Below are 115,343 nucleotides of genomic sequence, written 5' to 3'. Positions count from 1 at the left end.
AGGGGGTGAGTCCGTCGGTGAGCACGTCGACGCGCAGGGGCGCCTGGGTGCGCGTGACGTCGTCCACCATGCGCCTGGCGTCGGCCAGGAGGCGCCGGCCGCGCCGGACGAAGAGCTCCCCGGCCGGGGTGAGCGCGACATGGCGGCGGTCGCGGGTGAACAACGGGACGCCGAGGCGCTTCTCCAGGGCGGTGATCTGTGCGGAGAGAGTCTGCTGGGCGATGGTCAGCGCGGCGGCGGCCCGGCCGAAATGGAGTTCGTCGGCGAGGGTGACGGCGTAGCGCACCTGGCGCAGGTCGAGGTCCACCCTCCCAACGTAACAGCCTGAGACTGTCACCTGCCCGTCGAAGAGTGTTGGACCCGCCCCCACGAGCGACCGTTGAATGGTGAGCGAAAGGCGCCGGGGAACCCAGTGAATCGAAGGGGTCCGCCGGTCGGTACTCGCTCTATCGAAAGTCAGGTGACCATTCCGATGAAGGCAGTGGTGATGGACTCCTACGGCACTCCCGACGTGCTGCGGGTGGCCGAGCTCCCCGAACCGCGGGCGGCGGCGGGCCGGGTACGCGTGCGCGTCCGGGCCGCCGGGCTCAACCCGATCGACGCCAAGATCCGGCGCGGCGAGTTCGACGCGGTGTACGACATCTCCTTCCCCCAGCAGCTCGGCAACGAGTTCGCCGGCGTGGTGGACCAGGTGGGCGAGGGCGTCGACGGGTTCGCGGCCGGGGACGAGGTGATCGGTTTCGTCGACATGGCCGCGTACGCCGAGTACGTCGTCGTGCCCGCCGAGCAGCTCGTCCGCAAGCCCGAGGGGCTGGACGGGGAGACCGCCGCGGTGATCGGCGCCGTCGGCCAGGCGGCGTACAACGCGCTGCGCACGCTGGGGGTGACGGCCGGGGAAACGGTGCTCGTCCATGGCGCCGCCGGCGGTGTGGGCAGCGTCGTGGTGCAGCTCGCCCGGGCCTCGGGTGCGACGGTGATCGGAACCGCGCACGAGGACAACCACGACTACGTCCGCTCCCTGGGCGGTGTCCCGGTCACCTACGGTGACCACCTCGAGCAGCGCGTACGCGAGCTGGCCCCGGGCGGCGTGGACGCCGCCCTGGACCTGACCGGCGCCGAGGAGGCGATCGCCGTCTCGATCGCCGTGACCCGCGCCAAGGAGCGCGTCGTGACCCTGGTCAGCCCGCCGCTCGCACGGCGGTACGGCATCACCATGATGTTCGGCACCCGTTCCGCCGACACCCTCGCCCAGGTCGCCGAACTGGCCGCCCGGGGCGAGCTCCGGCTCCCGGTCGCCCGCCGATTCCCCCTCGCACAGGCGGCGGAGGCGCACAAGGCGCTGGAGGCCGGCGGCCGGCGCGGCAAACTCGTCCTCGCCGTCGGCTGAGTCCTCGCCCGCGCCGTCGGCCGCGACCGGAGCGCGCGCCCGGACCGTACCCCGGCCCGGACGGAGACCCCGAGCGTCCCCTGCCCACGTCGATCCCCGGCCCGCGCACCGCGCCCGCACGCCGGCCTCGCGGCCGGTCCGCCGTGCCCGCGCCTCGTCCTCCGCGGCGACGCGCCCGCCACCCGGCACCTCACGGCCGCCCCGGCCCGAGGCCCGATGACGCCCGACGACAAACCACTACGCCCGACACCAAACCGATCACGGCCGATGTCAATCGATCACGGCCGACGGAAAACCGGTCATGTCCGACGAAAGACCGTCCAGGCCCCACGAAGGAACCGACATGTTCGCCCAACACGTCCAGGGCCGCGTACCCCGCCAGGCCCACACCACGGTGCCCGACGGCACCTTCGAGGAGCATCACGCCCGGCAGGGCTTCGAGGGCGAGGTATCCCGGCTCTACCACGCCCACCCCACCACCGACTGGCTGCGCGTCGAAGGCCCGGTCCGGCCGCGCGGCATCCGGCTCACCGAGGTCCCCGCCGCCGACGAGCATGACGAACGCGCCCTCCCCACCGTGCTCATGCACAACGACGACATCACCATCGCCGTGTCCAGGCGCACGGCACCGATGCCGTACTACTTCCGCAACGCCGACGGCGACACCCAGCTGCTCGTCCAGTCGGGCCACGGCACGCTCGTCACCGACTACGGCGTCCTGTCGTACGGGCCGCTGGAGTACCTCGTCCTGCCCAAGGGCACCAACTACCGCGTCATCCCCGCCGGGGACGGGCCCCAGGTGACCTACGTGGTCGAGACCCGGGAACCTGTCACCCTGCCCGAGCGGGGCCCGCTGGGCCATTTCCTGCCCTTCGACCGGGGCGTCCTGGAAGTCCCCCGGCTCGACGCCGGCCCGTCCGTGCCCTCCGCGGCGAACGCGGACGGCGAGTGGGAGGTCCTGGTCAAACGGGACGGCGAACTGTCGTCGATCTTCTACGCCTTCGACCCCGCCGACGTCCGAAGCTGGACCGGCACCCTCGCGCCGTTCCGACTGCGGCTGGCCGACATCCGCCCGGTCACCTCCGAGCGGCTGGACGTGCCGCCCATGGCGCACGCCACCTTCCAGGCCGGAGCGGACTGGATCGTCACCATGGCCCCGCGCCCCACCCAGACGGCCGAGGACGCCGAACGCGCCCAGCCGTTCCACCGCAACGTCGACTACGACGAGGTCATCGTGCCGCTCGGCACCCTCGACGGCGGTCAAGGGCCCGGGCCGACAACGGGCCTGGCGAGCGTCACCCCGGGCGGGATGAACCACGGCCCAAGCCGGGCCCGACTGGCCGCGCGGCGCGATCGACAGCCCGTCTACGTGTGGAACATCGACACCGTCCGCCCCCTGCGCTACACCGAGGCCTTCACAGCGCACGAGATCCCGGACTTCGCCCGCCACGAAAGCTACCGCGGCTGACATGCCACCGCCGCCACCCACCCCCCTCACCCGACCCCCCGCCCTCCGAAAGAAGCACCGTCCATGAGCCGCGTCCTGGCCATCTCCGGCTCCCTGCGAGCCTCCTCCTTCAACACCCGGATCCTCCATGCCCTGCCGGCACTTGCCCCCGAGGGCATGCGCATCCGGTGTTACGAACACCTCGGCGACCTGCCCCACTTCAGCGAAGACCTGGAGACCGACCCGCCGGCGGCCGTGCGCGAACTGTGGCGCGAGCTCGCCGACGCCGACGGGCTGATCGTCGCCACGCCCGAGTACAACGGCGCCATGCCGGGCGTGCTCAAGAACGCCCTGGACTGGGCGTCGCGCCCGTACGGGTCGAGCGTCCTGCCGGGACACGCCGCCGTCGTCCTGTCCTCCTCGCCCGGCATCTTCGGCGGCATCCGCGCCCAGGCCCAACTGCGCGAACTGTTCGCGCTCCTCAACGTCTACGTGGTCGGCGGGCCCCAGGTCGCCATCCCCGAAGTCCACACCCGCCTCGACCCCACCGCCGAGCCCGCCCGCCGCCTGACCGATCCCACGACCCGGGCCATGCTCACCTCCCAACTGCACGGGCTCGCCGAGGCCATCGACCACCAGGCCGGAAACCGCCTGATCAAGCCGCTGCACGACGGGCAGAGCGGGCGCGCCGCCTGACCGCGACGGCCCACACACCACCCGCGCACGACCGGCGGCGTGCGGCAGGAGCCGCCTCGGCGCGACCGCGCGTCCCGCGCGCCCCCGCGTCCTCGCGCGCCGTTGGATGCGCGGTTGTCGGCCGGCGGTGGGCTGTCGTGCACTGGAGGCGCAGGGCGAAACGGAACAGGCGGTACGCCGTCCGGCGTACCGTGTCGTGGCGCATCGGCTCCGGCAGTCGGCTCGCACGGGGGTGGAGGGGAATGTGTCCGGTGGCCGCGCGCGGTACGTCGCCCGGGTGCTGGGGCGGCTGCTGGCCGAGGAGGCGCGGTCCCGCCGGAAGGCCGGGGCCGGGGCGGGGGAGCGGGCGCGGGCCGTGCGTGAGGCCCTCCAGGAGCTCGGGCCCTTCTACATCAAGATCGGGCAGGTGCTGTCGACCCGGCCGGACTTCGTACCACCCGCGATGATGCGGGAGTTGGGGATGCTGCACGACCGGGTCCCGCCCGCGCCGTTCGCCGTGTTCGAGCCGGTGCTGGCGGCCGACCTGGGTCCCGAATGGCCGAAGCTGTTCCGGGAGTTCGACACCTCGGCACCACTGGGCGCGGCCTCCCTGGCCCAGGTGTACCGCGCGTGGCTGGCCGACGGCACCGCGGTGGCCGTCAAACTCCAGCGGCCCGGCGTGGAGGAGGTGATGGCCGAGGACATGCGGCTGCTGCGCCGTACGGCCCGGCTCCTGGCGCGTGCGACGCCCCGGTTCACCGCGGTCGTGGACGTCCCCGCCATGCTGGACGTGCTCTTCGACGCCATGGAGACGGAGACCGACTTCCGGGCCGAGGCGGGGAACATGCGCCGGGCGAGGCAACTGGCCGAAAAGTACGAGCACCTGACCGTGCCGCGGGTGCTGATGGAGCCGACCCGGCGCGTGCTGGTGCAGTCCCTGGCGCCGGGGACGTCGATCCACGACGCCGACCCGCGGGCATTCACCGTCGACCAGCGCACGGGCATCGGACGCGATCTGATGGCGTTCATGTACCGCGGTTACTTCCTCGACCGGTACTTCCACGCCGACCCGCACCCCGGCAACCTCTTCGTCCACCCCGACGAGCCCGCGCACCTGATCGACTGGGGCATGGTGGGCCGGGTGGACGGCGGCACCAGCCGGGGCCTGGTGCTGTCCCTGCTCACCCTCGCCGCCAACGACGGCGCCGGACTGGCCAGGACCTGGGCCGAGATGGGACACCCCACGGCCTGGTCCGACCTGGCCGGCTTCCGCTCGGACATCAGCCGGCTCGTACCGAAAGTCGCCTCCGCCACCCTGGACGAACTGAACTTCGGCGTCACCCTGACCGCCATCCTCACCCACTCCACCCACCGCGGCATCCGCAGCAGCCCCGCCGTCTCCCTGCTCGGCAAGTCCTTCGCCAACCTCGAGGGATCCATCCGCCACCTGTGCCCGGAGCTGTCCATCACCGACGTCTTCGCCGACAACCTGCGCACCATCGTCTTCGGCCTCGCCCGCGAGACCCTCTCCGAGCAACAGGCCGCCCGCAGCGCCCTGGACATCATGATCGCCGCACCCGCGGCGCTCCAGCAGTCCCGGGGGATCCTGCGCGCCCTCGCCGACCAGGACCTCACCTTCCACGCGAAGGTCGCCGGCGAGTCCAGCCGGCGCGGCAAGGTCAAGGAGGGCAGCCCCAAGGCCTCCTGGGCGATCCTCCTGCTCGCCGCGTACCTGGCCGGGGCCCGAAGAAGGGAATGACCGTGCACCACACCCGTCCGGCTCCGCCGTCACAGAAGGGGATCGTCCTTGCTGTCGCGCCCGCGCGGTCTCTTCTTCTGGCTGGTCGTGATCATCTTCCTGTTCCTCATCGCCACCGCTCCCGTCGCAACGGCCCGCACGATCCTGACCGTCTGGCGGTCGATCGTGACCCTGTTCACCGGCCTGAAGATCTTCGTCTCGGTCCTCAGCGCCCGGCAGTGAGGAGCGCCCGGCAGTGAGGAGCTCCTGGCAGTGAGGAGCGCCGGACAGCGAGGGCGCGTGTCTCCCGGCGGCCGCCCTGCCCGGCGGCACCTCCCGAGCCCCGGGGGACATCGGCGGCCCCATCCGCCGGCGCCCGGCGAGGTGCTTCGCGGAATCCCGTCCGCTTCTTCGGATACGGCTTTTGCCACGCCTCTTGATCCCGGGACCGTGGAGCCAGCCGTACCGGAAGGCCGCAGCAAAGGAGCAGGACCCTTGGAGCGACGTCCCCTGGTACCGCATGCGGCGCGTCTCGTCCTGATGGCCGTCGTGCTGGCGGTGGTGAGCGGATGCGCGTCCTTCAGCGCGACGTACGTCCCGCCGGTGCCCCAGGCCCGCGCGACCGCCGTTCCGCCGCCCGGCCCGCGGACCATGGCGTCCGCCCCCGTGCCGTCCGCGTCGCTCCCCGCGTCCGGACCCGCGGCCCGCCGTGCGCCGACGCCGAGCGCGTCGTCGGCGGGAGAGCTTCCGCTCGCCTCCGGTCCGCACGGCGGTCGGACGCCCGCCGAGGTGTCACCGGCACCGTCCGCGGCTCCGTCGGCCCGTCCGGTTCCCGGAACGAAGGGGGACCTGCCGTCGGACCCCCCGCGCGGTGTGACGCCGCCACCGTCCGATGTCGCGCGGTGCGCCTGCCGTCAGGCGACCGGCACCGGGGAACCGCAAGCCGACCCTTTCTCGGCCGGACCGTGTCCTGACGCCCGGTTCCACGAGGAACCGTCCGGCGGCAGTCCGTCTCCTGGAGATCCCCGGTGCCCCGACCCGCGATCCGGGGACGCGCCGCCCGGCGTCACCGCCGAGCCGGGCGACCCTGTCGCGGACCGGTGAACGCCGCCCGGCCCGGCGGCGCCGGTCTGCGACGGCGGCACGTCTGCGACGGCGGCGCGTCTCCGGCGGAGCCGGTCTGCGACGGCGGCACGTCTGCGATGGCGCCGCGGTGCAACGGTTCGGTGCCGCAGCCGCCCGCCCCACGCCCGCACGGACCCGGCGCCTCGCGGCACGACCGGCAACGGACGGCCTCTGCCTCGTGACCGTTCCGCCGCCCCCGGTTCCCCGGCCGGCTCCGGCATCGCGTCGGCTGTCGGTCCCGCCCCCGCGCGGCGCATCCGCTCAGTCGGCCCGCGGCGGGTGCGCGGCCGTGACCGCCGCCCAGAGAGCCGACGTACCGCCCTGACCCGGATCCCCCACCCCGCACACGACCTCCCGCGCCAGGACGGCGGCGAGCACCCGGTAGGTGCAGTCCCGCCCGGTGGCCGCGTCGTGCGCCCGGAAACTCCCGCCGGCGCGCACGTCGTCCGCCAACTCACCCAAACCGACGGGGCGGTGGAGGCCGGTGTCGTGGAGAGAGCCGTCATGGTGGCGCGCCAGCCGGCGCACCGTCGGCGTGCGGGGGGAGGGGAATTCGGACCCGGTGGTGCCGGGAGGCGGGAAGTGGGTGCCGCCCGTGGGGGCGGGTGGGTCCTGGGCCGTCACCCGGCCGCTCGCCCGGACTTTCCGGCCCCCGGCCGCCCTGTGGCCGTCCGGTCGGCCCGGACGGTGGCGGTGGCCTTGCCGCCGGTGTCCTTCTCCGGCCGGACGGCGTCGCTCACCGCCTTGCGGAGGTCGTGCTCCAGATCCCCCGCGCGGTCCAGGCAGTCGTCGGTGAAGTCCTTCACGTCGTCCATCACGTCACCGATCAACCGGAAGAGCCCGGTGCGGCGGCGGCTGCGAGTGCGGGTGGTCATCGGCGGACCTCTCTCGGGGGTACGGACGGGACGTACGGGAAAGGGCGGTGCCGTGCCCGCCCGTGACGGAGCGGGGCGCCGGGTTCCGCCGCGGCTCCTTCCATCAAAGACACCGGTCGTACGGCCGGTCCAGGGGCGCGGGCCCTCCTCCCGCGGCGTCCGGCCCCCGTACGGAAGGCCGCGGCGGCGCGCACCCGTCCCGGCGAGCCGACGCACCCCCCGGCGCCGCCCCCACCGGCCGTCACCACGCTCGCACACGCGCCAGTGCTCCGGCGCGGACGGCCGGCTTCACCCCGGGGCGGCCCGCTTACGCCCCGGGCGGTACGCGCCGCCCGCTGACCGTCCCGGAGGTGGCGCGGTCACGGCACAAGAAGCCGGAGAACGTACGGCGCTATTTCCACCCCTCGGCGGAGGCAATCGCCGAGGTCACCAGCTTGCTTGCCCCTGGAGACAGTCGGCGCTGACCTCGTCAGCGGCAGTCAAGTCGAGACGGGTTGAGCTGCCTCAAGTCCCCTGTGTACGAAGCCGGGTTGCTCGGCCGCCCAATTCTGAAGCAGTTATTGCGAAGTTTTCACTTCATACCTACGGTGAGCGCATGCGACCGAAGCACGAGCCCGAGCAGATCACCGACCTGGCACGGTTGAGGGCGTTCATGAATCCGCTGCGGATGCAGCTCTACCGGCTGCTGTACGCCGCGGGCACCGCGACCGCTTCTCAGCTCGCCGAGCATGTCGACGAGACGCCGTCACTGGTCAGCTACCACTTGCGCAAGCTGGCCGAGCACCGCTTCGTGACGCAGGCGAGCGGTCAGGGCGGCGACGGCCGTGAGCGGTGGTGGCAGGTGGCATCCGAAGGGGGCTGGGGCTTCCGCGACTCGGACTTCGCGGACACGCCCGAGGGCGCGGCCGCCGTCGGCGCGGTGACCCGAGGGATCTTCGACACCCGTGTCGCCCAGTACCGCTCATATCTCGACCAGAAGTCCGCCTGGGGGAAGGCGTGGACCGATGCGTCCTTCAGCTCCGAGTGGCTGCTCGACCTCACTCCGGCCGAACTCGCCGAGATGCGCGATGAGCTTGAGACGCTGGCCCGGCGCTGGCGGGAGCGGGGCAAGGCCGCCAAGGCGGACGACGACACCGAGGACCGCGAGCACGTGTCCGTGCACCTCTACGGCTTCCCCTTCCGGTCCTGACTCAGCCGGATTCCCGACGTACTGGAGCCCACGATGGCCACCCCAGAGACGGTTCTGCCCGAACACGCCTCCACACCGGCCCACCGCGACGGCAACGTGCTGCGCTGGCTGACCGCATACACCGTCTCCCTCGTCGGAGACAGCGTGTACTTCGTCGCCCTGGGCTGGTCCGCCCAGAAGGCCGCCGGTCCTACCGAAGTAGGCCTCGTCATGGCCTCCGGAGCGTTACCACGGGCGTTACTCATGCTCGGCGGCGGCGTGGTGGCCGACCGGTTCGACCCCCGCCGGGTGATTCTCGGCAGCGACACGCTGCGCTGCCTCCTCATTCTGGTTGTGGCCGCCGGTATCGCACTGACGGCGCCGGCCTTGTGGATCCTGGTCACGGTGGCGCTCGTCTTCGGCGCCGTCGACGCGCTGTTCGTACCCGCTGTCGGTGCCCTCCCGCCCCGGATCACCGCCCCTGACCAGTTGGCCCGGATCACCGGCATGCGCACGCTGTCGACGCGCCTCAGCCAGATCGCGGGCCCGCCCATCGGCGGCCTGGCCATGGGACTCGGCGGACCCGCGGCCGCCTTCACCGTCGCCGGACTGCTCATCGCTCTGTCCCTGCCGCTCCTGCTGACGATACGGACACGGCCCCTCGTGGCGAGCGGCGCCGAGCAGACGGAGCCCGGCACCGCGCGGCAGGAGCTGCTCGACGGACTGCGCTACATCCGCCGCCACCGCCTCATCGGTCCGCTCGTCGCCGCCGGCGCCATCTGCGAACTCGGCCTCACCGGCACCCTCAACGTCGGCATGGTGCTCCTCAACACCGAACGCGGCTGGGGCCCTTCCGGCTACGGCTGGATCGTCAGCAGCTTCAGCGCAGGTGCCGCGGCCAGCGCCGCGCTGCTCGCGAGCGCCGGTTGGCTGCCGCGTGCCGGCCTGATGATGGCAGGGACGCTGCTCGTGGGGTGCGCGGGCGCGGCCACGATCGCGCTGGTGCCGACCCTGTGGCTCGCCGTGGTGCTGGCCGCGGTCATCGGACTGAACGCGGGTGTCTTCGGCAGTCTGGACAACGCCCTCATACAGACCGCGGCGGACCCGGCCTATCTCGGCCGGGTCACCTCCGTCGTCATGCTCACCATGGTCGGTTTCGCCCCCCTGAGCTACCCGCTGGTCGGCGCCGCCATCGGAGCCTGGGGAGCCGCCCCGGTGTTCGTCGGCTGCGGCATCTTCGCCAGCCTGGGCGTGGGCATCGCCCTGGCCTCTGAGGCGGTGCGGCACGCCGAACTGCCCCGACGGCAGCCAGGCGTGACCATCTAAGCAACTCAACCGCAGCCCCGACCAGTCCGCAGCAGGGGCTGGTCGGCGTCTCCCGGTGAGCGGCGGTCACTCGCCGTCTACGGCACCCGGATCACGCAGTGGTCGCAAGCCTCCGGGCAGGTCGGGGAGCTGGAAGGAGTAGCGGCCGAGCATGTTGATGTGGTGCCGCACGAATGGCGAGAGTCGGGCCACGTCCTCGTCTCGGACGTCGAAGCCGTCCGCGCGCAGATGGATTCGCCGCAGCGTCCGTGCACCGCGTCGTGAACAGCACAAGGGCGTTGAGGACCAGGCCGAGCGCGCCTAGCTGGTCTTCCAAACCGTCCTGGTAGCGCTGGTAAAGCTGCCCCGAGCGGCCGTGGAAGATCGTCCGGGCGAGGGAGTGGCGGCCCTCCTGGAGGTTGGCCTGCACCGCGATCTGGTGGCGGTAGCCGGGTTCGTCGGCCAGACGCAGGATGTGCAGGGTCTTGGCGATCCGGCCATAGTGCGCAATAGCGTCGCCAAGCGGGGTGGGGCGGGCGCCCGTCGCGCGACAGCACCCGGACCACGTCGTACGCGCGCACCGCGCCGGTGTGGGTGGAACCGATGATCCGCAGGATGTCCTCCCAGTGCCGTTCGATGCGGGCGAGGTCGCCCCGGCCGCGGGCCGCGTCCTGGAAGGCGCCGTAGTCGGCGCTGTGGTCGATGCGCCACATCTTCTGGTCGGGCAGGTCCGCGAGCTGCGGCGTGTATGGAACCCGGCGAGGGTAAGCAGGCCGAACATGATGTCGCTGTCGGAGGCGGTGTCGGTGACGATCGTCTCGGGGCGCTTGCCGCCGTCGCGGTCGGAGAGGACGTCCAGCACGTACAACGAGTCGCGCGGAGTGCCGGCCACCACCTTCCCGCCCAGCCCTGCGGCCTGGTCGTTGTTCATGAGGCGCCCATACTTCAGCGCGTCCGCAGAGGCGATGCCCGGGGTGTAGCCGACGTTGCACGCGTGCGCCACCAACAACGCGGTGATCGTCACGTTCAGGTCCTTCAGCCTCGCCTCACTGCCGGTGACGGACGTGAACGCCTGGTCGGCGCCGGTCCACGAGAACACCTTCAGCAGTACCTCGGGCAGGTCGACCCGGGGAAGCATTGCCTCAAGCGCTTCCCGCAGGTCGCGCAGCGAGGCCGGTTCGGGCTCCGGCTCCAGGGCGGCGAAGGGCAGCCGTCCGTCGTCGAACACGATCTGGGAGGTCGCCGGCACCCGCCCGGCGGCCTCACGGTAGGTGCCGTCCAACAGCCCGGCCCGCGCCGCCAGGTGCTCGCCCGCCTCAGCGGGCAGGTTGAGCGAGGCCGGTACGGTGGGCTTGGCCTGCTCTCACGCCGCTCCGTCCAGCAGCTTCGCCCGCGGGTCGCCCCACTTCAGGCCGCCCCGGACCGTGCAAGTCCCTCGTCGGGGCGGTGGTGCCGGGGCGTCGACCGCACGGTGTCCCGCCGTGGCACCGTGGCGTGGCCGCCGGAATCCGGAAAGGTGGGGTCCGAGCCGTACGGGCCGCCCGGGCCGTCGGCCGCGACCCGACAGCGCGGTCGGCGTCCGGGCCGCGGCCGATGGGCAGGACGAGCAGACGGAAGAGGAGAGCCGGTCACCGTGAACCGACCCGGAAACCGCGTCCAGGTGCGGCGCGTCTACGATCCTCCCGAGCCTGCCGACGGCACCCGGGTCCTGGTCGACCGGCTCTGGCCGCGCGGTCTCGCCAAGGCGGACGCACACGTCGACCAATGGCCCAAGGAGCTCACGCCCTCCACCGAGCTGCGCCGGTGGTACCACGGCCCCGAGGGTACGTACGACGAGTTCCGCCGCCGCTACGAGGCCGAACTCGCCGCCCCCGAAGCGGCCGACGCGCTGGACCGCCTGCGGCGCCTCGCCGCCGAAGGCCCCGTCACCCTCCTGACCGCGGCCAAGGACCCCGCCCGCAGCCATACCGAGGTGCTGCGCCGGCACCTCAAGGCGTAGGCGAGGAGAAGGCGCGGCGACCGCGGGCCACCGCCCGTCGGGTCATCCGCGCCCTCGCCCGCCGGAGCCCGAAGGGCCGGGCGCCAGCAGGCGGTCGAGGGCGCGGCGGGTGCGGGCCGGGGCCTCGGGGTCGGCGAAGAGCTGGAGTTCCTGGTTGAGGGCCAGGAAGCAGCCGACGAGTTCGTACGTCACCTGCTCGGGATCGGTGTCGGCGGGCAGGTCGCCGGCCGCGACGGCGTGGCGCAGTTCGGCGGCGAGGCGGCGGCGCCAGAGGAGGTGGAGACGGACGACCGCGTCACGCACCCGCCCGCCGCGGGCGTCGAACTCGACGGACGCGGCGATGAAGAGGCAGCCGCCGGGGAAGACGACGCGCTCGTGCTCCAGGTAGGTGATCCACGCCTCGCACACGGCACGCAGCCGCGGCAGGCCCGGTACGGCGTCCTGGGCGGGATGCCAGACGGTGCGGGCGAACACCGCGGAGGCGCCTTCGAGGACGGCGAGCTGGAGGGTCTCCTTGGTGCCGAAGTGACCGAGGATGCCGGCCTTGCTCATGCCCAGGTCGGTGGCGAGACGCCCGATGGTCAGCCCTTCCAGTCCTTCCACGGAGGCGACCGCGATGCCACGGTCGATGATGCGCCGACGGGTGGTGCGGGCTTCGGCGGCGGACTTCCGTGGGCTCATCCGGCCATCCTAGCCACTCGGCCACCCTTTAGCTTCCGACCGATCGGTTGCTATATTCCCCGGCATGGCGGCGCCCCGCGCCCCGCCTCGAGGCGGGTCACCCCCCAGGCACACCGCGCCCGCCGCGCCGCACCGAAGCGAGGAGAACGACATGCCGGGTTCCCGCATCACCGCCCTGGGCCGCTACCAGCCGTCGCGTGTCCTGACCAACGACGACCTGGCGGGCATCGTCGACACCAGCGACGAGTGGATACGCCGGCGGACCGGCATCGCCACCCGGCGGATCGCCGCCGAGGCCGAGTCGGTCACCGACATGGCGGCCGCCGCCGCGTCCGACGCCCTCGCCGCGTCCGGCCTCGCGCCCGCCGACATCGGACTGGTCACGGTGGCGACCTGCTCGGCCGTCGACCGCTGCCCCTCGACCGCCGCCCAGGTCGCCGGACGGCTCGGCATCCCCTCGGCCGTCGCCTACGACCTCAACAACGGCTGCGCGGGCTTCTGTACCGCCCTCGCCACCGCCGACCACGCCATCAGGGCCGGCGCCGCCCGCCATGCCCTGGTCATCGGCGCGGAGAAGATGTCCGACGTCACCGACTGGACCGACCGCAGCACCTGCGTCCTGCTCGGCGACGGCGCGGGAGCGGCGGTCGTCAGCGCCGCCGGGCACGACGGGACCGGACTCGACGGGACCGGACACGACGGGACCGGCCGCATCGGGACCGGTCACGAGAGGACCGGCCCCAACGGGATCGGACCCGTCGTCTGGGGCTCCGACCCGACGCGCTCCGACGCCGTCCGGCTCGTCGGCGATTGGCACCCGCGCTTCGCCCAGGAGGGCCAGACCGTCTTCCGCTGGGTCACCGCCGAACTGCCGGCCCTCGCCCGCGAGGCGTGCCGCCGCGCCGGCCTCGCCCCGTCCGACCTCGCCGGCGTGGTGACCCACCAGGCCAACCTGCGCATCATCGAGTCCGTCGTACGCCGACTCGACCTGCCAGAGCACGTGGTGGTCGCCCAGGACGTCGTGGACTCCGGCAACACCTCCGCCGCGTCAGTCCCCCTCGCCCTGGCCAAGCTGGCCGAGCGCGGCGAACTCCCCGCCGGCGGCCCCGTCCTGCTGCTCGCCTTCGGCGGCGGGATGTCCTGGGCGGGCCAAGTCGTCACGTGCCCCTGACCCGGCACGCCACCGTGCCGTAGGGTGCCGGGCGAAGAGGGTGTCCCCACGTCCCGCGCCCATCACCTGGAGTGCCCATGGCCGTTCGCCGCGTCGTACCCGACCTCCGTACGACGAACCCGCGCGAGAGCCGCGCGTTCTACGGCCTGCTGGGCTTCGAGCAGGTCATGGACCACGGCTGGATCGCGACCCTCGCCTCCCCGTCCGCCCCCGCGGCCCAGCTCGGCATCACCACCGGCGACAAGACCGCACCGGTCACCCCCGACCTCAGCATCGAGGTGGACGACGTGGACGCGGTCCACGCGGCCCTGCGCGAAGCCGGCGCGGAGATCGTCCACCCCCTCCAGGACGAGGAGTGGGGCGTACGCCGCTTCTTCGTCCGCGACCCCGACGGCCATGTGGTCAACGTACTGAGCCACCGCTGACACCACGTGCGCCCTCCGGCTCACGGCGGACGGTACGGGGCGCACCCGAACCGAGAGGTGCATCTGCACCGAGGGGCGCACCCGCACCGAGAGGCGTACCGGGACAGAAAGACGTCCACGCCCCGTGCCGCCTCACCGATGATCCGTCTCCCGCCGCGCCCCTGCCGCCTCACCCCCGGGCGCGACGGGCGCGCCGCCCCGCGTGCCGGTCGAGCGGTACGGGCGGGACCGACGGCGTGCACGCGCAGTACTCCGGGGACTGGTAGCTCGACTCGCCGTACATGACCCTGGGGTCTCGGTTCGGCGAGCTCAGGAAGTACCGGGGCACCTACACGCACCTCCACGAGACCGGCAGCGTCAGCCTCAAGAACAAGGGCGAGGTGTGGATCGCGTACGGGAAGCCGGCCGGCTGCTGACCTCATCCTTTACCCTCGGCTGCGTCCCGGCCGTGCGGAGCGTGAGAGTTGCTCGCGCACCCCATCCAGGACCGGGATTGATGTGCGGCTGACCCGCCACGATGCCGGTCGGCGCCGTCTCGTTGCCGTCGTCGGCTGCCCTCACCGCTGCGGCTCCGGTGGGGTCGCGCCAGATGTCGGCCCAGTGCCCCTGGCGGGCCCTGCGGCCCACCGGATGCGCAGCCGCATGCAGGACTTGCAGGCGGGTCGCCGTACCTGGTCAACGCCCTGACCCTGCGCCGGGGAGTCGTCCAGGGGTCCTGTGGGAAGCCGTGTGGTTCCAGTACGCCCTGGACTGAACGGACTGGGCAGCCAGGGTGCTGAACGTCCTCACGTGCCGGGGCACCAGCCGCGTGAGGGGGTCGGCGCCTTCGGGCATGTCGGCAGCGGTGGTGCGGTCGGGGGGCGCGGGGGGCCGCCCCGCACGTAGCTGGCCCTTGGCTGTGAGCGTCGACTCCTCGCGGATGGTGGGCGGTTACCGGTTCCGGTCGCCTTCGGTCAGGTGGCGGGCGAGGGTTTCGTGGAGGCCGTCGAGGAAGTCCTCGAACTGCTCCAGCACCTCGGCGGGGTAGCGGTCGAGGAACGTGCCGAGGAGGGCGGCGACCGGGGAGAAGTACTCGTCGGCCAGCCGCTGTGCCTCCTGGCCGGTGCGCAGGGTGACGACGCGGCGGTCGGTGTGCTCGCGGGTGCGGGTGACGTGGCCGGCTTTCTCCAGGCGGTTGATCAGGGCGCTGGTGGCGGCGGGGGAGAGCTGGATGCGGCGGCTGAGGCGGGCCGGGGTGAGGGGGTCGCCGCGGTGCTCGGCGTTGATGATCTCGACCAGGGCGGTGCCGTCGGTGGTGTGCAGGCCCAGCCATCCGGCGAAGCGCCGACCGTACTCGGCGTAGTCGGCCGCGTACATCCCCAGGCGTTCCACCAGGCGTTCCTGCTGGGCGTCGAGGCCCTTCGTGCGCCGGCTCATCTGCTGTCCCCTCGGGTGGTCGGCACCGGCCCGCCGCGGACGCGGGCGGGTTTTGACATCCTGACACGCCCACCTTAGATTCGATTATCGAATGATTCCAAAATCGAAGCTTATGGAGGCGTGCCCGGTCGGACCGGCCCGCCTGGGCCCGGGCCCGGCGGCCGCCGGCGGCCGCCCCGCACCCCCTTCCCGCACTGTTCGAAGGACTTTCCCCATGGCCATACCCGCCCCCGCTCCACAGGCTGCGGCCGATCCCCGGCGCTGGAAGGCGCTGGTCTTCATCTGCCTGGCGCAGTTGATGGTCGTGCTCGACGGCACGATCGTGAACATCGCCCTGCCCTCGGCCCAGCACGATCTGGGCTTCTCCGACGCCGGCCGGCAGTGGGTGGTGACCGCCTACTCGCTGGCCTTCGGCGGCCTGCTGCTGTTCGGCGGGCGCATCGCCGACCTGTGGGGCCGCAAGCGCGCCTTCATCACCGGCGTCATCGGCTTCGCCGCCGCCTCCGCCCTGGGCGGGGCCGCGGTGAACACCGGCATGCTGCTGGGCGCCCGCGCGCTGCAGGGCGTCTTCGGCGCGCTCCTCGCCCCCGCCGCCCTCTCGCTTCTGTCGGTGATGTTCACCGAGGCCAAGGAGCGCGCCAAGGCGTTCGGCGTCTACGGCGCCATCGCCGGCGGCGGCGCGGCGATCGGCCTGCTGCTGGGCGGGGTGCTGACCGAGTACCTCGACTGGCGCTGGACCCTGCTGGTCAACATCTTCTTCGCCGCCGCGGCCGCCGTCGGCGCCTTCCTGCTCGTCCACGACCCCCGCACGACCCGCCACGGTCACCGGCGCCTGGACGTCCCCGGCGTCCTGCTGGCCACCGGCGGCCTGATCACCCTGGTCTACGGATTCACCCGCGCCGGAACCCACGGCTGGAGCGCCGCCTCCACGCTCGCCCTGATCGGCGCCGGCCTGGCCTTGCTGATCGTCTTCGTGGTGGTGGAGCGGCGGGTGAAGGCACCTTTGCTGCCGCTGCGCGTCGTCCTCGACCGCAACCGGGGCGGCGCCTTCCTCTCCCTGGGCATCGCGGTCGTGGGCATGTTCGGCCTGTTCCTCTTCCTGACCTTCTACCTCCAGACCGTCCTGGACTTCAGCCCGTTGCTGTGCGGGGCGGCGTTCCTGCCGATGACGGCCGGCATGATGATCGGCGCCACCCAGATCGGCACCCGCCTGGCCCCCCGCGTGCCCGCCCGACGGCTGCTCGTCCCCGGCTTCCTCCTCGCCGCCGCCGGCCTGGTCATCCTCGCCCAGATCACCCCCGACAGCTCCTATGCCGCCGTCGTCATGCCCGGCATGTTCGTCATGGGCGCCGGCATGGGCACCGCGATGATGCCCGCCATGAGCCTGGCCACCCACAACATCGCCCCCCAGGACTCCGGCATCGCCTCCGCGATGGTCAACACCTCCCAGCAGATCGGCGGCGCCATCGGCACCGCCCTGCTCAACACCATCGCCGCCGGCGCCACCACCACCTACACCCACGCCCACACCCCCACCGGCCCCACGGATGCCGGACGCCTGCACCTTCAGGCGATGGTCCACGGCTACTCCACGGCCATCTGGTGGGCCGCCGGCCTGCTCGCCCTCGCCGCGGCCATCGCCGCCCTCCTGATCGACCACGACCCCCGCACCCCCACCACGGCCGCCGGCACCGACGCCGACAACCGCCACCTGACCACCGTCGGCTGAACCCAGGGCGACCCGGAACACCCGGGGGACACGAGGGCGAAAGCGGGTACGCGGGGCACCGCTGCCCTCCGGCTCGGCCGGCCCGCCGCCCGCCACAGCGCCGAAGCCCCTGCGGCGGGCGGGGACATGGGGACCACGTGGCGATGACGGCATATCAACGAGTTCCGCGTCCTGAGCCTCGCTGTTCCGGCGGTCGCCCACCACTGGGGCGGGCACTCGCCGGCGCGGTGGCTGCGGCGTGTGGACCGGGGGTGGGTCAGGCCCCCGCGTGCAGGTACCCGGCCCAGAGCGAGGGGGTGCCGGGGAACTCGTCGCGCAGCGCCAGGACCGACGTCCGGAGCGCGGCCGCGGAACGGGCGCAGTGCAGGCCCTCGGTGTCCGACAAGGAGGCGTAGAAGGCCTTCGCCACCGTCGCCGAGGTCACGTCGTCCACCTCCCACAGCGTGCCCACCACATGGCGGAAACCGGCCAGTTGGAACGCGCTGGTCAGGTGGATGGCTTCGTCCAGGAGATCCGGCGCGGCGGTGTAGGTCGTCCGGCAGGCCGACAGGTAGGCCAGCTCGGCCCGCTCCAGCGCCACGGAGGCGATCCCGGCGACGTTCAGCGCCCTCGTCCGGTGGTCGGACAGCAGCAGTCGGCTGCGCGAGGGATCGACGGCGTCGGTGACCGCGTGGCACGCCAGGTGGATGACCCGGGCGTCGACGAGCCCGGCCAAGACCGCGGCCCGTGTGGCTGCACCGGTGAGGACCGTCGGGTCCGGCAGCACCGCCGCCACCGCGGCCGCCTCCTCCGAGGCCCCGAAGAGCGGAGGGGCGCCCGGGGTGGCCGGCATGGCGACGATCAGCGAGCGCCCCGGCCCGCCACCGGCCGGCCGCGGGCGCCGGGCATGCCGCAGGGCACGGATCGTGGGCGTGTACGAGGACACGACCCGGTCCAGGACCGTACGGCCACAGCCCCCGGCGGATTCGGCGTGGTGCCCGGCGGCGTGCAGCGGCAGCGAGCCCAGCAGGCCGCCGGGGGACCACCACACACGGGGCGGCTCACCGCCGCGCCCGGAACCCGGGCCGATGCCCAACGCCAGCAGGACCGGCTCCGCGGCCACGTCCCAGAGCCATCCCAGGATGCCGTTCAGGGTCCGCTGCGCCTCCTGTTGAACACGCCAGTGGGTCTGCGGGTCCGCGATGACGGCGAGCGTGTGGTGGAAGAGGTCGGCCTGTGAGGTCAGCTCCGCGTGGGAGAGGCGGGGCAGCGGCAGGTGCCGCACATCGCCGCTGGTGACCAGGAGGGCGTCGCAGCGTGTCTCGTCGCAGTTGAACACCACGATCGGCCCCTCTTCCGCCGTGGCGAGGAGCGCCTCGGGCTCCGGCGGCCGGGCGAACGAGGTGAAGCCCTCCAGGCCGCGGATCTCCTCGATCGTGGCCGTGAGTTCGGTGGCGGCCCGGGGGCGGCCCAGGGTCGTGTTGTCCTCGCTGTCGAGGAGGTTGCGCAGGTCTACGAAGCGGTCGGCGAGCTTGGGATGGCGCTGCCGCAGGTCGGAGATGTCGCCGCGGGTGTCGAGCATCTGGCTGAGGAGGACCGTGCGCCCCTGTTCCAGAGGCCGCAGGGCGCTGTGCGCGGCGTGCGGCAGGAGGGGCAGGTACGGCACGTGTGGGTGCCGCTGCTCACCCGCGTCGAGGGCCGCGGCCGCGGTGAAGGTGACCAGGGCCGAGTGGTCCTTCACCGCGTGTTGCTGATCGGCCCGCGCGATCCGGCGCGGCGCGGTGAGGGGGATCAGTTCGACGGCGTACGTCAGGAGTTCGAGGGCGGCCAGCACGTCCACGGGATAGAGCATGACCGCGGCCGCTTGTGCCGAGCGGATGCGTTGGGACGCCGCGAGGGTCTCGCTGCGGGCTGCATTTTGGAGATGCGACGGCCGCCACGATGCCGAAGGGGATCGTCGTCTGGCCGGTGAGCTCGTCGAACGCCTGAATCACCGCGTCGGGTTCGGTCGCCTCGGCCTGTTCCTTGTGGGCGATCCCCAGGTTGTGGTGGAACATCCCGAGGGCGGCGTGGTCGGGCGGTGCGAGGTCGAGGACGCGCCGGCACAGGGCAACGAGGTCGTCTACATCGACCCGTTCGGGATTGCGCCGCCGCTCCTCCAGGAGTGCGACCACCAGAGAGGTGAGCGTCGGCAGCGTGACCGGGTCGTTCGTCGGCAGCGCGTCGGCGGCGCGCCGTGCGTACACCAGGGCCTCGTCCAGATCGGCCGCTCGGCCGCTGTGGCCGTAACGGCGCAAGAGCGCGTTGCTGGCCCCCGACAGCACGATCGAGGCCTCGAACTTGTCCGGTTGCCACGACTTCACCGCGCGCCGCAGCAGGTCCACGGCCTCGTCCAGTTGTGTGGAGTCATGGGTGCGCTCGTAGAGCCGCATGAGCGCGAACCCGAGCCCGTGCAGCTCCCGGGTTTCGATGGCAGCGGCAGTGGTGTGCAGCCGCCGCAGTGTCCGCACGGCGTCGTTCAGGTCGTCGAGGCTGCCGGTGCGGGCGCCCCGTTCGGCCAGGGCCGTGCCGAGGTAGTACAGGGCGTCCATTCCGACGGTGCCGTGGAGCTGGTCCTCGCCCACGGTCCGCACGGCCTCGCGGTCGCGGTCGGCCGCCTCGTCCAACGCCGCGAGGTCCCCGGTGTGCTGGTAGAGGTAGGTCAGGGACACACCGAGCTGCACCAGCACACCGGGGCGGGCGGGATGGACTTCCGGGGCCGCCCCGAGCGCCTCGCGGCCGGCGGCGACCGACTTCCGGAGCGAGTCGAGCCCCTGGCCCGCGCGGTACCGGGCGCGGTGCACCTGGGTGGCCAGCCAGCCGAACAGCAGCACGTCGTCGGCCGAGGACACCTCGCGGACGGCGGCCGAATCCAGAAGCTCAGCGGCTTCGTCGAGGTCCTCGGGCCGGCGCGCGAGGAAGTACCGGAACCACAGGGCCCGGGTGAGCGCGCGGGTCAGGACGGCCCGGAGGTGGGGCGACGCCTGGTGGCCGTCCCGGTCGGCCAGTCCGGCACGGATCACCGTGACGGCCCGCCCCACGTCGTCGTCGGCGGTCGGCTGCCGCTCGATGCGCTCCAGGAGGGCGATGGCCAGTTTGCGGAGAAGTTCCCAGCACAGGGTGGTGTCGTCGTCCGGGATGAGGGCCAGCGCCTGCTCGTGGGCGTCGACCACGGCGTCCAGATCGTCCGGCTGGTGGTCGTGCTGGTATCGCAGCCAGTAGGCGTTGGCCCGCCTTATCGTCGGGTACGCACGTTGATGCGCCGTGTACGTGTCGGGCACCTCGTGCTCAAGCGCCGTCCATTGCCGGATCGCCTCGTCCAGGTCCGCCCGGTCGGAGCCCGTCGAGAAGCGCTTCTCCATGCCTTCCGCGACCGCCTCCCGCGCGTACGAGCGCAACTCGGGGAAGTCCATGACCGCGCGGCCCGCTGCCAGCACGTCGTCCCACCGGTGTTCCGCCCGCGCACGAAGGACCCGGTCGCGCAGCAACGAGGTGAGCATCCCCATGAGACCGTCCCGCTCAGCGGTGGTGAAGGGCTCCCGCAGCGCGAGGACGCATGCCTCGAACGCGGTGCGCAGGTCGTTGACGGACCCGGTGAGCCCGTGGCGACGGGCCAGGGCGATGGCGGGGTTGCCCCGAATGCCCGGCCCGCTCCGGTGGCCGGCCGGCGTGACCCGCGCAGCCCGGCTCAGAAGGCCGATGGCCTGGAACAAAGCATTGACGTCGCCCAGGACGTCGTACCGCGCGTACAGCACCGTCCCCAAGCCGCCCAGATGGACGCCGTACCGGTCGTTGTCCGGGTCCGCGTACTCCAGCAGGAACCGGCACCACGCGGCGAGCTCGGACAGGTTCTCCCCGACGTCCCCCTCGCCGGTGAGAACCTGGGCGAGCCGGGTGTCCACTTTCGTGCCGTACGCGTCCGCGATCTCCGTCCTGAGACCGTGGGGGATGAGGACCATCCGGTCGGGGAGGAAGTGCGGAGCCAGCATGCGCACCGCGTCGTCGAGATCGCACCGCGCACCGTGCCGTCCGTACCGGTACCAGTACAGATGGCCGAGGACGATCATGACCTGCCCGTCCGTGGGATCGCCGGCGACCAGCCGCGCCAGGTCGGCCATCAAGGCGGGGTCCGGGTCGCAGGAGGGCCCCAAGGCCCGCACAGCCCTCGCCAGCAGCTCGTCACGTGATGTCCGGCCCGGATCGCCCACCACAGCCGCCCCCAACTATGTTTCGCTGTCGCCCCGTTCACGCATGATGCCCTGAAAGCGCCGGCGCGCGGAGGGAGTCGGGATGGCAGAGGAAGAATCGACCGCAAAAATCAGGCAAGGCCTGTCGTACGTCTGCGAACATCTCGACGAACTGCGTGAACACCTGACCGAACTGGGCCGGACCGAGGAACTCGACCGGTTGAAACGTGCCGTCGTCGACGGCAACGAGGACCCTGCGACGCCACTCGACATCATCGACCGGATCATTCGCGCGAACGGCGACGCGCGCGGCGCCTACGGGCCCAGCGCCCGCACGCTTCCCGAGCCCGGGCCCGTCGGCGTGGGGCCCGCCGCCGAAACCGATGTCGCCTTCCTCTGCCCCCTGAGCGCCTGCGCACGCGTGGAGTGGGCGGAGCCCACCATGCGGCAGGCCCCGCGCTGCCAGATGGGGCAGGTCCCGCTGCGCTGGGTCAAGGGCTGAGATGGGCGGCCTGCTCACGGAGCTGGGCAAACGCCTGGCCGAGCGGTGGATGTCCCTGCTGGTGCTCCCCGGCGCGCTGTTCCTGGCCGCCGCCTTCACCGCCCGGACGCTCGGCCACATCCACGCCCTCGACCTGAATCTCCTCATCAGCGAGGCACAGACGTGGCGCCCGGCGCCCGGAGCGGGAGCCGGAGCACGACTCGCGCTCCTCCTACTGGCCGTGGCACTGCTGGCCGCCGCCGTGGGCCTCGTGGCCCAGACGCTCGGCTCACTCGTGGAGCGCCTGTGGTTCGCGGCCGACTGGGGCTCCTGGCCCCGGCCGCTGCGTGCCCTCGCACGGTGGCGGGTGGACAAGCGCCGGCAGCGGCGCGCCGACGCCATGGCCGCCTACGAGCGGGAGCGGCGGCGTTCCGGTGAGCTGCTGGCCTCCGGCACGCCCGGCGGCGGGACGGACCTGGGGCCGGCCCGGCTCGCCGTGACCCGCGTCTCGCCCGAGGAGCCCCATCGGCCCACCTGGTCCGGCGACCGGATGCACGCCGTCACCCTGCGCCTCGCCCGCGACCTGGACCTGGACCTGGCCACGGTGTGGCCCGCCCTGTGGCAGCTCCTCCCGGACGCCCCGCGCCGGCAGATCGAAACGGCGCGCGAAGCCCTCGACCGGGCCACCACCCTGGTGGCCTGGTCGATCATGTACGCGGCCCTCGCGGTCTGGTGGTGGCCCGCACTGCCGCTGGCCGCCACCGCGTACGTTACCGCCCGGCTCCGTATGCGCAGCGGTGTGAACGCCTACGCGGCGCTCATCGAGGCATCGGTCCACCTGTACGTCGCCGAACTGGCCGAGCGCCTGCACGTGCCCGCCCAGGGGGGCGTCGGCAAGCGCACGGGGTGGGAGATCACCTGCCTGCTGCAAGGCAAACGTCACCTCATCGACCTGACGGCCCACGAACCCCAGTAATCAGCGCCGACCAGGCGGCCGGGGGCATCGGCGGACCGCCCCGCCCGTTCGAGCGCCCGCTGGTCGTCGCTCTGCGTGATCGGTTCACTTCCCGAGATCGCAGAAGGCCCCGAGGCTGGTGATCGTCAGGCCGGGCTGATCCGGCAGTACCTCCCGTGCGAGGACAGCAAGACGCTGTGTATCCCCGCTCTCTGGGGACGGGCCGGGTCTCGGCGATCCGACCGAGGGCGGATTCGGCGTGTCCCGGCCGAGGCAGCACGGTCGACCGCGCCGACGACCCATCCGGTGACCAACCGGTCTGGCGAGTCGACACCTTGGTTGTGAGAGGACTTCTGCACATCGCGATCCGTGGAAACGTCATCGGCTCCGGCGCTCTCGCGGAACCCTCGCAGAACTCTCGCGACTGGTCATTGCTGAGAAACGGCTCAGCAGCCGGCCACGGCACGCCCGGCCGGCTCTCGGTTTCACCAGGCTCCCCCATTCCGGTGAGGTGGACGCATCCACAGGAGCCAGGGGGACGAAGTGGCCCTTGATGGCGGGTATGAAGCGATACGCGCGCCGCACGCACACCCAGGCCGCAAGATCATCCCGTGGCGGGTTTCCGGCATACCTGGAGTCCCAGGATGTCCCTCGTGTCGGCATTGCCGAAACTGAGGTGGCGTGCGCCATGCCGAAAGCGTCAGGAGGTCTTGTGATTCAGGTATCCGTCGAGCATGTGGACATCGCGCCGGGTCGCCTCGTCGAGTGGAGGGTGGTGTCGCCGAATATGCCAGGGCCGGCCCGCCAAGCCCGGCCGGATACCACGTCGTACAACCAGGCGAAGCACTTCACCGTTGCCGAGGATGCTCGCAAAGTGAACGACACCGTCATTTCCTATGTCGCCGGGACCTTCGACCTTCACGGCCGGATTGATCGTGCGGCTCTTGGCGCAGCCCTGCTGTACTTCGTTCGACGCCACGAGGTGTTGCGCGGTGTCTACCAGCCGCTCATCGGCGACGTGGCCTGCGACATCCTGGGGCCAGACGACGTGAGCCTTGAGGAGTACGAGGCGGGGTTCGCCGATTCCGCCACCGGGGTGCGTGAGTACCTGCACCAGACGTTTTGCACACTCGACCCCCTGGCGTGGCCGTTGATCCTGATGGGCGCCGTGCTGAGGGACGACTCCGCGACGGTATGGTTCGCCTGCGACCACCTGGTGACCGACGGTCTGTCCACGCCGATTGCCGTACATGACATCGCCACCGCCTATGACGCCTTCATCAGCGGCCGAAGCCCGGATCTGCCCGAGGTCGGCAGCTACCTGGAATTCAGTCGCGAGCAGCGCCGCAGAAACAGCTCCCTGAGAATCGACGACCCACGCCTCGATTACTACAAGTCGTTCATGGCCGATACAGGAGAGTTCTTCCCCGCCTTCTCTCTGGACCTGGGTGTGGAGCCCGGGCGTCTGTACCCCCCGACCAACGTGACTGACCATCTGCTCGCCGCGGACATGGTCGGGAGTCTGGACGCCGCATGCCGCAGAGTGGAAGGCAGGTTCTTCATGGGACTCCTGGCATCTGTCGCGGTCGCCCTCAAAAGGCAAGGAGGATCCGCTGTCTACCGGGGAATCATGCCGGTCAGTAATCGCGGAACCGGGCCTTATGCTCACAGCATGGGGTGGTTCGTCAACACAATGCCCATCGCCTTCTCCGTAGCCGAAGAACCGGACCTCGGTGCCGTCATGGCCAACGTGCGGAATGCTATCGAGGAGATGCAGCAGAATGTCGACGTTCCGTTCGTGAAGGCCTGGCAGTTACTGGCCCCGCGGGAGTACACGGAGATCCTCTTCTGGCCGTACGCCGTGAACTTTTTCTCCTACCTCGACTTCCGGCGCTCGCCAGGGGCGCAGCACCACGTGGCCCGCAACGCGAAAAAGCATGTATGGGTCTCGCGGACCGACGGCTATTGCCTATGGCTCCATCGCTGCGATACCGGCCTGTACATGAATTCCATCCACGCCGACACACCTCGGGCCCATGACACGAAAGCCGCTTTCCTGCGGGAACTCAGGCGGGCTTTGGGCAACCTCGCACAGCACGGTACGTTCTGAGCAGGGCAGACCGACGAGCGCAGCCGCCGGGTGACATGGTGGAGATGCTCTCGCCTCGGGGCAGAGCGTGTCCGTCTTCGCCACCTCGGCTGCCGCTCTCGGAACGCGGCTCGGCGGCGGGCCGGGACGCTGTGGCTCGCGGTGGTCCTGCCGGTCGGCTGTGTCGCGGCGGACGCGCTCACCGAACCCGCCGGGCGGGGATCCGACGATGTCCGACGCGCCACGCGGTCACCGTTCCGCTTCCGTGTGCTGATGATCCAGCACGCGGTCGTCCCGGCTCTCGTCGGCACGCTGCTCGCGGCCCTGGCCGCCGCGCCGTTCGCCGTGGCGGGCGTGTCGTAGGCCCCGGTGCTGGTGGCGATGCCGGGGCCGGGGCCGGTGCCGATGCCGGTGTGCGTGGTGCCGTTCGCGGCCGTGGCGGTCTTGGCGCCGCGGACGACCCCGACGGGCTTTCCCGGCGCGGGGCGCGGGGGCGGTGGGGGGAGATGTGGCCCCGATGCCGAGTTTCCGTGCTGCGCGGTGAGGTCCGTGGGCCGGGCCGGTGAGGTGCCGGCCGCTGTCCCGCCGCAGCCCAGGGTAAAGATTCCGTTTCACGTTCCGCTTGTCCGGCGTGCCCTGACGAGCTCCTGGTTCGCGGCCGGAAGTGGTTAGCCTGTGGACCGCGGTTGATCACCGCGCGAGGACAACCAGGGGGGTAGCGGACTTCATGGGCAGGAGCGGCGCTATAGGAGGAAGTACCCATGCCGACCGGGTGTTCCGGGTCCAGCGGGCGTTCACCGAGATCGAGGGACAGGTGCACGGCCCGGGCGAATTGGCCGAGATAACCGGGCTGGACGACTCCACCGTCCATCGCATTCTCCAGTCCGGTGTCCACGACGGCACGTTCGCCCGCGAGGGCCGCGGCCTCTACCGGCTCGGCTCCGGTGCCGCACGGCTCGGCCTGAAGGCGCTGTCGCACGCCCCCAATACCCGTGTCTCGCACGCTCTCCTGGAGGAGCTGCGCGCGGAGACCGACGAGGGGCTGGCCTTCCTCTTCGCGCTGGCGCCCTTCGGCGGGGCCAGGAAGCAGTGCCTGGACATGGCCGTCGGCGACTCCGACCTGTCCGAACTGGGCATCGGTCACCGGGCCTTCCTCGAGGTCTCCCAGTCGCTGCGCACGGGCGCCGCGGGCCGTGCCATACTCGCCCACCTGCCCGGGATCATCCAGGAGGCCGTCCTGGAGGAGCCGGCCCCGGCGGGCGCGGGTCCGGGGGCCTACCGTGACAACGCCGAACTCCTGCTGTCCCTCAAGGACGTACGGGCCCAGGGGGTCGCCTTCGACGTGGAGGAGTGCGCGGCCGGGTGGCTCGGCTGCGCGGCCCCGGTGCGCTGGGACGGGCTCATCATGGGGGCCGTCGTGGTGCTCAAGCCCAAGGACCGCCTCCCGGGCCGGCCGGGTCTGGTCCGTGCCACCAAGCGGGCGGCCGACGGGTTCAGCCGGGCGGGCGGCCACGGCGCCTGGTCGGCAGAGACCGCCAGTTCCTACTGAGTTTCCCCGAGGTTAACTTTTCGTTGCGCAATCGGCATGGAAAACGTGGCAGCGCGCTCCTGGAATGCCGTTTCTCGCGGGGCGGGAAACCGGAAAACGCGTATCCGTTTCCCGCCCCGCGGGAGAGCGGCGGGATTCCTTGACAGGGCGTGTCGCGAACCTCTGATACTGGGTTTCACGAAAGCCGGTGCTCCCACGCCCGGGCTTCGTCAAAAGGGGGAATTTCTGTGTCCTGTACCGTTGCCACGTGTTCGTACGCCTCGGTCGCGCGCGGCGCGTCCCGCGCCACCCACACAGCCGTCGACCACGTCGAAGTGGTGCCCTGGCAGCGGGAGTCGGAGCGCGTCGACCTGCTGTCCGAGCGTGAGCTCGAGGTCTTCGAGCTCCTCGGCGAGGGGCTGTCGAATCGCGGCATCGCGCAACGGATGAATGTGACGGAACGCACGGTCAAGTTCCATGTGGCCCGCGTGCTCGGCAAATTGCGCGTGGAATCCAGGCTGCAGGCCGGTCTGGTGGCCCACACCTACCGGTTCCTGTACCAAGGTACAGTCCCCCGGATGATCGTCGCTCGCTAGAGTCATTCACACGGCGGCTCGGAGAGCACGGGGGAGAGTGCGCGAACGCCGGCCCGGGAAAACCCTCCGCGGAGTATCGGCTTTCCAGGTCTCCGGCCGCCGCCACAGACTTCCGCGGCTCCATGCCCCTCGCGCACCCGCACGGCACCGGCGCACTGTCCCCCGAAGTGCTCGACTGGGAGCGGAATTGAAACGCCCACTCAACCCGATCGACGAGGTCTTCCTCTCCATGGGCCGGGAACCCGGCCTGACCCACGGCCAGTTCCTGAGGTTCCGCGGCAGCCCGCCCTCACTGGCGGAGCTCCACGACCACCTCGTGGCCAGGCTGCCCGGCCTGCCACGGCTGACCTGCCGGACGACCACCGCATCGGGCCGGGCGTACCAAGTGCCCAGCGCCTGCTTCGACATACGCGACCACCTGAGGGAGGAGGAGTTCCCCGCGGATACCACGCTGGACGAGGTGCTGACTGCCCTCGTACGACTGCCACTGCCGCGCGGCGACGGACCGATGTGGTCCCTCCACCTCGTCCACGGCTACGCGCCCGAGGAGTACGCGGTGTGCTACCGCGTCCACCACAGCACCGAGGACGGCATGGGTGCCGTGCACGTCGTCGGGTCCCTGTTCGGCGACGGTACGGAACCGCAGCGGACGGGCCGGGACGAGCAGGGACCGCTCTTCGGGGCGTGCCCCGACGAACTGGTCCGCGGGACGCTGAGCGTGAGCGCCGGCCTGGTGCGCGGACTGCTGCCCGTCCGGCGCTGGCCCAAGGCCCCCGAACCCCGCCCCGGCCACCTCGCCGTGTGCAGCACGAGCGCGACCCGGCGCGAACTCGGCGTGCTGGGACAGCGGTTCGGCGGCACGTTCAACGACGCCTTCCTCATGGCGCTCCGGGGCGCGCTCGCCACCTGGAGTGCCACGGGGGAGAAGGGCGGGGTGCGGTCCGTCTTCCGCGCGTCGCCCGTACCCGTCCGGATACCCCTGAGCACCCGGCGCACGGGCGAGGAGGCGGCTCCCGGGAACCACTTCACCACGGCGGTCGTCGCACTCCCCGGCCAGGGGCTGCGCAGCGACGCGGCGTTCGCGGATCTCGTCGAGGGCACCCACCGGATGCGGTCGCGGAGCCTGCGCCCCGCGAGCCGGGCGCTGGTCGCCCTGCTGCCGGCGGCTCTGACCCGATGGGCCGTCAGGCGCCTGCTCAGCCCCCGCTCCTCCCCGCTCTACGCCTCGAACCACCGCCAGTCGGCCTTCCTGTCCTTCAAGGGCGACCCCGTGATCGACGCGATACCGCTCGGCATGCTCCTGCCAGGCAACGCCCTCTCCGTGGCGCTGCTCTCCTGCGGCTCCCGGGTCCGGGTGAGCTTCCTCTACGACCGCAGACTTCCCGGGGCCGACCGGCTGGCGGATCTGTGGCGCGAGGCTCTGGACACCCTGTCCGCGCCGTCCGGGCCCACCACCGCGGCCACCGCCCGCTCCACCGGCACCTCCACGCCGTCCACTCATACGAAGGGTCCCTCATGCTGAGTCGGTCAGGTCCACGCGGAAACCCCGTCTGGACCCTCATCGTGACCGGGCTCGCGGTCTTCATGGCAGCGCTCGACAACCTCGTCGTGATCACCGCGCTGCCCGCCATCCGGGAGTCCCTCGACACGAGCCTGCAGGACCTCGAATGGACGGTGAACGCCTACACCCTGGCCTTCGCGGTGTTCCTGATGGCCGGCGCCGCGGCGGGTGACCGCTTCGGGCGCCGCCGGATGTTCCTGGTGGGCCTGGTCGTCTTCACCGCGGCGTCCGCCGCCTGCGCCCTGTCCGACTCCTCCGGGCAGTTGATCGTCGCCCGCGCCGTACAGGGCTTCGGCGCGGCCATCGTGATGCCCCTGACCCTGACCCTGCTGACCGCCGCGGTGCCCGAGCGCAAGCGCGGCATGGCCCTCGGGATCTGGGGCGCGCTCAGCGGCCTCGCCGTCGCCCTCGGTCCCGTGATCGGCGGCACCGTCGTAGAGAAGATCTCCTGGCAGTGGATCTTCTGGATCAATGTGCCGATCGGCATCGTGGTGCTGCTGCTGGGCGCGTGGAAGCTCGCCGAGAGCACCCACCCCGAGAGCTCCCTGGACATCGGCGGCACCGTGCTGGTCATCCTCGGCATGTTCGGCGTGGTCTTCGCCCTGGTACGCACCACCGATGACGGCTGGACCAGCGGCAAGGTGCTGGTCTCCCTGATCGGCGGGGTGGTGCTGCTCGTCGCCTTCGTGCTCTGGGAAGCGCGCGCCCGCCATCCCATGCTGCCGCTGCGGCTGTTCCGCAACCGTTCGTTCAGCGCCGTCAACGTGGCCAGCCTGATGATGTTCGCCGCGATGTTCGGGCTCGTGTTCCTGCTGACCCAGTTCATGCAGAACATCCAGGGTTTCTCCCCGCTGGGAGCGGGCGTACGGATGCTGCCCTGGACGGCCATGCCGGTCGTGGTCGCCCCGATCGCCGCCCTGCTCACCGCGCGGATCGGCAACCGCATCGTGGTCGCGGTCGGCCTGCTGGCCGAGGCCGTCGCGCTCGCCTGGCTCGCCTCCGTGGTCGGCCCGCACACCGCCTACTCCGACGAGGTGCCCGGCCTGGTGCTGGGCGGGATCGGCCTCGGGCTGTTCTTCGCGCCCGTGGCCGAGATGGCGATGAACGTCGTCGCCCCACGCGACCAGGGCATCGCCTCCGGAGCCAACAACACCTTCCGTGAACTCGGCGGCGTCTTCGGAGTCGCCGTCCTCACCTCGGTCTTCACCGCGCAGGGCGGATACGGGACGCCGCAGCAGTTCGTCGACGGCCTCGTCCCCGCCTCCTGGGTGGGCGCCGGCTTCGCGGCCCTGGGCTGTCTCGCCATCCTCACCGCCCCCCGCCGCTCCCGGGGCAAGCACGTCGCGGCACAGGGCGGGACACAGGAGACGGAGCTGCCGCGGGACGGCGAGCTCGTGAAGAACCCGCGCTGAGAGAGACAGCGGCAAAGCACCACCGGTTCTTCGGCGACCAGCCGGAAAACCGCACGACATGGGGGACGTACATGTACGACGTGATTGTGGTGGGAGCGCGGGTCGGCGGCGCCTCCACGGCCATGCTGCTCGCGAAAGCGGGATACAAGGTCCTGCTCCTCGACCGCGCCACCTTCCCGGGCGGGAAGGCCGCGGCCACCAATCTGGTCCACCCGCCGGGCATCCTCCGGCTGAAGAACTGGGGCCTGCTCGACCGGCTGACCGACACCGGCTGCCCGCCCATCCGCGAGTACGGCCTCAAGAGCGGCCCGGCGCAGCTCATGGCCCGCCTCCCGGCCGTCGACGGCGTGGACGAGGCGTACTCCCCGGACCGCGCCGAACTCGACCGCATCCTGCTGGAGGCGGCGATCGAGGCCGGTGCCGAGTTCCGTGAGGGCTTCTCCCTCCGCGAACTCCTCAAGGACGAGGACGGCACCGTCACCGGTGTGCGCGGCGAGTCCGGCGAGCGCGTCACCGCCGTCGAACACGCCCGCCTCGTGGTGGGCGCCGACGGCTCCAACTCCACCGTCGCCCGCCTCGTCGGCGCGGAGAAGTACGCCACGCGGCCCGTGCTCAACAAGAGCCACTGGTCCTACTGGGAGGGCATCCCGCACGACGGGAAGGTCCGCACCTACCGCCACGCGGGCAAGCACACCTTCACCTGGCCGACGCACGACGGCCTGACCATCGTCGGAGTGGCCCTGCCCGTCGGCGACTTCAAGGCCGGCAGCGCGGAGGAGCGCGACCGTACGGTCATCTCCGCGTTCGCCGAGGTGGACCCCGAGCGGGCCCGGATGCTGCGCGAGACCAAGCGGGTCGACAAGTGGCTGACGGGCGCGGTCCCCAACTTCCTGCGCCGCTCCCACGGCCCCGGCTGGGCACTCGTCGGCGACGCCGGCTACACCCGCGACCCGATCACCGCCTCCGGCATCACCTACGGGCTGCGGGGCGCGGAACTGCTCGCCGAGGCGATCGACTCCGGCCTGTCGGGGCGCACCCCGCTGCCGGACGCGCTCGCCCGCTACGAGCGGCGGCGCGACGAGATGGTGACCGGGCACTACCGCTACACCTGCGACCACGCGGTGATCGCGAACCATACGCGGGAGGAGATCGCCTTCATCCGCGCCATGAGCCGCAGCCCCACACACGGGCGGGACATGGTCGGCATGTTCGCCACCGTCGTCGACCCGGCGCACTTCTACTCCGCGCGCAACATCCACGCGCTCCTTGACCACCTCGAACCGGGCCCCGGCCCCGGCTGGAAGCTGCGCTTCGTCCAATGGCTGGCCCGCGGCCTGCCCCGGCACGTTCCTCCGGCGGCACGGCTCGCCGACCGCCTGATTGCCGAGAACCTCGGCCCGATGGGCGACTACCTCCTGGCCGCGCCCGCGCGACGGGCAGCCTAGCTCTTCTCTTCCCGGGTTCCGCCCCGGCCCCCGTCCCCGGCCACGTGATGCCCGCGGACGCGGACCGCGGTCCGCTGATCCGAGCCCGTCCGGCGACCGAGGACACGCGGCGCGGCCGTGCGCACCAAGGAACCCCCCGCACCCACACAAGCAACGGAGACATCGGCATGGCACAGAACACCGCACTCCTCTTCCCCGGCCAGGGCGGCTTCGACAGCGCGGCGCTGCGCATGGCCAAGGAGAGCTACCCCCAGATCCGCCGGGTATTCGAGCGGATCGACGCGGAGACGCAGAACCTCTTCGCGCGGCGGATCACGGACACCCTGTTCGGCCCGGAGAAGGCGGACCTCGGCGAGCTGCTCGCCGACGACTCGTGGGTCTCGCAGGTGGCCATCTACGCCGCGGGCCTCGCCGCGTACGAGACCCTCGCCGCCCAGGGCGTCGAGCCGGACGTCCTCGCGGGCCACAGCCTCGGTGAGATCACCGCCCTCGTGGCCGCGGGCGCCTTCTCGGTCGAGGACGGCGTGCGCATCGTCGCCCAGCGCGTGGCGGTCATCCAGCGGCAGCAGGGCATAGACGGCCGCATGCTGGCCCTCACCGCCGGCGCCGACCGCGTCCGCCTGCTGCTTGACCTGGTGAACGAGCCGCTGCTGGCCGTCGCCACCGAGAACCACGACGAGCAGACCGTGGTGAGCGGCCCGGACAAGGTCCTGGACCGTGTCACGGCCATCGCCCGGCAACTGGGCATCAACGCGATCGAGATCGACGCGCCCTTCCCCTTCCACACCCCCGCCCTGGCCCCGGCCGTCCCGGAGTTCGCCGCGTACGTCCGCAAGCTGGACCAGCACCCGCTGCACCGCCCGGTCTACTCGCCGATCCTCCAGCGCTACTACGAGCCCGACGACGCCCTGGCCGACCTGCTGGCGGAGCACTTCGTCAAGCCGGTCCGGTTCGCGACCGCGGTGCGCCACCTCCAGGAGTCCGGTGTCACCACCTTCGTGGAGGCGGGCGGGCGCCCCGCGCTGACCAAGCTCGTCACCCGGCTCACCCAGGGCTCCGACGTGCGCGCCCTGGCCACGCTCGCCCTCGACGGCGGCGGCCGCCTCGCCCTCGGCGCCACCCTGGACGTCCTGCGGGAGGCGGGCCTCGCGCACGCCGCCGGAGCCCCCACCCTCGGCGGGCTGCTGGCCCCGGCGGTGCCGGCCGACGTCTTCGAGGCGTACTGGGCGAAGCACGGCGACGACGTCCTGGTCTACGTGCGCGACGAACTCGCCGCGTTCCAGCGGGAGAACGTGCCCGCCGCCGTGCCCGCTGCCGTGCCCGCGGCCCCCGCCGAGGCGGCCGCCGCCCCGGCGACCGCCCCCGCCCCCGCCGCGACCGTCCCCGCCGCGAGCACCGGGCCGGACCGCGACGAGGTCTTCGCCGCCCTGCGCGCCCTCTACGCCGAGGCCCTGGAGTACCCCGAGGAGGTCTTCGAGGGCGGCGTGCAACTGGAGGCCGAGCTGGGCGTCGACTCCGTCAAGCAGGTGGAGCTGCTCTCCCGCGTCTCCGAGCGCTACGGCCTGCCGCCGCGCGAGTCCGGCTTCCGCCTCTCCAACTACAACACCATGGACACGATCGCCGACTTCGTGCTCGCCGAGCTGAGCGGCGCCCGCGAGCACGCCGGCGCGGCCTGACCACCGCACGCCCACAGCCCCGCTCGTTTCCTCGCTAGACGTGAGTAAGGACATGGCTCCATGAAAGACCTCACCGGCAAGGTGGCCCTGGTCACCGGCGGGTCGAAGGGGATCGGTAAGGCGATCGTGCGGGAACTCGCCGCACGCGGTGCCGACATCGTCCTCAACTACTTCCACTCGCACGACCAGGCCAAGCGGACCCGCGACGAGCTGGTCGCCGACGGCGTCCGGGTCGACCTCGTCCGTGCCTCGGTGGCGCGGCAGGACCAGGTCGACCGGATGTTCGCGGAGATCGACCGGCTGCACGGCCGCCTCGACATCCTGATCAACAACGCGGCCGACGGCGCCCTGCTGCCGCTCGAGGAGACCACCGACGCGCACCTCGACAAGGCACTCGACACCAACCTCAAGGGCGGACTGCGCTGCGCGCGGGCCGCGGCACCGCTGATGGGCAGGTCGGGCGGCGGCTCCATCGTCACGGTCTCCGCACTGGGCGGCTCCCAGATGGTGATGGCCAACTACCTCGCCTGCGCCCCGGCGAAGGCCGCGGCCGAAGCCGCCTCCCGCTACCTCGCGGTCGAACTGGCGCCGCTGAACATCCGGGTCAACACGGCCTCCGCCGCCATGCTGAGCAGCGCGGTGGCGGACAAGTTCCCCCGGGCCGCCGAGATGCAGGAGGTCATCGCGCGGGCCACGCCGCTGGGGCGGCTCGGCACGCCGGAGGAGTTCGCGTCCGTCGTCGCCTTCCTCGCCTCCGACGACTCCCGGTGGATCACCGGCCAGGTCATCCTGGCCGACGGCGGTCTCACCCTCGGCGCGTCCCTGCTCTCCCCGCCGGCGCTCGAAGCGGCGGAAAAGCGACCGGCGGAGAAGCGACCGGCGGAAGAGCAGCCGGTGGAACGGCATTCGGCGGCGCGGGAGACGGCCGAATCCGTACGGCCCGAGCCTGTGTCCGTGCCCGAGGCAGTACCGGAGCCGGAGCCGGAGCCCGAGGACGGTGACGACGCGATCGCCATCGTCGGCATGGGCATGGCCGTCGCCGGGGCCAACAGCCCCGAGGAGTTCTGGAAGCTGCGGATGACGGGGGACGAGCTCTTCGTCAAGGTCCCCCGGGACCGCTGGCAGCACGAGAGCTTCCACTCGCCCGACCTGGCGGCCGAGGACAAGGCGTACGCCGACCACTGTGTCTTCATCACCGGCTTCACGCCCGCCGACGGCGCCCTGGACGGCATGCCCGGCGGCGCCGACCAGCAGGAGCTCACCACGCAGTGGCTGCGCCACAGCCTGGTGCAGGCGCTCGACGGGGTCAGCCACAGCCCCACCGACAGTGCCTCCTTCGTCGTCGGCTACACCCCCGACGGCAGCCAGCACCTGGAGGAGGCCGGAGTCCTGCAGAGCCTGACCCGCCTCACCCACGGCATCGTCGACGACCTCGACGTACCGGCGGGGGAGCGGCAGGGGCTGCGCGACGACATCGACGAGGCGCTCGCCCGGCGCTACCGGCGCGGCGGGCAGGACCCCGCGCGCTTCCTGCCGCACCGGGTCGGCGAGCTGGCGATGGAGGGCATCCTCCCGCCGTCCACCGAGCTCCACATGGTCGACACCGCGTGCTCCTCGTCCCTCTACGCCATCGACATCGCGGCCAAGGGCCTGCTGATGGGCAAGCAGGACATCGCCGTCTGCGGCGGGGCGTTCGCCCTCGCGCCGCGCGGCACGGTGCTCTTCTCCAAGCTCCAGGGGCTCTCCAAGAGCGGCAAGGTGCACGCCCTGGACGAGAGCGCCGACGGTGTCATCTTCGCCGACGGCGCCGCCCTCGTCGTCCTCAAGCGGCTGAGCAAGGCCCGACGCGACGGCGACCGTGTCCTCGGTGTGCTGCGCGCCTTCGGCTCGTCCTCCGACGGCAAGGGCAAGGCGATCTACGCCCCGAACTCCGACGGGCAGAGCCTCGCCGTGCGGCGCGCGCTCGACGCCGGCGAGGTCGAGGGCGACGACGTGCAGTGGATCAACGCGCACGCGACCGGCACCCCCGCGGGCGACCTCGCGGAGTTCACCACCCTGCGCGAGCACTTCGGCACCTCCCGGCCCACCGTCGTCACCTCCAACAAGTCCCTGATCGGGCACACCGGCTGGGCGGCCGGCGTGGTCTCGCTCATCGAGAGCCTGAAGGGCCTGGAGGAGCGCACCATCCCCGGGCAGTTCCGCTTCAGCGACCCCCGCGCCGACTTCCGGCTCGACGAGACCGAGCTGGAGGTGACCTCCGAGCCGCGGCAGTGGCCGGAGAGCGCCGAGCGGCCCCGGCTCGCGGCCGTCTCCGGCTTCGGCTTCGGCGGCACCAACGCCCACCTGATCGTCTCCGGGCCGCTGCCGCCCGCCGAGGCGGCGGAGACCCCCGCCACCAAGACCCCGGACACCGAGCGCCGGGTCGCCATCGTCGGCTGGTCGGCCCACCTGCCCGGCCTCGACGGGCGCGACGAGGTCGCGAACTGGCTGTCCGGCGGCCGCCGGCCGCTCGACAGCTTCGGCGCCGACTACCCGCCGCCGCCCTTCAGCAAGGTCCGGCTCCCTCCGAAGACGATCCGTGCCCTCGACCGCTGCCAGTTGATGATCCTGGAGTGCGCGCACCAGCTCCGCGACCAGATGCCCGACTTCTGGAGCGAGCAGGCCGCCAAGACCGGCGTCTTCGTCGGTCACATGGGCCCCACCCGGGCCGCGATGCTCTACGCCAACCGCTGCTACCTCGACGACGTCGAGCGGGCGCTCGCCGACTCGCCGCGGGCCGGTTCCACCGCCGTGCCGCGGATCCTCGACCGACTGCGCGAGCGGGTGCGTTCGATGATCCCGGAGTCCAACGAGGACTCCTTCCCCGGACAGATGCCCAACATCATCTCGGCCCGCGTGGCGAACTACTTCGACCTCCACGGCCCCAACATGACGATGGACTCCGGCTTCGCCTCCGCCCTGTCGTCGATCACCTCCGCGAGCCGCTACCTGCGCACCGGTGAACTGGACTTCGCGCTGGCGGGCGGCATCAACGGCAACAGCCTGCCCGAATACCGGTCCCTGATCGGCGATCTCCTCCCGGAGCACGCGACGGAACTGGCCGAAGGCGGCTTCCTCTTCGCCCTCACCACCGAGGAGCGCGCCGAGCGCGCGGGCCTGCCGGTCCTCGCGTACGTCGACGAGGCGCTCGGCGGCGCGGAGACGCACCGCGACACCCTCCTGTGCGGCTCCTCGGCACCCGAGAACGCCCGCTATCTGGGCGCGGCCGGGGGCCTGGCCGTCCTCAAGGCGCTGCACGGTCCCGCGGGCACGGTCGTGCTCTCCTGCGAGGAGGACGAGCACGCGAAGGGAGGCGCCGGTGCCCGGCTCCGGCTGACCGTCCCCGGCGAACCCGCCGAGGCCGCGGACAAGGCCGGCTCCGCCCCGGCGCAGGACACCGGCGCGACCACCGGCACGCTCCCCGAGGGCTTCCTCTCGCAGGAGCGCACGGAGGCCGGCACACCGCTGCGCGTCCGCCGCCACGTGCCCGTCCTGGAGGCCGCGCCGCCCGTGACCGTACGGGAGGCGATCCCCTTCCTCGCGGCCGGCACGGCCGTCGTCACGGACGCGCCCGGCCTCCTCGCCCGCGCCGCGGGCCGGGGCGCCACCGGGCTCACGGTCCTGTCCACCACGCCGCTCGACGCCCCGCGCCCCAACTGGCACCACCTGCCGGAGGTCACGCCCGAGGCCGTCCGCGAGGCGCTGGCGAGCTCCGGGCAGCCGGTCACCCGGCTGCGGGTGTTCAGCGACCTGAGCCGCGCGGTGGCCCCCGGGCAGGCACTCACCGAGGGCTCCCCGGCGCTCCTCGCCCTGCACAGCGCCGCCTACCTGGCCGTGCAGCACGCCTACGAGGACCTGTCGGGCCCCGGCTCCTCCCTCGTCGTCCTCCTCCAGGGCGCGGTGTGCGACGGCACCCCGCACCCCTTCTCCGGCCTGTTCACCGGCCTGCTGAAGACCGCGGGACTGGAACTCCCGGACGCCACCGGCTTCGCCCTGCTGACCTCGGCCACCGACGTCGGCGAGGCCGTGGAGCGGGTGGAGGCGGAGAGCCGGGCGCGCCGGGACTTCCCCGTCGTCGTCGACGCCGACGGCGACCGCCGGGTGTACCGCCTCAAGGACGAGCCCAACGACCTGGGCGCGGACACCCCGCTCGTCCTCGGCCGGGACTCCGTGGTCGTCGTCGCCGGCGGCGCCCGCGGCATCACCGCCGAGGTGCTCAAGGCGCTCGCGGAGCGGTTCGCCCCGCGGATCTACGTGTTCGGCAGCAACTCCCTCGACACCTACCCGCCCTCGGTCTACGCCGGGAGCGACGAGGAGTTCGCGGCGGGCCGCAAGGCGTTCATCTCCTCCGAGCTCGCCAAGCGCGGGGGCCGGACGGTCGCGGGCATCAACAAGGAATTCGACCGGATGGTCAACGCCCGCACCGCCCGTCAGAACCTGGACGCGATGGCCGCCCACAGCGGTGCCGACCGGGTCACCTACCTGACCTGCGACATGCGCGACGGTGCCGAGGTCGAGAAGGCGATCGGCCGCGTCCTCGCCGAGCAGGGCCGCGTCGACCTGCTCGTCAACGCCGCGGGTCTCCAGCGCTCCGCGCTCATCAGGGACAAGGACTTCGCGGAGTTCACCTCCATCCGCGACCTCAAGGTCGAGTCCTACCTCAACCTGAAGCACGCGCTGCGCTCCGCACCGCCCCGCCTGTGGTGCAACTTCGGGTCCTTGCTCGGCTACTTCGGGCAGCTCGGGGAGGCCGACTACGCCTCGGCCAACGACTTCCTGAGCAGCGCCTCCACCTACGCGGCGGCCACCACGGACCACGCCGAGGTCACCATCGGCTGGACCCTGTGGGCCAGCGTCGGCATGGGCGCCAACGAGCTGACGAAGGCGTACTACGAGCGGGCCGGCTCGTACAGCAACATGCCGGTCCCCGAAGGCGTCCACCACTTCGTGCGGGAACTCCACGCCCCCGTGCGGCGGCCCTCGGTCGTGCACCTGGGCGAGGCCGAACAGGCCACGGTGGAGACCTTCTACCCCGGCTACCTCACGGGCCGCGACCCCGGCTTCTTCCTGCGTCGCGTGGTCGAGTCCGACGCCAAGTCCGCGGTGTTCGAGTGCCGCTTCGATCTGGAGACCGACGGTTACCTGGAGCACCACACCGTCCGCGGCGAACCGACGCTGCCCGGCACCTTCGTCACCGAGCTCGCGGCGGAGGCCGCCCGGCACCTGGTGCCCGGCAAGCACGTCATCGCCTTCGAGGACCTGCGGTTCGAGCACTTCCTGCGCGTCTACCGCGACCTGCCGGCCCGGCCCAAGCGCATCAAGGCCGAGATCACCGGGGAGCAGGGCGACGCCACCGTCGTGCGGGTCCTGGTGACCGAGGACGTGGTCGCGCCGAGCGGGGCCGTCCTGATCGCGGACCGGGTGCACTTCGCGGCCCGCGTCCTGCTCGCCGACGCCTTCCCGGCCGCGCCCCGCTGGGAGCACTGGGACACCGCCGACGACACCCCGGTGCCCGACCCGTACCACCAGCCCGGCTCGCCGGTGAAGCTGACCGGCCCCTTCGTCTCCACCACCGACACCCGCATCCACCCTCAGGGCAAGCGCGGGCGCTACGCCCTGGCGCTCCCGGAGGACGACCCCGCGTGGGCCCGGTTCACCGTCCCGTGCGTCCTGCTGGACGGCCTGGCGCGGGTCGGGGTGCTGGACCTCGTCGACGGCCACCTCGTGCCCGTCGCGGCACCGCTGGCGATCCGCCGCATCGACCTCTACGAGGAGGCCAACGACCACGTGCTGTCCACCGGCGAGGACCGGATCGACCTCTACGCCACACCGCCCGGCTTCGACCTGGCCGCCGACCGCGTCGACAACCGCTTCGTCGCGACCCGGCCCGACGGCCGCATGCTCCTCCAGATGAAGGACCTCCAGGCGACCTTGATCGGCTACGTCGACGCCCGCACGGGCGAGGCCGTGGCCCTCGACGCGCCCGACCGGAAAGGGGCATGACCATGGAGTCCCCCCAGACGACGGCCGGGCCCGCCGCGCCTGACACAGCGGTCCAGCCGATGACCCGCATGGTGTGGCAGCTCACCAACCTGCCGCCGCGCCTCGGCGAGCCCGCCCGGCTCACGGGCATGCGCGTCCTGCTTCTCGCGGACGAGAGGGAGCAGGCCGAGACCGCCACCGCCGTCGAGCGGGCCCTGACCGAGCGCGGCGCCCTCGTCCGCCGGCGGGCGCCGGGCGGGCCCGTGGACGCGATCGTCGACCTCACCGTCGGCCGCGTCCCCGGTGGCGGAGGGGCCGCGGAGGCCTGGCGGGAACCGCTGCTGCGCACCGTCGGCGCCCTGCGCGAGCACTACGACGACTGGGCCCGGGAGACCTCGGCCAGCCGCCTGTTCTACCTCGCCGTCACCTATCTCGGCGGCGGGATGGGCCACCACCCGCAGGACGACCTCGCGCAGCCGCTGGGCGGCATCTGGGCGGGCCTGGCGAAGACGCTGCACCGGGAGTTCCCCAACTGCAACGCCCGCGTCGTCGACATCGCCCTGTCCGCCGTGGACGAACTGCCCGGCATCGTCGCCGCCGAGCTGGGCCGGCCGGGCGAGCTGGAGGTCGGCTACCGCGACGGCCGGCGCCTGACCCTCACCCCCTCCGCCCGCCCGGCCGGCGAACCCGTCGTCGAACTCGGCCCCGACGACAGCGTGCTGATCTCCGGCGGCGGCCGGGGCATCGGCTGGGAGCTGGCCCGCACCCTCGCCGAGCGCCACGGCCTGCGGGTCGTCGTGACCGGCCGGGAGCCCTTCCCCACCGGCGACGAGCCGTGGTCCGGCATGGACGAGGCCGAACTGAAGGTCTACGAGAAGCAGGTGTGGGCCGACAACCGCGGCCGACCGCCCGCCGGGACCCGGCGGGACATCGCCCGGATCCGCCGCCTGTGGGAGCTCGCGGCCAACGTCACCGGCGCCCGTGCGCGCGGGCTGCGCGTGGACTACGCCCGGTGCGACTTCACCGACCGCGACCAGGTCCGCGACCTCATCGCCCGCGAGGGCGCCACGCTGACCGGAGTCGTGCACAACGCCGGGGTCGACACCGCGGCACGGCTGCCCAAGAAGACGGACGACGAGGTCCTCGCCACCGTCCGCACGAAGATCGAGGGCTTCGCCAACCTCTTCGGCGAACTCCGCGGCCATCCGCTGAAGTTCTTCTGCAACGTGGGCTCCCTCACCGGACGGCTGGGCGGCATGGTCGGCCAGCTCGAATACGCCGCGGCCAACGAGGGGCTGGCGCGCCTGGGCCGCTGGGCGAGCAGCCGGGCCGGCTTCCCCGTGATGACGCTCGCCTGGCCGACCTGGGACCGCATCGGCCTGATCGCCAACTTCTCGGCGACGCTGCGCTACATGGCCGCCATCGACGTCACCGACGGCCTCGCCAAGTGGCAGGCGGAGCTGGCCGCCGGCTCCGACGGCGAGGTCACCTTCGTGGGCCCGCTGGGCGCGGCGATCGACCCGGGCCAGGCCATCGGCTACCCCATCGTGCCCGACCTGCCCGGCTTCACCGACACCTTCCCGAAGATCTACCACCTGGGGGAGGTCGTCACCTACCAGCCGCACAGCCGGATGGTCTCGCGCGTGACCTTCGACCGCGAACAGGCGCCCGTCCTGATGGACTTCCTCATGGACGGCGTCGAGGCGGTCCCGGTGAGCCTGCTGCTGGAGAACGCGGTCCGGGGCGCCGAGTGGATCGTCCCCGAGGACTTCCCCGCGCTGCGCGTCGACTGCCTCGAAAGGATCGTCGTACCCCTGGAGCTGCTGCGCCTGGACGGCCCCACCACCGTCTGGGAGCGGGAGATCACCGGCACCCGCGAGGGCCGCACCTGGGTGGTCGACGTGTCCTTCCGGCGGCCGGACGACGGCCCCGACGGGCCGCGGGCGAGCCTGCGGGTCGTCTACGAACCGGGGGACACGCGCCCGCCCGCCCCACCGCGGCCGGACGTCGCGCGGACGACCACGTGGAGCTCCGGGCCGCCGATGCTGCGCTGGCGCTCGTCGGTGGTCCCGGCCGCCGCCTGGACGCAACTGCCCGACGGCCGCTGGTCGGCCGAGGTGCGGCCGTGCGCCTCCAACGACCTCTGGGCGACGCCCAGCGTGCCGCGTACCGCGCTGGCCGTCTCCGTCCTGGAGAACGTCGTGCGGCTGTGCGCGAAGGCGCGGGCGGGCCTCTCGGTCGCCGTCGACCCCTTGGCCGTCGGCCGCGTCACCCTGCATTCCGAGGAGCAGGGGAATTCCGTCGTCGAGGGCGATCCGGCCCTCGGGGTATGGCGCGCGAAAAGCGTGGTGTCGGGGCTTCCCGTACTCACGGTCTCGGGTTTTCCCGGGCCGCTCGGAAACGGTTGACATAACCAGCGTGCAATGCCACCGTCATGGCATTGCGGAGTCGTCGCCGTATGCCCATGAAATAACCGTAGGATTTTGTCGAGAGAAATTGGAGCGGTTTGTATGTCGACGTTGCAGGAGAACAAGGCGGTGTTGGAGCGCTACTACGAGGAGTGCCTCAACAAGGGAAATCTCGACGTCATCTACGAGGGCGCCGGTGACGACCACATCAGCCACGGCACCGCGCCCAACGGCAAGGAGGGCGTGGAGCACCTCAAGGAGTGGGTGCGGCTCCAGCGCGCGTCCTTCCCCGACCTCAAGGTCGTGGTGGACGACTGGATCCTGGAGGGCGACAAGGTCGTCAGCCGGTTCACCGCCAGCGGCACCCACACCGGTGAGCCCTACGAGGGCGTGCCGGCCATCGGCCGGGAGTTCTCCGTGAGCGGGATCGTCATCGACGAGTTCCGCGACGGGATCATCGTGGAGAGCTGGTTCTCGCTGGACGGCCTGGAGCTGGCCAAGCAGCTCGGCGCCCTGGGCTGACCGCGCCCGGCCCCGGCGCCACGCGGTCGTGGCACCGGGGCCGGCGGGACCCGCGCGTCAGCCCCGCCGGACGGCGCGCGCGTCCGCGTCCGTGATGGGCGCGGCGTGCGCCTCGGCGTTTCCGGAGGCGGCGATGGCGTCCAGGGCGCGCTGGAGGACGACGGTGTCCTCCAGGGTGTGGATCTCGGTGATCCGGCCCCACTTCAGATAGAGGAACTGCGTCATGACGTTGTCGTAGCGGGTGCCGTCCGGGAGCGGGCCGCCGATCTTCACCCGGGTGGCCACCTTGGTCAGCCAGGGGCCGCCGGAAATGATGATCTCCAGCGGCTCGAAACGGGCCTCCGGAATGAGCCGGAAGACCCGCTGCCACCACAGGCTCATCGCCTCGCGGGTGTGCCGTTCGCCGGACAGCGCATGCTCCCCGTAGAAGACATAAGTGAATTTCGGGGCCAGCGTGTCCACCATGGACTGCCAGTCCCCGGAGTCGATCTGAGCAAAGGCTTTGCGTAGTTTCGCGGCAACGATTCGGTGATACATGCGGATCCTTCCCCGGGTCCTTCGGAATAGTTTTTCGGAAACCCTGAATGCCGCCCTGCGGTGCCCTCATTGATACCACGAGAACCCTTGCGGGAACACACCTCGCAGTGGGGTGCGAGAAAAGGCGGGAGAGTTTGATGACGTCTCCGATTCCGGTGCTGATCACCGGCTGTTCATCGGGTATCGGCCGGGCCACCGCGCGGCGGCTGCACCGGGCCGGCATGGTCGTGTACGCCACCGCCCGCAGGCCCGAGACCCTGGCCGAGCTCACCGCCGAGGGCATCCGGACGCTGGCGCTGGACGTCACCGACGAGGAGAGCATGCGCGCGGCCGTCGAGACCGTCGAAGCGGAGCACGGCGCGGTCGGCGCCCTGATCAACAGCGCGGGCTTCGCCGTCTCCGGGGTCGTCGAGGAGGTCGGCATCGAGGACATGCGCCGGCAGTTCGAGACCAACGTCTTCGGGCTGGCCCGGCTCAGCCAGTTGGTCCTCCCCGGCATGCGCGCGGCGGGCACCGGCACCATCGTCAACGTCTCGTCCATCTTCGGCCGTTACGCCGTCCCGGGCGGCGGCCTCTACCAGGCGTCCAAGCACGCCGTCGAGGCGCTCAGCGACGCCATGCGGCTGGAGGTCGCCGCCTTCGGCGTCCGCGTGGTGCTGATCGAACCGGGACCGGTCCGCACCACCGACTTCGGCGCGACGTACGTGGCGAACTTCCGCCCCGTCAGCGAGGTCTACGCGGACTTCCGCCGCCGCACCGCCGAATACTTCGACGCCATCTACACCGGCAGCCGCCGTACGCTGGCCGGCACCTTCACCATCCAGGCCGACGACGTGGCCCGCACGATCGAACGCGCGGTCCGCAGCGGCCACCCGCGCGCCCGCTACCCCGTCGGCTTCCTCGCCCACAGCACCCTCGCGCTGCGCCGGCTCGCACCGGACGCCGTCTTCGACAACCTCTTCGTGCGGCGCGCCTTCCCCGTGCCGGGGAAGAGCGCCCGGCCGGTCCCGCCCCGGCCCGTACGGACCGCCACGACCCGTAAGGACGCACGATGACCGCCACCACCGTCAGCCCCACCATCACCGCCACCGCCCCCGGCCCCAAAGGCGTGCCCGTCCTGGGCAGCCTCGGCTCCTGGCGCCGCAACACCGCCGAATTCCTGCTGGGCCTCCAGCGCGACCACGGCGAGGTCGTGCGCATGCGCCTCGGGCCCATGACGGTCCACCAGGTCACCAGCCCCGAAGCCGTGCGCCGCGTACTGGTGGAGAACAACGGCAACTACGTACGCGGCCCGCTCTACGAGCAGTTCGGCGTCGTCATGGGCAAGGGACTGCTCACCACCGACGGCGAATTCTGGCGCGGGCACCGCCGCGCGGTCCAGCCGGTGTTCCTCAAGAACGCCGTCGCCGACATCATCCCCAACATCACCCGCGCCACCACCGAGATGCTCGACGAGTGGGAGGGCAAGGCCGCCCGCGGCGAACCCGTCGACCTGATGACGGAGATGCTCCGGCTCACCCTCGTCACCCTCAGCCGCTCGCTGTTCGCCTACGACATCAAGCCGTCCTCCCGCGTGCTGAAGCTCATCGTCGACGACGTCGTCGAGGTCATGTTCCGCCGCGGCACGGCCTCCGAGATGCTGCCCTCCTGGGTGCCCACCGACCGGCAGCGGAAGATCACCCGCATCCACCGGGTCTTCGACCGGATCGTCGCCGACGTCCGCGCGGGCTACGCGCGCACCGGCGAGGGCTCGCTGATCTCCCTGATGGAACAGGCCGAGGACCCCGCCACCGGCCGCCCCTGGACGGACCGGCAGATCCGCGACGAGCTCCTCACCGTCTACCTCGCGGGTCACGAGACCACCGCCGTCGCGCTCTTCTGGACCCTGATCGCCATCGCCGAACACCCCCACATCCAGGAGGAGGTCGACGGCGAGATCGGCCGCGTGCTCGGCGGCACCCTGCCGGACGCCCGGAGCGCCGAGGAACTGACGTACACCAGGATGGTGGTGGACGAGAGCCTGCGCATGCACCCGCCCATCTGGATCTTCCCGCGCGCCGCCGTCGGCCCGGACACACTCGACGGCTACGGCATCGAGGCCGGCTCCTCGATCCTGCTCTCTCCGCTGGTGTCCCACCACAACCCCCGTCACTGGGACAACCCGATGGCCTTCGACCCCCAGCGCTTCACCCCCGAGGCCGTCAAGGAGCGCCCGCGCATGGCCTACTTCCCCTTCGGGGCGGGCCCGCGGCAGTGCGTCGGCAACTTCATGGCCCTGCTCGAACTGCGCGCCATCGTCGCGATGATCAACCAGCGCTTCCGGATCAGCCGCGTCCCCGGCGACTCCCTCCAGTACGGCTCCCCGGTCATCTCCCTGCGCCCGCTGCGCGACGTCATGGTCCACGTGCACTCACGCGACGTGCGGCCTTCACCGTCGACGGCGAAGACCGCGCCTCTCACCTGCCCGGTGCGGCACGGCGAGGGCTGAGCGGGGACTTGTTCCCCAGCTCCGCCCGGTCCGCGCCACCCGGCCCGTCCGGCGTTCGAGGACACCGCGCGGAGCGCGGTCAGGGGGTCCGGGGGCTTGCCCCCGGTTTCGGGAAGGGGCGGGGCCGGGGAACGAAAACCGCCGCGCGGCCAGTGGGCCCGAGGACTCGCCGCCGACGGAGCAGCCGTACCACCACCCACCGACAGACCAGGCGTACGACGCACTCCCGAGCATCGGCCGCCCGGAACACTGGAGCGGCCCCCGCCGCCGGGTCACGCGCCGGAGGGGCCCAGCGCGATGTCCGCGCCCTCGCCGGTCCAGCCGTTCGGGCCGCGCCAGATGACGTTGACGCGGAAGACGTCGCGGATGGTGTCCACGGACCAGTCCTCGGCGGGTGGTTCGGGGAGAACGAGGTAGAGCCCGTCGGCCGGCGTGGGGAGTGTGTGGTTGATCTCCAGCAGCCGGGTGGCGCCCGAGCGGAGGTCCGCGTAGGTGGAGCGTCCCGTGCCCAGGGCCTCGTACAGGAGGAGGCCGCGGTCGGTGACGCAACTGACGTCGACGACCGGTGAGTCGGCCGGCAGCAGGTCCGCCCAGAGGAGCGACGCCTTCAGCGCGTGGCGGACCGCCTCGTGCTTGTTGCACGCGCGGTCGGTCTCGGCGGCCACCTCCAGTGCGCGGAGGAAGCCTTCTTTCGCGGTCGGGGCCGGCGAGGCGGAGGGGGTGCCCGCGGTGCTCATCTGTCCTTCTTCCTTCTGCTCGGCTTGCTGCGGCGGAGCGGCGTGGACCGGGCCGCCGGACGTCGCGTCGCCGGGGTCCGGCCGGGCGCCGGGGTCCGGCTCGGTGGCGGTGGCGAAGCGGGACAGCAACTCCCGGCGTGCCGCGGCGAGGGGCCCTGCCCAGCCCGACGCGGCCAGCTCCTCCGCGAATCGGCCTGTCTCCAGCGTTCCTTCCTTGAGCGCGCGGCCGGCCGAGGCGGCGAGGTCGCGCAGCACGCCGAGGCGTTCCCGGTCCGGGTCGCCGAGCAGGTGGAGGACGTCGACCCAGTCGGCCTGGTCCCTTCGGAGGACGCGGTTCGCCATCCCCTGGAGTTCGGAGAGACGGCCGCGGGCATCGGAGACGCCATCGGCAACGGCATCGGGGCCGTCACCCGCGTTCCCCGCGCCCCCGGCGAGTTCGGCCGGCACGCTCAGCGCGGCGACGTACCGTCCCGCCATCCGCTCCGAGACGGGCGACCGGCCGCGCTGGTCGGCGGTGAGGATGGTCTGGTTCGTCTCGTTGGCGAAGACCCAGCAGTCCAGCTTCTCGCCCCGCCGCGGGGGAACCGAACCGTGGCGGACCGTGAGGACGAGCGGCCGGTCGATGACCGGGGACAGCGGTCTGACCCGGTACCGGCCGCCGGGAGCGCGGTCCACGACCTCGACCCGGACGTCGGTGCCGATCCGGGGAAGCCGTCCCCCCGTGCCTTCCGGCGGGGCCGCGGACGCCTCCGGCGCCCCCGCGTCCCCCGGGCCGGTGAGCGCTTCGGGCAGCGGCGCGGTGTGCAGGACGGTCAGGCTCTGGGTGCTGCGGGTGAGGGCCACGTACAGCCGGCGCAGCCCGGCGGGGCCGCTGTCGGCGATCTCGGCGGGCTCGACGACCAGGACGTGGTCGTACTCCATGCCCTTGGCCTGGGCGACGGTCAGCACGGACACGGCCTCGCGGTCCCGCTCGCCGATGTCGGCGCGCTCGGCGATCCCGCGGCCGACGGCGGTCGGCCAGTCCGGGTCGTCGGGCACGATGACGGCCACGGAGCGCGGGGTGGTCCCGTCGCTGGTGCCGACGAGCCGGGCCACGTGGGCGGCGGTGTCGTCGAGCAGCTTCCGCGGCTCGGTCGCCACGGTCCGTACGGCGTCCGCCCCCACGGCGCGGACGGCCCGCGGGTACGGCAGTCCCGGAGCGATCGCCCGGGCGAGCGGGGCGATGAACTCCATGATCTCCGTGGGGACGCGGTAACTCGTGTCGAGCTCGGCCACACTCCAGTCGCCGTGATCGGAGAGGAGCGTCCCGAGCACGTCCCAGCTCGTCGGGGTGTGGACGCCCGTCGCCTGCGCCAGGTCGCCCAGGACGGTCATGGAGCCGCCGACGGCGGAGCGCCGTCGCAGGGCACGGGCCTGCATGGGCGTCAGGTCCTGGGCCTCGTCGACGACGATGTGACCGTACCGCGGCGGGGTGTCGCCGCTGATCAGCACCCGGAGCTCTTCGAGGCACACGTGGTCGTCCAGGGTCCACGGATCCTCGTCGGCGCTGTCGGCGCGGGTCCGCAGCAGGGCCGCCTGTTCGTCCTCGCCGAGGATGCCGTCGGCGCAGGCCCGCAGGAGGTCGGCGGAGTCGTAGAGGCTGCGCAGGGCCTCCCGGGGGCCGGGCGACGGCCAGACGCGTTCGACGAGACGTTCCACCCGGCGGTTGCGTTCCAGGTCGCGCCGGATCGTGTCGGCCTGTCCGCGCCGCGGCGCGATGTCGGCGAGCTCCTGCAGCAACCGGTCGACGAACAGGCCCCGGAAGCGGTCGCGCCGCTTGCGGAAGGGGCCGTCGCCGCCGTGGGCCCTGTCGAGAAGCGTGAGCACCTCGGACTTCGGGACGCGCAGGGTCGTGCTGCCCGCGGTGACGACGACCGCGGGTTCGTCGCCCTCGAAAGTAGGGGCGGTGGTGAGGCCGTCGAGGGCCTCCGGGCGGTAGTCGTGCTCGACCCGGCGCCGCAGCACGGCCGCCATGCGTTCGTCCGATTTCACGAGGCGCGCCCGCGGGGAGTCCTCGCCGGTGATCCCGCCCTCCCACAGCCGGTCCAGTTGGACGACGTTGACGTCCCGCGTGCCGAGGGCCGGGAGGACCTGACCGACGTAGTCGAGGAACCGCTGGTGAGGACCGACGACCAGAATGTCCTGGGACGTGAAGTGCTCGTTGTCGACGAGCCAGGTCACGCGGTGGAGGCCGACCGCCGACTTGCCGGTACCGGGACCGCCCTGCACGACGAGGATGTCCGAGGGCGAACCGGTGACCAGCTTCATCTGGTCACGGCGGATGGTCTCGACGATGTCCCGCATCCGGCCGCCGCGCGACCGCTGGAGCTCTCGCAGCAGGAAGTCGTCCACCTGGAACGCCTTCCGGCGCCGGCGTCGCGCGACGTCGCCGGGGGTGGGGGCCGGCGGACGCTCCTCGCCCGCGGGGGCCCCGGGGGGCGTTTCCGCCACTCCGCCGTCGGCGGGCCGCCGGGGCTGCGGGACGGCGGAGGGCCCGGGCACGGTGTCGGCCGGGGGCACGGGCGTGGTCGAGGGTACGGGCGTGGTTGGTGCCGGGGCTATCTCGTCGAAATAGCCCTCGACAACCCTCTGCGCGCAGCGGAGCCGGCGTCGCAGGATCACTTCGCCGGGGCTCCCGGGCTCGGCCTCGATCCACTTCTTCGCCAGGGGACTGGTCCACAGCAGCACCACCGGCTCGTTCGAGGCGTCCCGCACGCCACGGCGCCCGATGTACCAGGGCCGGGGTTCTTCCCCCGGGACCTCCGGCGCGTCGACACGGGCGAAGACCAGGGCTTCGTCACCGAGCCCGCCGTAAGCCTCGGCCCGGGCCTCCGCCACGGCCCGGTTGGCGATCCCGTCCTTGCCGCTCGCCGACGCGACGACCGTCGAACCGCTCCTCAGTTCGGCGAGTTTCGCGGCGTAGCAGTCGTACGCGTGGTCCACCGCGCGCTGCTCGCCGACGAGGATCTCATCCTGAGTCGTGCTCATACATGCCCTCCCCGCGGTGTCGGGGACACCGCCACGGGCGTACGCCCGTGCCCCACCGAAACAACTATCAGAGAAACGGCGGTGACGGTCGCTTAATGGATCAACCGCCGCGGGAGGACCGTTCCCCCGTGCGCTCCCGTACCGCCCGGCCCCGGCGCCGGCGCTGCCGCCCGCTCGAAGCGGCTCCCTCCGGGGGACCCGTCGAGTCGTCCCCGCCGCCGCGCGGAAGAGACGGGAGCGATCCACAAGGCTACGGAAAATGACGTGGACGACCGGACGGCGAGGCCCGTTCGCCGTGCGTATGAAGCCGGAGCGCGTCCGGTGAAACGGGAGGCGCGCGGCCGCCGCCGTGGCCGGCGGGTGGGCCGGTCCGTCACAGCGGTGAGCCCGTGCCCCGCGTGGGTCCTCAGCCGTACCGGCGTGAACGGTTCCGGCCCGCCGTGTGCCAGGGGGCGTCCCGGCCTTCGCCCGGGCCCCGGCCTGCGAGACTCGGCGGCCTGGGACGGCAACTCCCGCGTGGTGCCGTCTTGTCACGGGGGAGTGTGCACATGAGCGAGACGTCCTGTCCCATGCCCGAGGGAACAGCCGGCCGTGCCGCGGCGCGCTGCCCGGCGCTGTCGTCCGCCGCCGTGTCCACGGCGCTCCTCGCGCCGTCTCCCGCGGGCCCGTACGACGTGCTCAGGCGGCTGCGCGACGAGGCGCCGGTGTTCTTCAGCGAGGAACTGAACGTCTGGATCGTCACCCGTTACCAGGACGTGCTCCGGATCCTCAAGGACGCCGAACTGTTCCCGGCCTCGACCCGCTCCTTCATCCTCGGCGCCCACCCGCCCGCCGTCCGCGGCATCCTCGAGGAGACCGCCACGTTCACGGCGCCCAACATGGGGTTCGACGGCCGCCCCACCCACGACCGGCTCCGCAGGCCCGCCGCCCCCTTCTTCACCGCCCAGGCCGTCGCCCGCCTCGAACCCCGGATCCGGCGCACGGCCGTCCGGCAGGCCGGCCGGCTCCCCGCCGCACCGCCGGCCGACCTCGTCGCCGACTATGCCCGGCCGTTCGCCACCGCCCTCGTCATGGACCTGGCCGGTTTCCCCGCCGGCGACCACGACCGGATCCTGCGCTACCACCGCGCCGTCAGCGAGTTCTTCTTCGGCAGCCCGCCTGCCGACCGCCTGCTCGCGTACGCACGCGACGTACGGGAGTGGGAGGCCTACCTCTCCGGCATCCTGCGCGACCGCGAACGGCATCCCGGGGACGACCTCGTCAGCCACCTCGCCGCCCAGGGCGCCTACACCGAACGGGAACTGATCAGCCTGATCAGCTTCGACATCGTCACCGCGGGCATCGGCCCCACCGGCTACGCGCTCACCGTCCTGTGCGACGAACTGCTGCGTGACCCGCGCCGCCGCGACGCGCTGACGGCCGATCCCGCCGGGTTCGACGCCTGCTTCGCCGAGACGATGCGCCGCCGCGGACCCGCGCTCGGGGTGTTCCGCACGGCCGCGGCCGACACGGAACTGTCCGGTGTCCCGATCCCGGCCGGTGCCGCCCTCTGGGCCATGATCGCCTCCGCGGACCGGGACGAGAGGCGCTTCGCCCGCCCCGACGAGCACGATTCCGCCCGCCCCGCTCCGGGCGCCGGCCTGCCCTTCTCCCACGGCCTGCACTACTGCCTCGGCGCCCACCTCGCCCGCACCGCCGTCCGGTCCGCGGTCATGACCCTGCTGCGCCGCCACCCGGGCCTGCGTCTGGTGCCGGACCAGCCGCATGTCCGCGAACCGGGCCTCAACGTCATCGCCCCGGCCCGGCTCCTCGTCCGGTGGTGACGGGCGGGCCGTGCGGTACGGCCCCTTATTCGGGTGGCTGCGCGCCGCTCGCCGGGCCGCGGCGAGCGGGGACGGCCGTTCGAGGCTCCGGGGCCGCCGTCCGTCAGGCGGTGAGCCAGTCGCCATAGCGGGTGGGGCAGATCAGTGCGCCGTCCTGAGCCGTGAGGACGTGGCCGGGGGCCACGGCGAAGGGGCCTGCCGTGTCGTCGGTGCTGACGGTGCGGTTGTCACCGCGGGCCGCGAGGGTGACGCGGCCGATGTCGTCCAGGGCGATGACGTCAGGGCCGGCCACGTCGCGGATGGCGTGCAGCGGGGCACCCGCGGCGATGTCGGCGACCGCGCGGGCGGCATCGGCGGCGGCGACGGGCTGCAGCGGGGTCGGGGGCAGGCGGACGGCGTTCCGGTCGCCGGTCCAGGAGATGATCTCGACGAGATATTCGAAGAACTGGGTCGCGCGGACGATGGAGAACGGCACCGGTCCGGTCTTGTACAGCTCCTCCTGCACCACCTTGGCCCGGTAGTAACCCAGGTCGGGCACCTGGTCGACGCCGACAATGGACACGAGCACGGCGTGGCGGACGCCGGCGCGCCCGGCGGCGGTGATGAGGTTGCCGGTCGCCGCGCGGAAGAAGTCGGCGGAGGTGGCGTCGGCGGTAGGTGACTGCGTGGCGTCGACGACGGCGTCGGCTCCCGCGAGGGCTGGGGCCAGGCCCGCGCCGGTGAGGAGGTCCACGCCGGTGGAGCGGGCGTGCGGGAGCGCCTCGTGCCCGGCCGCTGTGAGTGCTTCCACGATCTCGGAGCCGATCAGGCCGGTTCCTCCGAGGACTGCGAACTTCATGTCATCTCTCTCTTTCGGCCGGTTCCTTGAGGGGGGAGGGGTCAGCCGAAGATCGCCGTGGGATCGCCGGTGAACCAGGCGTTGTCGATGCGCAGCCGGCTGATGACCCAGCGGTCGCCGTCCCGCACCAGGTCGACGTCGTAGGGGTTCTTCAGCAGCGCGTGGGTGGCGGGGTCGCCGGCAAGCAGGTGCTGAGCCTCCACGAGGGCGGTGAGGCGGGCGGTGTCGCCGTCGATGGCGACACGTGCGTTCGTGACCTGGTGGGTGGTCTCCACCCGGTCGGTGAACATGCCCAGGATGGTGCTGACGATGGTGTCGCGCCCGACCATCAGCGGCGGCTGGGCACCCCACTTCGCGGCGGCCGGGCGGAAGTCGAGTTCCGCGTCGGCGGCGAAGGACGAGGCGAACAGCTCGGCGTCCTTCAAGTCCTGGCCGAGGCCGAAGCGGTAGAGCGCGTCGATGATCTCGGTGCGGTCCCGAAGCTCCGCGATGACGGCGACGCTGTCGTGGGCAGCGAGGGCGCGGTCGGAAGTGACGAACATGATGGGCTCCTTGGCAGGTCAGGTGGTGTTCCGAAGGCGATCCTGCTGCGGGCGGCCCGGGGCATCAACGACCGTGTGTGCAACGATCGTGAAGTGACGGTTAACGATGGACGGAACAGGACCGGGTGGCGGGATGCTGGAGCGGCATGAGATCGAGGCGTTCCTCACGCTTGCCGAGGAATTGCACTTCGGGCGCACTGCCGAGCGGCTGCGCCTCTCCACGGCCCGGGTCAGCCAGACGATCGCCAAGCTGGAGCGCCGCGTCGGTGTCCCGCTGTTTCACCGCACCAGCCGCCGGGTGGAGCTGGCGCCGGTGGGGCGTGACCTGTACGAAGAGCTGCAGCCGGCCTGGGACCGGATCACCGCTGCGGCCGCGCGGGCGGTCGATGCCGGACGGGGCCTGACCGGGCTGCTGCGCGTAGCCTTCACCGGACCCGCCGCGGGCCAGCTACTGGTCGGTGCGGCAGAGGAGTTCCGTGCCCGCCACCCGGACTGCGACGTGCGGATCCGGGAGGCCCAACTGTCCGACGTCCTGCCGTGGTTGCGTACCGGCGAGGCGGACACCGCCCTGACCTGCCATCCGATGCGGACGGCGGAGGTCACCATGGGGCCGGTGCTGGTCCGCGAGGCACGGATGCTCGCGGTGCCCGCCGGGCACCCCTTCGCGCGCCGCGGGACGGTGTCCGCGGAGGACTTGGCCCGGGTGACGGTGTTGCAGGTTCCCGAGACGCTTCCGGACTCCCTGCGCGAGGACCTGGCGCCGCGCCGGACGCCCGCCGGCAAGCCGGTGTCCCTCGGCCCGGTGGTTGCGACGTTCAACGAAGCCCTCACCCTCGTGGGCGGCGGGAAGGGTGTCTTCGTCGTGGGAGCCCATGTCAGGAGGTACTACGCCCGCCCCGACGTCACCTATGTGGGCCTGGAAGCCACCGCGCCGGTCGAGTGGGGCCTGGTCTGGCCCACCGACGGTGCCACCGCCCGGGTCCGCGCTTTCAGTGAGGCTGCGCTCGCTGTGCTCGAGGGCCGTGCAGCGGACCGCTGAGCACGATCGGCGCCCTTCCCCGGCCACGAGCCCCAGGTGGCGCGGTTCGTCTTCTTCGCTTCTCGCGGTGCCTCCCGGAGCGGTGAGCATCTGCTGTCCCGTGGCGGGAGCAGAGCCAGGCCCGGGAGTCGAGAAACAGAGGATGCTCAAGGGGCGGCCGATGCGCGGGGCACCGTCGACTTGTCGAATATCGATATGCTCCCCTAGCCTGAGGCATATCGATATTCGATAAGAAAGGGTGCGATGAACTCGCGACTCACGAAGACCCTGGCCTCGGTGACCTTCGCGCTGGCGGTGCTCTGCGGGCTCGCCTTCATCGGCACGGGGATCACACACATGCTCGACGACGGGGCGGTCTGCGTGCGGACGGACTTCTGGCGCAACGCCCCGATCGGGGAGCGACTCCCGATCGCCGACGGCGTGAAGGCGTCCGGCAGTGCCACGCGTCTGTGCCAGGACGGCCCCTCCATAGCGCAGCGCGCCGCCGACCTCGGCGGTGAGCTGCCCTGGCTGCTGTTCGGTTCCCTCGCGCTGCTGCTCTTCTCCCGGCTGCTCGACGCCGTCCTGCGGCAGGGGCCGTTCACCGACGCGGTGGCCCGACGGCTCACCGTTCTCGGCTGGTTCGTCGCACTGGGCACCCCCCTGGCCGGTCTCGTCGTCGGCTGGTCACAGTCCTGGCTGGTCGGGAGCATGGCGCCGCTCGTGGGCTCCGGTCCGACGGTGTCCGGGCCGCTGGCGCTGGTCCTCGCCGGTCTCGCCGCGGTGATCATGGGCAAGGTCATGCGCGAGGGCGTGCGCATGCGGGAGGACCTCGAAGGGACCATCTGATGCCCGAGGAGGAACCCCACGCGATCCGGATCCACCTCGACCGTCTCCTCGCCGAGCGCGGCATGACGCTCACGGAACTGTCGGCGCGCGTGGGTATCACCGTCGTCAACCTGTCCGTGCTCAAGAACGGGCGGGCCAAGGCCATCCGCTTCTCGACCCTGTCGAAAATCTGCGAGGCCCTCGGCTGCCGGCCCGGAGACCTGATCACCCACGACCCCCACGGCCCCACCGCCCCGGGCTAGCCGGAACCGGCGGGAGCGGCACGGCCGTCACACCGACGGCCGCACGGTCTCCGCCGCCTCCTCGGCCGGGCCGGCCGCCTCCGCGCGGAGCAGCAGGAACGTGAGGAGGGCCACCGCGGCGGTCACCAGGGCCCCGGTGCAGAGCGCCGCGTGCAGCCCGTCGACGAACGCCTGCCGGAACCAGCGGGCGAAGGCACCACCGCCCGGCACGTCGAACCCCGCCGCGGGCCCGTGGGCCAACGCCCGGTCGACCGCCTCCCGGGCCCGGCCCGGCGGAAGACCGGCTCGCGCCTTCTCCATGAGGGAGCCGCGCATCCGGGAGTTGAGCACCGCGCCCAGCGCCGCCACACCCGTCACCCCGCCCAACTCCCGCAACGTCTCGACGATCGCCATCGACATGCCCGCCCGCCCGCCGCGGACCCGGTCGACGACGATGACGTTGACGGGGACGAAGGTGAGACTCACACACATGCCGATCACCGGGAGCAGCCACCAGTACTGGGCGTAGCGCGCGTCCTCGCCGTACAGGGCCAGGCCCGCGAGCGCCGGAGGGCTCAACGCGACCCCGGCCATCAGGGGCCGGAACGGACCCCAGCGCGCCGAGAGCCGGCCCGCCACGGGCGCCGTCGCCACGATGAAGGCGGAACCCAGCAGGAACACGGCCCCCGCGCCGGCCGCCGACCAGCCCAGGACGTACTGGAGATACAGGGAGAGGAAGAAGATCGCTCCGAAGAGCGCGAGGCTCGTCGTGAAGCAGGCCAGCGCCGCCGTCGCGCACGGCCGGTCGCGGAAGAAGGACAGGTCGATCACCGGATCTGAGGTGCGCCGCTCCGCGACCACCAGAGCCGGCAGGGCGACGGCGGCCGTGGCGAAACCGGCGAGGACGGAGGGGGCGGACCAGCCGTTCGCGGGACCCTGGACGAGCGCGTAGACCAGCCCGCCCACGCCCGCCGCCGACAGCACCTGCCCGGGCAGGTCCAGGGACCGGCCGCGCCGCGGCGGGGCGGCGGGCAGGGACAAGGCCCCGAACAGCAACAGGCACCCCCCGACGGGCACGTTGACGAGAAGCACGCTGTGCCAGCCGAACCTGTCCACGAGCAGGCCGCCGACCACCGGCCCGAGCGCCAGCCCCAGCCCACCGGCCGCTCCGCGCAACCCCAGAGCCCTGGCGCGCCGCACACCGTCCGGGAACACCTGACGCAACAGCGCGGCACTGGACGGCAGCAGGGCCGCGCCCCCGGCCCCTTGGACGACACGGCCGACGACGAGCGTCGCCCAGTCGTCCGCCACCGCGCCCAGCCAGGAACCCGCCGCGAAGGCCACCAGCCCGGCCAGGAACAGCCGGCGCCGCCCCAGCCGCTCGCTGACGATGCTGCCGGCCGGCAGGAAGGCCGCCAGGACAAGGGTGTAGGAGGCGACGACCCACTCCAGACGGGTCACCCCCACCGACAGGTCGCCGCCGATCGCCGGCAGGGCGTTGTTCATCGCCAGGTTGTCGAGCATGACCATGAAGACCGCGATCGACTCGACGGCCAGGACGGCGTTCGGACGGCCGCGCAGAGGCTCGGCCGGACCGGCGGGGCGAAGACGCGGGATGCGGCGGGGGAGGGGCATGGAGCCGTCCGGGGGGGAGGGGGAGGCGAGGAAGGAGCCGGCCGGTCCGCTGGGCGGTGCGCTGCGGCAACCGGTGACGATCCTTCCCGGAGTGGCGGAAAAGCGGCGGAAAAGAATGGTCGCCCGCCAACGTGGCGAAGGGGAAGAGGGCATTGCCGCCTTGACGCCGGACCCGCATGTCCTGCTGTCCGGCAGGGGTAGAGGCAGAGACAGACAAGCCCGGGCCCACGCGGCACTGCCGCCGCAGAGCGCCGCCGACCCGGTGCACTACTGGAACGCCGTGCTTCTGGAGGTCGTCCGGAGAGAGGGATGAGAGGGCGGCGGCCCCGGCCCGATGGCCAGGTTTGCCGCGATGCCGAACGCCACCGCGTACGACGCGGAGTCCTCGCACCGGCTCACGTGAAAGGGCAGGATCACCCCCGAGCCGCCCTGGGACGCCGAGGACGGGCTCGCCGTCGGCGACAAGATCGCCGACTACGTCCGCACGACCAGGCTGCGCAAGCTGTGACGCCGTGTCCGAGGGGGCCGTGTCCGGGGGCACCGTGTCCGGGGGGAGCCGGGCCTGAAGACGCCGGGCTGGAGACGCTGCGCCCAGAGGCCCCGGGCCCCGAAGCCCCGGGCCCAGGGGCGGTGCGCCCGGGGGCCCCGGGCCCAAGGGTCAAGCGGGAGCGCGGTCGGAAGCCGGCCAGACGTAGGGCAAGTCGTCGGGGACGCCAGGGAAGAGCGGGGAGTAGAGCTCCGGCGCCTTGCGTACCAGGGCCGACTGGTGGCTGCGGTGGAAGTCCGGGTCCCCCAGCCAGGGAGGCAGCTCGCCGTCGTCGGCGAGCTCCTCCTGCGCACGTACGGCGGCACCGGGCCGGTGCCGGGCGAAGTCGGTGACCAGGGTGGTGGCGCAGGTGTCGGCGCGCCCCTCCGCCACCCACACCGCGCACACGTCGAGGCCGTAGCGGACCAGGGCCTCCTCGTAGCCGGTCCACATGCGCACCGCGGGGTGGTGCCGCCATCCGTAGCCCGGCACGGTCAGGCCCCGCAGCACCTGAAGTGCCTCGACCCGCTGTTTGCCGAGGCGGGGCGGGTCCAGGACCGTGGCGGATCGTGTGAAGTCGGAGTACGGGAGGAAAGTCTGCACGCGGGATGCCTACCGCGGCGGGCCCGCGCCCACCCCTTTTCCGTCCGCCCGTGCCCACCCCTTTTCCGTACCGGACGACGCGGGTAGGCGGCCCGTACGGGCGGCGTGGGTACCGGCCCGCCGGAGTACGGCGGCCCGCACGGCCCGGGCCCGCGTCGGCGGATCGCGCCGGGGGCGGGCTACGGCGCCCGGGGACCACTCGAAGGGAGCAATGCCATCGGCCGGCCGTCGAGGAACACGTCCGCCGGACCCCGCTGTCGGCGCCCAGCCGGCACCGCACGCCGGCGGAACCGGCAGCCGCCCGGGGTCCCGCCCACCGCGCCGCCGGGAAAGGAAACCCCGCCACTCCGCGCGTCATCACTCATGGTCACCGACACCCGCGCCCATCCCGGCCGCCGACCCGCCCCCGAGCTTGTGGAGGAACCCCCGATGTGCCGTCTGTTCGGTCTCACCAGCGCCCCCCGACGCACCCGCGCCACCTTCTGGCTCCTCGACGCCCCCGACAGTCTCAGCGCCCAGAGCCACCACGACCCCGACGGCACCGGCCTGGGCCACTTCGACCGCGACGGCACGCCGCGCATCGGCAAGGCGCCCCTCGCCGCCTACGCGGACCGGGCGTTCGCCGTCCAGGCGCGCCGGACCGAGTCCACGACCTTCGTCGCCCACATCCGCTACGCGACCACCGGTCGCCTGGCCGCCCGCAACACCCACCCCTTCGCGCAGGACGGCCGGCTGTTCGCCCACAACGGCGTCGTCGAAGGGCTCGACGCCCTGGACGCCCGGCTGGGTCCGGACCGGTCGCTGGTGGGCGGGGACACCGACTCCGAACGTGTCTTCGCCCTGATCACACGGGAGATCCGCGCCCACGGCGGGGACGTGGGCGCGGGGATCGCCGCGGCCGTCGGGTGGATCGCCGACCACCTTCCGCTCTACGCCCTGAACTTCGTCCTCGCCACCCCCACCGACCTGTGGGCCCTGCGCTATCCCGACACCCACGACCTGTACGTGCTGCGGCGCCCGGCGGGCGGCCACCACGGCTGCCGCCATCTCGACCACAGCGGCAGCGACGGCCGGATGCGCGTCCACTCCGGCGACCTCAGCGCGGTCCCGTCCACCGTCGTCGCCAGCGAGCGCATGGACGACAACCCGCACTGGCGCCTGCTCGACCCGGGTGAACTCCTGCACGTCGGCCCGGACCACGCCGCCACCAGCCACGCCGTCCTGCCCCGGCCGCCCGCGCACCCGCTGACCCTCGCCGACCTCCACCCGGACGCCGCGGCGGCGCAGAAGTCCGTCTGATCCCGCGGACCGCCCCCACGGGCACGGCGGCCGCCCTACGCTCGTAAGGTGACCTTCGCCCGCCGCGTACGCGGCCGCCGCCCGGCCACCTCCCTCGTCGCGCTCCTCACCCTCGTCCTCGCACCGGCCGCGCTGCCGCCGGCCACCGCCGCCGCCCGAACCCCCGACTGGACGACGTGCGTCCGCGACGCCCAGGACGACGCCGGCCGGCGCCTGGAGGCCGCCGGGGCCCGCTGCGCCCGGGTCACGGTTCCCCTGGACCACACGCGGCCCGCGGGACGCACCGTCACCGTCGCCGTGGCCCGCATCCCCGCCACCGACCGGGCCCACCGGATCGGCACCCTCGTCGTCAACGAGGGCGGTCCCGCCGACCCGGTGACCGACTACCTGCCCGACCGCCGCGCCGCCCTGGGCGCCGTCGGCGCGCGCTACGACCTGGTGGGCGTCGACCCCCGGTTCACCGGCCGCAACGACCCCATCGACTGCGGCTGGCCCACCGGCACATCCCTGCGCTCGGCCGGCCTGACGCGGGCGGACTTCGAGCACGTCACCGCGTTCCAGCGCGACCTGGCGGCGCGTTGCCTGAACGGCCCCGCGGCGGAGCTGCTGCCCTACGCCTCCACCCGTCAGGCCGCCCGGGACATGGACGCGGTGCGCACCGCACTCGGCGAGGAGCGGATCTCCTACCTGGGCGTCTCCTACGGCACGTACCTGGGCGAGGTCTACGCCGCCCTGTTCCCCGGCCGGCTCGACCGGGTCGTCCTCGACGGCGTCCACGAACCGCACCACCTCGCCCCCTGGCCGGAGTACGGCACGGAAGGCGCGAACGAGGCGGCCCTGCGCGACTGGGCCCGCCGGGCCGCCGCCCGCGACGGGCGGTACGGGCTGGGGCGCACCACCGAGGCCGTACTGGCCACCGTCCGCGGGGTCGTCGACGCGGCGGCCGAACGGCCCTTGGCGGTGGGCGCCTACCGGGTCGACCGGTATGTGCTGCCGGTGCTGCTGTACGCGGTCCTCGGCGCGGACACCGACGCGGTCGACGGCCAGATCGCCGAGATGGTCCGTACCCTCCGGGCCGCCCGGACCGGTCCCGTCGAACCCGATCCGGGTCTCGCCGAGCTTCTGCCCGCCCTGCTGACCGGCCGCGACTCGGCGTACGCCGGCACCCAGGCCGCGTACCTGTGCGCCGACACCCCCGGGCCGCGCGACCCGGAGGCCCACCGGCGGGCCGTCGAAAGCCGCCGCGCCCGCCACCCGGTCTTCGGCCCCCTCGTCAACGCCCCGACGCCGTGCGTCTTCTGGTCACCGCCGCGCGAACGCCCCGCCGACGCGCCCGGCGACCTGCCCGCCCTGCTGGTCAACGCGACGGGCGACCCGCGCGTCACCTACAGAGAGGCCCGCGCCCAGCGCGCCCGCTGGCCGAGTTCCCGGCTGCTCACGGTGGCCGGCTCGTACCGGCACGCGGTCTACGGCCGGGACTACGGCGACGTGTGCGTGGACACCACCGTCAACCGTTACCTGTCCGACGGCCGCCTGCCGGCCGCCGATCCCACCTGCCGGGCCCACCGCCCCTGACGCGCCGACGCCGGGCCGGGGCGGTCAGACGCGCGCGAGGTGGCGGTCCAGCAGCGCGCGCAGCCGGTCGGCCTCGGCCGGATCCGGCAGCCCGCGCTTGGGCAGAAGGGTGAGGCACGAGGCGTTGTCGTCGCCGCTGAACAGTACGAACTGCCCGGGCGTCTCCACGTACCGGGGCGCGGCCTGCCAGGAGAGGGTGGTGGACGCCCGCTCGTGGGTGACGGTGACGCCGGAATCCGCCACGCTGACCCGGTGCACGCCGCTGCCCTCCGTCATGCGCAGGAACTGCCGCGCCTGGGCCCGCGGCGTGTACCACCGCGCCATCGCGAGCGCGGGCAGTGCCACGAGCAGCGGGACCGGCACGTCACTGCCGGAGCACCACGCCGCGGCCGGGATCAGCGCGGCCGCGACGACCATCCCCGTCTGCGTGCGGCGGCCGCGGCGTGCCGCGCGGGACACCTTCGGCCGCGCTCCGAGCGCCTCCTGGAAGTCCTTCACCGTCGGCTCGTACGCCAACTCGACACTCTGGGTCGTGCGCTGTTCCATCCTGTCCTTTCGCTGTGAAACGTGAAGCTGCACCATACATCCATCTGGTCGGGTGCGGCTCACGGTTTTCGCCCGGCCGGTGCGCCGGCGCGACGAACCCCCGCCACCGGCGACGGCGGGGGCGGGGGTGATGGCGGGGCAGGGCGGTGACGGGCGGTCAGGGGGGGGCGGAGTCGCGCCTTGCGCAGCCGGTCGAAGGTGATGAAGCCCTGGTCGGTGCCGCCGGCGGCCTTCAACAGGCCTTTGCGGGTGGGGGTGATGCCGGCTCGACGCGACTTCCAGGCCGGTCGACGGATCGATCGGCGACGGTGCCGGTCCGTGCTCGATGGGTGCTAGTTGTCGGTGATCCAGGTGCCCCGGGCGGGGGTCCAGTGGATGGTGACCTTCTGGAACTTCTGTGCCTTGCCGCCGGGTTCGTCCGTCTCGTCGGTGAGCGGGTAGCCGAGGGCGCCCTCGTGGCCGGCGTTGTGGAACGCCTTGTAGATCTCGCCGTGGACCGGGTGCGCGCCGGTCTGCTGCGACCAGAGGAAGAGGCCCTTCTCGAAGAACTGGTAGCGTCCGCGCGTCCCGTTGGGTGCCCGGCCGGCCTCCGCCTCGTCCATGGTCGGGAAGCCCCAGCGCTGTTCGGAGTCGGTCGCCCAGTACTTCGCCAGGATGTCGCCGTAGATCGCGTAGGCCACGTCCGGGTGCCAGATGATGATGCCGTTCTGGAACTGCTGGAAGCGGCCGCCCAGCCGGGAGTCGCGCTCACCCCGGACCGGCGGGCCCAGTGGGCTGCCGAGGCCGCCCATGGCGTCGTACTTGGCCCTGATCGAGCCGTAGGGCATCAGGTCGTCCAGGCGGTTGTAGCGGCGCGGCGTGAAGCCGCGGAGCCCGTCACGCCACACGCGTTCCTCGGCCACATGGCCGAAGTCGTACTCCTCGCGCACCAGCGGCTGGGTGTGGGCGGGGTCCGCCCACCGGACGAACAGCGCCACGTGGTGCGTGCCCGCCGAGTCCTTGTCGTCTCTCAGCAGGGCGTCACCGGGCTGAAGGTCCTCGGCCGGGATGTCCGCGGTGACGTTCCACAGCGTCCACGTGGTCAGCGAGGTACCCAGGTTCCAGGCCATCGACACGAAACCCGAGCAGTCCGGCCGGTAACAGCCGAACTGGTTGCGGTAGCAGCCGTCCCAGCTATACGGCACCCGCTCGGCGACCCACGACCACGACCGGTCCATGACCTCGCCGCGCCCGATCGGCCCGTCGGGCTCCGACGCGCCGGCTGCCGGCGCCCCGGTGAGGACGGCCGCGAAGGCCGCCAGGACGAGCGCCACCGCCGCCACCATCCGCCGCAGGACCGACGGTCTTCTTCTCCCTCGCATCACGGTCCTCCGGTTCAGTTGTCGGTGATCCAGGTGCCCCGGGCGGGGGTCCAGTGGATGGTGACCTTCTGGAACTTCTGTGCCTTGCCGCCGGGTTCGTCCGTCTCGTCGGTGAGCGGGTAGCCCACGGCGGCTTCGTGGCCTGCGTTGTGGAACGCCTTGTAGATCTCGCCGTGGACCGGGTGCGCGCCGGTCTGCTGCGACCAGAGGAAGACGCCCTTTTCGAAGAACTGGTAGCGACCGCGCGTCCCGTCCGGCGCTCGCGACGCGTCCGCCTCGTCCATCGTGGGGAAGCCCCAGCGCTGCTCGGAGTCGGTCGCCCAGAACTTCGCCAATATGTCGCCGTAGATCGCGTACGCCACGTCCGGGTGCCAGATGACGATGCCGTTCCGGAACTGCTGGAAACGGCCGCCCAGCCTTGCGTTCTCCTCGGCGCGCACGGGCTCGCCGAGCGGCCCTCCCGGCCCGCCCAGACTGTTGTACTTGCCGCCGATGGTCCCGTACGGCTGGAACGCCTCGTCCCGCAACGCCACGGCCACGCCCTCGGCCTGGGGGTACCGCTCGGGGTAGGCGGAGCGCTGGACGGCCTGGGCGAGCTCGCCGGCGCTCCGGCCCTCGTAGCGCGGCTCCATCTGCTGGGCGACCTCGAAGAACTTGTTCGCCGAGTAGTCCACGTCGAGGATCTGCTCGGGTGTGCCCCAGCCCTGCGAGGGCCGCTGCTGGAAGACGCCGAGCGAGTCGCGGTCGCCGCAGTTCAGGTTGTTCATCCGGGACTCGACCCAGCCGGTCTCGAAGCCGGCCAGCATCACCTTGGGGGAGACGTTGCGGCGCTGGCCCACCTCGTAGACCTTGCGCGTCACCGCGATGTCGCGTTCGGCGGGGATGTCACAGTACGCGGCGGCCGGCGCCGGATGGCCCAGCGGGCCCGGCACGGCACCGGTGCTCCCCGCCGCGGCCGGCTGCCCTAGGGCGATTACCGCCGTCAGGGCCGTCACGGCCGACAGGGCCGCCGTACCGCGTCTCACGCGGCGTACTGCCGTGCCGTGCGCGGCGGTTCTCTTGCGCTTGGTGCTTCCTCGCATGGGTCACCTCACAGTGGGGGAGGGGGGAGGGGCGGGAGGTCAGGACCAGCTCTGGTACGGGGTGTCGTTGCACGCCCAGGTGCGGAACCCCTGGCTGCTGTCGTCGATGCACCGGCCCGTGGCCTGGTTCTGGAAGCGGACGGTGCCGTCGCCCCAGACCTTCACCCACCAGCTCTGCTCCGGACCGGAACCACAGGAGTTGACGGTCCGGAAGCCGTTGTCGGTGTCCTCGACACAGCGGCCGGTGTTCACGCTGCGCAACTGGCGGGTTCCGTCGCCCCAGACGTGCACGGACCACCTCTGCGGCTTCGAACCGTTGCAACTCCAGGTGCGGAACCCGTGGTCGGTGTCGTCGATGCACCGGCCCGTGGCCTGGTTCCTGAAGCTCTGCTCGACGTCGGTGGCACCGGTGGGCGCGGCCAGGGCGCCGGGTGCCGGAATGAGGATGGCGGCGGCGAGGGACCCGCCGAGAAGGAGTGTCCGTAGGCGGCGCATGATGGCTTCCGTTCCGTGAGGGGGATGACGTGCCCGACGGCCGGAACGTAGTGGCGCGTCGCGCGGGGCGGCACCCGGAACGATCCGGAGTGACGGTGTGCACGGCGCGCCGCGAGGCGAGGCGCCGGCGCGTCTCCGTCCCCGCCGGCCCCGCGTCGCGGGACACACACCGTCCGCTCCGACGAGCGGGCGGCCCCCTACGGCCTCGGCCCGGCCACCCCGCCCCCACGAGGACCGTGACCGCCGTCGGACCGGTGACACCAGCGCCCCGGGGTCAGAGCCGTCCTGACGCCACGTTGGCTGCCTCCCCGCGCCTCGGGAGCACCGACTGCCCCGGAACCGTGCGATCCGTCGGCCGTCCGCCCTGTCCGCACCAGCCTGTCCGCACCAGACGGCGACCCTCCGCTGTCGGACCCGGATGACGACGCCCCTGTCCGCAGCGGAGCACGGCACCGAACAGGTGCACACGGGCCCGGCGGTGGCATGCCCGTCCCGGCTCCGGGGGAGGATGGCGGGGGTGGACGCACGATCACAGCCCCGCATCGCGGTGAGCGCCGACTTCTGGGACCACCTGCCGTTCGACATGCGCGGAGAGGCGTTCCGCACCGATCCGTACGCGGCCTACACACGGCTGCGGGCCGAAGGGCCGGTGTCGTCGCCGGGGGACGGCGTCGTCCTCGTCACCGGGTATCACGCCGGCGCCGGAGTCCTGGGAGACCCGCGCTTCGGGCTGGGCGGCGGTGCGCTGGAGGCGCAGTCGTTCCTCCTGGTCGACCCGCCGGAACACCGCTGCCGCCGGGCCCGCGTCTCCGCCCCGTTCGGCGCCCGCGCGGTGGAGCGGCTGCGCCCCGCGATCCGGCACCGCACCACCGGACTCGTCCGGGCCGCCGCGGCACGAGGCGAGGCGGAGGTGGTGGCCGACTTCGCGGCGCCCCTGGCCCTGGAGCTCGTCTGCGCCGTGGTCGGCGTGCCGCTGGAGGACCGGCCGCGGTGGTACGGCGCCCTGTCCGGGCTGAGTCTCGCGTTCGTCCCGTCCGGCCTGCTCGGCGAGGAGGACGCCGCCCAACTGGCCGGTGCCCGGCTCGAATTCGCCCAGTATCTCCGCACGTTGATCGAGGAACGCCGCAGGGCGCCCCAGGACGATCTGGTCAGCGCCCTGCTGGCCCAGGGGCCCGACGACACCCCGCTGAGCGAGCAGGAGATCATCACGGCGATCGGCCAGTTCGTCGTCGCCGGCCACCTGCCGGTCGTCCGGCAGATGGCGAACGGCGTCCACGCCCTGCTGCGCCATCCGGCGCAGCTCGACCGCCTGCGGACCGACCCCTCGTGCGCTCCCTCGGCGGTCGAGGAGGTCATGCGCTACGACCCGTCCCTCCACCTCATCAGCCGCATCGCCCTCCGCGACGCCGACATCGGGGGCCGGCGCGTGCCGGCGGGCACCGTGGTCGGCGTGCTGCCCGGCGCCGCCAACCGGGACCCGGAGGCGTTCGCCGACGCCGACCGGTTCGACATCGCACGCGCCCCGCAGCACCTCGCCCTGGGCAGGGGAACGCACTTCTGCCTCGGCGCCCACTTGGTCCGCCTCCAGGCACAGGCCTTCTTCACGGCCCTCGCCCGCTGCCGCCCGGCGCTGACGGGCGAGGCCGTGCCGCGGCGGATGTCCGGCGTGCTGTGGGGAACCGAACGACTTCCGGTGGTGCTCACCGAGCGGCCCGCGGACGGTGACTGACGGCACCGGCCCTCCGGCCCGCCACGCGACGGCGCCCCGCGGGCACCCGCCGGCCGGTGGGGAACGGCGGTGCCGCCCCGGGCTGTTCGCCCCGGGACGGCACCGGACGCCTCACTCCGCCGGCTGCCGCAGGCGGCGCAGACAGCGCCGGGCGAGGTCGGTGACCGTCGTGCTGTCGAGCACCTCGACGGCGGGCAGGGTGCAGCCCAGACGCCGGTTCACATCCGTCAGCAGCTCGGCGCCCATGAGGGAGTCGAGCCCCAGTCGGTCCAGACGCCGGTCGGCGGGGACGCGGTCGGCGGTGGTCTGCAGGATCCCGCAGAGGATGTCGGTGACGACCTCCGTCACCCGGGCGAGGGCTTCGTCCCACGGCGCGGTGGCCAGCGTCTCCAGAAGCTCCGCCCTGCCCCCGCCGCCGGTGCCGGCGGGGGCGGGGCAGAGGGCGTCGAAGCGGGGGCCGAGTACCGTCGCGAAGTTGTTCCGCACCATGGCCCAGTCCGTCCGGGTGACGACGGCCACGTCGTCGCCGCGCCCCAGCGACGTCTCCAGGGCGGTCAGTGCCTCCGCGGAGGGCAGCGCGTCCAGGCCCAGCCGGCGCATGACGTCGCCGATGCCCTGACGGGCGACGTAGCCGACGTCCTCCATCGCGCCCCAGGCGACCGCGAGCCCCGGCCGGCCGGCCGCGCGACGGGAGCGCGTCAGGGCCTCCAGGAACAGGTTGGCGGCGTTGTAGGAGGCCTGGTTGTGGTTGCCGACCAGGGCCGAGACGGAGGAGTACAGGACGAACACGTCCAGGTCGCGGTCGTGCGTCAGGCGGTGCAGGACGTCCGCGCCGCCCGCCTTGGGCAGCAGCACCCGCCGCACCCGCTCGGTGGTGAGCAGGGCGAGCGGAGCGTCGTCGACGACCATGGCGGAGTGCACGATCCCGCGGAGCGGGACCCCCGCCGCGTCCACCGCCCCCACCACCCGCGCCATGTCCGCCGGGTCGGCCGCGTCGGCCGCGTGCACCGTGACGGACACGCCCCGCCGCCGCAGGTCCGCCAGGAGCGCCGGCGCCTCCGGCGTGGCGGCACCGCGCCGTCCGACCAGGGCCAGGTGCCGGGCGCCGCGACCGGCGAGCCGGCGTGCGGTGGCCGCGCCGAACCCGGTGAGCCCCCCGGTGATCAGATAGGTGCCGTCCGGGTCCGGCGTGTACGGCCGCGGCTCCTCCCGGAGCGGCGGCGGTTCCTCCAAGGAGATGACGATCTTGCCGATGTGCCGGGAGTGCTGCAGCGCCTCGAAGGCGTCCGCGACCCGCTGGGCGGGGTACACGCGGTGCGGGACGGGCCGGTAGACGCCGTCCCGCACCCGGTCGGCCACCTCGGCGAACGTCGCCGCCAACACCGCGGGCCGGGCCCTGGCCAGCGTGTCGAGGGTGGCGGCGCTGAACGTGATGCCGTTCAGGAACGGCCGCAGCGCCAGCCTGCCGTCCGCGTACAGGTCGCGTTTGCCGAGCTCGACGAAGCGCCCGCCCGGCCGCAGCACCTCCAGCCCGCGCGCCATCGCCTCGCCGGACAGCGAGTTGAGGACGACGTCCGCGCCCTCGCCGCCCGTCACCTCCATGACGCGCTCGGCGAACCCCGGGGACCGGGAGTCGAGGACGTGCGGCACGCCGAGCAGCCGCAGCAGGTCCCGCTTGGCGGGGGTGCCGGCCGTGGCGACGACCCGGGCGCCGGTCCGCTCCGCGTACTGCAGGGCGGCCAGGCCCACGCCGCCGGCCGCGCCGTGGACGAGCACGGTCTCCCCGGGCGCCAGGCGCGCCAGGTCGTGCAGGGCGTGGTGGACGGTGAGGAACACCACCGGGAGGGTGGCCGCCCGGCAGGGGTCCATGCCGTCGGGCAGGTGGGCTGCGAGGGCCGCGGGCACGGCGACACGGGAGCGCAGCGTCCCCCGTCCGAAGGCCATCGCCCGGTCGCCGGGGGCGAAGCCCGTGACACGGGAGCCCACCGCGACGACCGTGCCCGCGCACTCCATGCCGGTCGCGAACTCCCGGCCCCCGGCCTCCTCCTGCTGTTCCTCCAGGGGCATCGTGCCGAGGGCCTGGAGGACGTCCTTGTAGTTCAGGGCGGCGGCGTGGACGGCGATCAGCAGGTCGTCCGGTCCCGGTTCCGGCGCCGCGGCCGGGGTCCAGTCGAGCCGGTAGGAGCGGCCCGGGTCGCGCAGCCGCAGGGCGTAGGAGGCGGCGTCGCGGGCCGGCACGGACGTGTCCGTCTCCTCGCGCACCCGCGGCAGGAAGCGGCCGGACCGGGTGAGCAGGATCTCGTCCTCGGGGCCCGGATCGGTCAGTTCGGCGGCCAGGCGGCCGGCGTCCGTCCCGGTGTCGGTGACGTCCAGCGAGATCCGGCGGACCGTCAGGTCCGGGTATTCGGTGCCGAGGGTACGGGCCACGCCCCACGCGCAGGCCGCGGTCGGGTCGAGAGGACGTTCGGGGGCGGGCAGGGCCCCGCTCGGCGGAGTGACGAGCCAGAGCGCCGTCCGCGACTCGTCCCGCTCCGTGCGGCGGCGGGCCGCCAGGGCGAGGGCGCGGAGCAGCGCCGTGTGGTCCAGGGCCCGCTCGGCGTCCAGCGCGCCGCCCCGCGCGGGGCCGTCCGCCGCGGCCTCGCCCAGGACGACCACGACGGTGGTGGCCGGCGGCTGCCCGGCCAGCAGGGAGTCCCAGTGCCGCTCGTCGCCCGTCGGCGGGACGAGACGGACGTGCGGGCCGCCGCCCGGGGACAGGCGCTCCGCCAGCGCCTCCGCGAGCGCCCGGCGCGCGGGTTCGGCGACGAGGATCCAGCCGTGTTCCGGGCCGGCCGGCACCAGCGCCGCCGGTGCCGCCGGCACGGGACGGGGCGTGCGCCGGGCCAGGAAGGTGGACGCCTCGTCGGCACCCGGGCCGTCCGCCGGCACCGTCCGGGTGACCCCCTCGAAGCCCTCCTCGCGCAGCAGTCGCGACCAGGCGTCCGCGGACAGCAGCGGCCCGCCGGGGCGCAGCCCGGTGTCCCGCTGGTTCCGGAAGCCGGGCAGGAACCCGAACATGAGGGCCAGATCGGCCGGCCGGTGCGTCTCCGCCAGCAGCAGCAGACCGTCGTCGGCCAGCAGCCGCCGGAGGTGCCCCAGAGCGGAACGGACATCGGCGGCGGCGTGCAGGGCGTTGCCCACCACCACCAGGTCGTGGTCGTCCTCCGCGAACCCCTGCTCCAGCGGGTCGCGGTCGAGATCGAGGGTGCGGTAGTGGACGAAGTCGTGGGCGGCGAAGCGGTGCCGGGCCCGGGGGAAGAACGCCGTCGACACGTCGGTATAGGTGTACCGCGTGCGCTTCGGCGGCAGTTCCGGCAGCAGCCAGGCGGCCGTACCCCCGGTGCCGGCGCCCGCTTCGAGGATCCGCAGCGGCCGGTCGGCGGGCCGGCGGCGTACCAGCGCGCGGACGACGGCACGGGCCGCGCGGTGGTGGAACGCCAACGTGGCGCCGTCGGTGTAGAGGTCCTCCAGCAGATGCCGGTCGGTCTCGGAGAAGACCCGCTCCACCGGGTCGTGGTCGCCGCGCAGGGTGTCCGTCAGATGCCGGCCGGCGCGGCCCCACAGCGCCAGTTCCGTGACGAGCCGGGGGTGCGCCGCGGTCAGGGCCCGGAAGCGTTCCTCCGGCCGGGCCGCCCCCACCAGGCGCCACCCGCCGGCCCCCGGGTCCGCTTCCGGTGGGGCTTCCGGTGCCGCGAGACCGTGCGCCCGGGCGTTGGACAGCAGGATGTCGAACACCCCGGCGTACTGCGCGGGCATACCGGCGCGAACGAGGTCCGTGACCGTGAACACCCGCCCGGGCGACCCGGATTCGGCCAGCAGCTCCCGCACGGACCGTGCGGTGAAGTGAGCCGTCAGCTCCCGGGCCACCGCGGAGGCCGACGGGCCGTCACCGCCCTCCCAGGCGCGCACCGCCCGCCGCAGCTCGTCCGCGCACTCGCGCGCGATCTCTTCCGGCGCCGGCATGCCCGCGCCCGCCGGGTGCGTCCGCCCGGGGCGCGGGGCCGCCCGCAGCACCGTGGCGGCCCGGGGCGGCGGGGTGCTGCCGCCTTCGTCGAACCGGCGCAGGCGGCAGCCCTGCAAGGTGAGGCAGACCAACCCGCCCAGGGCGATGACGGTGGCGTCGCACAGCACCTCGCGCGCGGAGACGCGGCGCACCCGGACGAGCAGGTGACCGGCCGACGGCATCCGGCGCCATGCGCGGATCCGGCCGACGGCCACCGGCAGGTACCGTGCCCCGGGCACGCGCTCCTCGACGACCGGTGCGACCGCCTGCAACGCCCCGTCCAGGAGCGTGGGATGCGCCTCGTAACCGGAGGTGTCGACACGGGCGGCGTACCGGGCCAGCACCCGGTCGTCGTCGAAACGCAGCTCGTCGAGGACCCGGAAGGCGGGGCCGTAGCGCAGGCCGAGGCGCTCGCCGCTCGCGTAGTGCTCCTCGGGCGGCCTGCTCCGGGGCAGGGCCCGGGCGACCTCGTCCACGTCCAGGACCCCCGGCAGCGGCGCGTACAGCCGCCTGACGCGGCCCCGCGCGTGCTGCTTCCACACGCCGTCACGGCCCCCGCGGGACGACACCGTCACGACGCCGTCCTCGCGCGACAGCGACGTCTGGAGCTCCGGGCCGCACTCGTCGGGCGCGGAGGGCAGGAGCAGCGCCTGGTGGATGTCCAGGTTGGTGATCTCGACGGTTCCCTCGTACGCGCGCCGTCCCGCGGCGAGGACCATCTCGGCCAGCCCCGCGGCCGGCATCACGACGGCGTCCCCCACCTTGTGGTCGGCCGCCCACGGGAGCCGGGCCGGCTCGAAGGGGCCGTGCCACGTGGGCTCGGCGACCACCGCGCGCTCGCCGAGCAGCGGGTGGTCGAGCGTCCCGTCGCCACAGCTCCGCTGCCACAGCCCGGGGTGGCCGTTCCAGTGCCGCTCGCGCTGCCAGGGGTAGGCCGGGAGGTCCACCACGCGTCCCCCGGCGGGGAAGAACACGCCGCGGTCGGAGCGGACACCCGCGGCGAGAAGCCGGGCCAGACAGGCGCGTACACCGGACGGCCCCGGTGCGTCCCGCCGCATCATCGGCACCACGATGTCCCGGTCCGCCCCCGGCCCGGCTCCGGTCCCACGGCCCAGATAGCGGGAGAGCACCGGATGCGGACCGACCTCGACGAAGACGGAACAGCCCGCCTCCCGCAGCCTCGCCGCCGCGGCCCCGAACAACACCGGCTGCCGCAGGTTGCGCCACCAGTAGCCGGCGTCCAGCTCGGTACCGTCCAGCAGCGTGCCGGTGGTGGCGGAGGCGTACCGCGCCTGCGCCCGGTCCGGTTTCAGCCCGGCGAGGGCGTCGAGCAGGCCGTCCCGCAGCGGGTCCATGACCCGGCTGTGGAAGGCGTGGTCGAGGCCGAGGTCGCGAAAGAAGACCCCCTCCCGGCCGAGGCGGTCCCCGAGGTCGGCCACGGCCGCCCGGTCGCCGCTGACCGTCACGTCCCGCGCGCTGTTGATCCCGGCGATCTCCAGGCGGCCGTCGTAGGCCGCCAGCCACCGGGCGACCCGGTCGGCGTCCGCGCCGACGGCGGCCATGGCCCAGTCGCCCGCCGTGGACGCCTGCGCCCGCGAGCGGGTGACGACGACGCGGGCGGCGGCGTCCAGGTCGAGGGCCCCGCACGCCCAGGCGGCCGCCATCTCGCCCGCGCTGTGCCCCACCGCCCCCGCCGGCCGGACGCCGTGGGCGCGCAGGACGGACACCAGACCCACCTGCACCGCGAACAGCAGGGGCTGGGCGACGTCGGTGGTGTCCGGGCGGCGGTTTCCGTCCGCCGCGGCCAGCTCCTCCAGCACGGACCAGCCGAGGTGCGGGCGCAGGGCCTCGTCGGCGTCCGCGACACCGGCCCGGAACACCGGCTCCTCCCGCAGCAGATCCCGACCCATGCCCGCCCACTGGGCGCCGTTGCCGGAGAACGCCAGGGCGACGTCGGCGCCTTCGGCCCCTTCGCTCAGCGCACCGGCCACCTCCCGCTCGCCCCGCGCCAGCGCCTCGAACTGCCCGGCGGCCTCCTCGGGCCCGCCGGCCAGCACCACGGCCCGGTGCTCGTGCCGCCCACGCCGCAGGAAGGAGGTGTACGCCAGATCGGGGAACTCCCGCGCCGGACACCGCCGCAGCCGCTCGGCCATGCGCCGGGCCGCCTCGCCGACCGCGGCCGGGGTCCGGGCGGACACCAGGACAGGAAGCCGTACGGAACCGCCCGGGGCAGGGGCCGGCGCGCGCGGCGGCGGCTCGGCGAGGGCGACATGGGCGTTGGCGCCGCCGAAGCCGAAGGAGTTGACGCCGATCACGGCCCGCCCGCCCGGCGGGACCCGCAGCGGCGCCGACTCCGTGGCCGGGGCCAGACGCAGCCCGGCGAAGTCGATGGCCGGGTTGAGAGGGAGGGCGTGCGGGCTCGCCGGAACCCGCCGGTGGCGCAGCATCAGCAGGGCCTTGAGCAGACCCGCCATGCCCGAAGCGGGCTCCAGATGCCCCAGTTGGCTCTTGACCGAACCCACCGGCAACGGATCGCAGGCCGGCCGTCCGGCCCCCAGGGCCCGGCCCACCGCCAGACACTCGGCGGGGTCCCCCACGGGGGTGCCGGTGCCGTGCATCTCCACGTAGGCCACCTCGTCGGGGCGCACGCCCGAGGCCGCGTACACCTCCCGCAGCAGCGCCTCCTGCGCGTCGGCGCCCGGCTGCGTCAGGCTCGGGGTGCGCCCGTCGGTGTTGACGCCGCTGCCCAGGATGACGCCCCGCACCCGGTCGCCGTCCTCCAACGCGCGGGCCAGCGGTTTGAGCAGGACGAGGCCGCCGCCCTCGGAGCGGACGTAACCGTCCGCCTCGGCGGAGAACGGCCGGCACCGCCCGGTGGGGGAGAGCATCGACGCCCGGGCGAAACCGACGAACTCCACCGGGCTGAGCAACAGGTGCGCGCCGCCCGCCAGCGCCAGGCCCGACCGGCCGTGACGCAGCGCCTCGCAGGCGTGGTGCAGGGCCACCAGCGACGAGGAACAGGCGGTGTCCACGGCGAGGCTCGGCCCACGCAGATCCAGGACGTAGGAGAGGCGGTTGGCGGTGTTGGCCGTGGCGCCTCCCGTCATGGTGTAGGCGTCCACGGTGGCGGGGTCGAGCCCCTGGAGGTGCGCGAAGGCCTGGCTCGAGGCGCCCACGTACACGGCGGTGTCGGAGCCGGCGAGCGAGGCGGCGGGGCAGCCGGCGTCGTCCACGGCTTCCACGGCCAGCTCGAGGATCAGGCGCTGAAGGGGGTCGAGCCGGGCGGCCTCGCGGGGCGACATGCCGAAGAACTCCGCGTCGAACCCCTGGATGTCGGTCAGGAACCCGCCCCTGGCGACGTACGTCTTCCCCGGGCGCCGCGGCTCGGGATCCAGCCAGCGGCTCGCGTCGAAGCGGTCGGGGGGCACGTCGCCGAGCACGTCCCGCCCTTCGACGAGGACGGACCACAGGGCGTCCGGACTCTCGATGCCGGCGGGCAGCCGGCAGGACGCCCCCACGATGGCGATGGCGTCGTCGGGATAGGCGCCGGCGGTGGCGGCGGAAGCCGCGGAAGTGGGCGGCACGAAGCCCTCCTCGGTCTGCGCTGGTCTGGTCCGGCCTGTTCCGGTGGTACGGCCGGGGGCGGGGCCGCGGAGTCCGGGCAGACGGCGAGTCGTCATCAACCTAGTGAGATGCCCGGTATCGGTAAAGAGGGGAGTACACGATCGATAGATCCCTCATGTGAGGGATGGCGTGGATAAGGTCCGGCCCTGACGGGCAGACAGCGACAGGGGCGGGACGCGGGACCGGGCGGGTGGAGCGGGGAGGCCGGGACGCACGGAAAGGGAGCCGCGTGGAGCGACCGGACGGGGTGAGCGGACAACCGCTCGTCCGCGGCGTGGCCGGACGGCTTCCCCGACTGGACCCCACCGCCTTCCTCGCCCCCACGGCCGTGCTGCTGGGCGCGGTGAGCCTGGCGGCACGGGCGAGCGTCTGGTACCACGCCGTGCTGCGGGGCGACTTCGACACCATCGACATCGGCGAGGAATCCAACGTCCAGGACGGCGCCGTCCTCCACGCGGACCCCGGCTTCCCCGTCCGGGTCGGCGCGCGCGTCACCATCGGCCACCACGCCACCCTGCACGGCTGTCAGGTGGCCGACGACGTCCTGATCGGCATGGGCGCCATCCTCCTCGACGGCAGCCGCATCGGCCCCGGCTGCCTCCTCGCCGCCGGCACCGTCGTCCCGCAGAACCGGCACGTACCCGCCCGGTCCGTGGTGGCCGGACCCACCGCGACCGTGGTGCGCACGGCCACCCGCGAGGACCTGGACGCCATCGCCACCGCCGCCCGCCTCTACCTCGGGCTCACCGGCCTCCACCGGCAGGATCCCGGACCGTCGGCTTCCGGCGGACCGGACTCCTGAGCGGCCGGGCGGGCCGACATCGGTGCCTGGCGGGGCAGTTCGGGAGAGGGCGAGACCGCCCACGTCACGGCGGCACCGGCGTCATCGGCGACGTGGTAGGCAAGGTCGGCCTTCCCGGCATGCAGCCGATGACCCCGGCCGCGACGGGCAGGGCCGTGGCGACGGACGCGACGAGGTCCAGGGCCACGGCGCTCACCCGGCACGGCACGGCACGGCACGGGGTGAGCGTTCACCCCGGGGGTCACTCACCGTGGATATGGCTCCGACGCACCGCCCGCCGTGAAGGTCGGGAACCGGCGGGCGGCCTGGCGGGATCTCACGACCGTGGCTCGAAAGCCGCGGCGGCGGACGGCGCCGTACGGTCAAGCGCGGCCCGGCCCGCCGTCACCCGCCGGCCCCGCCGTCCTCACTTGCTGATGGCGAAGCGCATGAGGGCGTGCTCGTCCCCCTGCTTGATCTTCCCGGTCTCGTTGATCACCTGGAGCTTCCAGTTGCCGCCCACCCGGACCGCCTTGGCGACCGCGCAGCCGTTGTCGGTGCTGAGCAGGCTCGGCCAGATGTCGGCGACCTGCTGGCTGCTGCCGCCCGTCGCGTCGTACACCTTGAAGCTGATGTTCCTGGCGCTCTGGAAGGAGCTGTTCTTTTTGAAGGCGGTGGCGATGAACACGATGGAGGTGACCTGAGCAGGTATCCGCGCGAACTCGACGGTCACCGTCTCGTCGTCACCATCGCCGTGCCCGGTCTGGTTGTCGCCGCTGTGTACCAGCGAGCCGTTGCCCATCGGGTCCAGGGAGTCGAGGCCGGCGAGGCGCACGGGGTCCGAGCCCTGCATCGCGACGGCGATGAGGTCCAGGTCGGTGCCCTGCTTGCGCTTGAACTTCCCCATCAGACCGCCCGTGCTGCCGGCGGTGGGGTCCCAGGAGACGCCGATGGACAGGTGGGTGACGCCGTCCAGGTCCGCCGGGCCGTCTTCCTTCGTGAGCGTGATCATGAACTCTCTTCCTCATGCGCGATGACGTGCTGTAAGGGAAAGTGTGCCTGGTCGGGTCTTTCCCCACGGGGCCACCCCCGGGCCTGAGGCGGGGAGGACGTCCGAAGGCAAGGTACTTACGGAACGGAACGAAGCGCGCCGAGCCGGTCGGGGCGGCGTCCCCGACCCGGCCCGGTGCCGCTTCACACACGCCGTCAGGAACCGCCGTCGTCCCGGGCGTGTGCCCTTACCCGTCCCCGTGCGACGAGGTGGTCGTCCGCGCGTAGTGGTCGGCGATCTCGTCGCTGGTGGTCAGCCAGACACCGGGGTGGTTCGCGACGTACTCCAGAGCCCGGTCGAGGTACTTGGCGCGGAAGGCCTGGCCGGTGACGAACGGGTGCAGGGCCAGGGCCATCACCCGGCCGCTGTCGGCCGAGTCCTCGTGGAGCCGGTCGAGCTGGTCCTTGACGATCTGTACGAAGTCCGGCCCGGTGAGGCCCTTGCTGACGAACAGACCGATGTCGTTGAGCTCGACGGAATAGGGCACGCTCAGCATGCCGGGGACGTTAAGCCGGTAGGGCTGATCGTCGTTGGTCCAGTCGAGTACGTAGTCCAGTCCGAGTTCGGCGAGCAGGCGGGGGGTGTCGAACGTCTCGGTGAGCGCGGGCCCCATCCAGCCGCGCGGTCGCCGCCCGGTGGACTTCTCGATGCTGGTGATCACCTCCGTCAGGTAGGCGCGCTCCTCTTCGACGCTCATGTCGGCCTGGAAGGTGGAGTTGTCCTTGCCGTGGGCCAGCCAGACCCAGTCCCGGGCCCGCCCGGCCTCGATGATCTGCGGGTAGTGCTCGGCGGCGTCGGAGTTGAGCAGCACGCTCGCGCGCATCCCGTGCCGGTCCAGGCTGTCGATCAGACGCCAGACACCCACGCGGGGCCCGTAGTCGCGCCACCCGTAGTTCAACGGGTCCGGCGTCAGGCCCGCCGTGCCCTCGAACGTGCTGGTCGAGGGGCGGTCGATGCGGTAGTGCTCGATGTTGAGCCCCACGTAGAAGGCGACGCGGGCGCCGCCCGGCCAGCGGATCGGCTCGCGCTCGGTGATCGGGCTGTAGTCGTAGAGTCGGTTGTCCATCGGGTACTCACCTCATGGCTGCTGACGGGACGTGGACTGGCCGGCCACTACGTTCGAACCTTCACATTGATGTGAAGGTCAATGGGAGGCGTGGCGTGACGGCGGCCACAATCACCCCACGCTCCGCGGGGTTCGCTCCGGTCGGTGCGGAGTGGTGTGCCCTCATCCGCCACCACCTCACCCCCCCGGGTGCAGGCAGACAACTCGCCGTCGTGGGCGGTCCGCTGGAAGCGTTCGCGCAGGGTGCCCTCGGCGGGCGTGCTCTCGGCGGCGTGCCGCCGGACGGCCGCCTCGGCTCGGACCGCAGCGGACTGGCCGCTGGTCGCCAGGACGCCGTGCACCATGAGACAGCCGGGGTTTGTCCTCTCCAGTGGTGGTGGAGGTGGCGTCGAGCAGCAGGGCAGGGTAGGGCAGGGCCGCGATGGCGGCGCGGCGGTGGGCCGGCGGAAAGCGCCCCGTACATGGACGGCCGTCTCCATGAAACGGTCGGGCACCTTGCGGAAGAGCGCCTCTTGTTGCCGTGTGCGGCGTACAGGCGGGGCCGACTGATGTCCATCGCCGCGAAGAGGTCGGACAGCGCCGCACCCTCACACCCACGTCGCCGCCGAGCTGACCACCCTCGGTGTCCGGGCCGCCGCCCTACCGCGCCGACCGGGCGGACCCCGTCCGGGTCGCGCGGCCGGCCATCAAGGTCATCGAGGACTTCGCACGGCTGAACGCCCCGGTGAACAACGCCGGAGTGATCGCCCCGAGAACGGCCGGCGACCCGGCCGTGGGCATCGTCGCGCGCGGGACCGTGAGTACGAGGCCGACGTCGGCGGCGTCGTGGCCGGCATCCGCGCCGCCGCCCGGGTGCTCGCCGATGATGGCTGCATCATCACCTGGCAGCTCCTAATCGACCGCCCCCTCGGGCGAAGGCGTAGGCAGCTCGGCAGCCGGGAGCGGAAGCAGCCGCGTCACGGCGGCCACGGCCACAACGTCGCGAGGGTGCCGGCCCGCGCGGTCGGCGCGATCACGGTAGCTGGTGATCAAGCGACGGATGGAAGCGGTCAGTTCGGCCGCATCCGCCGACGTGAGGTGGAGCACGGCGCTGAAGGACTCGTCCTGCTGCCACTCGGCCGGCGCCGGATCCGGGTGGACGGCCCGGTGCCGCGCACTCCCGCCCCTCGGGTCGTGGACACCGGCGGGGAGTCCCACCGATTCCTCAAGCCCGGTGCGTCGGCCCCGAGCGGGCTGCTCGGGCTGTTCAGGCTGACCGGGCTGTTCGGGCGAGCCCCAGCGCAGGCGCCACGGCCTCGCACGACCTCCCTGATGCGGGGCTTCCTCGACGAGACCGTGCCGGGCCAACTGACGCAGATGGAAAGAGCAGAGACCGGAGCTGTGACCGAGACGGGCGGCGGCCTCGCTGGAAGTGACGGTGCCGGTTTCGGCGAGGAGGTCCAGTAGGGCGATCCGTACCGGATGGTCGGGCAGAGACCGCGGGGCGCGGTCCGACAGGGGAGCCGCGGCGGCCGGAGGTTGACGATTTTGATCACTCACTTTGCAAAGAGTGCTATGTTGCAAAGCGCTTGGCAAGCCGTCAGGCTGCCAGGCTGTCCGAGACCGACGGCCGGACCCTGCACCCGGCACTCCCTTCCCCCTGAGCCGCCGACGTGCGGCTCGCCGCCGGGGGACGCGGGCCGGTAGCCACTCCTTCCCACGCCAAGGTTCATCTGCTGAGCCTCACGCTGCGCTTACCCGTCCGAGTGACGGTCGAGGAAGAGACCTCTCGCGCTCGCCGTCGACTATCACACTGTCGGCAGCATCGACGACACGGTCGACGAGTACAGGAGGTCCATCCGCCATGCACGGCATGACCAACAAGGTGTTCTCCGGGATCGCGGCCGTGACCGCGGCGCTCGGCTGCGTCCTGGTCACGGGACCGCCCGCCGCGGCGTCGGGCAAGTGGTGCAACCACTCCGTCTGCATCGAAACCTACGACACGGGGACCTACCTCGGCCGCGTCGAGGTGTCGGTCGTCAACACCAACCAGCCGAACCGCATCAGCGCCCGTGTCTGGACCACAAACGGCTGGAGCGCCCGCACCAAGGTCGAAGACGTCGGGAAGTTCAGGACGTACCGGGACCAGGCATACCCCCAACGCCACTTCCCGCCTGGCACCCGGCTCTGCGCGGAAGGCTTCAGGGGCGGCGAGAGCGTGGGGCTGCCCTGCGTCACCCTCACCAACTGAGGCGAGCCCCGGAGCGTCGCCACCGTCGACGCCCAACAGCGCGTGTCCCGGCGCGGCTCCGGGATGCGGCGTCAGCTTTGCCCTGGCGACCCGTCCGGGCCGGGTGAAGCCGGGGCCGGGTGCCGCCGAACGGACGGCGTTGCCGGCGCGGGCCGGCCTCAGGTCGGCGGCCGGCAATCTGCGGTTCGTGAAGCCCATGCCGACTGCCGACCTCAGACCACCGCCGACGTATGGCGTTGCCCAACGCCGCAGCACCATCGCGACCCAAACTGAGTCGGGTGCGGGTCCTTGAGAACTCCTGACGAAATGGTCTCCGAGCTGGTTGGCTCACTCTGGGCCTGATGATTCGGGGTGCCTCTTCGCCGGGGTATGCGCTGCCTTTGCGCGCGCTGTTCGCACCTAGACTCGGCGGTAGCCCTCGTATCGAAGCGAGGGTCACTGCTTGGCGAGGGGACGGGAAGACACAGTGCGGCGCATCGGGATCATCGGTGTGGGGGAGATCGGCCGGGCCATCGTGGATGGCCTGTGCGACGGTGTCGAGGAGCCGCCGGAGATCTACCTCTCGCCACGAGGCGCCCGTACTGCCGCCGAACTGTCCCAGCGGTATCCGAAGAACGTGCGGGTGTGCGCCGACAATGAAGACGTGGTGAACCGCTCCGAGTTGGTGATCCTCGCCGTCCGCCCCCAGGACCGGGCCGAGGCCCTCGCCGGGCTCCGGGTCGGCGGCGACAGGGTCGTGGTCAGCGTCCTGACCGGCGTCGCCATCAGCGAGCTACGCCGCACGCTGGGCACGGACGCCCCCGTGGTGCGCGCCATCCCGCTCCCCTCGGCGCGCGAGCGCCGATCCGTCACTGTGACCTGCCCCTCCCACCCGGCCGTGGACGACCTCTTCGGCGGCCTCGGAGGGGCCCTCCCCGTCAAGGACGAGGCGACCCTCAACACTTTCCAGGTACTGACGGGCACGCTGACCACCCACTACCGGTACCTGGCCACGCTCGCCGACTGGGCCGCCCGGCAGGGTATTCCTGCTGAGAGCGCGGACCGCTACCTCCGTGGCCTCTTTCAGGGCGTCGGGCGCGCGCTGGGCGACGACACGCGCTCGTTGCAGCAACTCGCGGGCGACCACGAGACGCCGAAGGGACTCAACGAGCGCCTTCGCACCACGTGGTTCGACCCGGCCAATACCGAGGCCCTGACCCAGGCACTCGACGCGCTCCTCGATGACCTCAAGTAGTCATGTCGGCGCCGGGCCCGGCGCTCCCCTCCTCATGCCCACTCAACGAGTCAGCAGAGTGAGCGCAGGCGTCTCCAGCACATCAGTGCGCACGCGAGGGTGAGGAACGCCTCGTGGATGTCGTCCCGTATCTCCCAGCGGATCCGCAGGCGGCGAAACCGGTGCAGGTGGGCGAACGCGCGCTCTACGACCCAGCGTCGGGTTCCGAGGCCGGAGCCGTGCTCGGTGCCCCGGCGGGCGATGACCGGCTTCACGCCGAGGTCCCAGACGAGTCGGCGGTACTTGTCGTGGTCGTAACCGCGGTCTCCAAGGACAACGTCTGGGCGCCGGCGCGGTCGGCCACGCTTGCCGCGCACGGGTGACACGGCTTGGAGCAGCGGCATGAGCTGGGTGACGTCGTTGCGGTTGCCGCCGGTCAGGGTGCCGCTTGCGCCCGGGATACTGGGTCCGGCGCTCGACCCTGGGAAGCAGCGGCTCGATCACCGCCCACAGCTCGTCGTCGATCTTCCACAGCTTCGGCCGCGCCACCTCGCACCCCCTGATCACCAGTCCGGGAGTGATCCGACCACGTCGAAGATCATTTCGTTGGAAGTGCTTGAAGGGAACGGATCGCCGTCCTGTAGTGCAGCCACGCGGCGCGGGTCAGGGCAGCAGGAGGAACGGAGCCGAGAATGCGGCGGCCTCGTGAAGGAGCCGGCCTCAGGGAATCGGGTCAGACCGCCGTCGGCATGTATGTTCTGGCCGGTCAGCCATCCCGCGTCCGGGCCGGCCAGGAATGCGACGACGTTTGCGATGTCAGCCGGGCGGCCGAGTCTGCCGAGTGTTGTCATCCGGGCCGTACCGTTGAGGGTTTCGGCTGATACGGCTGCCCGGAGCATATCTGTGTCAGTCGGGCCGGGAGAGACGGCGTTGACCCTGATGCCGCGATGCCCGAGTTCCCTGGAGGCGATGCGGGTGAACTGCTCGAGCGCCGCCTTGCTACACCGCCGACCGCCCGGGAGAACGCGCCGGATCACCGGATCACCGGATGACGCGGTGGCGACCACGATGCGGTGGGCAGTCGACTGCCCGGCGGAGTCACCGCACCGGATGGCTGCTGGTAAACGCTGGAGCAGGTCAGGGACCGAGTCAAGAAGGCGCAGGAGGACCGGCTCCCGGAGGTTTGGACGGTCTCTCACAGCCCCCGCAGAGGCCGGGCGGCGATCCGCACAAAACCACGGGCGGCTGCCTGAAGGCCGACACCGTCGGGTTCGGCACGGAAAAATGCCGCGCCAATGCTCACAGCGGCTCGACCTCCAACCAGCGAATCCCCCGTGCCCCGCGGTATTCCAACGCCTGCCAGCCCACTTCCCGAAGTACCTCCGCGCACCGTCGCAGCGCGTCCTGCTGCTCGTACCGGGCACGGCTGCCGGCCGGACCGGCCCACTCGACGCGTACGACCCCTTCGTGCACGCGCAGGCGATAACCCGTCGCCACGCGCCGGCCGTCGGCGTCGACGGCGGAGGGCGGTACGCCGGCCGCCTCCAGCGCCAGGGCGACGGCGCGCACGGGCCGGAGGCGCTCCCAGTCGGCGGGCGCGGTCACCGGCCTGCCGACGGGCGGGTTCACCACCTTCCGGATCTGCCGCAGCCCGTCCATCGCCTGCCGCACGTCGGCCGCGCGGCCCTCGGCGCTCAGGCCGGGCGGGGGCGGGCCCTCATCACCCGTAGCCGCACGGAAACCGGCCGTGTCGTCGGCCATGTCCACCCAACCTCCCCTCACACACGGACGTACGGCCGGGACGCGGCGCAGCACCGATCGCGCCCCGACCGGGTTCCATCATGCGGCCGGGGTCTGACAAGACGGTCGGGACCCAGCGCACGCCCCGAGGCGGCGGGATTTCCTCTCATCAGCGTCAGGACCCGGCTCATAGGGTCGACGCCGACGAACGCTCGTGCACTCACTTGGAGGCACCTGTGAACACTTCACATCGTCGGTCGGGCGCGTTGGCGGCGGCCGTCGCGCTGGGTCTGGCCGTCCTCTTCATGGCACCGGCACCGGCCACGGCCGCGGCCGCGACTCCCGCCCCACCCCTGTCCCCGCGCTCGACCCCGGCACGCCCCGACCCGGCCGCCGCGGACGGCACGGCGCCCGTCAACGTCGGCTTCATGATCGCCTCCAACATGAACAACAGATGCCTGGAGGTCAGGGCGGCCAACACCGGCATCGGCGCGCTGGTCGACATGTGGGACTGCCACGGCGGCTCGAACGAACGCTGGTACTGGAACGGCTCCACCATCCGCAGCGACCTGAACGGCAAGTGCCTCGACGTCGTCACCGGGAACAGCGAGAACGGCGCCGCGCTCAACATGTGGGACTGCCACGGCGGAGCCCCGCAGCAGTGGGTCTGGGACGGCGCCCGGCTGCGCAACCCGGTGTACAACAGGTGCCTGACCATCGGCAACGCCAACTGGGGGAACGGCGCCTCCGTCATCCTCTGGGACTGCGACCTCGGCTCACACCAGCAGTGGCACACCACCTGAGAGAACGGCCCGCGTAGAGCCGCACGCCTTCCCACTCGCCGGGGAGACCGCGCGACGAGCTGACACCTGCCGCCCGGACACACCAGCCGTGCGCACCGCACCGGCCCGGACGACGACCTCAACAAGTCTCACCGGTCACGACGCCGACAGCCTCACCGGTCACCCGGATGGGCTCCACTAGGCTCCACCCCCATGGGAAACACGAACACCACCGGGCGCCCGGTGCCGGTGCCGTACCACGCCCAGTGGGCGTCGCCCCACCTCGTCGAGGACATCGTGACCGGTCGCATACGGGCGAGAGAGGATCCGGCCTGGGCGGACTACGGGGCGTCCAGTCCGGAAGAGTACGAGTGGTGGTCCTGGCGGCTCTGCGGTATCGCCTGCCTGCGCATGGCACTCGCACACTTCGGGCGGACCGTGCCGAAGGCGATGGAACTGGCCGAGGAGTGCACCGCCGCCGGCGGATACGTCCGGCACGAGGAAGGGCTGCACGGACTGCTGTACGCACCGTTCGCCTCCTGGGTACGGGACCGGTTCGGCCTGGCGGCCGAGTCGCGCCCCGAACTGCCCGCCGCCGAGATCCCCGGCGTCCTCGCCGCCGGCGGACTAGCGATCCTGTCGGTGCATCCGGCCATCCGCAGGCCGGACAGCGAGCCCCCTGCCAAGGGCGGACACTTGGTGCTCGCCGTCGCAGCCACCGAGGACTGCGTGCTGATCCACAACCCGTCCGGCTTCCAGGGCTCATCCCAACGGGATGTCCCGGTCGCCTGGGACAGACTGGACCGCTTCTACGCCGGCCGCGGCATCGTCCTCGGCGAGACGGATCCCACGCCAGGCAGCGCGCCGGACGCCTCGTAGCGTGGCGCCCCGGCGGCGACCCCTCCCTCCCTCGCCGCCGGACGGTTCGGCGCCGTCTTCCCCACCGCCCCCAGAAACCTCGGCTCCTCCCGGCTGCCTCGACCGCACATGACGCATCGCCGCCCGCCGCGCCCCCCGCCACAGGCCCAGAACACAAACAACTCCTTCCCCCACGTGCTGTCCCGGTCGCCCCCCGAAGCGCGGGTATCGGCCACCCGAGCCGGGCCCGGCCCAGGCCCACGTCACCCTCACACTGCGGCTCGAACCCCGCAGCGAAGAAGGCGAACATCCGACCCGCGGTCATCCGACCCGCGTTCATCACTCCCGACCGCCGTCTTCGCAGCACACCGCCGTGAAGATGCGGTCCGCCCGGAATGCGATTGAATGACCGGAGAGTCTCGTCAGGGGGTTCCGCATGCTGATGTCCGATATCGATCGATGGCGGCGCGCGGAGCCGGCCCTACGGGACGCTCCCGGGCCGGACGGCGCGGCCCTGGCCCGCCACACCACGGCGGCCGACGAACTCCTCACCGCGCTGCCCCCGCCCCCCGAGCGGACCGGCGAACAGCGCCGGCTCGCCCGAACGGTCCATCACGACTGCCACCGTCTGCGAGCCCGCTTCCTCGACCTGCACGCCGAGCGCGTCCACCAGGACCTCACCGATGACGGGCGGACCGTGCCCGCGGATCCGGAAGACCTGGCGGACACCGCCGCCCACCGCTTCCCCGGCCTCGTACCGACCCCCGCGCGGCTCGCCGGGGAACAGGCACTGCCACTGCAACACAAGGAAGGCCTGGAGATCGCCCACGGCGTCCTCTTCCGCGCGCTGCTGCGCTCCCCACGCGGCGGACCGCGGCTGCTCGAAGCGGCACTGAGCCCCACGGCACGGGCCACGGCGCTGCTCCCGGAGTTCCGGCGCACCGGCCGCCTGGACCTGGGCCCGGTGACGATCGAGCGCCGGGACTCCGTCGCCCACGTGACGGCCGCCCGGACGCACTGCCTGAACGCGGAGAACAGCGCCTGCGTCGAGGCCATGGAGACCGCCGTCGACCTCGCGCTCCTGGACGACGACATCCGGGTGGGGCTCCTGCGCGGCGCGCCGATGACGCACCCCCGCTATCTGGGGCGGCGCGTGTTCAGTGCCGGAATCGATCTCAAGGACCTGCACCGGGGCCGCATCTCGCTCCTCTCCTTCTTCCTCCGCAGGGAACTGGGCTATGTGCACAAGTTGATGCGCGGCATCGCGGTGGACGAGCGGACGGCACGTCCGGGCGCGCCACCCGGCGCGGGGCAGGATTGGCCGGGACGGGTCTGGCCGGAAGGTATGGTCGCCAAGCCCTGGGTGGCGGTCGTGGACGCGTTCGCCATCGGCGGCGGGGCACAGATCCTGCCCCTGTTCGACTACGTGCTCGCCGGTGCCGACAGCTACTTGAGCCTGCCCGCCGCACAGGAGGGCATCGTGCCGGGCGCGTCCAATCTGCGGCTCGGCCGGAAGACCGGAAGCCGTCTCGCCCGGCAGCTCATCCTCCATGGTCGCCGCATCGAGGCGCGCGAGGACGACGCCCGGACGTTCTTCGACGAGGTCGTGGAGTCGCGGGAACTCGACGCGGCGGCGGCACGCGCCGTCGCCAGACTCGACGACCGCGCCGTCGCCGCCAACCGCCGCATGCTCTGCCTGGCGGAGGAGCCCGTCGGCGCGTTCCGCGAGTACATGGCCGAGTACGCCCTGGAGCAGGTGTTGCGTTTGCACAGCGAGGATGTGGCCGGCCGGGTGGCACGCTTCGGCGACCGACGAAGCCGACAGGACCGCGACGGCCCAACTGCCGGGGATGTCGAGGGGCGTGGCCCCGAAGCCGTCGAGAGCGCGTGATGCCCGGATCCACGGCCGGCGGGGTCGCGGACGGGCGGGTCGGTCGGGGCGGAGCGGACGGACAGAGCGGCCGGCGCGAACGGGACGGGCAGGACGGACGGGACGCACAGGGCAGACCGACCCTCATCCTCGCCAACCGCCTCAGCGAGGTCGTGGCCGACACCTGGCCGGCGTCCCTCGCGGCGAAGGCCGTCGCCCAGTCACCACGCAAGGTCTGGCTCCTGCGGCCCGGCGACCTGCTGGTCACCGCTGTGCCCGTACCGGGCCCGTTCCTGGCCTACGCGGCCGAGTCGCTCGGCTTCTCCCCGTCGGACGTCCGGACGCTGACCGTGCCGAACGCGACCGAGGAGGAGATGACGGCGGCGATCCGGCGCTCGGCAGCCGTCGGCCGGCAGGTCGTGCCGTTCGCCCGCAGGCCCGGCGCCCGCCTGCTGCCCTACGCCTTGGACGGGCCGGTCGTCCGGTTCGCCGCCTCGCTGGGGATTCCCGTCAACCCGTACGGTCCCGCGGGCGTGGGGGACGGGGCACTGGAGGCCGTCTACCGGCTGAACACCAAGAGCGGGTTCCGTACCGTGGCGCGGAGCCTCGGCATCACCGTGCCCGCCGGGTACGACCACGTCGGTGACCAGGAGCTGCCAGCTTGCGCCGGGCGGCTGGTCGCGCGCCATGAGGTGCTGGTCAAACCGGCCCGCTCGGCCAGCGGCCACGGCATTCTCCGGCTGCGGCGTGGTGCGGGGGAGGAGGATACGGGACGCCGTATCGCCGAACATCTGGCCCGGACGGTCGCCCAGCCCGGCGGGTGGGTCGTGGAGGAGCGCATCGGCCCGGCACGTGACGTCAGCGTGCAGGCGGTGGCGGAACCGGGTGGTGCCCGGGTTCTCTACGACGGTGAGATGCGTGTGAGCGGTTCCTCCTTCCGCGGCTACCGGTCGCCGGCGCGCTGCCCGGCGTCCGCCCGTGCGGAGTTGGCCGGCATGGCCTTGTCGCTGGGGGAGTACCTGGCCGGGCACGGGTACCGGGGGCCGTTCTCGATCGACGCGCTGCTCACTCCGCACGGACGTGTGTACGCGGTGGAAAGCAACGTGCGACGCACGGGAACGACCACCCTGCACTCCCTGGTACAGCGGCTGGCCGCTTCCTCCCGCTCGCACACGGCCGGCGCGCCGGAGGCCGTGTGGATCGCCGACACTCGAGCCTCTACCCCGGCGTCTCCTCGGGGACTGGAGGAAGGGCTTGCCCTGCTGCGGCGTGAGGGGCTCGCGTACGACCACGGCCGCGGCCGGGGCGTGATCGTCGTCAACGACCCGGTCGTGTGTGGTGGGTGGAGCTATCTCATCAGCGGCTTCGAGGGAGCGTGGGCCGAAGAGGCCGAACGACGCCTCTGCGCGACGCTGGCGCTGAGCTGAACGTCCGGGAGCACAACGGCCCCCAGGACGCTCACCGGCAGGGCCGGCACCCTCAGGGCTCCCGATGCCTCCTCCACCGGCCCCTCCCGCACCGACATCGGCGGGCAGGGCGGTTTCGGCGTGGCCCGGACACGCGTCGCGGACGGGGCGGGACATCACGCGGGGACCTCGGGCCGGGACGGCCGGCGCCCGCCGAGGTTGCGTTCCAGCAGCCGGGTGGACACCTGGACCCCGACGCCACCCGCCGCCGCGGCACTCGGCAGCCGCCCGTCCTCCTCCTTCAGCTCGGCCAGCGCCCGGTCGATCGCGTGGTGAGCGGCGAACAGGCACGGGGTGCTGTAGACGGCCACGTCCACGCCCAGTGCGGCGAGTTCGGTGAGGGAAAGGCGGGGGGATTTCCCGCCGGCGATCTGGTTGAACAGCAGCGGTTTGTTCCCGAGGACGGCCCGTACTTCACGCACGAGTTCGGCACTGCGGACGCCGTCGACGAGGACGACATCCGCCGTCGTTTTCGCCAGGGCTTCCGCACGGCGCAGGATCTCCCCTTCCTCGGTGGCGTCCGTGCGGGCCATGACGACGAGGTCGTCACGAGCGGCCAGCACGAGTTCGAGTTTGGCCAGGTAATCGTCCAGCGGCAGAACCGTCTTCCCGTCCGCGTGTCCGCAGCGGCGCGGGCGCTGCTGGTCCTCCAGGACGACGCCGGAGGCACCCGCCCGTTCCAGTCTGCGCACCACGTGACAGGCCACCTCGTGATCGACGTAGCCGTCATCGATGTCGACCAGCAGGTGGTGCTCCGGGAAGGCCGGGCGCAGCCGTTCCACGAAGCCGACCATATCCGGCCAGGCGACGAACCCGATGTCGGGAAGCCCGTAGTACGAGGCGGCGAACCCGAACCCGGAAACGAAGAATCCGTTGTAATACCGGGCGGCGAGGGAAGCCGAGTACATGTCGTAGATTCCGATGAGCGGCGTGGTGCCGGGCAGCCCGATCTCATCACGCAGGGCGGTTCCGTAGCGCATTTCCCCTCCGGTATTCGATGACGTCGGCATTCGGTCGGCGTGCCGGCGCGCACGCTGGCAGAGATGCCCAGCACGGCAAACGCCAACCCGGGTAACATTCATGACAGGTAATTGCATGACCATCGGCTGATATGACTGATGTTCGTTTTACAGCACCAGGTCGGAGCGGCCCCTCCCCCGGAAGTCGGACGACCGGACAGCCACTCCGCCCCGTCACCAAGGCCATGACCCGAGTCCCAACTACTCCCCATGAGGGGCGACCGGACAGCGGCCGGACGTAGACCGACCCGTCCGGAAACGGTAGGACGACGAGATGCCGCCGCCGTACGGACGCGGTCCTCGAACGCGGAACGCTACCGCTCGCCCGGGCAGAGGGCCGGTGTTGTGACCCGCCGCCGAAAGAGGCCCCGCTGCCCCGAGCTCTGGGAGCGCGATGTGTTCGATCACCGTGGTGTGCCGGCGCACCGGGGCCAGGTTGGCCTCGCGCAGCCGGCGGTGCGGTGCACGACTGCGCAGGAACTGCCGGGCGTACGGGCAGGGCGGGGTCTCCGTGCGGAAGAAGTCGGTGAGGAGAAACGGCTGGCCGGGCTGTACTGCGAACGCCGTGGCACCCGGCACCTGAACGGCCGCCACGCGACACGACCGTACGCCCCGGCGCAACCCCCGAAGGACTCGGCCGAACTGCCACCATCCAAGTGCCCGAGGACGTCGGCGCCCCGCCCCGCCCCGCCCCGCATCGAAGGAGCCGTCGGCGTGCGGGAGGTCGAGTACGTTCGCGTGGCGCGCGTCCACGACACGCCGGGGGATCGTCCTGGCGCATGCGCGCCTCGCCGATTGCACCAGGTTCGCCGCTACGACGGCTGGCACCGCCACATGACCCTGGCCAGGGCAGCCCACGCGTGTCTCACCGTCCTGCGGGCCCGCAAACTCGGCAGCGGGAAGCAGACACGGGTCCTCCCGGCTCATACCCCTGACCCCCTGAACTCCGACGCCTGATCAGCCGGCTCACCCGGTCCCCGCGCGGACATCGGACACGTTCTGCACTGGTCATACTGGCGTCGACGGCGCCGACACCAAGCCCGCGTCAGCCATTACAAACGACGCGGCCACACAGCCCCAGAGCCCGGCAAACCATCAGAACAAAGACCGTTGCACTACCAGGGAGGGGAATCACCGTTGACCGCGATCATGCCGAGGTGGGAGCAGTTGTCCCGCCGCACTGCCTACGCCCAGGGCCGGCTTCAGGTACACGAGGACAAGGTGATCCAGCCGGACGGAGCACGCAGCGGATTCCGGGTTGTCGAAGTCCCCGACGGGGCACTTGCGGTCGCGGAGGACGACGCGGGAAGGATCGCCCTGGTGCGGTACGCCTCGTACGTGCACGGCGAGGTGCTGACCCCGCCCGGCGGCACGATCGAGCCGGGCGAGACCCCGGAGGCGGCGGCCCGGCGGGAGCTGGCCGAGGAGGCCGGTATCACCGCCACCATCTGGCGGCGCCTGGGCGAGACCGCGCTGATGACCAAGAACACCTGCCGCCTCCACATGTACGCCGCCTCGGGCCTGACCATCGGCCGGCAGAAGCTGAACGGCACGGAGTCCGGAATGACGCTGGAGTGGTGGCCGCTGCCCGACGCGGTCCTGGCCGCCATGGACGGGCGGATGGTCCTGTCCGGCGCCTCGCTCGCGGTGCTGATGTACGCGCGGGAGAAGGAGACGCGATGACGAATCCGCTCAACCCCGAGCTGGCTGCCGAGCTCATGCGGCGTGTCGCTGTCGACCAGCACGCCCGCGGGGTTCGCGAGGGCCAGGACGATGTCGAGTCGGACTTCGAGGCGATGCGCGCGGTGGATGCGGACAACACCGCGTGGCTCAAGACTGTGGTGGCCGAACACGGCTGGCCCGGACACACCCTCGTAGGAGAAGAAGCTGCGAATGCGGCGTGGCTGCTGATCCAGCACGCCGACCGGGACCTGCCTTTCCAACTGCACGGGCTCCAGCTCCTGACCGCAGCCGTGGAAGCCGGCGAGGCGTTGCCGCGGCATCTCGCCTACCTGACTGATCGCTGCCAGGTCGCCCAGCAGCGCCAGCAGACGTACGGAACGCAATATTTCGACGACAACAAGGGCCGCTTCGGGCCTCGGCCGGTCGTCGACCCAACCCGGCTGGATGAGCGCCGCGCCACGATGGGTCTGGGGCCCCACGCGCAGTACGACGCCGAGATCCGGGCGAGGTACGGCTACCCGCCGACCACATCGGACGGACAGTCCACAAGTGAACGCCCGCCAGGCAGAACTCCTCCTCGCGGGATCACACGTAGGTGAGGGGGCATTGCCGTCGGAGGGCGTGTTCGGCAGCGCGGAGGTACAGCGCCGTGTAGTAGGCGGCGTCCAGGTCCTGGGCCCAGGGGCCGGGATGGCTGACGGCGGCCTGGGCCGTGGCCGGACTGTCGAACCAGTTGCCGAGGTCGAGGTTGTCGCAGTGGTGCGGGACCTGCGGTGGCAGAGCGATCTGGTCGGCGAGACACTTCGCTGCCCTGAGCGTGCGATGGGCGCTGTGGACGGTCGTGGTCTCGCTGTAGGGAGCCGGTACGGGGAGGGTCAAGGGCCTCTCGAAGCCGACGGGGACCAGCAGGTCCCATCCGAGCAGTGCGTCGTAGGTGTCCTGCCGGTCCGGCTGGTCACGGCACAGATCCTCGAAGGTCTGGATCGGCCGGTACAGCTTCTCCTCGAATGCCATTCCGGACTGCGGGACGAACTCCACTGCAGCGGGCGGGGTGTGGGACGCGAGGCCGCGCTTGGACAGTTCGGCGCCGAGGGCCTGGGCGGCGGGCCGGAGAACATCCTCGTCCGACCAGTCCTCGGCGTCGACGCTGCACAGGTAGATTCCCATACGGGGAACCTACGCTCTGGCTCGGACAGTGCGGCAGCTCGGCGGGTAGGGAGCTGCAGACTTCTGACTGGCCGTGTCCAGCGGAGCGCTGTTGCATGAGTGAGAGTGAGTGTGCGCGGGGGAGTCGAAAAACCCTTGGCGCTCTGCTTCATCGGTCCTCTACAGTGATCAGCGTCCAGGTGCGAAGGCAGGACCTACTTCCACTCTTAATGGGGAGGCCGCGGGTTCGAGTCCCGCCGCCGGCACACAGGCCGGTGTAGCTCAGTTGGCAGAGCACCTTGTCGGTTCCGCCGCCTCGATCTCTGGACACCAAACTTCACGCACCTCCCGGTGCGCGGGCCACGGCTCCTTCGTCGCATCGAATCCCATGCCGTGGCCACCTTTGAACTCGGGAGGCGCGGCACCGGGGCGTCCGGTGCGCAGGTGACGGTTACTTCTCGGAACAGCCGGCCGCGGGTTCAAATCCCGTCCCAGCTTCGGGCTGGTGTAGCTCAGTCGGGTAGAGCAGCTGTCTTTGTACCGTCACCGACCTTCTTGACCTCGGACGCCCATCGCCGTGCTTCCCCGAAACGAATTCGGGGGAATTCATATGGCACGTTTCAACGTCCGAGCGCTCAAGACGGCCCAGGCCGCCTCGCCCGTGACCACGACCGGGCGGACCCGCACCCATCTCGGTGGCAAGGGGTACGTGCGCGACGATCGCTCGGAGCTGTTCCTGCTCGCGGTCGCCAACTTCGTCTCCCAGCAGACCTTCCACGAGGACGGCACGGCGCGAGACAACCGGTTCACCGCGCTCGTGCGCAAGCTCGCCATCGAGGATGCCGCGTGGACCGCGGGTCTGCTGGGCTGGCTGCGCGGTGACGGGCAGATGCGCACCGCCTCCCTGGTCGGTGCCGCCGAGTACGTCAAGGCGCGCCTCGACGTCGGCGCCACCGACGGCCTGCCCAACCGCCAGGTCATCGACTCCGTGCTGCGCCGCGCTGACGAGCCCGGCGAGATGCTGGCCTACTGGGCCTCCGCGCACGGGCGGAACGTGCCCAAGCCCGTCAAGCGCGGCATCGCCGACGCCGTACGGCGCCTGTACACCGGCCGTAACCTGCTGAAGTACGACACGGCCTCCAAGGGCTACCGCTTCGGTGACGTCCTCAATCTCGTCCACCCCACGCCCGCCCCGGACAAGCCGTGGCAGGGCGCGCTGTTCCAGTACGCCCTCGACCGGCGCCACAACCCCGACACCGCCACCCCGCCGACCACGGACCGGACCCTCACCGCGCACCGCGCGCTGATGGCCGTGCCCGTCGCGGAACGGCGGGCCCTGGTCACCGGGCCGGGTGGCGCTGAGCGGCTCGCCGAGGCGGGCATGACCTGGGAGGCGCTGGCGGGCTGGCTGCAGGGACCGATGGACGCTGCGGCCTGGGAAGCCGTCATCCCCTCGATGGGCACCATGGCGCTGGTCCGCAACCTGCGGAACTTCGACGAAGCCGGCGTCTGCGACGAGGCCGCCCGGCAGGTGGCCGCCCGCATCGCCGATCCGGCGGAGGTCGCCCGGTCCCGCCAGTTTCCCTTCCGGTACCTGGCCGCGTACCAGCACGCACCCTCGCTGCGCTGGGCCTACCCGCTTGAGCAGGCCTTGGGCCACTCCCTGGCAAACGTGCCCCGGCTCCCGGGCCGCACCCTGATCCTGGTCGACCGCTCCGGCTCCATGTGGTCCCCGCTGTCCGACCGCTCCCAGCTCAGCCGCGCGGACGCCGCAGCCGTCTTCGGTACGGCCGTTGCCATGCGCGCCGCCGACGCCGACCTCGTCGAGTTCGGCACTACCAGCGCGCCCGTGCCCTACCGCCGGGGCGAGTCGGTCCTGAAGGTGCTGGAGCGGTTCGGGAGCCTGGGCGGAACCGACACGACCGAGGCGGTGCGCCGGCACTACCGGGGGCACGACCGGGTCCTGATCGTCACTGACGAGCAGGCGTCCTACCACTACGCGGGTGACCCCACCGAGCAGGTCCCGGCCGGCCTCCCGGTCTACACCTGGAACCTCGCCGGCTACCAGCCCGGCCACGGCCCGTCCGGCTCCGCCAACCGGCACACCTTCGGCGGGCTCACCGACGCGGCGTTCCGCCTGGTGCCGCTGCTGGAGGCAGGCCGGAACGCCCGCTGGCCCTGGGAAGACTGAACAGGAGGCCCGTCGGCCGATGACGCGGCATCACACCGTCACCGGTCGACGGCGCCTCACCCCGCCGCATAGGCGGCGAGGAACTCCTGCGTGGGCAGAGCCGGACGGACGACTTGCCGGTATCTGGGGAAGAAGGCGCACCGGGGCGACCGACTCGCTCGACGGCTTCGCCCATCCGGCGTCGCCGATCGGCGCCGACGGCCAAGTCGAACGGCGCAGGGGGCGGGCGGCGTGCCCACGGCAGCGAAGGCCCGGGGACGGTGCGGTCAGGACGAAACCGCCGACGGAGCCTCCGCGATCACGAGGTGGCTGCCGGAACCCACACGATGCCGAACAGGGACCATGCCCTCATGACGCAGACGCGTGTGTGGAACTATGAAGACACGGAGCCGGCGTGCGTCAACAGCCGCCTCGGCAGGCCCGATAACGGGCCGGGGCGTGTGGTGTCCGAGCTGGTACCAGGGAGCTCCGACGCCTGTCCCCGTATCTCCCACCCCTTCCCGCAACGGACGGACCCAGCCGCAGATGCTCCTGGCGCGTACTGGCTTACGAGCACGGAATCCGCTTCCACGCCGAGCTGTACCACCGCTCACTGCCGTTCGGGACCACCCCTCCGGTGGAGCTCTGTGGCTGTCCCAGTCAGGACAGCTCGACGAGCGCAGCCGCCGGGCGCTGCAGCGATGCGCTGCCGATACCCGGGCAAGCCGACGTGGCGCAGGGAGAGGGAGCGTGGCCGGTTCACTCGAAGCGTCTCCGTTGCCGTCTTCGGAGCGGCAGGCAGGGTGGGTAACGTCCGGCATGTCCTGGCCATTGCGCAGAAGAGGGGTTCTTGTTGTCCGAACTGATCAGACGGCAGTCGATGGATGTCCTCATCGACTTCTACGGCTTCACCCTTCAGGACATCGACGACTCCAGCGTGCCCGTCCCGTACCCGGACGAGGTGCATGCCGGGGTGGGCGGGCCGTTTCTGATCTTCCGTGAGGGGCGGATCGATGTCCGCAGCGCCGGCCACACCCACGAGATTCACTTCGTGGCTGAGGTGTGGGACGGTGATCCGGGCATCGACGACGGCAGGCCGTGGGAGATACGGGCCGAGGGAGTGCTCGACTCGGCGTCGGGGGAGCTGGCGTTCGGGACCGTGGCCGGCAGCCCGGAGGACACCATCGTCCTCGGCGGTACCGCTGAGTGGTGGCACGTAAGGATGTACTGCGCCGGCCGCGAAGAGGTTTACTCGCTGGCCCAGACCGGAGTTCCGGAAGGCGTCGAGAAGTACCTCGCGCAGTTCTGGCCGGCCGCAGGCTGAAGAGTGAGGAGCGCCGCCGGCTCCTCTCTGCTCGCAGGCTAGGGGCGCCTTCAGCGCCGACCACCTGTACATGAAGCCCGCTTGGATGTTATCTGATCTTGGGCTTGGTGAGGGCTGTGGTCCAGTCGGCGGCGATGGCCTGTTGAGTATCGCGGAGCTGTACCCGGCCGGAGCAGATCGCGGTGTGTGGCCGCGTCTCGACCTGGTCTTTCGGGTTGTTCGGCCCGCCGCCGGGGTGGTGCCTGGGTGAAGGCGGCTCTACCCAGAGGTTGCGCGGGTCGTTGGGATCGCCGCCGAGCTCGAAGCTCACGAGGTGGTCGTACTCGGCGTCGTGCAGGTTGCCGTTGCAGCCGTTGGAGGCCGCTAACGCTGGTGGGGGTGTTGGTTGGTGGGCTGGGTGGGGTGTGTGCTGGGGTGTTGTGGATCGGGTGAGAACCGGTGGGGGTGGTCTCTGCCGGGATGGTGTGTGGGCTGACCTGTGGGTGTTGCAGGTTCGTTGAGAGCGTCTCGGGGTTGTTGTATTTATCTTCTGTGTCTAATGGCACTGTCCGTGTTTTTGCTGGTCAGGGGTGTTTTTCCTGGTCAGCGTGATGTGATGCGGGTCCGGCTGGTGGTGAGGCGGTGGTGGGTTTCGGCGAGGTGGTCGATGCGGATGGCTTCGAGGCTGGTTTTGGTGATGTGTTCGGTGCCGTCGAGGATCGCGGTGATGGCTGCTTGCCGGATGAGACGGGTCAGGCTCCCGATCCGGCCCGCGGTCCGTTGGTGGAGATACTGGGCGTGGCGGGGGAGGGTTCCGGGCCGGTGCGCGCGGAGGTCGAGGGCGGCTTCCACTCCCGCGATCAGCTCGCGGAAGGGTTCGTGTTTCCCGGATCGTGCGGGGAACGCCCCGCATTCCACGAGGGACGCGCGGGCGGCGAGTTGTGCTCCGCGGACCCCGGAGAACAGGGCGGTGCCGGTGACGTCAATGCCCGCGTAGACGAATGTCGCGTGGATGCGTTCGGTGAGGTCTTTGAGGAGGTCGGCGGTTTCGGCGCCGGTGGTGGTGCGGGGGTTCAGGCGATGGATCTCGTCGATCATCAACAGGCGGACGCCGGCCTGGTTGTAGGTGTGGCAGACGGCGTCGGTGATCTGAGCCTGCGTCATCCTGGACGTGAGGGGGATGCCGAGGTAGCGGGCGAACTCCGTGGCGAGGGGCTTTCGCGCTCGCGGCGGGCGGGACCAGCACATAGGCGACGGGCACGGGGGCGTGTGCCGGTCCGGGCGGTGGCTGGGTGCGCTGGGTGTGGGCGAGGTGGCAGGCCCGGCCGACGTGGAGCAGGGTGGTGGTCTTCCCGGCCGCCGCTGGCCCGGTGACGATCAGGGACGGCCGTGCGGTGACGCTCTGGTGGCGTCCCAGGATCATCAGGGTGCGCACGCTGGTGGTCAGGGTGTCGATGGCGGGGGTGCGGACGGTGACGAACGCGGAGTGGTAGGCGAGGCGTTCCTCCTCGCTGCGCGCCGGCCCGCCGGGTGCGGGCGGTGCCGGGGGAGGGGTGGTAGCGAAGTGCTGCCAGCCCTGCCAGGTCGTCACCGGCCATGCCCCGCCGGCCTGGGCCTGGCCGACAGGCGTGTTCCCACCCGCCCCGCCCCGTGTGGTCACGCCTGCCTTTGCCTCGGTGCCTTTCGTACCGGTGCCGTGGCCCGTCACCACTTGAGGGCCTCCTCCCGGGCGTCATACAGCCCGTACCCGGCCAGTGGCGCGGCCGGGCCGTGCAGGGTCTCGTCCTCGTTCTCGTATGTTCTGAGATTCTTGGTCGAGGTCGTCGAGGCTGTCTTGTCCCGTCTCCGTGGCCGGCGCGCCCGGTTCCCGCGCCGGTACCTCGGGCTCGGGATGCGGTGGTGGGGGAGTGCGGACGGTTGTGGTGCGGGCGAGGAGGTGCTGCTCGGTACGGGTGGCAGATCCGGTACGGGCGCGGCGCATGAGCTCATCGAGGGCTTCGGCGAGGCGGCCCTCGTACGTGTCGTGGTCCGCCTCGTGTGTGGTGATGGTCTTCAGGTACTGCCAGGTGCGGTCGCTCAACGGCTGGTGGGCGTGGTCGCGGTGGATCCACGGGATCTCTGCCAGGCCGAGCCCGGGCAGGCGGACCCAGATCTGGCGGACGTCGTGGGGGTTGGTGTGGACTTCCCATTTCCCGCCGCGGGCCGCCACTTCGGAGTCCTGGCCTCGGTAGGGGCCGAGGAGGTCGTGGTCGTAGGTGCGGTGATGCAGGCGGATCCCGCGTTCGGTGATGGCCTGCCACCGCACCGGCAGCAGTTCCAGGTAGTCGCTCCCGGTCAGCGGGACCGGTACGTGTCCGGCGACCGCGACGAGGGCGGCCCACATCTGGTTCGGGGTCAGCGCGATTTTCGGGAGGATTGGGTGGCGCAGGCCTTCGTGGGGGCGGTGGTGCCAGTGCACGAGCCATTCGTCGAGGAGGTCCTGGAGCTGGGCGACGCTGTAGCACGCGTCGCGTGCGACGTCCTTGCCTCGGCGGGTGACGTCGGAGCCGGTGTAGCCGGGCAGGTGCTGGCAGAACAGGGTGTTGACCGACCCGAAGGTCCGCTCCACGATGCTCTTGGCGGTTGGCGTGAACGGCGGGGCGGCCTGCACGCTGATCCCGAGGGCTTCACACGCCCCCGTGAAGGCCCTGGACAGGTAGACCTTCCCCCGGCCCACGACGATCGTCTCCGGTACGGCCACCGGGCGGGCGGCCGCGCCCTCGAGGCGCTCGTCCAGCGGCAGCAGCCGTTCCCGGGGCAGTACCGTGCTGTGGGCGAAGCGCAGGGCGTCGGGCCACGACGGCCTCGCCGGGTGCGGGACGGCCATCTCCGCCAGCAGCAAAGCCGCGTCCACGGCCTGGGTCCCGCCCGGGCACAGCACCGCCGCCAGGATCGCCCGGGTGGCGACGTCGACGGCGATGGTGAGTTCGGGCCGCCCCAGGCTGCCGTCCTCGAAGAGCGCGAGAACGTCCAGGCGGGTGGTGTCGATCTGGACCTGCTCCCCGGGCCGCAGGGCCACGGTCGGGGTGAACCCCCGCGCCCGTCTTCCATGAACGGCGGATTACGGACCCGGCGTCCGGGATGGTCGGCGGGGTGGGCGAGCTGGTGAACCAGCCGGTAGAAGGAGGCCTGCGCGGGCATGGGCACCGTATCCCCGTGGCGGTCTTTGAGGAGCTGCGCGACCAGCGGCATCAGCGCTTTGACGGTGCCCTTGGAGCGCCCCCGCTGCCCGCGCAGTACGTCCTTGACCGCAGCGACGACCCGCTCGTCCTGCCGCCCGACACCGCTCGGGCTGCGGGTGGTGCGGTGGTCGACCAGCCCCCACAGTCCCTGCTTGCGGTAGGCCAACCGCATGCGCTGCACCGTTGTCCTGGAGACCCGCCCGAAGCCCAGCGCCGTCAGCTCCTGCGCCTTGGCCTGCTCCCGCTGGGCCAGGGTCCACCGGTCCGGGTCGTACTCCACCCGCACCGCCCCACCGCTGCCCACCCCGCCAGGCAGGCCGCACTCGACTTCCCGGATGTGCCGCTGCCAGGCCAGCGCCTTCTCCCTCGATGCGGCCGGAGCGGTCTCGAACAGCCCCCACTGCGGCACCGCCTGCACCGGCTCTGCGCCCACGACCGCGAAGCTGGCGTCGGCGAACAGGTGCCCGGCCAGCACCACCTCATCCGCCCCGTCCTCGCCGGCCAGGTGGAAACGCTGCCCGGCCAGGGCAACGACCTGCCACCGCACCCCACGAAAACGGACATGCGCACCGACCGCGACCACCGGCCGCCCGCCCCGCCGCGCCTCGCTCACTGAGCCTCCCCAACCCGGCCTACCACGGCCCCGCAGCGCGCTGTGTCATCGCCAGGCCCCCTGCCGGGCCCGGCTCCTGCTCCCTGCGACGTGCAGCGCTCCGCCCCGGGCCCGGCCACGTGGACCAGGGCGCGCTCGTGCAGGGGCACATCCAGCGTTGGAGGGGCTTTCCGGCCGAACCACCCCTGACCCACGACCAGACCACTGCCCTCCCCAAGACACCCTTTGACCAGGCCAAATAGCGAGCCGCTGCTGGAACATTGGAGGGGTGTGACACAGGCCACTGGTGATGAAGGTTCATGTATGCACAGTGTGATCGCTTGTGTCGCTTCTGTGTGCATCGACGCCCGGGAAAGCTCGCTTTTAGAATCCTCCGCACTGAGTTTTCTCTCAATTTTTCAAAGTGGGTGGGGACTTGAGACGCCGAAGACCACTTGGTAGGACAATCTTGGGACGGGGGGCTGGGGCCATCCTCGCCCTAGCGTTGACGGGAAGCCTGGGGCCGTGGGGCCAGGCCGAAGTCTTGGCCGATACCGGGCAGCGATCCGGGGGTGAGGGCAAGGCTGTTTCGCTCCCAGCATTACGGTCACCGGCCCAAATAGCCTCGGACCGGGCCAGGGCCACGGGGGAACGGGTTGAAGTTGTCGAGGAACGGACCGAGGTCGAAGAGGTCTTCGCCAATCCGGACGGCACGTTCACCGCTGAACAGACGGCACAACCGCAGCGGGTGCGGCAGCCCGACGGGTCATGGCAGCCTGTCGATGCGACGCTCGTCAAACGCCCCGATGGTTCGATCGGCCCCCGTGCCTCGGTCGTCCAACTCGCCTTTCCCGGAGGCGGGTCGGACCAGCCACTGGTCACGATCGCCAAGGACAGCAAGGCCCTGTCACTGCGCTGGCCGCAGAGACTGCCCGAGCCCAGACTGATCGGGACATCGGCCGTATACGCAGACGTCATGCCGGATGTCGATCTGCGTGTCAACGCCTCCGTGACGGGCTACTCCTACGCCCTGGTCGTCAAGACGGCCGAGGCCGCGAAGAACCCGGCTTTGAAGCGCGTCGAGCTAAAGACGGACATCAAAGGCGTCCGTCTGACCACCAATGACGTCGGCGGTTTGCGTGCCCTTGACGACTCGGGAGCCGAGGTCTTCGCCGGACCAGGCGCTCAGATGTGGGATTCCTCAGGCAAGCCGGAACCCGGCGCGGCGGGCCAGGAATCCGTCGACACCCCTTCACCCGGTGACAAGCTTGCCAAGATGACCACGACGGTCGAGGAAGGAGTCGTGGCCGTCACTCCGGACCCAGCTCTTCTGACCGGCAGCGCCACCACATACCCCGTGTACATCGACCCTCCGACCGATGACATGACGCAGGTCGAGTGGCTCTACGTGAGCAGCAGTTACCCGGACACATCCTTCCTCAAGGACGACCGGAATGGCAGAGGCGTCGGGCGGTGTTCCTACGCCGATACCAGCGAGGGCCGGGCCTTCTGCAGCGATTCTCCCTACACCGACCGCATGTACTTCAAGTTCAACACGAGCGGCTGGAAGAAGCGCAAGATCAGGAAGGCCACGTTCTCGGCCCAGGAAACCTACACCTTCTCCTGCACCCCGACCTGGGTCGACTTGGCGCTCGTCGATGCGAAGAAGATCGGCAAGGGAACGACCTGGAACAACAAACCCGTTGACGGCGATTTGATGGTGGACCGCAAGGTCGCCTACGGCCGCGGAGACCGCTGCCCGGCCGCCAGGGTCGAGTTCTACGACAACCCGGATGAGAAGAATGAGAACCTCACTCCCACGGTGAGGAAGTACGCCGCCTCCGGCAACCCCCTCGCCTTCTCCCTGACGGCGAAGGACGAGAGCGACCCATATTCGTGGAAGCGCTTCCGGGGAAGCGACGCCAAGCTCTCCATCGAGTACAACACCCCGCCGGAGAAGCCCACCGACGAGCGCACGGCCAACCCGGCCGCGTCCTGCAGACGTGGCAGCGACCGCCCCTGGATCCGTACGGATAATCCGACCATGGTCGTGAACGCAAAGGACGACGACCATCAGAACCTGAAGGCCACCTTCCGGGTGTGGAACGCCGTTCCGGAGAAGCCCATGGTCTATGAGGGCACCGACGGATTCCACGCTCAGGGTGACTTCAAGGAGGCCATCCCGCACGGCAAGCTCAAGCATGGCCAGGCCTACAAATGGCACGCCGGCACCACCGACGGGATCGACGACAGCACGGAGTGGTCGGACTACTGTGAGGTCGGGGTCGACACCGAGGCACCGGACACCAAACCGACCGTCTCCTCGACCGATTTCCCGGCTGAACAGGAGGGCAAGGCCGCGGGCCAACCCGGTAGCTTCACCTTCCGGACCAACGGTGCCAAGGACTCGGCCTACGGCAACGACATCGCCTACTACGAGTGGGCCATCGGCGACGACGAGCCGGGCAACAGGGCGACGCCGGACCGCACGGGTGGCGACGCCACCATCAGGATCACGCCGACGACCTTCGGTCCCAGCGTCCTCTACGCGCGCAGTGTCGACCGAGCGGGCAACCGCGGCCCCCTCACGCAGTACGTCTTTAAGGCCGTGCGCCCCTGCCCGGACGAGCTCACCGACGCCTGCTCCGCCGCCACGTACCACCTCGATCAGACCACCTCGGGCACCAGTCCGGACAGCAGCGGCAAGAACCGCACGCTGACCGTGTCAGGTGCCGACCCGGTGGCCGGTCACAAGGCCCCGGGCCAGCCCTCCGACAAGGCTCTGCGCTTCAACGGCACCAGCGACTACGCTTCCGCGTCCTCGCCGGTGGACACCCGGCAGGCCTTCACCGTGAGCGCGTGGGTCCGTCCCACGGCCCTCGACCGCAACCTCATGGTGGTGAGCCAGTCCGGCGAGCACGCCTACAACTACGCGCTGTACTACTCGTCCACCTTCAAGCGTTGGGTCTTCGGCCGACTCGGAGAGGACAAAGCGCCCACGGACACGGACGACTTGGCGCGGGCCATGCCCAAGGCAGAACAGCAACAGCGCCCGGGGGAGTGGACGCACCTCGCGGGAACTTATGACCCGCAAGCGAGGAAGATCCGCCTGTACGTCAATGGCGTTCTCGAGGGCGAGGCGTCCTCCACGGCGAACTGGAACGCCACTAAGGGTCTCGAAGTGGGCCGTTCCCTCTGGGACAACCGCTTCGACAGTAACTTCGCCGGTGACATCGACGACGTGCGTGTGCACGCTGGACTGCTGAACAGCAGCGACATCACCCATCTCGCCAATCGCTGACGCGACCTCATCCACACGACCGGACCGCGCCGGAGACCCCGCCTCCGGCGCGCCATCCCGGCATGTCCCGATATACCCCTAAGAAGGGATCAGCCGTGCAAAACGGCTCATTCGGTCTACCCGGCCGATTCCAACGACGGAGACAACGCAACCGAAGATTGCGGACAGCCCTGTCCGCCACGACCGCTGCCGGCCTGATCGTCACGCTCCTGCAAGGAGCACCGATGTCCTGGGCCGACGAGCAGTCCCGGGACGAGCGGCGCCCCGAGACGCAGAGCACCCCCTCCATACCCGTCACCGATGTCGGCATGAAGCCGCTGCCGGAGGACGAGACGGTCGCGGCCGCCAAGAAGCCCCTGCCCACGGTTCAGTGGCCGGCCCCCGCTTCCGCCGAGGCGCCGATCATCGACGCGGGAGCCACCCGCTCGGTGGCGCCGAAGACGGGCGCGAAGAAGGTACGGGTCGGTTCGCTTCCCATACGCGTCGGGGCAGCGGCCTCGACTCAGCTGGAGCGCTCGGCCCGCGCTTTCGGCGCCGCCCCTGACAAGCAGGCGGCCGCCCCCGCCAAGGTACGCGTCGACATCCTGGATCGCTCGGTCGCTCGCAAGGCGGGCGTCGACGGAATCCTGCTGAAGGTCACCCGGGCGGACGGCGGCAAGGCCGCTGCCCCAGTGAACCTGGAAGTCGACTACTCGAAGTTCGCAGGGGCTTATGGCGGGGACTGGGCGTCGCGCCTGACCCTCGCCTCACTTCCCGGGTGCGCCCTCGACGGCACGGCAGCCGGGTGCAGCGACCGGAAGGCACTGAAGACCCACAACAGCGTGCGCGGGGGAACGCTGACCGCGGATGTCGCGGCACAGCCGGTCGCGCCGAAGAACGCGGTTGCGGCTGCGGCGCCCCAACTGCTGGCGGTCACGGCCGGTGCATCCGGCGCGGCAGGCAGTTACGGAGCAACTTCGCTCGCCCCGTCCGGCAGCTGGCAGATGGCCGGCAACACCGGCAGTTTTTCATGGCAGTACCCTCTGCGCGTCCCGCCTGCGGTTGCGGGCCCCTCGCCCAAGCTGGCGATCAATTACAACTCCGGAAGCATCGACGGCCGCGTCGGCTCCACGAACAATCAGCCGTCCTGGGCCGGTGAGGGCTTCGACCTCTCCGTGGGTTTCATCGAGCGCTCCTACCAGTCGTGCAAGGAAGACGGGCACGACACCGAGGGCGAGGAGAAGTACGACCAGTGCTGGCACTCCGACAACGCCACCATGAACTTCGGCGGGCGCAACGGGGAGCTGGTCAAGAAGTCCGACGGGACCTGGCGTCTCAAGTCGGACGACGGTACCCGGATCGAGCGCAAGACCGGGGGTGCCAACGACGACGACAAAGGTGAGTACTGGGTCGTCACCACAACCGACGGCACTCGCTACTACTTCGGCAAGGGCAAGCGGACATCCGACGACAAGGAGAGCACCAAGTCCGCCTGGACCACACCGGTCTATGGAGACGACAAGGACGAGCCGTGCCACGGGGACTCCTTCAAGGACTCCCGGTGTCAGCAGGCCTGGCGCTGGAACCTCGACTACGTCGTGGACGTGCACGGCAACTCCATGACGTACTACTGGGAGACCGAGAAGAACCGTTACGGTGCCGACCGGGATGACACTTCTGTCTCCTACGACCGCGGCGGTTACCTCAAGCGCATCGAATACGGCACGCGGGAAGGTTCCGAGCGTTCCGGCAAGGCGCCGGCGCAGGTGGTCTTCAGCGTCGCCGAACGGTGCACGGGAACTGCTTCCGACTGTGAGCCGGGAGATCTGAAGGAGGAGACGGCCAAGCGCTGGCCGGACGTCCCTTACGACCAGATCTGCACCGACGACAAGCACTGCAAGGACCAGTGGGCGCCCACCTTCTTCACTCGCAAGCGCCTGTCCTCCATCACCACTCAGGTGCTCAAGGGCAATGCTTACCAGGACGTCGACGAGTGGCTACTCGACCACTACTTCCCCGTCCCGGGCGACGGACTTACCGGCGGCCTCTGGCTGAAGTCCATTGCCCACAACGGCAAGGCGCAGGGCTCCACCATCTCGCTGCCGAAGACCATCTTCTACGGAACTCAGCTCACCGGCCGGGTGGACAAGTCGTACGACGACCGCCCCGCCATGGTGAAGTGGCGGATACGGGCCATCCAGTCGGAGTCCGGTGGCACGGTCTCGGTGAACTACAAGGCGCCGGAGTGCACTCCGTCCAATTTGCCTGATCCCGCCGACAACTCCAAGCGGTGCTTCCCGTCCTTCTGGTCCAAATCGGGCTCGATCGGTGAGAAGGAGGACTGGTTCCACAAGTACGTCGTCGACAACGTCGTCGAGGACGGGCGACTGGCCAACGGCACCAACAAGGTGACCCGCTACGACTACCTGGGCGGCGCGGCCTGGCACTACGACGAGAGCGAGATCGTCAAGAGCAAGAACAAGACCTGGAGCCAGTGGCGCGGTTTCCAGAAAATCCGGGCCACTGTCGGCGACACTGGTACCAAGCAGCTCCGCACGGAGACCACCTACCTGCGGGGCATGGACGGCGACCGCAAGAACAAGGATGGGGGAACGCGGTCCGTCACGGTCCGGGCCAGCGACGGCACCGAGGTCAAGGACCTGGACCGTACGCAGACCTTCATCCTGGAACAACGGCAGTTCAACGGCTCGTACGACGACTCCGCCGAGGTGGCGGGAAAGGTCAACACGCCCTGGGTTTCCGAACCAACCGCCGTGGAGGGTGAAGACAAGGCCACTCTTGCCGGCACCGCCAGGACGGTCAATCGGACCACGTTGGACAAGGGCGTGCGTCGTACGGGTGTCGAGCACACCTACGACGCCTACGGCATGCTCGCGTCTTCCTACGACCTCGGTGACATGGGCACCGATGGGAAGAACGACGGTGACGACGCCAAAGACGACACCTGCACGGTTTACGAATACGTCCGTAACACCGATGCCAACCTGCTGACACTCGTCAAGCGCACGGCTACTTTCTCCAAGGCGTGCGGCCGGTCCAATGGTCCGTCCGACGCGATATCCGAGGTACGTACGAGCTACGACCACGGCCCCTACGGTGGCACCCCCTCGAAGGGAGACGTCACCCGGACCGAGGAACTCAAAGGATTCGACGGCGATACCCCGCAATTCATCACCGTCACCGAGAGCGACTACGACGCCCATGGCCGTGTGACCTCATCGACGGATGTGGGTAAGCGCACCACGACGACCGAATACACCCCGGCCATCGGTGGGCCTGTTACCGGCATGGCGGTGACAGACGCGCTCAAGCGAAAGATCACCTCCACCGTCGACCCCGCCTGGGGTCTGGTCACCGGCAGCGTCGACGCCAACCGGCTGCGCACCGATATGGTCTACGACAGCCTGGGGCGCCGCCTCAAGGTCTGGCTGCCGGGCCGCAGCAAGGGCAGCGATCTGCCCAACTCCGAGTACGTCTACCTCATTCGTAACGACGCACCGAACATCATCACCACCAAGTCGCTGCTTCCGAACGGTGACATCAAGATCAGCCACCAACTGCACGACGGTCTGCTGAGGCCCGTGCAGACCCAGGGCCCCAGCCCCAATGGCGGTCGGATCATCTCGGACACGGTGTACGACTCGCGCGGCCTGAGCGTGAAGGCCGTCGGCCCGTACTACAACGCCAAAAACCCCGACACCTCGGTCGTGGACCCGTCGGCCTCGGCGGACGGCGCCCCGACGGAGACCGAGACCGTCTTCGACGCCGCAGGTCGGAAGACCGACGCGATCCTCAAGGTCAAGAACAGGGAGAAGTGGCGCACCACCACGACGTACCACGGTGACCACACCGACGTCACCCCGCCGTCCGGGGAGACGCCCCGCACCACGTACACCAACGCCCAGGGGCTGACCACCAAGCTCCTGGAATACAAGGGATCCACGCCCACCGGTGAGGCGGACTCCACTTCCTACACCTACGACCGCACCGGGCAGCTGACCTCCGCCGAAAGCCCAAGCGGCGACCGCTGGTCGTTCGAGTACGACGTCCGGGGCCGGAAGGTCGCTTCCGAAGACCCCGACAAGGGTCGCACAGAGCTCACCTACAACGACCTCGATCAGGTCGTCTCCTCCACCGACGCCCGCAAGAAGACCCTGAACTACCAGTACGACCTGATCGGTCGGCCGACGGCCGTCTACGACGGCAAGACGCAGCTGACAGGGTGGACGTACGACAGCGCTCCCAACGGCATCGGGCGGCCGGCTACCACCACGCGCTTCGTGAAGGACGCGCGTGCTGCCGAACCGCAGGCGTACACCACGGTGATCGACGCCTACGACACCGCAGGCCGTCCGACAAAGAGCACGATCAAGATCCCCAAGGTGGAGGGCAAACTCGCCGGCGACTACACGACGAGCACGGCGTACAACCCGGACGGCTCCATCAAGTCCGCGACGCTCCCGGGCGGTGGCGGCCTGCCCGCCGAGACGATCAACATCGGATACAACCTGGTCGGCCTGCCACTGCACATGCTCGGGCTGAGCGACTACGTCCGGGAGACCAAGTACTCCAACTACGGCGAGACGCTCCAGCTGGGGATGGGCCTCTCGAGCGGCGACAAGTACACCTGGCGGACCAGCTTCTACGAGGAGGGCACACGGCGGCTCCAACGCGCTCGACTGGACCGGGAGACCGTCAAAGACGCCGACTCCGACGTCGACTACACCTACGACCCGGCCGGCAATACGACGAAGATCGCTGATACGCCGACCAATCATCCAGCCGATGTGCAGTGCTTCCGCTACGACTACCTGCGCCGTCTGACGGACGCGTGGGCCCAGGGCACGAACGACTGCGCGACGGACCCGGCGAAGGCGGCCCTGGGCGGCCCGGCCCCCTATCGGCAGTCCTTCGAGTACGACGTCGCGGGCAACCGCACCAAGGAGGTCAACTACGCCACAGCGCCGGGCGGTACGCAGACCACCCGGGTATACCACCCTCGAGGCAAGGGCAATGCGTCCTCGCACGCCCTCGAGTCGGTCGACGTCACGGAGACCACCGGCGGTAAGACGATCGAGACGAAGGACACCTACGAGTACGACGCGGTCGGCAACACGACCTCACGGAAGCTGGGAACCAGTCCGAAGCAGAACCTGGTCTGGGACGTCGAAGGACGCCTGAGCCAGCTGACCCCGGAGGGCGGCAAGGCGACTTCGTTCGTCTATGACGCCGGCGGCAACCGGTTGCTGCGGCGGGATGCCACGAGCAACACCGTGACTCTGTACCTGGGTTCGATGGAGCTCGCCCTCGACACGAAGGAGTCCGACCCGGCCAAACAGTCCGTCACAGGCACGCGTTACTACGCACACGGTGGCCAGCAGGTCGCGGTCCGTACGCCCAAGGGCGTCCACTGGCTCGGCGGCGGCCAGAACGGCACGGCAGAACTCGCCGTGAACGCCAAGACGCAGGGAATCACCCAGCGGCGGACCTTGCCGTTCGGCGGACCACGTGATGCCAAGCCGGTCGCCTGGCCGAACGACAAGGGTTTCCTGGGTGGCACGATGGACTCCTCCACGGGCCTGACGCATCTGGGGGCCCGGGAGTACGACCCCAACTCCGGTCGTTTCATTTCGGTCGACCCCGTCGCAGATCTCTCCGACCCCCAGCAGCTGCACGCCTACGCGTATGGCCGAAACAACCCGCTAGGATTCCCGGACCCGTCCGGAATGCTCTTCGGCATCAGCTGGGACGACGTCAAGGACGTCGTCTCGGACTATGGTCATGAGACGCTGGACGTGATCGGCATGGCGCCGGTGGTCGGCGAGTGGGCCGACGGATTGAACGGCCTGTGGTACCTGGGTGAGGGCGACTCCCTCAATGCGACGCTCTCCTTCGCGTCGGCGGTACCGATCGCCGGGTACGCCGCGACGGCGGCCAAGGGTGCGAAGTATGTCGAGGAAGGTGCCGACGCGGCCAAGGCGGTCGAGAAGACCGAGGCGGCGGTTGAGGACACGGCGAAGGCGGCCACCAAGACCGAGGAAGCCTCGAAGGACGTGGCCAAGGCCGTGGAGGAGGCGACGCCGCCGCCTGCTCCGAAGCCCAAGCCCGAACCGAAGCCTGAGGCCCCGGCCGAGCCCAAGCCGAAGCCGGCGCCGGCGGCGGAGAAGGCCGATCCTGTCTCGAGCGGCAAGGCACCGGATGGGGGTGGCAAGAGCCCGGGCAAGAGCGAGGGCGGTGGCAAGGCTTCGTCCTGCAGTGACAACAGCTTCGTTCCCGGTACTGAGGTCGTTCTCGCGGACGGCACGGCGAAGCCGATCGAGAAGCTGGAGATCGGTGACAAGGTCCTGTCCACCGACCCGGAGAAGGGCATCACCGAGCCAAAGCCCGTGTCCGCAACCATCGAGGGCCATGGCACCAAGCAGTTGGTGGAGCTGACCGTCGACACGGACGGCGACCGCGGTACGGCGACGGATACCATCACGGCGACTGCCAACCACCCCTTCTGGCTTCCTGAGCTGAAGAAGTGGATGAACGCGGATGAGGTCAAGCCGGGGCAGTGGCTGCGGACTTCGTCTGGCACGTGGGTCCAGGTCACGGCGGTCCAGGCACGGACTGAACAGGCGACTGTACACAACCTCACTGTGGACGGGATCCACACGTACTATGTGCTGGCGGGGGCCACACCGGCACTCGTCCACAACTGCAATCTTTCGGCACGAGCAAGTGAAATTCACGCGGCTGAGCCAGATAAGTTCGTTCGCAAGAACGTGAGTACGGTGGCTGTGATCAGGGCGGACACTCCTCATGGGCCGGTCAATGTAGTTGCCGGGTCTGGAGACGGATTGACGCCTGCGCAGATGTCGGCAGTCGGCAAGGGAGAGATCGTCGCCGACAACATTCCTGATACTCACGCAGAGCAGAACGCCCTGCTCTTCATTAATGCAATGGGTTGGACTCCCATTGCAGGGGGCACTTCCCGCAACGTGTGTCTGGGGAGGTGTGCCCCGCTCATCCGCGGCACCGGCGGTAAGATGATGGGCGAGGTGTACCCCGGAAATGGGAAAAGTACAACTCGTCAGAGGAGCTTTGAGTGGTAGTTGATGAGGCTGTTGTGGCGGCCCTCCGCGGGCAATCACAGACTCAGGTCGCAACCTTCGTAGCAGGTTGCGCGGAGCGGATGGCGCAAGTATTCACCGGGTTGTCCGGAAGTGACTCTGCCCGGGGCGATGACGCCGATGTCATCATCCGGCTCATGGAGGACCTTTGGGGCCCTACAATCTCGGTTACTGCTTTCCGGGAATACGTGACGTCATTGGACGGGTTCCAGGAACTCGAGCCCTCCGATGAGGGGATCACCGATGTGGTAGGTACCTATTCCTTCTACTCGGTGCTCGTGCTGCGCTATGCGGCTCTCTATCGCTTCAGCGCCGATGTCGAAGATGCACTCAAGTGTGCGCATGCAAGCTTGACGGCTATGGGACAACTGGATCGGAACGTTCCTGGCGCCGGATTCTTTGCCCAAGAGGCTCGACTTCAGCGGCTTGCTACTTCCACGTGCCCGTTGGATGAAGTGAGTGCGAATATTCTTTCGCAGCTGAGGGACGACGATCGGGCCGTTAGCCGCGAGCGCCTGAAAGCGATTCAGGGGCGATTGGCCTGCTGAGCCGGTAAGTGATCCAGGAGCCCCACCGCAGTAGGTCTTCGGTGGGGCTCCTGAGATTTTTGAGCGCGATGCTGAGGCAACGTCAGCAGATGGCGGCTGTGCCGAAAATGCTGTCCAGAGGATGCGATCGACGCCTTGCTCCAAGAGCAGGTTGCAGTCCGGTGGGGGAGGCTGGGGAGGCGGCGGAGTCCGGCCGGTTGAGGACCTAGCGAAAGCGTCTGGTGAGGTCGGCTGGGTCGAGGGTTGACCAGTCGGCGTGGTGAAGGCGAGGCCTCCATGCCGGATCGTGGCGTCGGATGCGGGAGTAGCGGCTGGTTGTGTGCGGCTCCCAAGTACTGCCCGACGGGCACAACCCAACGGGAGGATCAGCCGCCGCAGTGGTCGTGTGAGGATCGAAAGATCACCCGAAGCACGGACTTCCCGTTTGTGATTGTGTGGTGTGGTGTCAGCGGGTTGGGTGTCAGCGTGCCTGAGTCTCACTGAACGGGTGTTGGCCTGCTCTTTTCGACTGCCGGTCGCAGGCATGGTGGCTGTCGCAGAGCGAGGAAATGGCTGTCGTGCTCTGCGAGTTGGGCGTAGCACACCTGATGGGTGGCTGACGTAGGGATGCCCATTCCTGTACACCTGGTGCCGCCGTCCCGGTGTGCTGGTGGGTATGACTCCACGGTCTTCGCCACGTGCTGCCTCTGCCCCGGTCTTGGGGGAGGGGACAAGCTCGTCGTCTGCCGCTTCCCCGCAGCTTCGCTCGCCCGTGCAGGACCGGGCGTTGATCCGCCAGGTGGTGGTGCGGCGCCTGCTGGCCCTTCGTGAGGCGGGCACGCTTCAGACGGTCCATGTGCGGATCGCTGCGGAGACGGCCGGGGTGCATCTGCGGACGGTGTGGAACTGGCTGGCCCGAGCACAGGACACGGGACAAGTGGAAGGGGAGCGGCGGCGTGCGGCGTACACGGTCACGGACGAGGTGTGGGCCCGGCTGTCGAACCTGGGCGGGAACGTCAAGGCGCTGCACCGCTGGATGCGGGAACAGGCCGAAGCCGCGGATCCTGAACGGGATGTGCCGGGCGCGGACCGGGTTCCGGCGCTGACGACGCTGCATGACGCGATCCGCCGCGAGAAGCAGGCCGGCCGTACCCTGGCGGTCTCCCGTCCCGCTCATGCCCGCCGTATCCCCGAGCGTTACGACCGCGCGCTGGCCGAGCTCGCCCTGCCGGGTACCGTCGATGAGTCAGGCCGGCCTGCCCCGCCCGCTACCGAGCCCGGCGGGGATGACAGCACGCGGGAGCAGCCAGGCCCCTCCTCGTTCGGCCAGGGGGTACGGCTCTACGCCCCGGGCGCCCGCATGGTCTCCACCCTCCAGCTCGGCGAGGTCACTGAAGCGCTCGCGCATACCGTCGCCGCACGGGGTGTGCTGTGCGTGTACGGGGACACCGGGCAGGGGAAGACGGTTGCCTTTCATCAGGCCCTGAGACGGCTGCCGCGCCGTGTTCCGGTCCGTCATGCGCTGGTGGCGGTGAAGCCGGCCCTGCCGCAGCTGCGCGCTGCGCTGCTCACCGCCTTCGGCTTGCCCGCCACGTCCTTGACGAACCGTACGGATGCGGCTGATCGCGCGCTCCTGGGCGCTCTGAAGGATCCGGGGGTGCTGGTCGTCGATGACGTTCAGCGCATTGCCGCCCCCGAGCTGGACTACCTGCGTCTGCTGGTCGACACGCCTGCTACCCAGACGTCTGTGGTGCTGTGCGGAGCCGGCGCCGAGCGCACCCTGGCCCGTGCTCCCGCGCTGGCTTCACGGGTACTGACCTGGCAGCACACGCCACGCCTGGGCCCCGCGCAGGTTCCCGGCGTGCTGCGCCTGTTCCACCCGCTGTGGCACACCGCGGCCGACGAGGATCTGCTCCATGCGGACAAGACGTGCGCGCGGGGGAACTTCCGTACCTGGGCGAAGATCACCTCCCACGTGTACGCGGCCCTGGACCGCGGCTCCGGTACCGCGGTGGATCGTGCGTTGCTGACGTGGGCCTGCTCCCGCCTCGGCCCCAGCCTTTGATGCGGCCGTTTCCGTAGAGGCACGGAGGAGCCCCATGAACGCAACCACCCCCGACGACGCCGGGCGGGTGCCCTCACCGCACCTGGCCCTCGACGCCGTGTCGCTGACTGCCCTGCACGGCCCTGCGGTCCGGCGCCTGCTCGCTCTGCGCGCGGAGGGCCGGCTCACCCGCGGTCACGTCCACACCACGGCACAGTGCCTGAACGTCTCCGACCGCACGGTCTGGCGCTGGCTGGCGGATGCCACCACCGCCCCCACCACGGCTGCTTCTCCGGGCGCCCGCCGCACCAACCGCTTCGAGATCACCCCTGAGCTGCGGGTGCTGCTGGCGTACTGGCACGGCAACGCCTCCGCGGTCCACCGCGAGCTCCTCGCCCGCGCCCGTACCGCCAGCACGGCGCCATCCGAAACGACCGGCACCGCGACGAGTGCCGACTCCGGCCTGCCACGGCCGCCCGCACCCGTTCCGGGCGGCGCGCCACCGGCCGCGGTCCCGCTGCTGGAGCCGGTGCCGTCGCTGGCGACGTTCCTGCGCGCGGTGCGCCGGGATCTGACGGCGGGGGAGCGGGCCGGTTACCGCCACGGGCCCGAGGCCGCCCGCGCCCACGACGTCTTCGCCAAACGCCCCCGCACCTGGCGCAACGAGGTGTGGGAGGCCGACCATGTCCAGGCCCCGCTGCGCGTGGACGCCGACGGCACCTTGCTCCACCCCTACGTCACCTGGTTCATCGACTGCGCCACCAAAGCCGTCACCGGTGCCGCCGTCACCCCGGGCTTCCCCACCCGAGCCTCGGTCCTGGCCGCGCTGCGCTCCGCGATCGTGCGGACCGACCCGTACGGGCCGTTCGGCGGGCTGCCCGAGCATCTGCGGTTCGACCGCGGCCGTGACTTCCTCTCCCGCACCGTCACCACCGCCCTGACCACCCTCAACGCCGACCTCACCGTCCTGCCCCCGTACAGCCCGCACCTGAAAGGCAGCATCGAGAACCTCAACCACAGCGCCACCGTGATGCTCTTCGCCGCCCTGCCCGACTACACCCCCAAACCCCGCAAGCCCCCCACCAGCCCCCCGCGTAAGCACCCCGACCCCAAGTCCGCCGGCCCGCTCATGACCTTCCAGGACTTCACCGAACAACTCCTGTCCTGGGTGACCTGGTGGAACACCGGGCATCGCCCCGCCGAACTGCACGGCACCACCCCGCTTGAGGCATGGCAGGCCGACCCGACGCCGCTGCGCGACGTTCCCGCCGAGGACCTATGGTCCTTCACCCTCGAAGACGACGGCCGCACCCGCACCGTCACCAGCCACGGCATCCGCTTCAAGAACCGCGACTACCTCGCCGACTGGATGACCGGACAAGCCGGCCGCAAGGTCACCGTGCGCTTCATGCCCCACCACACCCACGAGATCGGAGTCTGCGACTTCCAAGGCCGCCACCTCGGCACCGCCCACCTGGCCGATCAGGCCACCGACGAACAACGCACCGCCCTGCGCCGTGCCCGCAACCAGCGCGCCCGCCGCCTGCGCGCTGACGCGAAAGCCGCCGAACGCCTCCGCCACGAACGCTTCGCTCCCGCCACCACACCCGCCCCGGCGCAGCGCCTGGACGCGATCACCACCACCGAAGCCACCCGGGAGCTGGCCCGCTACGAGAAAGCCGATCTCACGGCGCTGGCGCTGCCCGATCTGATCCCGCTCCCGCCACCGTGCGATGACTGGGCCACCCCCACCAGCCTCAAAGCCCTCACCCGGCCCGCCACTCCCGCTCCCACCCCCGACCACCGCGACGACGAGGACACCCCATGAGCCGCCTGCCGCCCGCCCCCACCGACCAGTACGTGTCCCTGCCCGACGCACGTCTCGTGAGTACCCGCGCCCTGCTCACCGCCCGGGAGAACCTCACCGACACGATCGAGGCCCGCGCCATGACGTGCCTCTACGGCGGCGCCGGCTTCGGCAAGACCGTCGCCGCCACCAGCTGCCTGCGCGCCCTCGAAGCCAGCGAGGACATCCGCCGCATCACCTTCCACACCCGCCCCACCACCCGCACGATCCGCCAGGAGCTGTTCACCGCCCTCGAACTGCCGGGCCAGCCCCCGCGCTACGCCAGTGAATTCGACCAGCTCCTCAAGACCGCGCTTGCCTCGCATCCACGCACCCTGGTCCTGGACGAGGCACAGTGGCTGAGCGGTCCCCTGCTGGAATACGTCCGATACCTCTGGGACGACCCCCACACCCAGCTCGCCGTCGTCTTCGTCGGCGGTGAAGGCTGCTACCACGCGCTACGCAAAGAGCCGATGCTGTCCTCCCGCATCTTCATCTGGCAGCACTTCACCCGCCTCACCCCCGCCGAAGTCCTCGAAGCCATCCCGCTCTACCACCCCATCTGGGCCGACGCCGACCCTGAAGACATCGCCTTCGCCGACAGCCGCGCCGCCCATGGCAACTTCCGCAACTGGGCCCGTCTCACCGCCCACACCCACACCGCTCTGCACCGCACCGGACGCACCCGAGTCGACCAAGAAGTCCTCCGCTGGGCCTTCAGCCGCCTCGGCACCGCCTGACCTACCCCGTCCCAGTCCGTACTGGCCTGTGCCCTGCGGGAGGATGATGCATGCCCGTTGCCGCCGTGAGTCGAGGTTGTCCGTGACGCCCCCTGCCTCCGAGCCCACCACCGCGCCGCCCGCCGTCTCCGCCCCCTCTGCACCCCGCCGTGTGCTGCGCCCGGATCAGCAGGCGGCGGTGGACCGTGGAGTACGCGGCCTGAAGAAGCCCGGCACCCGGGGGCACATGGTGTCGGCGTGCGGGACGGGCAAGACGCTGATCGCGCTGCGTACCGCCGAGGCATTGAACGCCGATCACCTCCTCATCGCCGTACCGTCTCGGGACCTGATCGGCCAGTGGGCCCAAGTCGCCCGTGCGGATGGCCGTACCGAACCGCTGATGGCTGTCTCCTCGCTCCGGGCCGAGAAGCATCCGCTGCTCGCCGAGGCCGGAGCGGTGTCCACGGGTTCGGGGGAGTACCTGGCGTACTGGCTCGCCCGCCACAAAAAGGCGACGGTGTTCGTCACGCTCGATTCCCTCCCCAGGATCGAGGAGGCCCTGCACTCGGTCTTCACCGCCCCCGTCTTCGACCTCATGATTGTGGACGAGGCGCACCGAACCGCAGGCAGCTGGGACAAACAGTGGACGATGCTCCACGACAACCAGCACGTCCGGGCCGACCGCCGCCTCTACCTCACGGCGACGCCGTACGAGTGGGAGGCGCCGCGCCTGGGCGAAGTCCCGGACACTCGCCCGCGCCCCAAGCGCAGTCCCCAGGCTGCACCCGCGTGGGAGTCCCCGTCCCTGGTCGCCTCGATGGACGATCCGAAAGTGTTCGGCCCCCGCCTGCACACCTACACCCACGCGGCCGCGATCGAGGACGGTGTCCTGGCCGACTACCAGCTCCTCGTCCCCACCATCACCGACACCGACCTGCGCACGGTCCTGACCGACCCCGATGGCGCGCACACAGGTTTCGCCCCGACCGCGCGCCGGACGACCGCTCTACACCTGGCGGTCCTCAAAGCGATGACCGAGCACGACCTCAAGCATGTGATCGTCTACTTCCAGCAGGTCGCGGACGCCGCCGACTTCGCCCGCCAGTTCCCCCACACCCTGCGCACCCTCCCTCCTGAGCAGCGTCCCTCCTGGGCCAGCACCCTGTCCGTCTCCTCGATCAACGGCAACCACACCCCCGACCAGCGCGCGAAGCTCCTCGACCGGTTCGCGAACGCTGATCGCGCTGTGATCACCAACGCCCAGGTGCTGTCCGAGGGCATCGACCTGCCAGCCGTCGACGCGATCGTCTTCGCCTCCCGCACCGAGAGCGTGCGCCGGATCGTCCAGGCCCTGGGCCGCGCCCTACGCAAACCCCCCACCGTCGACGTGAAGACCGCGAGCCTGGTCATCCCCGCCTACATCCCACCCGACGCCGACCCCACCGACCTTCTCGACACCCCCTACGAAGCCCTCTGGCTGATCACCGCAGCACTGCGCCACCACGACCAGACCATCGCCGCCCGCGCCCCCCGCAAGACCACCGCGCACCGCCTGGACGAGATCACCCACCGCCTGATCACCCGCCGGTTCCGCTTCGACTTCACCCTCGACCCCGACACGATCGCCCGCGCCATGGACCTGTTGGCCTGGCCCTCTACCGGCGCGGTGCTCTCGGCACCCCGTCGCGCCGGCCTGGCCGCCGCCATCCGCTACCACGTCGAACACGGGCACCTGAAGGTCCCGGTCGACTACACCGACGCCTACGGCTACCGCCTGGGAGCCTTCATCGCCGGCCAGCGCACCGCCCGCCGCCGCGGCACCCTGACCGCCGACTGGATCGCCGAGCTCGAAACCCTCGGCATGATCTGGGACGAGAACGAAGCCGCCTTCGAAGGCAACATGACCCTCATCGAGGCCTTCCACACCGAACACGGCCACCTCGCCATCCCCGCCCATGCCCCCGGTGGCCAGTTCCTCGTCGACCAACGCGGCCTTGCCCGCAAAGGCCAGCTCTCCGAAGCCCGCCGCGCGCGCCTCACAGGCCTCGATCCCGACTGGCTCCTCCCATACGGACCCGACTGGCACCGCAAGTACCACCTCCTGGCTCACCACATTCAAGACGGACACGACCCCGCCACGCTGCGCCGCGACACGGTGATCGACGGCGTGAAGGCCGGCGCTTGGCTGCAGCGTCAGCTCACCACCTGGGGCAGCCTCAACGACGGTCAGCGCCACCTCTTGACCCGCCTCGGCCTTACTCCGGACCAGATCACCCTGCGGACGAAGAAAACCACCCCCGCCCCCGCCGCACCCAGCACTCCCCAGACCAGGAGACGCCGGTCCTTCGAACAGACAGCCCTACTGCTGCGCGCCTTCGTGGAGCGGCACGGCCGTCCTCCTGGCGCCCGGGAGGGAATCGAGGTCGACGGGGAACGCGTCATGATCGGGCCCTGGCTCTGCAAGATCCGCACCAGCCAGAAGAACAGCCAACTCTCCGAGAAAAGAAGCCAGTTGATCCAGAGCATCCTCCGCGAAGTCGGCGGGGTCACCGCTGAAAAGGAGCGCTCCGAACTCTCAGAGATCTCGTAAATTTTTTGCCCATGAAATCGCTGAGGAAGCACCCTCGAAACGCTACAGTTGAGAACCTGAAGGAAGCCGCCGAGCCTGAGAGCGCACACTTTTTGCAAGAGCGGTACCTGTCAGCTTGGTGAACCCGGCAGGCCCGAACCCCGGACGACACCAGTCGCCTAGCCAGCCGCTTTTAGGAGTTCGCGGAGCGGACTCCGTTCAGCGAGAGACCGCGGAGCGGGATCTCGCTGGCTCGGATCGCGGAGCGATCTGAGTTCCGGTCGCGAAGCGGCCGGCCTGCGTCACGGAGTGACGCAGCGTCAGCGATGCGGAGCATCGCGACGTATCCGTCGCGTAGCGACGGCGCGTCGTCTTCGCGGAGCGAAGCGCGCGC

General features: G+C 71.5%; 79 protein-coding genes and 5 pseudogenes (1 of these 84 running past the window's edge). 53 read left to right on the top strand and 31 right to left on the bottom strand.

Features of this window, described 5'->3' with window-relative positions; all coding sequences use genetic code 11:
* A protein-coding gene (locus tag ACZ6X9_RS28775) for a LysR family transcriptional regulator (RefSeq protein WP_469780928.1) crosses the window boundary here: on the bottom strand, nucleotides 1-307 show its 5' portion. Its footprint begins 644 nt before the window's first position; 307 of the gene's 951 nt are visible here — the first part of the coding sequence; it begins with the start codon at nucleotides 305-307; its stop codon lies off the left edge, out of view.
* 153 nt (nucleotides 308-460) lie between these two features.
* Here ACZ6X9_RS28775 and ACZ6X9_RS28770 point away from each other — a divergent pair, with 153 nt between their 5' ends.
* The 5 genes from ACZ6X9_RS28770 to ACZ6X9_RS28750 all read left to right on the top strand — a co-directional run bounded on the left by ACZ6X9_RS28770 (nucleotide 461) and on the right by ACZ6X9_RS28750 (nucleotide 5,490).
* Nucleotides 461-1,387, top strand: coding sequence for an NADP-dependent oxidoreductase (locus tag ACZ6X9_RS28770; protein WP_469780927.1), 927 nt, complete (start codon nucleotides 461-463; stop codon nucleotides 1,385-1,387).
* Between the two features lie 343 nt (nucleotides 1,388-1,730).
* A complete protein-coding gene (locus ACZ6X9_RS28765; RefSeq protein ID WP_469780926.1) occupies nucleotides 1,731-2,855 on the top strand; it encodes a homogentisate 1,2-dioxygenase in 1,125 nt (374 codons plus the stop codon).
* Between the two features lie 63 nt (nucleotides 2,856-2,918).
* On the top strand, nucleotides 2,919-3,530 hold the full coding sequence (locus ACZ6X9_RS28760; RefSeq protein WP_469780925.1) for an NADPH-dependent FMN reductase: 612 nt from the start codon (nucleotides 2,919-2,921) through the stop codon (nucleotides 3,528-3,530).
* Nucleotides 3,531-3,774: 244 nt separating this feature from the next.
* A complete protein-coding gene (locus tag ACZ6X9_RS28755) occupies nucleotides 3,775-5,268 on the top strand; it encodes an ABC1 kinase family protein (protein ID WP_469780924.1) in 1,494 nt (497 codons plus the stop codon).
* Between the two features lie 48 nt (nucleotides 5,269-5,316).
* Nucleotides 5,317-5,490 (top strand): hypothetical protein, encoded by a 174-nt coding sequence (locus tag ACZ6X9_RS28750; protein WP_469780923.1) that lies wholly within the window; start codon nucleotides 5,317-5,319, stop codon nucleotides 5,488-5,490.
* Nucleotides 5,491-6,633: 1,143 nt separating this feature from the next.
* Here ACZ6X9_RS28750 and ACZ6X9_RS28745 read toward each other — a convergent pair.
* Nucleotides 6,634-6,996 carry a hypothetical protein gene (locus ACZ6X9_RS28745; RefSeq protein WP_469780922.1) on the bottom strand — a complete coding sequence of 121 codons (363 nt, stop codon included), beginning with the start codon at nucleotides 6,994-6,996 and terminating at the stop codon, nucleotides 6,634-6,636.
* Entirely contained in the window at nucleotides 6,993-7,247 is a 255-nt protein-coding gene (locus tag ACZ6X9_RS28740; protein ID WP_469780921.1) for a hypothetical protein, read from the bottom strand. Before ACZ6X9_RS28740 ends, ACZ6X9_RS28745 begins: the two co-directional genes overlap by 4 nt.
* Before the next feature lie 595 nt (nucleotides 7,248-7,842).
* On the opposite strand from ACZ6X9_RS28740, the gene ACZ6X9_RS28735 reads away from it, so the two are divergent.
* Together ACZ6X9_RS28735 and ACZ6X9_RS28730 are read left to right on the top strand one after the other, a co-directional pair.
* Complete coding sequence (locus ACZ6X9_RS28735) at nucleotides 7,843-8,436, top strand: ArsR/SmtB family transcription factor (protein ID WP_469780920.1); 594 nt, start codon at nucleotides 7,843-7,845, stop codon at nucleotides 8,434-8,436.
* Nucleotides 8,437-8,469: 33 nt separating this feature from the next.
* A complete protein-coding gene (locus ACZ6X9_RS28730; protein WP_469780919.1) occupies nucleotides 8,470-9,741 on the top strand; it encodes an MFS transporter in 1,272 nt (423 codons plus the stop codon).
* A 66-nt stretch (nucleotides 9,742-9,807) separates the two neighbouring features.
* On the opposite strand, the pseudogene ACZ6X9_RS28725 reads toward ACZ6X9_RS28730, so the two are convergent.
* Nucleotides 9,808-11,140, bottom strand: a pseudogene (locus ACZ6X9_RS28725) (Tn3 family transposase); the annotation flags it as partial.
* 213 nt (nucleotides 11,141-11,353) lie between these two features.
* On the opposite strand from ACZ6X9_RS28725, the gene ACZ6X9_RS28720 reads away from it, so the two are divergent.
* Nucleotides 11,354-11,719 (top strand): DUF488 domain-containing protein, encoded by a 366-nt coding sequence (locus ACZ6X9_RS28720; RefSeq protein WP_469780918.1) that lies wholly within the window; start codon nucleotides 11,354-11,356, stop codon nucleotides 11,717-11,719.
* Between the two features lie 42 nt (nucleotides 11,720-11,761).
* Here the strand turns inward: ACZ6X9_RS28720 and ACZ6X9_RS28715 are convergent, their stop codons facing one another.
* A complete protein-coding gene (locus tag ACZ6X9_RS28715; RefSeq protein ID WP_469780917.1) occupies nucleotides 11,762-12,400 on the bottom strand; it encodes a TetR/AcrR family transcriptional regulator in 639 nt (212 codons plus the stop codon).
* 151 nt (nucleotides 12,401-12,551) lie between these two features.
* Here ACZ6X9_RS28715 and ACZ6X9_RS28710 point away from each other — a divergent pair, with 151 nt between their 5' ends.
* The 3 genes from ACZ6X9_RS28710 to ACZ6X9_RS28700 all read left to right on the top strand — a co-directional run bounded on the left by ACZ6X9_RS28710 (nucleotide 12,552) and on the right by ACZ6X9_RS28700 (nucleotide 14,412).
* On the top strand, nucleotides 12,552-13,571 hold the full coding sequence (locus ACZ6X9_RS28710; RefSeq protein WP_469780916.1) for a beta-ketoacyl-ACP synthase III: 1,020 nt from the start codon (nucleotides 12,552-12,554) through the stop codon (nucleotides 13,569-13,571).
* A 77-nt stretch (nucleotides 13,572-13,648) separates the two neighbouring features.
* A complete protein-coding gene (locus ACZ6X9_RS28705; RefSeq protein WP_469780915.1) occupies nucleotides 13,649-13,996 on the top strand; it encodes a VOC family protein in 348 nt (115 codons plus the stop codon).
* Between the two features lie 281 nt (nucleotides 13,997-14,277).
* Nucleotides 14,278-14,412, top strand: coding sequence for a hypothetical protein (locus ACZ6X9_RS28700; RefSeq protein WP_469780914.1), 135 nt, complete (start codon nucleotides 14,278-14,280; stop codon nucleotides 14,410-14,412).
* Nucleotides 14,413-14,421: 9 nt separating this feature from the next.
* Here ACZ6X9_RS28700 and ACZ6X9_RS28695 read toward each other — a convergent pair.
* Together ACZ6X9_RS28695 and ACZ6X9_RS28690 are read right to left on the bottom strand one after the other, a co-directional pair.
* Nucleotides 14,422-14,661: pseudogene (locus tag ACZ6X9_RS28695) on the bottom strand (thioredoxin domain-containing protein); the annotation flags it as partial.
* Nucleotides 14,662-14,926: 265 nt separating this feature from the next.
* Nucleotides 14,927-15,412 (bottom strand): MarR family winged helix-turn-helix transcriptional regulator, encoded by a 486-nt coding sequence (locus tag ACZ6X9_RS28690; RefSeq protein WP_469780913.1) that lies wholly within the window; start codon nucleotides 15,410-15,412, stop codon nucleotides 14,927-14,929.
* A 214-nt stretch (nucleotides 15,413-15,626) separates the two neighbouring features.
* On the opposite strand from ACZ6X9_RS28690, the gene ACZ6X9_RS28685 reads away from it, so the two are divergent.
* A complete protein-coding gene (locus tag ACZ6X9_RS28685; RefSeq protein ID WP_469780912.1) occupies nucleotides 15,627-17,141 on the top strand; it encodes an MFS transporter in 1,515 nt (504 codons plus the stop codon).
* A gap of 256 nt (nucleotides 17,142-17,397) precedes the next feature.
* Here the strand turns inward: ACZ6X9_RS28685 and ACZ6X9_RS28680 are convergent, their stop codons facing one another.
* Both ACZ6X9_RS28680 and ACZ6X9_RS28675 read right to left on the bottom strand, forming a co-directional pair.
* A complete protein-coding gene (locus ACZ6X9_RS28680; RefSeq protein ID WP_469781025.1) occupies nucleotides 17,398-18,702 on the bottom strand; it encodes a CHAT domain-containing protein in 1,305 nt (434 codons plus the stop codon).
* A gap of 100 nt (nucleotides 18,703-18,802) precedes the next feature.
* Nucleotides 18,803-21,277: a hypothetical protein gene (locus ACZ6X9_RS28675; RefSeq protein ID WP_469780911.1), complete on the bottom strand. Its 2,475-nt coding sequence runs from the start codon at nucleotides 21,275-21,277 to the stop codon at nucleotides 18,803-18,805.
* Nucleotides 21,278-21,449: 172 nt separating this feature from the next.
* Here ACZ6X9_RS28675 and ACZ6X9_RS28670 point away from each other — a divergent pair, with 172 nt between their 5' ends.
* From ACZ6X9_RS28670 to ACZ6X9_RS28615, 12 genes are all read left to right on the top strand, one after another.
* The gene (locus ACZ6X9_RS28670) at nucleotides 21,450-21,848 is read left to right on the top strand and encodes a hypothetical protein (protein ID WP_469780910.1); all 399 of its coding nucleotides are present in this window, start codon (nucleotides 21,450-21,452) and stop codon (nucleotides 21,846-21,848) included.
* 1 nt (nucleotide 21,849) lies between these two features.
* A complete protein-coding gene (locus tag ACZ6X9_RS28665; RefSeq protein ID WP_469780909.1) occupies nucleotides 21,850-22,803 on the top strand; it encodes a hypothetical protein in 954 nt (317 codons plus the stop codon).
* A 691-nt stretch (nucleotides 22,804-23,494) separates the two neighbouring features.
* Complete coding sequence (locus tag ACZ6X9_RS28660; RefSeq protein WP_469780908.1) at nucleotides 23,495-24,892, top strand: condensation domain-containing protein; 1,398 nt, start codon at nucleotides 23,495-23,497, stop codon at nucleotides 24,890-24,892.
* A gap of 706 nt (nucleotides 24,893-25,598) precedes the next feature.
* Nucleotides 25,599-26,420 (top strand): IclR family transcriptional regulator, encoded by an 822-nt coding sequence (locus ACZ6X9_RS28655; protein WP_469780907.1) that lies wholly within the window; start codon nucleotides 25,599-25,601, stop codon nucleotides 26,418-26,420.
* 227 nt (nucleotides 26,421-26,647) lie between these two features.
* Complete coding sequence (locus ACZ6X9_RS28650) at nucleotides 26,648-26,995, top strand: response regulator transcription factor (protein ID WP_469780906.1); 348 nt, start codon at nucleotides 26,648-26,650, stop codon at nucleotides 26,993-26,995.
* Between the two features lie 187 nt (nucleotides 26,996-27,182).
* A complete protein-coding gene (locus ACZ6X9_RS28645; protein WP_469780905.1) occupies nucleotides 27,183-28,517 on the top strand; it encodes a wax ester/triacylglycerol synthase domain-containing protein in 1,335 nt (444 codons plus the stop codon).
* The gene (locus tag ACZ6X9_RS28640) at nucleotides 28,511-29,968 is read left to right on the top strand and encodes an MFS transporter (RefSeq protein ID WP_469780904.1); all 1,458 of its coding nucleotides are present in this window, start codon (nucleotides 28,511-28,513) and stop codon (nucleotides 29,966-29,968) included. The genes ACZ6X9_RS28645 and ACZ6X9_RS28640 overlap by 7 nt, the downstream gene beginning before the upstream one ends.
* A 71-nt stretch (nucleotides 29,969-30,039) precedes the next feature.
* Complete coding sequence (locus ACZ6X9_RS28635; RefSeq protein WP_469780903.1) at nucleotides 30,040-31,413, top strand: NAD(P)/FAD-dependent oxidoreductase; 1,374 nt, start codon at nucleotides 30,040-30,042, stop codon at nucleotides 31,411-31,413.
* 167 nt (nucleotides 31,414-31,580) lie between these two features.
* Nucleotides 31,581-33,089 carry an acyltransferase domain-containing protein gene (locus ACZ6X9_RS28630; protein WP_469780902.1) on the top strand — a complete coding sequence of 503 codons (1,509 nt, stop codon included), beginning with the start codon at nucleotides 31,581-31,583 and terminating at the stop codon, nucleotides 33,087-33,089.
* A 60-nt stretch (nucleotides 33,090-33,149) separates the two neighbouring features.
* A complete protein-coding gene (locus ACZ6X9_RS28625; RefSeq protein WP_469780901.1) occupies nucleotides 33,150-39,131 on the top strand; it encodes an SDR family oxidoreductase in 5,982 nt (1,993 codons plus the stop codon).
* Nucleotides 39,132-39,133: 2 nt separating this feature from the next.
* Nucleotides 39,134-41,518 (top strand): KR domain-containing protein, encoded by a 2,385-nt coding sequence (locus ACZ6X9_RS28620; RefSeq protein WP_469780900.1) that lies wholly within the window; start codon nucleotides 39,134-39,136, stop codon nucleotides 41,516-41,518.
* A 102-nt stretch (nucleotides 41,519-41,620) separates the two neighbouring features.
* Entirely contained in the window at nucleotides 41,621-42,040 is a 420-nt protein-coding gene (locus ACZ6X9_RS28615) for an ester cyclase (protein WP_469780899.1), read from the top strand.
* A gap of 57 nt (nucleotides 42,041-42,097) precedes the next feature.
* Here the strand turns inward: ACZ6X9_RS28615 and ACZ6X9_RS28610 are convergent, their stop codons facing one another.
* Entirely contained in the window at nucleotides 42,098-42,577 is a 480-nt protein-coding gene (locus ACZ6X9_RS28610) for a nuclear transport factor 2 family protein (RefSeq protein WP_469780898.1), read from the bottom strand.
* Nucleotides 42,578-42,714: 137 nt separating this feature from the next.
* On the opposite strand from ACZ6X9_RS28610, the gene ACZ6X9_RS28605 reads away from it, so the two are divergent.
* Both ACZ6X9_RS28605 and ACZ6X9_RS28600 read left to right on the top strand, forming a co-directional pair.
* Nucleotides 42,715-43,632, top strand: a complete 918-nt coding sequence (locus tag ACZ6X9_RS28605) for an SDR family NAD(P)-dependent oxidoreductase (RefSeq protein WP_469780897.1) — start codon at nucleotides 42,715-42,717, stop codon at nucleotides 43,630-43,632.
* A complete protein-coding gene (locus ACZ6X9_RS28600; protein WP_469780896.1) occupies nucleotides 43,629-45,065 on the top strand; it encodes a cytochrome P450 in 1,437 nt (478 codons plus the stop codon). Before ACZ6X9_RS28605 ends, ACZ6X9_RS28600 begins: the two co-directional genes overlap by 4 nt.
* A 272-nt stretch (nucleotides 45,066-45,337) precedes the next feature.
* On the opposite strand, the gene ACZ6X9_RS28595 is transcribed toward ACZ6X9_RS28600, so the two are convergent.
* On the bottom strand, nucleotides 45,338-48,829 hold the full coding sequence (locus ACZ6X9_RS28595) for a HelD family protein (RefSeq protein WP_469780895.1): 3,492 nt from the start codon (nucleotides 48,827-48,829) through the stop codon (nucleotides 45,338-45,340).
* A 548-nt stretch (nucleotides 48,830-49,377) separates the two neighbouring features.
* On the opposite strand from ACZ6X9_RS28595, the gene ACZ6X9_RS28590 reads away from it, so the two are divergent.
* On the top strand, nucleotides 49,378-50,652 hold the full coding sequence (locus ACZ6X9_RS28590; RefSeq protein ID WP_469780894.1) for a cytochrome P450: 1,275 nt from the start codon (nucleotides 49,378-49,380) through the stop codon (nucleotides 50,650-50,652).
* A 103-nt stretch (nucleotides 50,653-50,755) separates the two neighbouring features.
* Here the strand turns inward: ACZ6X9_RS28590 and ACZ6X9_RS28585 are convergent, their stop codons facing one another.
* Both ACZ6X9_RS28585 and ACZ6X9_RS28580 read right to left on the bottom strand, forming a co-directional pair.
* The gene (locus ACZ6X9_RS28585; protein WP_469780893.1) at nucleotides 50,756-51,490 is read right to left on the bottom strand and encodes an SDR family oxidoreductase; all 735 of its coding nucleotides are present in this window, start codon (nucleotides 51,488-51,490) and stop codon (nucleotides 50,756-50,758) included.
* Nucleotides 51,491-51,531: 41 nt separating this feature from the next.
* Nucleotides 51,532-52,032, bottom strand: coding sequence for a nuclear transport factor 2 family protein (locus ACZ6X9_RS28580; RefSeq protein ID WP_469780892.1), 501 nt, complete (start codon nucleotides 52,030-52,032; stop codon nucleotides 51,532-51,534).
* Between the two features lie 133 nt (nucleotides 52,033-52,165).
* Here ACZ6X9_RS28580 and ACZ6X9_RS28575 point away from each other — a divergent pair, with 133 nt between their 5' ends.
* From ACZ6X9_RS28575 to ACZ6X9_RS28565, 3 genes are all read left to right on the top strand, one after another.
* Complete coding sequence (locus ACZ6X9_RS28575) at nucleotides 52,166-53,071, top strand: LysR family transcriptional regulator (protein ID WP_469780891.1); 906 nt, start codon at nucleotides 52,166-52,168, stop codon at nucleotides 53,069-53,071.
* Nucleotides 53,072-53,314: 243 nt separating this feature from the next.
* Complete coding sequence (locus ACZ6X9_RS28570) at nucleotides 53,315-53,899, top strand: DUF2975 domain-containing protein (protein ID WP_469780890.1); 585 nt, start codon at nucleotides 53,315-53,317, stop codon at nucleotides 53,897-53,899.
* Nucleotides 53,899-54,141: a helix-turn-helix domain-containing protein gene (locus ACZ6X9_RS28565; RefSeq protein ID WP_469780889.1), complete on the top strand. Its 243-nt coding sequence runs from the start codon at nucleotides 53,899-53,901 to the stop codon at nucleotides 54,139-54,141. The genes ACZ6X9_RS28570 and ACZ6X9_RS28565 overlap by 1 nt, the downstream gene beginning before the upstream one ends.
* 27 nt (nucleotides 54,142-54,168) lie before the next feature.
* On the opposite strand, the gene ACZ6X9_RS28560 is transcribed toward ACZ6X9_RS28565, so the two are convergent.
* Nucleotides 54,169-55,755: a DHA2 family efflux MFS transporter permease subunit gene (locus ACZ6X9_RS28560; RefSeq protein WP_469780888.1), complete on the bottom strand. Its 1,587-nt coding sequence runs from the start codon at nucleotides 55,753-55,755 to the stop codon at nucleotides 54,169-54,171.
* Nucleotides 55,756-56,413: 658 nt separating this feature from the next.
* Nucleotides 56,414-56,884 (bottom strand): MSMEG_6728 family protein, encoded by a 471-nt coding sequence (locus ACZ6X9_RS28555; RefSeq protein WP_469780887.1) that lies wholly within the window; start codon nucleotides 56,882-56,884, stop codon nucleotides 56,414-56,416.
* Nucleotides 56,885-57,313: 429 nt separating this feature from the next.
* Here ACZ6X9_RS28555 and ACZ6X9_RS28550 point away from each other — a divergent pair, with 429 nt between their 5' ends.
* Together ACZ6X9_RS28550 and ACZ6X9_RS28545 are read left to right on the top strand one after the other, a co-directional pair.
* A complete protein-coding gene (locus ACZ6X9_RS28550) occupies nucleotides 57,314-58,183 on the top strand; it encodes a class II glutamine amidotransferase (protein WP_469780886.1) in 870 nt (289 codons plus the stop codon).
* 48 nt (nucleotides 58,184-58,231) lie between these two features.
* Nucleotides 58,232-59,758 carry an alpha/beta fold hydrolase gene (locus ACZ6X9_RS28545; RefSeq protein WP_469780885.1) on the top strand — a complete coding sequence of 509 codons (1,527 nt, stop codon included), beginning with the start codon at nucleotides 58,232-58,234 and terminating at the stop codon, nucleotides 59,756-59,758.
* A 24-nt stretch (nucleotides 59,759-59,782) separates the two neighbouring features.
* Here ACZ6X9_RS28545 and ACZ6X9_RS28540 read toward each other — a convergent pair whose 3' ends face one another.
* The 4 genes from ACZ6X9_RS28540 to ACZ6X9_RS28525 form a co-directional block, all read right to left on the bottom strand.
* On the bottom strand, nucleotides 59,783-60,304 hold the full coding sequence (locus tag ACZ6X9_RS28540; protein ID WP_469780884.1) for a YcxB family protein: 522 nt from the start codon (nucleotides 60,302-60,304) through the stop codon (nucleotides 59,783-59,785).
* A gap of 332 nt (nucleotides 60,305-60,636) precedes the next feature.
* Entirely contained in the window at nucleotides 60,637-61,665 is a 1,029-nt protein-coding gene (locus ACZ6X9_RS28535; RefSeq protein WP_469780883.1) for a hypothetical protein, read from the bottom strand.
* A 14-nt stretch (nucleotides 61,666-61,679) separates the two neighbouring features.
* The gene (locus tag ACZ6X9_RS28530; protein ID WP_469780882.1) at nucleotides 61,680-62,597 is read right to left on the bottom strand and encodes an LGFP repeat-containing protein; all 918 of its coding nucleotides are present in this window, start codon (nucleotides 62,595-62,597) and stop codon (nucleotides 61,680-61,682) included.
* Nucleotides 62,598-62,786: 189 nt separating this feature from the next.
* Nucleotides 62,787-63,242 (bottom strand): RICIN domain-containing protein, encoded by a 456-nt coding sequence (locus ACZ6X9_RS28525; protein WP_469780881.1) that lies wholly within the window; start codon nucleotides 63,240-63,242, stop codon nucleotides 62,787-62,789.
* 517 nt (nucleotides 63,243-63,759) lie between these two features.
* Between ACZ6X9_RS28525 and ACZ6X9_RS28520 the strand changes: the two genes are divergently transcribed.
* Nucleotides 63,760-64,971 carry a cytochrome P450 gene (locus tag ACZ6X9_RS28520; protein ID WP_469780880.1) on the top strand — a complete coding sequence of 404 codons (1,212 nt, stop codon included), beginning with the start codon at nucleotides 63,760-63,762 and terminating at the stop codon, nucleotides 64,969-64,971.
* A 111-nt stretch (nucleotides 64,972-65,082) separates the two neighbouring features.
* On the opposite strand, the gene ACZ6X9_RS28515 is transcribed toward ACZ6X9_RS28520, so the two are convergent.
* Nucleotides 65,083-72,597, bottom strand: coding sequence for an SDR family NAD(P)-dependent oxidoreductase (locus ACZ6X9_RS28515; RefSeq protein ID WP_469780879.1), 7,515 nt, complete (start codon nucleotides 72,595-72,597; stop codon nucleotides 65,083-65,085).
* A gap of 269 nt (nucleotides 72,598-72,866) precedes the next feature.
* On the opposite strand from ACZ6X9_RS28515, the gene ACZ6X9_RS28510 reads away from it, so the two are divergent.
* A complete protein-coding gene (locus ACZ6X9_RS28510; RefSeq protein ID WP_469780878.1) occupies nucleotides 72,867-73,439 on the top strand; it encodes a gamma carbonic anhydrase family protein in 573 nt (190 codons plus the stop codon).
* Nucleotides 73,440-73,845: 406 nt separating this feature from the next.
* On the opposite strand, the gene ACZ6X9_RS28505 is transcribed toward ACZ6X9_RS28510, so the two are convergent.
* From ACZ6X9_RS28505 to ACZ6X9_RS28495, 3 genes are all read right to left on the bottom strand, one after another.
* Nucleotides 73,846-74,430 (bottom strand): TerD family protein, encoded by a 585-nt coding sequence (locus ACZ6X9_RS28505; RefSeq protein ID WP_469780877.1) that lies wholly within the window; start codon nucleotides 74,428-74,430, stop codon nucleotides 73,846-73,848.
* Between the two features lie 226 nt (nucleotides 74,431-74,656).
* Nucleotides 74,657-75,535, bottom strand: coding sequence for a polysaccharide deacetylase family protein (locus ACZ6X9_RS28500; protein ID WP_469780876.1), 879 nt, complete (start codon nucleotides 75,533-75,535; stop codon nucleotides 74,657-74,659).
* A gap of 891 nt (nucleotides 75,536-76,426) precedes the next feature.
* Complete coding sequence (locus ACZ6X9_RS28495; RefSeq protein WP_469781024.1) at nucleotides 76,427-77,074, bottom strand: ArsR/SmtB family transcription factor; 648 nt, start codon at nucleotides 77,072-77,074, stop codon at nucleotides 76,427-76,429.
* A 304-nt stretch (nucleotides 77,075-77,378) separates the two neighbouring features.
* Here ACZ6X9_RS28495 and ACZ6X9_RS28490 point away from each other — a divergent pair, with 304 nt between their 5' ends.
* Nucleotides 77,379-77,765: a hypothetical protein gene (locus ACZ6X9_RS28490; protein WP_469780875.1), complete on the top strand. Its 387-nt coding sequence runs from the start codon at nucleotides 77,379-77,381 to the stop codon at nucleotides 77,763-77,765.
* Nucleotides 77,766-78,231: 466 nt separating this feature from the next.
* Nucleotides 78,232-78,999 (top strand): NAD(P)-binding domain-containing protein, encoded by a 768-nt coding sequence (locus ACZ6X9_RS28485; protein WP_469780874.1) that lies wholly within the window; start codon nucleotides 78,232-78,234, stop codon nucleotides 78,997-78,999.
* Nucleotides 79,000-79,049: 50 nt separating this feature from the next.
* Here the strand turns inward: ACZ6X9_RS28485 and ACZ6X9_RS28480 are convergent.
* The 3 genes and pseudogenes from ACZ6X9_RS28480 to ACZ6X9_RS28470 all read right to left on the bottom strand — a co-directional run.
* Nucleotides 79,050-79,427 (bottom strand): annotated as a pseudogene (locus tag ACZ6X9_RS28480) (transposase); the annotation flags it as partial.
* Between the two features lie 114 nt (nucleotides 79,428-79,541).
* A complete protein-coding gene (locus ACZ6X9_RS28475; protein WP_469781023.1) occupies nucleotides 79,542-80,015 on the bottom strand; it encodes an SDR family oxidoreductase in 474 nt (157 codons plus the stop codon).
* Nucleotides 80,016-80,277: 262 nt separating this feature from the next.
* Nucleotides 80,278-80,739, bottom strand: coding sequence for a hypothetical protein (locus tag ACZ6X9_RS28470; protein ID WP_469780873.1), 462 nt, complete (start codon nucleotides 80,737-80,739; stop codon nucleotides 80,278-80,280).
* Nucleotides 80,740-80,954: 215 nt separating this feature from the next.
* Here ACZ6X9_RS28470 and ACZ6X9_RS28465 point away from each other — a divergent pair, with 215 nt between their 5' ends.
* From ACZ6X9_RS28465 to ACZ6X9_RS28450, 4 genes are all read left to right on the top strand, one after another.
* On the top strand, nucleotides 80,955-81,521 hold the full coding sequence (locus ACZ6X9_RS28465; RefSeq protein WP_469780872.1) for an RICIN domain-containing protein: 567 nt from the start codon (nucleotides 80,955-80,957) through the stop codon (nucleotides 81,519-81,521).
* A 192-nt stretch (nucleotides 81,522-81,713) separates the two neighbouring features.
* Nucleotides 81,714-82,379, top strand: a complete 666-nt coding sequence (locus tag ACZ6X9_RS28460) for a C39 family peptidase (RefSeq protein WP_469780871.1) — start codon at nucleotides 81,714-81,716, stop codon at nucleotides 82,377-82,379.
* Nucleotides 82,380-82,794: 415 nt separating this feature from the next.
* Nucleotides 82,795-84,249: a (3,5-dihydroxyphenyl)acetyl-CoA 1,2-dioxygenase DpgC gene (gene dpgC, locus ACZ6X9_RS28455; RefSeq protein WP_469780870.1), complete on the top strand. Its 1,455-nt coding sequence runs from the start codon at nucleotides 82,795-82,797 to the stop codon at nucleotides 84,247-84,249.
* Nucleotides 84,249-85,655 (top strand): preATP grasp domain-containing protein, encoded by a 1,407-nt coding sequence (locus tag ACZ6X9_RS28450; protein ID WP_469780869.1) that lies wholly within the window; start codon nucleotides 84,249-84,251, stop codon nucleotides 85,653-85,655. Before dpgC ends, ACZ6X9_RS28450 begins: the two co-directional genes overlap by 1 nt.
* Nucleotides 85,656-85,810: 155 nt before the next feature.
* Here ACZ6X9_RS28450 and ACZ6X9_RS28445 read toward each other — a convergent pair whose 3' ends face one another.
* Nucleotides 85,811-86,674 (bottom strand): isocitrate lyase/PEP mutase family protein, encoded by an 864-nt coding sequence (locus ACZ6X9_RS28445; protein WP_469780868.1) that lies wholly within the window; start codon nucleotides 86,672-86,674, stop codon nucleotides 85,811-85,813.
* Between the two features lie 837 nt (nucleotides 86,675-87,511).
* Between ACZ6X9_RS28445 and ACZ6X9_RS28440 the strand changes: the two are divergent.
* The 3 genes and pseudogenes from ACZ6X9_RS28440 to ACZ6X9_RS28430 all read left to right on the top strand — a co-directional run.
* Nucleotides 87,512-87,648, top strand: a pseudogene (locus ACZ6X9_RS28440) (IS701 family transposase); the annotation flags it as partial.
* A gap of 202 nt (nucleotides 87,649-87,850) precedes the next feature.
* Nucleotides 87,851-88,396 carry an NUDIX hydrolase gene (locus ACZ6X9_RS28435; protein WP_469780867.1) on the top strand — a complete coding sequence of 182 codons (546 nt, stop codon included), beginning with the start codon at nucleotides 87,851-87,853 and terminating at the stop codon, nucleotides 88,394-88,396.
* On the top strand, nucleotides 88,393-88,995 hold the full coding sequence (locus ACZ6X9_RS28430; RefSeq protein ID WP_469780866.1) for a DUF6624 domain-containing protein: 603 nt from the start codon (nucleotides 88,393-88,395) through the stop codon (nucleotides 88,993-88,995). The genes ACZ6X9_RS28435 and ACZ6X9_RS28430 overlap by 4 nt, the downstream gene beginning before the upstream one ends.
* On the opposite strand, the gene ACZ6X9_RS28425 is transcribed toward ACZ6X9_RS28430, so the two are convergent.
* A complete protein-coding gene (locus ACZ6X9_RS28425) occupies nucleotides 88,982-89,563 on the bottom strand; it encodes a hypothetical protein (RefSeq protein ID WP_469780865.1) in 582 nt (193 codons plus the stop codon). The genes ACZ6X9_RS28430 and ACZ6X9_RS28425 overlap by 14 nt on opposite strands.
* A gap of 589 nt (nucleotides 89,564-90,152) precedes the next feature.
* Between ACZ6X9_RS28425 and ACZ6X9_RS28420 the strand changes: the two genes are divergently transcribed.
* Both ACZ6X9_RS28420 and ACZ6X9_RS28415 read left to right on the top strand, forming a co-directional pair.
* The gene (locus ACZ6X9_RS28420; RefSeq protein WP_469780864.1) at nucleotides 90,153-91,733 is read left to right on the top strand and encodes a TROVE domain-containing protein; all 1,581 of its coding nucleotides are present in this window, start codon (nucleotides 90,153-90,155) and stop codon (nucleotides 91,731-91,733) included.
* A gap of 832 nt (nucleotides 91,734-92,565) precedes the next feature.
* Complete coding sequence (locus ACZ6X9_RS28415; RefSeq protein ID WP_469780863.1) at nucleotides 92,566-93,036, top strand: hypothetical protein; 471 nt, start codon at nucleotides 92,566-92,568, stop codon at nucleotides 93,034-93,036.
* Nucleotides 93,037-93,124: 88 nt separating this feature from the next.
* On the opposite strand, the gene ACZ6X9_RS28410 is transcribed toward ACZ6X9_RS28415, so the two are convergent.
* The 3 genes and pseudogenes from ACZ6X9_RS28410 to ACZ6X9_RS28400 form a co-directional block, all read right to left on the bottom strand.
* Nucleotides 93,125-93,346, bottom strand: a complete 222-nt coding sequence (locus ACZ6X9_RS28410) for a hypothetical protein (protein ID WP_469780862.1) — start codon at nucleotides 93,344-93,346, stop codon at nucleotides 93,125-93,127.
* A gap of 272 nt (nucleotides 93,347-93,618) precedes the next feature.
* Nucleotides 93,619-94,606 (bottom strand): annotated as a pseudogene (locus ACZ6X9_RS28405) (TniB family NTP-binding protein).
* A gap of 141 nt (nucleotides 94,607-94,747) precedes the next feature.
* Nucleotides 94,748-96,073, bottom strand: a complete 1,326-nt coding sequence (locus tag ACZ6X9_RS28400) for a hypothetical protein (protein WP_469780861.1) — start codon at nucleotides 96,071-96,073, stop codon at nucleotides 94,748-94,750.
* A gap of 137 nt (nucleotides 96,074-96,210) precedes the next feature.
* Here ACZ6X9_RS28400 and ACZ6X9_RS28395 point away from each other — a divergent pair, with 137 nt between their 5' ends.
* The 8 genes from ACZ6X9_RS28395 to ACZ6X9_RS28360 all read left to right on the top strand — a co-directional run bounded on the left by ACZ6X9_RS28395 (nucleotide 96,211) and on the right by ACZ6X9_RS28360 (nucleotide 114,970).
* Complete coding sequence (locus tag ACZ6X9_RS28395; protein ID WP_469780860.1) at nucleotides 96,211-96,852, top strand: hypothetical protein; 642 nt, start codon at nucleotides 96,211-96,213, stop codon at nucleotides 96,850-96,852.
* A 481-nt stretch (nucleotides 96,853-97,333) separates the two neighbouring features.
* Nucleotides 97,334-100,129 (top strand): LamG-like jellyroll fold domain-containing protein, encoded by a 2,796-nt coding sequence (locus tag ACZ6X9_RS28390; RefSeq protein ID WP_469780859.1) that lies wholly within the window; start codon nucleotides 97,334-97,336, stop codon nucleotides 100,127-100,129.
* A 224-nt stretch (nucleotides 100,130-100,353) separates the two neighbouring features.
* Nucleotides 100,354-107,226, top strand: coding sequence for a polymorphic toxin-type HINT domain-containing protein (locus ACZ6X9_RS28385; protein WP_469780858.1), 6,873 nt, complete (start codon nucleotides 100,354-100,356; stop codon nucleotides 107,224-107,226).
* Nucleotides 107,220-107,792 carry a hypothetical protein gene (locus tag ACZ6X9_RS28380; protein ID WP_469780857.1) on the top strand — a complete coding sequence of 191 codons (573 nt, stop codon included), beginning with the start codon at nucleotides 107,220-107,222 and terminating at the stop codon, nucleotides 107,790-107,792. The genes ACZ6X9_RS28385 and ACZ6X9_RS28380 overlap by 7 nt, the downstream gene beginning before the upstream one ends.
* Nucleotides 107,793-108,558: 766 nt before the next feature.
* Entirely contained in the window at nucleotides 108,559-109,836 is a 1,278-nt protein-coding gene (locus tag ACZ6X9_RS28375) for an AAA family ATPase (protein ID WP_469780856.1), read from the top strand.
* A gap of 34 nt (nucleotides 109,837-109,870) precedes the next feature.
* Entirely contained in the window at nucleotides 109,871-111,643 is a 1,773-nt protein-coding gene (locus ACZ6X9_RS28370; protein ID WP_469780855.1) for a transposase, read from the top strand.
* Entirely contained in the window at nucleotides 111,640-112,401 is a 762-nt protein-coding gene (locus ACZ6X9_RS28365; protein WP_469780854.1) for an AAA family ATPase, read from the top strand. The genes ACZ6X9_RS28370 and ACZ6X9_RS28365 overlap by 4 nt, the downstream gene beginning before the upstream one ends.
* Before the next feature lie 82 nt (nucleotides 112,402-112,483).
* Complete coding sequence (locus ACZ6X9_RS28360) at nucleotides 112,484-114,970, top strand: helicase associated domain-containing protein (RefSeq protein ID WP_469780853.1); 2,487 nt, start codon at nucleotides 112,484-112,486, stop codon at nucleotides 114,968-114,970.
* The last annotated feature ends 373 nt before the right edge of the window (nucleotides 114,971-115,343 follow it).

It is taken from the genome of Streptomyces sp. NPDC052910 (assembly GCF_055585605.1).
This window is presented reverse-complemented; position numbering and strand designations above follow the sequence as displayed.

Excerpts from the sequence above, each read along its gene's own strand:
- ACZ6X9_RS28765 (WP_469780926.1), top strand. The coding sequence starts at position 1,731 with ATGTTCGCCCAACACGTCCAGGGCCGCGTACCCCGCCAGGCCCACACC.
- ACZ6X9_RS28760 (WP_469780925.1), top strand. The coding sequence starts at position 2,919 with ATGAGCCGCGTCCTGGCCATCTCCGGCTCCCTGCGAGCCTCCTCCTTC.
- ACZ6X9_RS28740 (WP_469780921.1), bottom strand. The coding sequence starts at position 7,247 with ATGACCACCCGCACTCGCAGCCGCCGCCGCACCGGGCTCTTCCGGTTG.
- ACZ6X9_RS28735 (WP_469780920.1), top strand. The coding sequence starts at position 7,843 with ATGCGACCGAAGCACGAGCCCGAGCAGATCACCGACCTGGCACGGTTG.
- ACZ6X9_RS28730 (WP_469780919.1), top strand. The coding sequence starts at position 8,470 with ATGGCCACCCCAGAGACGGTTCTGCCCGAACACGCCTCCACACCGGCC.
- ACZ6X9_RS28715 (WP_469780917.1), bottom strand. The coding sequence starts at position 12,400 with ATGAGCCCACGGAAGTCCGCCGCCGAAGCCCGCACCACCCGTCGGCGC.
- ACZ6X9_RS28710 (WP_469780916.1), top strand. The coding sequence starts at position 12,552 with ATGCCGGGTTCCCGCATCACCGCCCTGGGCCGCTACCAGCCGTCGCGT.
- ACZ6X9_RS28705 (WP_469780915.1), top strand. The coding sequence starts at position 13,649 with ATGGCCGTTCGCCGCGTCGTACCCGACCTCCGTACGACGAACCCGCGC.
- ACZ6X9_RS28700 (WP_469780914.1), top strand. The coding sequence starts at position 14,278 with ATGACCCTGGGGTCTCGGTTCGGCGAGCTCAGGAAGTACCGGGGCACC.
- ACZ6X9_RS28690 (WP_469780913.1), bottom strand. The coding sequence starts at position 15,412 with ATGAGCCGGCGCACGAAGGGCCTCGACGCCCAGCAGGAACGCCTGGTG.
- ACZ6X9_RS28685 (WP_469780912.1), top strand. The coding sequence starts at position 15,627 with ATGGCCATACCCGCCCCCGCTCCACAGGCTGCGGCCGATCCCCGGCGC.
- ACZ6X9_RS28680 (WP_469781025.1), bottom strand. The coding sequence starts at position 18,702 with ATGCTCGACACCCGCGGCGACATCTCCGACCTGCGGCAGCGCCATCCC.
- ACZ6X9_RS28675 (WP_469780911.1), bottom strand. The coding sequence starts at position 21,277 with ATGGCCGACCTGGCGCGGCTGGTCGCCGGCGATCCCACGGACGGGCAG.
- ACZ6X9_RS28670 (WP_469780910.1), top strand. The coding sequence starts at position 21,450 with ATGGCAGAGGAAGAATCGACCGCAAAAATCAGGCAAGGCCTGTCGTAC.
- ACZ6X9_RS28665 (WP_469780909.1), top strand. The coding sequence starts at position 21,850 with ATGGGCGGCCTGCTCACGGAGCTGGGCAAACGCCTGGCCGAGCGGTGG.
- ACZ6X9_RS28655 (WP_469780907.1), top strand. The coding sequence starts at position 25,599 with ATGGGCAGGAGCGGCGCTATAGGAGGAAGTACCCATGCCGACCGGGTG.
- ACZ6X9_RS28640 (WP_469780904.1), top strand. The coding sequence starts at position 28,511 with ATGCTGAGTCGGTCAGGTCCACGCGGAAACCCCGTCTGGACCCTCATC.
- ACZ6X9_RS28635 (WP_469780903.1), top strand. The coding sequence starts at position 30,040 with ATGTACGACGTGATTGTGGTGGGAGCGCGGGTCGGCGGCGCCTCCACG.
- ACZ6X9_RS28630 (WP_469780902.1), top strand. The coding sequence starts at position 31,581 with ATGGCACAGAACACCGCACTCCTCTTCCCCGGCCAGGGCGGCTTCGAC.
- ACZ6X9_RS28625 (WP_469780901.1), top strand. The coding sequence starts at position 33,150 with ATGAAAGACCTCACCGGCAAGGTGGCCCTGGTCACCGGCGGGTCGAAG.
- ACZ6X9_RS28620 (WP_469780900.1), top strand. The coding sequence starts at position 39,134 with ATGGAGTCCCCCCAGACGACGGCCGGGCCCGCCGCGCCTGACACAGCG.
- ACZ6X9_RS28615 (WP_469780899.1), top strand. The coding sequence starts at position 41,621 with ATGTCGACGTTGCAGGAGAACAAGGCGGTGTTGGAGCGCTACTACGAG.
- ACZ6X9_RS28610 (WP_469780898.1), bottom strand. The coding sequence starts at position 42,577 with ATGTATCACCGAATCGTTGCCGCGAAACTACGCAAAGCCTTTGCTCAG.
- ACZ6X9_RS28605 (WP_469780897.1), top strand. The coding sequence starts at position 42,715 with ATGACGTCTCCGATTCCGGTGCTGATCACCGGCTGTTCATCGGGTATC.
- ACZ6X9_RS28600 (WP_469780896.1), top strand. The coding sequence starts at position 43,629 with ATGACCGCCACCACCGTCAGCCCCACCATCACCGCCACCGCCCCCGGC.
- ACZ6X9_RS28595 (WP_469780895.1), bottom strand. The coding sequence starts at position 48,829 with ATGAGCACGACTCAGGATGAGATCCTCGTCGGCGAGCAGCGCGCGGTG.
- ACZ6X9_RS28590 (WP_469780894.1), top strand. The coding sequence starts at position 49,378 with ATGAGCGAGACGTCCTGTCCCATGCCCGAGGGAACAGCCGGCCGTGCC.
- ACZ6X9_RS28585 (WP_469780893.1), bottom strand. The coding sequence starts at position 51,490 with ATGAAGTTCGCAGTCCTCGGAGGAACCGGCCTGATCGGCTCCGAGATC.
- ACZ6X9_RS28580 (WP_469780892.1), bottom strand. The coding sequence starts at position 52,032 with ATGTTCGTCACTTCCGACCGCGCCCTCGCTGCCCACGACAGCGTCGCC.
- ACZ6X9_RS28575 (WP_469780891.1), top strand. The coding sequence starts at position 52,166 with ATGCTGGAGCGGCATGAGATCGAGGCGTTCCTCACGCTTGCCGAGGAA.
- ACZ6X9_RS28570 (WP_469780890.1), top strand. The coding sequence starts at position 53,315 with ATGAACTCGCGACTCACGAAGACCCTGGCCTCGGTGACCTTCGCGCTG.
- ACZ6X9_RS28565 (WP_469780889.1), top strand. The coding sequence starts at position 53,899 with ATGCCCGAGGAGGAACCCCACGCGATCCGGATCCACCTCGACCGTCTC.
- ACZ6X9_RS28560 (WP_469780888.1), bottom strand. The coding sequence starts at position 55,755 with ATGCCCCTCCCCCGCCGCATCCCGCGTCTTCGCCCCGCCGGTCCGGCC.
- ACZ6X9_RS28550 (WP_469780886.1), top strand. The coding sequence starts at position 57,314 with ATGTGCCGTCTGTTCGGTCTCACCAGCGCCCCCCGACGCACCCGCGCC.
- ACZ6X9_RS28540 (WP_469780884.1), bottom strand. The coding sequence starts at position 60,304 with ATGGAACAGCGCACGACCCAGAGTGTCGAGTTGGCGTACGAGCCGACG.
- ACZ6X9_RS28535 (WP_469780883.1), bottom strand. The coding sequence starts at position 61,665 with ATGCGAGGGAGAAGAAGACCGTCGGTCCTGCGGCGGATGGTGGCGGCG.
- ACZ6X9_RS28525 (WP_469780881.1), bottom strand. The coding sequence starts at position 63,242 with ATGCGCCGCCTACGGACACTCCTTCTCGGCGGGTCCCTCGCCGCCGCC.
- ACZ6X9_RS28505 (WP_469780877.1), bottom strand. The coding sequence starts at position 74,430 with ATGATCACGCTCACGAAGGAAGACGGCCCGGCGGACCTGGACGGCGTC.
- ACZ6X9_RS28500 (WP_469780876.1), bottom strand. The coding sequence starts at position 75,535 with ATGGACAACCGACTCTACGACTACAGCCCGATCACCGAGCGCGAGCCG.
- ACZ6X9_RS28490 (WP_469780875.1), top strand. The coding sequence starts at position 77,379 with ATGCACGGCATGACCAACAAGGTGTTCTCCGGGATCGCGGCCGTGACC.
- ACZ6X9_RS28470 (WP_469780873.1), bottom strand. The coding sequence starts at position 80,739 with ATGGCCGACGACACGGCCGGTTTCCGTGCGGCTACGGGTGATGAGGGC.
- ACZ6X9_RS28460 (WP_469780871.1), top strand. The coding sequence starts at position 81,714 with ATGGGAAACACGAACACCACCGGGCGCCCGGTGCCGGTGCCGTACCAC.
- dpgC (WP_469780870.1), top strand. The coding sequence starts at position 82,795 with ATGCTGATGTCCGATATCGATCGATGGCGGCGCGCGGAGCCGGCCCTA.
- ACZ6X9_RS28450 (WP_469780869.1), top strand. The coding sequence starts at position 84,249 with ATGCCCGGATCCACGGCCGGCGGGGTCGCGGACGGGCGGGTCGGTCGG.
- ACZ6X9_RS28445 (WP_469780868.1), bottom strand. The coding sequence starts at position 86,674 with ATGCGCTACGGAACCGCCCTGCGTGATGAGATCGGGCTGCCCGGCACC.
- ACZ6X9_RS28430 (WP_469780866.1), top strand. The coding sequence starts at position 88,393 with ATGACGAATCCGCTCAACCCCGAGCTGGCTGCCGAGCTCATGCGGCGT.
- ACZ6X9_RS28425 (WP_469780865.1), bottom strand. The coding sequence starts at position 89,563 with ATGGGAATCTACCTGTGCAGCGTCGACGCCGAGGACTGGTCGGACGAG.
- ACZ6X9_RS28420 (WP_469780864.1), top strand. The coding sequence starts at position 90,153 with ATGGCACGTTTCAACGTCCGAGCGCTCAAGACGGCCCAGGCCGCCTCG.
- ACZ6X9_RS28385 (WP_469780858.1), top strand. The coding sequence starts at position 100,354 with ATGTCCTGGGCCGACGAGCAGTCCCGGGACGAGCGGCGCCCCGAGACG.
- ACZ6X9_RS28370 (WP_469780855.1), top strand. The coding sequence starts at position 109,871 with ATGAACGCAACCACCCCCGACGACGCCGGGCGGGTGCCCTCACCGCAC.
- ACZ6X9_RS28365 (WP_469780854.1), top strand. The coding sequence starts at position 111,640 with ATGAGCCGCCTGCCGCCCGCCCCCACCGACCAGTACGTGTCCCTGCCC.